The sequence below is a fragment of the Chelativorans intermedius genome (assembly GCF_025398255.1).
GTDB lineage: Bacteria > Pseudomonadota > Alphaproteobacteria > Rhizobiales > Rhizobiaceae > Chelativorans > Chelativorans intermedius.
Window position 1 is genome coordinate 1 of record NZ_JAODNW010000004.1, and the last position, 89,923, is coordinate 89,923.

General features: G+C 67.7%; 81 protein-coding genes, 2 pseudogenes and 1 riboswitch. Of the genes and pseudogenes, 47 read left to right on the forward strand and 36 right to left on the reverse strand.

Annotated elements, in window-relative coordinates:
• Window positions 1-323: 323 nt before the first annotated feature.
• Window positions 324-569, reverse strand: a pseudogene (locus NYR58_RS05320) (transposase); the annotation flags it as partial.
• A gap of 134 nt (window positions 570-703) precedes the next feature.
• Between NYR58_RS05320 and NYR58_RS05325 the strand changes: the two are divergent.
• Window positions 704-1,348, forward strand: a complete 645-nt coding sequence (locus NYR58_RS05325) for a plasmid pRiA4b ORF-3 family protein (protein WP_261519452.1) — start codon at window positions 704-706, stop codon at window positions 1,346-1,348.
• Window positions 1,349-1,756: 408 nt separating this feature from the next.
• On the opposite strand, the gene NYR58_RS05330 is transcribed toward NYR58_RS05325, so the two are convergent.
• The 3 genes from NYR58_RS05330 to NYR58_RS05340 all read right to left on the reverse strand — a co-directional run bounded on the left by NYR58_RS05330 (window position 1,757) and on the right by NYR58_RS05340 (window position 3,271).
• Complete coding sequence (locus tag NYR58_RS05330) at window positions 1,757-2,020, reverse strand: DUF2312 domain-containing protein (RefSeq protein ID WP_261519453.1); 264 nt, start codon at window positions 2,018-2,020, stop codon at window positions 1,757-1,759.
• Window positions 2,021-2,149: 129 nt separating this feature from the next.
• Window positions 2,150-2,458, reverse strand: coding sequence for a DUF1244 domain-containing protein (locus tag NYR58_RS05335; protein ID WP_261519454.1), 309 nt, complete (start codon window positions 2,456-2,458; stop codon window positions 2,150-2,152).
• Between the two features lie 15 nt (window positions 2,459-2,473).
• Window positions 2,474-3,271, reverse strand: coding sequence for an N-formylglutamate amidohydrolase (locus NYR58_RS05340; RefSeq protein WP_261519455.1), 798 nt, complete (start codon window positions 3,269-3,271; stop codon window positions 2,474-2,476).
• A gap of 158 nt (window positions 3,272-3,429) precedes the next feature.
• Here NYR58_RS05340 and NYR58_RS05345 point away from each other — a divergent pair, with 158 nt between their 5' ends.
• Together NYR58_RS05345 and pyk are read left to right on the forward strand one after the other, a co-directional pair.
• Complete coding sequence (locus NYR58_RS05345; protein ID WP_261519524.1) at window positions 3,430-3,885, forward strand: DUF1036 domain-containing protein; 456 nt, start codon at window positions 3,430-3,432, stop codon at window positions 3,883-3,885.
• Window positions 3,882-5,318 carry a pyruvate kinase gene (gene pyk / locus NYR58_RS05350; protein WP_261519456.1) on the forward strand — a complete coding sequence of 479 codons (1,437 nt, stop codon included), beginning with the start codon at window positions 3,882-3,884 and terminating at the stop codon, window positions 5,316-5,318. Before NYR58_RS05345 ends, pyk begins: the two co-directional genes overlap by 4 nt.
• Window positions 5,319-5,471: 153 nt before the next feature.
• On the opposite strand, the gene NYR58_RS05355 is transcribed toward pyk, so the two are convergent.
• The 5 genes from NYR58_RS05355 to NYR58_RS05375 all read right to left on the reverse strand — a co-directional run bounded on the left by NYR58_RS05355 (window position 5,472) and on the right by NYR58_RS05375 (window position 8,242).
• The gene (locus tag NYR58_RS05355) at window positions 5,472-6,050 is read right to left on the reverse strand and encodes a tetratricopeptide repeat protein (RefSeq protein ID WP_261519457.1); all 579 of its coding nucleotides are present in this window, start codon (window positions 6,048-6,050) and stop codon (window positions 5,472-5,474) included.
• 57 nt (window positions 6,051-6,107) lie between these two features.
• Window positions 6,108-6,233 (reverse strand): type B 50S ribosomal protein L36, encoded by a 126-nt coding sequence (ykgO, locus tag NYR58_RS05360; RefSeq protein ID WP_261519458.1) that lies wholly within the window; start codon window positions 6,231-6,233, stop codon window positions 6,108-6,110.
• 147 nt (window positions 6,234-6,380) lie between these two features.
• Window positions 6,381-7,478 (reverse strand): 5-(carboxyamino)imidazole ribonucleotide synthase, encoded by a 1,098-nt coding sequence (locus tag NYR58_RS05365; protein ID WP_261519459.1) that lies wholly within the window; start codon window positions 7,476-7,478, stop codon window positions 6,381-6,383.
• On the reverse strand, window positions 7,475-7,969 hold the full coding sequence (gene purE / locus NYR58_RS05370) for a 5-(carboxyamino)imidazole ribonucleotide mutase (RefSeq protein WP_261519460.1): 495 nt from the start codon (window positions 7,967-7,969) through the stop codon (window positions 7,475-7,477). The genes NYR58_RS05365 and purE overlap by 4 nt, the downstream gene beginning before the upstream one ends.
• 69 nt (window positions 7,970-8,038) lie before the next feature.
• A complete protein-coding gene (locus tag NYR58_RS05375) occupies window positions 8,039-8,242 on the reverse strand; it encodes a YdcH family protein (RefSeq protein ID WP_261519525.1) in 204 nt (67 codons plus the stop codon).
• A gap of 255 nt (window positions 8,243-8,497) precedes the next feature.
• Between NYR58_RS05375 and NYR58_RS05380 the strand changes: the two genes are divergently transcribed.
• Window positions 8,498-8,677: a YdcH family protein gene (locus NYR58_RS05380; protein WP_261519461.1), complete on the forward strand. Its 180-nt coding sequence runs from the start codon at window positions 8,498-8,500 to the stop codon at window positions 8,675-8,677.
• A 70-nt stretch (window positions 8,678-8,747) separates the two neighbouring features.
• Here the strand turns inward: NYR58_RS05380 and NYR58_RS05385 are convergent, their stop codons facing one another.
• On the reverse strand, window positions 8,748-10,022 hold the full coding sequence (locus NYR58_RS05385) for an MFS transporter (RefSeq protein WP_378074682.1): 1,275 nt from the start codon (window positions 10,020-10,022) through the stop codon (window positions 8,748-8,750).
• A gap of 102 nt (window positions 10,023-10,124) precedes the next feature.
• Window positions 10,125-10,310, reverse strand: a complete 186-nt coding sequence (locus tag NYR58_RS05390) for a DUF1192 domain-containing protein (protein WP_261519462.1) — start codon at window positions 10,308-10,310, stop codon at window positions 10,125-10,127.
• 162 nt (window positions 10,311-10,472) lie between these two features.
• On the opposite strand from NYR58_RS05390, the gene NYR58_RS05395 reads away from it, so the two are divergent.
• Window positions 10,473-11,453 carry an NAD(P)H-quinone oxidoreductase gene (locus NYR58_RS05395; protein WP_261519526.1) on the forward strand — a complete coding sequence of 327 codons (981 nt, stop codon included), beginning with the start codon at window positions 10,473-10,475 and terminating at the stop codon, window positions 11,451-11,453.
• A gap of 57 nt (window positions 11,454-11,510) precedes the next feature.
• Here the strand turns inward: NYR58_RS05395 and NYR58_RS05400 are convergent, their stop codons facing one another.
• Window positions 11,511-13,712, reverse strand: a complete 2,202-nt coding sequence (locus NYR58_RS05400) for an esterase-like activity of phytase family protein (protein ID WP_261519463.1) — start codon at window positions 13,710-13,712, stop codon at window positions 11,511-11,513.
• A gap of 220 nt (window positions 13,713-13,932) precedes the next feature.
• On the opposite strand from NYR58_RS05400, the gene NYR58_RS05405 reads away from it, so the two are divergent.
• A complete protein-coding gene (locus NYR58_RS05405; protein WP_261519464.1) occupies window positions 13,933-14,649 on the forward strand; it encodes a DUF1013 domain-containing protein in 717 nt (238 codons plus the stop codon).
• Here NYR58_RS05405 and NYR58_RS05410 read toward each other — a convergent pair.
• Complete coding sequence (locus NYR58_RS05410; protein WP_261519465.1) at window positions 14,646-15,092, reverse strand: thermonuclease family protein; 447 nt, start codon at window positions 15,090-15,092, stop codon at window positions 14,646-14,648. The two genes, NYR58_RS05405 and NYR58_RS05410, sit on opposite strands and share 4 nt — an antisense overlap.
• Before the next feature lie 111 nt (window positions 15,093-15,203).
• On the opposite strand from NYR58_RS05410, the gene NYR58_RS05415 reads away from it, so the two are divergent.
• The gene (locus NYR58_RS05415; protein WP_261519466.1) at window positions 15,204-16,370 is read left to right on the forward strand and encodes a diphosphate--fructose-6-phosphate 1-phosphotransferase; all 1,167 of its coding nucleotides are present in this window, start codon (window positions 15,204-15,206) and stop codon (window positions 16,368-16,370) included.
• 31 nt (window positions 16,371-16,401) lie between these two features.
• On the opposite strand, the gene NYR58_RS05420 is transcribed toward NYR58_RS05415, so the two are convergent.
• Window positions 16,402-17,283 carry a LysR family transcriptional regulator gene (locus NYR58_RS05420; protein ID WP_261519527.1) on the reverse strand — a complete coding sequence of 294 codons (882 nt, stop codon included), beginning with the start codon at window positions 17,281-17,283 and terminating at the stop codon, window positions 16,402-16,404.
• Between the two features lie 140 nt (window positions 17,284-17,423).
• Between NYR58_RS05420 and NYR58_RS05425 the strand changes: the two genes are divergently transcribed.
• Window positions 17,424-18,920, forward strand: a complete 1,497-nt coding sequence (locus NYR58_RS05425; protein WP_261519467.1) for a CoA-acylating methylmalonate-semialdehyde dehydrogenase — start codon at window positions 17,424-17,426, stop codon at window positions 18,918-18,920.
• Window positions 18,921-19,165: 245 nt separating this feature from the next.
• The gene (locus NYR58_RS05430) at window positions 19,166-19,483 is read left to right on the forward strand and encodes a hypothetical protein (protein ID WP_261519468.1); all 318 of its coding nucleotides are present in this window, start codon (window positions 19,166-19,168) and stop codon (window positions 19,481-19,483) included.
• Between the two features lie 20 nt (window positions 19,484-19,503).
• Here NYR58_RS05430 and NYR58_RS05435 read toward each other — a convergent pair whose 3' ends face one another.
• Window positions 19,504-20,163, reverse strand: a complete 660-nt coding sequence (locus NYR58_RS05435; RefSeq protein ID WP_378074683.1) for a GntR family transcriptional regulator — start codon at window positions 20,161-20,163, stop codon at window positions 19,504-19,506.
• A 105-nt stretch (window positions 20,164-20,268) separates the two neighbouring features.
• Between NYR58_RS05435 and NYR58_RS05440 the strand changes: the two genes are divergently transcribed.
• The 11 genes from NYR58_RS05440 (at window position 20,269) to NYR58_RS05490 (ending at window position 34,349) form a co-directional block, all read left to right on the forward strand.
• Entirely contained in the window at window positions 20,269-21,162 is an 894-nt protein-coding gene (locus NYR58_RS05440) for a dihydrodipicolinate synthase family protein (RefSeq protein WP_261519470.1), read from the forward strand.
• 12 nt (window positions 21,163-21,174) lie between these two features.
• Window positions 21,175-22,446, forward strand: coding sequence for an NAD(P)/FAD-dependent oxidoreductase (locus NYR58_RS05445; RefSeq protein ID WP_261519471.1), 1,272 nt, complete (start codon window positions 21,175-21,177; stop codon window positions 22,444-22,446).
• Window positions 22,446-23,447: a 4-hydroxyproline epimerase gene (locus NYR58_RS05450; RefSeq protein WP_261519472.1), complete on the forward strand. Its 1,002-nt coding sequence runs from the start codon at window positions 22,446-22,448 to the stop codon at window positions 23,445-23,447. Before NYR58_RS05445 ends, NYR58_RS05450 begins: the two co-directional genes overlap by 1 nt.
• A gap of 275 nt (window positions 23,448-23,722) precedes the next feature.
• Window positions 23,723-24,652, forward strand: a complete 930-nt coding sequence (locus tag NYR58_RS05455; RefSeq protein ID WP_261519473.1) for an ABC transporter permease subunit — start codon at window positions 23,723-23,725, stop codon at window positions 24,650-24,652.
• On the forward strand, window positions 24,652-26,070 hold the full coding sequence (gene livM / locus NYR58_RS05460; RefSeq protein ID WP_378074684.1) for a high-affinity branched-chain amino acid ABC transporter permease LivM: 1,419 nt from the start codon (window positions 24,652-24,654) through the stop codon (window positions 26,068-26,070). Before NYR58_RS05455 ends, livM begins: the two co-directional genes overlap by 1 nt.
• Window positions 26,070-27,071, forward strand: coding sequence for an ABC transporter ATP-binding protein (locus NYR58_RS05465; RefSeq protein ID WP_261519474.1), 1,002 nt, complete (start codon window positions 26,070-26,072; stop codon window positions 27,069-27,071). Before livM ends, NYR58_RS05465 begins: the two co-directional genes overlap by 1 nt.
• A complete protein-coding gene (locus NYR58_RS05470; protein ID WP_261519475.1) occupies window positions 27,068-27,802 on the forward strand; it encodes an ABC transporter ATP-binding protein in 735 nt (244 codons plus the stop codon). The genes NYR58_RS05465 and NYR58_RS05470 overlap by 4 nt, the downstream gene beginning before the upstream one ends.
• On the forward strand, window positions 27,802-28,164 hold the full coding sequence (locus tag NYR58_RS05475; RefSeq protein ID WP_261519476.1) for a DUF6867 family protein: 363 nt from the start codon (window positions 27,802-27,804) through the stop codon (window positions 28,162-28,164). Before NYR58_RS05470 ends, NYR58_RS05475 begins: the two co-directional genes overlap by 1 nt.
• 148 nt (window positions 28,165-28,312) lie before the next feature.
• Complete coding sequence (locus NYR58_RS05480; protein WP_261519477.1) at window positions 28,313-29,413, forward strand: branched-chain amino acid ABC transporter substrate-binding protein; 1,101 nt, start codon at window positions 28,313-28,315, stop codon at window positions 29,411-29,413.
• A 229-nt stretch (window positions 29,414-29,642) separates the two neighbouring features.
• Window positions 29,643-33,104: a pyruvate carboxylase gene (gene pyc, locus NYR58_RS05485; RefSeq protein WP_261519478.1), complete on the forward strand. Its 3,462-nt coding sequence runs from the start codon at window positions 29,643-29,645 to the stop codon at window positions 33,102-33,104.
• A 72-nt stretch (window positions 33,105-33,176) separates the two neighbouring features.
• Window positions 33,177-34,349 (forward strand): MFS transporter, encoded by a 1,173-nt coding sequence (locus NYR58_RS05490; protein WP_261519479.1) that lies wholly within the window; start codon window positions 33,177-33,179, stop codon window positions 34,347-34,349.
• Window positions 34,350-34,358: 9 nt separating this feature from the next.
• Here the strand turns inward: NYR58_RS05490 and NYR58_RS05495 are convergent, their stop codons facing one another.
• Together NYR58_RS05495 and NYR58_RS05500 are read right to left on the reverse strand one after the other, a co-directional pair.
• Window positions 34,359-37,523 carry an efflux RND transporter permease subunit gene (locus tag NYR58_RS05495; protein ID WP_261519480.1) on the reverse strand — a complete coding sequence of 1,055 codons (3,165 nt, stop codon included), beginning with the start codon at window positions 37,521-37,523 and terminating at the stop codon, window positions 34,359-34,361.
• Window positions 37,524-37,548: 25 nt separating this feature from the next.
• Window positions 37,549-38,703: an efflux RND transporter periplasmic adaptor subunit gene (locus tag NYR58_RS05500; protein ID WP_261519481.1), complete on the reverse strand. Its 1,155-nt coding sequence runs from the start codon at window positions 38,701-38,703 to the stop codon at window positions 37,549-37,551.
• 288 nt (window positions 38,704-38,991) lie between these two features.
• Between NYR58_RS05500 and NYR58_RS05505 the strand changes: the two genes are divergently transcribed.
• Window positions 38,992-39,645 carry a TetR/AcrR family transcriptional regulator gene (locus tag NYR58_RS05505; RefSeq protein ID WP_261519482.1) on the forward strand — a complete coding sequence of 218 codons (654 nt, stop codon included), beginning with the start codon at window positions 38,992-38,994 and terminating at the stop codon, window positions 39,643-39,645.
• Between the two features lie 98 nt (window positions 39,646-39,743).
• On the opposite strand, the gene NYR58_RS05510 is transcribed toward NYR58_RS05505, so the two are convergent.
• Window positions 39,744-40,526, reverse strand: coding sequence for a 3-hydroxybutyrate dehydrogenase (locus NYR58_RS05510; protein WP_261519483.1), 783 nt, complete (start codon window positions 40,524-40,526; stop codon window positions 39,744-39,746).
• Between the two features lie 69 nt (window positions 40,527-40,595).
• Window positions 40,596-41,837, reverse strand: a complete 1,242-nt coding sequence (locus NYR58_RS05515) for a Zn-dependent hydrolase (RefSeq protein ID WP_261519484.1) — start codon at window positions 41,835-41,837, stop codon at window positions 40,596-40,598.
• Window positions 41,838-41,940: 103 nt separating this feature from the next.
• On the opposite strand from NYR58_RS05515, the gene NYR58_RS05520 reads away from it, so the two are divergent.
• The 6 genes from NYR58_RS05520 (at window position 41,941) to ispG (ending at window position 49,564) form a co-directional block, all read left to right on the forward strand.
• Window positions 41,941-43,521, forward strand: a complete 1,581-nt coding sequence (locus NYR58_RS05520) for an ABC transporter substrate-binding protein (RefSeq protein ID WP_378074685.1) — start codon at window positions 41,941-41,943, stop codon at window positions 43,519-43,521.
• Window positions 43,522-43,588: 67 nt separating this feature from the next.
• The gene (locus tag NYR58_RS05525) at window positions 43,589-44,536 is read left to right on the forward strand and encodes an ABC transporter permease (protein ID WP_261519485.1); all 948 of its coding nucleotides are present in this window, start codon (window positions 43,589-43,591) and stop codon (window positions 44,534-44,536) included.
• Complete coding sequence (locus NYR58_RS05530) at window positions 44,533-46,461, forward strand: dipeptide/oligopeptide/nickel ABC transporter permease/ATP-binding protein (RefSeq protein WP_261519486.1); 1,929 nt, start codon at window positions 44,533-44,535, stop codon at window positions 46,459-46,461. Before NYR58_RS05525 ends, NYR58_RS05530 begins: the two co-directional genes overlap by 4 nt.
• Window positions 46,458-47,450, forward strand: a complete 993-nt coding sequence (locus tag NYR58_RS05535) for an ABC transporter ATP-binding protein (RefSeq protein ID WP_261519487.1) — start codon at window positions 46,458-46,460, stop codon at window positions 47,448-47,450. Before NYR58_RS05530 ends, NYR58_RS05535 begins: the two co-directional genes overlap by 4 nt.
• Entirely contained in the window at window positions 47,447-48,223 is a 777-nt protein-coding gene (locus NYR58_RS05540) for a FadR/GntR family transcriptional regulator (protein ID WP_261519488.1), read from the forward strand. The genes NYR58_RS05535 and NYR58_RS05540 overlap by 4 nt, the downstream gene beginning before the upstream one ends.
• Window positions 48,224-48,298: 75 nt before the next feature.
• The gene (gene ispG / locus NYR58_RS05545; RefSeq protein WP_261519489.1) at window positions 48,299-49,564 is read left to right on the forward strand and encodes a flavodoxin-dependent (E)-4-hydroxy-3-methylbut-2-enyl-diphosphate synthase; all 1,266 of its coding nucleotides are present in this window, start codon (window positions 48,299-48,301) and stop codon (window positions 49,562-49,564) included.
• A gap of 4 nt (window positions 49,565-49,568) precedes the next feature.
• Here ispG and NYR58_RS05550 read toward each other — a convergent pair whose 3' ends face one another.
• Window positions 49,569-52,067, reverse strand: a complete 2,499-nt coding sequence (locus tag NYR58_RS05550) for a hybrid sensor histidine kinase/response regulator (protein ID WP_261519490.1) — start codon at window positions 52,065-52,067, stop codon at window positions 49,569-49,571.
• A 164-nt stretch (window positions 52,068-52,231) separates the two neighbouring features.
• Between NYR58_RS05550 and soxR the strand changes: the two genes are divergently transcribed.
• A complete protein-coding gene (soxR, locus tag NYR58_RS05555) occupies window positions 52,232-52,696 on the forward strand; it encodes a redox-sensitive transcriptional activator SoxR (RefSeq protein WP_261519491.1) in 465 nt (154 codons plus the stop codon).
• A gap of 185 nt (window positions 52,697-52,881) precedes the next feature.
• Here the strand turns inward: soxR and NYR58_RS05560 are convergent, their stop codons facing one another.
• Window positions 52,882-53,799 (reverse strand): polyprenyl synthetase family protein, encoded by a 918-nt coding sequence (locus tag NYR58_RS05560; protein ID WP_261519530.1) that lies wholly within the window; start codon window positions 53,797-53,799, stop codon window positions 52,882-52,884.
• 111 nt (window positions 53,800-53,910) lie between these two features.
• Between NYR58_RS05560 and mtgA the strand changes: the two genes are divergently transcribed.
• The 4 genes from mtgA to NYR58_RS05580 all read left to right on the forward strand — a co-directional run bounded on the left by mtgA (window position 53,911) and on the right by NYR58_RS05580 (window position 55,707).
• A complete protein-coding gene (gene mtgA, locus NYR58_RS05565) occupies window positions 53,911-54,660 on the forward strand; it encodes a monofunctional biosynthetic peptidoglycan transglycosylase (protein WP_378074686.1) in 750 nt (249 codons plus the stop codon).
• 13 nt (window positions 54,661-54,673) lie between these two features.
• Window positions 54,674-55,078, forward strand: a complete 405-nt coding sequence (locus tag NYR58_RS05570; RefSeq protein WP_261519492.1) for a hypothetical protein — start codon at window positions 54,674-54,676, stop codon at window positions 55,076-55,078.
• A 162-nt stretch (window positions 55,079-55,240) separates the two neighbouring features.
• Window positions 55,241-55,423 (forward strand): 50S ribosomal protein L32, encoded by a 183-nt coding sequence (gene rpmF / locus NYR58_RS05575; protein WP_261519493.1) that lies wholly within the window; start codon window positions 55,241-55,243, stop codon window positions 55,421-55,423.
• A gap of 80 nt (window positions 55,424-55,503) precedes the next feature.
• A complete protein-coding gene (locus NYR58_RS05580; protein ID WP_261519494.1) occupies window positions 55,504-55,707 on the forward strand; it encodes a hypothetical protein in 204 nt (67 codons plus the stop codon).
• Window positions 55,708-55,729: 22 nt separating this feature from the next.
• Here the strand turns inward: NYR58_RS05580 and phaR are convergent, their stop codons facing one another.
• Complete coding sequence (phaR, locus tag NYR58_RS05585) at window positions 55,730-56,326, reverse strand: polyhydroxyalkanoate synthesis repressor PhaR (protein ID WP_261519495.1); 597 nt, start codon at window positions 56,324-56,326, stop codon at window positions 55,730-55,732.
• Window positions 56,327-56,528: 202 nt separating this feature from the next.
• Here phaR and NYR58_RS05590 point away from each other — a divergent pair, with 202 nt between their 5' ends.
• From NYR58_RS05590 to NYR58_RS05620, 7 genes are all read left to right on the forward strand, one after another.
• Entirely contained in the window at window positions 56,529-57,710 is a 1,182-nt protein-coding gene (locus NYR58_RS05590) for an acetyl-CoA C-acetyltransferase (protein WP_261519496.1), read from the forward strand.
• 106 nt (window positions 57,711-57,816) lie between these two features.
• The gene (gene phbB / locus NYR58_RS05595) at window positions 57,817-58,539 is read left to right on the forward strand and encodes a beta-ketoacyl-ACP reductase (protein ID WP_261519497.1); all 723 of its coding nucleotides are present in this window, start codon (window positions 57,817-57,819) and stop codon (window positions 58,537-58,539) included.
• Between the two features lie 567 nt (window positions 58,540-59,106).
• The gene (locus tag NYR58_RS05600) at window positions 59,107-62,100 is read left to right on the forward strand and encodes a helicase-related protein (protein WP_261519498.1); all 2,994 of its coding nucleotides are present in this window, start codon (window positions 59,107-59,109) and stop codon (window positions 62,098-62,100) included.
• Between the two features lie 15 nt (window positions 62,101-62,115).
• The gene (locus NYR58_RS05605) at window positions 62,116-62,493 is read left to right on the forward strand and encodes an RNA-binding S4 domain-containing protein (protein WP_261519499.1); all 378 of its coding nucleotides are present in this window, start codon (window positions 62,116-62,118) and stop codon (window positions 62,491-62,493) included.
• Window positions 62,494-62,614: 121 nt separating this feature from the next.
• Complete coding sequence (fdxA, locus tag NYR58_RS05610) at window positions 62,615-62,953, forward strand: ferredoxin FdxA (RefSeq protein ID WP_261519500.1); 339 nt, start codon at window positions 62,615-62,617, stop codon at window positions 62,951-62,953.
• Window positions 62,954-63,323: 370 nt separating this feature from the next.
• On the forward strand, window positions 63,324-63,896 hold the full coding sequence (locus NYR58_RS05615; RefSeq protein ID WP_261519501.1) for a CarD family transcriptional regulator: 573 nt from the start codon (window positions 63,324-63,326) through the stop codon (window positions 63,894-63,896).
• Between the two features lie 205 nt (window positions 63,897-64,101).
• Window positions 64,102-64,968, forward strand: a complete 867-nt coding sequence (locus tag NYR58_RS05620; RefSeq protein ID WP_261519502.1) for an RNA polymerase factor sigma-32 — start codon at window positions 64,102-64,104, stop codon at window positions 64,966-64,968.
• A 10-nt stretch (window positions 64,969-64,978) separates the two neighbouring features.
• On the opposite strand, the gene NYR58_RS05625 is transcribed toward NYR58_RS05620, so the two are convergent.
• The 4 genes from NYR58_RS05625 to thiB form a co-directional block, all read right to left on the reverse strand.
• Window positions 64,979-66,475: a M48 family metalloprotease gene (locus NYR58_RS05625; RefSeq protein ID WP_261519503.1), complete on the reverse strand. Its 1,497-nt coding sequence runs from the start codon at window positions 66,473-66,475 to the stop codon at window positions 64,979-64,981.
• 173 nt (window positions 66,476-66,648) lie between these two features.
• Window positions 66,649-67,395, reverse strand: coding sequence for a thiamine ABC transporter ATP-binding protein (gene thiQ / locus NYR58_RS05630; protein WP_261519504.1), 747 nt, complete (start codon window positions 67,393-67,395; stop codon window positions 66,649-66,651).
• Window positions 67,392-69,029, reverse strand: a complete 1,638-nt coding sequence (thiP, locus tag NYR58_RS05635; protein WP_261519505.1) for a thiamine/thiamine pyrophosphate ABC transporter permease — start codon at window positions 69,027-69,029, stop codon at window positions 67,392-67,394. Before thiP ends, thiQ begins: the two co-directional genes overlap by 4 nt.
• Window positions 69,005-69,982 (reverse strand): thiamine ABC transporter substrate binding subunit, encoded by a 978-nt coding sequence (gene thiB / locus NYR58_RS05640; RefSeq protein ID WP_378074711.1) that lies wholly within the window; start codon window positions 69,980-69,982, stop codon window positions 69,005-69,007. Before thiB ends, thiP begins: the two co-directional genes overlap by 25 nt.
• Before the next feature lie 68 nt (window positions 69,983-70,050).
• A riboswitch (TPP riboswitch) is annotated at window positions 70,051-70,156 on the reverse strand.
• A 137-nt stretch (window positions 70,157-70,293) separates the two neighbouring features.
• Between thiB and NYR58_RS05645 the strand changes: the two genes are divergently transcribed.
• The 4 genes from NYR58_RS05645 to NYR58_RS05660 all read left to right on the forward strand — a co-directional run bounded on the left by NYR58_RS05645 (window position 70,294) and on the right by NYR58_RS05660 (window position 75,007).
• The gene (locus NYR58_RS05645) at window positions 70,294-70,938 is read left to right on the forward strand and encodes a thiamine diphosphokinase (RefSeq protein ID WP_261519507.1); all 645 of its coding nucleotides are present in this window, start codon (window positions 70,294-70,296) and stop codon (window positions 70,936-70,938) included.
• 3 nt (window positions 70,939-70,941) lie between these two features.
• Window positions 70,942-72,756: an ABC-F family ATP-binding cassette domain-containing protein gene (locus tag NYR58_RS05650; RefSeq protein WP_261519508.1), complete on the forward strand. Its 1,815-nt coding sequence runs from the start codon at window positions 70,942-70,944 to the stop codon at window positions 72,754-72,756.
• Between the two features lie 72 nt (window positions 72,757-72,828).
• Entirely contained in the window at window positions 72,829-73,770 is a 942-nt protein-coding gene (locus NYR58_RS05655; protein ID WP_261519509.1) for a tyrosine recombinase XerC, read from the forward strand.
• A gap of 163 nt (window positions 73,771-73,933) precedes the next feature.
• Window positions 73,934-75,007 (forward strand): TraB/GumN family protein, encoded by a 1,074-nt coding sequence (locus NYR58_RS05660; protein WP_261519510.1) that lies wholly within the window; start codon window positions 73,934-73,936, stop codon window positions 75,005-75,007.
• A gap of 20 nt (window positions 75,008-75,027) precedes the next feature.
• On the opposite strand, the gene lpdA is transcribed toward NYR58_RS05660, so the two are convergent.
• The 10 genes from lpdA to NYR58_RS05710 form a co-directional block, all read right to left on the reverse strand.
• Window positions 75,028-76,434 (reverse strand): dihydrolipoyl dehydrogenase, encoded by a 1,407-nt coding sequence (gene lpdA, locus NYR58_RS05665; RefSeq protein WP_261519511.1) that lies wholly within the window; start codon window positions 76,432-76,434, stop codon window positions 75,028-75,030.
• 36 nt (window positions 76,435-76,470) lie between these two features.
• The gene (locus NYR58_RS05670; protein WP_261519512.1) at window positions 76,471-76,923 is read right to left on the reverse strand and encodes a hypothetical protein; all 453 of its coding nucleotides are present in this window, start codon (window positions 76,921-76,923) and stop codon (window positions 76,471-76,473) included.
• Window positions 76,924-76,951: 28 nt separating this feature from the next.
• Complete coding sequence (gene odhB / locus NYR58_RS05675) at window positions 76,952-78,502, reverse strand: 2-oxoglutarate dehydrogenase complex dihydrolipoyllysine-residue succinyltransferase (RefSeq protein ID WP_261519513.1); 1,551 nt, start codon at window positions 78,500-78,502, stop codon at window positions 76,952-76,954.
• 36 nt (window positions 78,503-78,538) lie between these two features.
• Window positions 78,539-81,526, reverse strand: coding sequence for a 2-oxoglutarate dehydrogenase E1 component (locus NYR58_RS05680; protein ID WP_261519514.1), 2,988 nt, complete (start codon window positions 81,524-81,526; stop codon window positions 78,539-78,541).
• A 133-nt stretch (window positions 81,527-81,659) separates the two neighbouring features.
• On the reverse strand, window positions 81,660-82,565 hold the full coding sequence (gene sucD / locus NYR58_RS05685; protein ID WP_261519515.1) for a succinate--CoA ligase subunit alpha: 906 nt from the start codon (window positions 82,563-82,565) through the stop codon (window positions 81,660-81,662).
• An 8-nt stretch (window positions 82,566-82,573) separates the two neighbouring features.
• The gene (locus tag NYR58_RS05690; protein WP_261519516.1) at window positions 82,574-82,903 is read right to left on the reverse strand and encodes a cupin domain-containing protein; all 330 of its coding nucleotides are present in this window, start codon (window positions 82,901-82,903) and stop codon (window positions 82,574-82,576) included.
• Window positions 82,904-82,907: 4 nt separating this feature from the next.
• The gene (gene sucC / locus NYR58_RS05695; protein ID WP_261519517.1) at window positions 82,908-84,104 is read right to left on the reverse strand and encodes an ADP-forming succinate--CoA ligase subunit beta; all 1,197 of its coding nucleotides are present in this window, start codon (window positions 84,102-84,104) and stop codon (window positions 82,908-82,910) included.
• A gap of 11 nt (window positions 84,105-84,115) precedes the next feature.
• A complete protein-coding gene (gene mdh / locus NYR58_RS05700; RefSeq protein WP_261519518.1) occupies window positions 84,116-85,081 on the reverse strand; it encodes a malate dehydrogenase in 966 nt (321 codons plus the stop codon).
• 208 nt (window positions 85,082-85,289) lie between these two features.
• On the reverse strand, window positions 85,290-86,459 hold the full coding sequence (gene zapE / locus NYR58_RS05705) for a cell division protein ZapE (RefSeq protein ID WP_261519519.1): 1,170 nt from the start codon (window positions 86,457-86,459) through the stop codon (window positions 85,290-85,292).
• Between the two features lie 66 nt (window positions 86,460-86,525).
• A complete protein-coding gene (locus NYR58_RS05710) occupies window positions 86,526-87,071 on the reverse strand; it encodes a protease inhibitor Inh/omp19 family protein (protein ID WP_261519520.1) in 546 nt (181 codons plus the stop codon).
• A 218-nt stretch (window positions 87,072-87,289) separates the two neighbouring features.
• Between NYR58_RS05710 and NYR58_RS05715 the strand changes: the two genes are divergently transcribed.
• From NYR58_RS05715 to NYR58_RS05730, 4 genes and pseudogenes are all read left to right on the forward strand, one after another.
• Window positions 87,290-87,451, forward strand: coding sequence for a DUF1328 family protein (locus tag NYR58_RS05715; RefSeq protein ID WP_261519521.1), 162 nt, complete (start codon window positions 87,290-87,292; stop codon window positions 87,449-87,451).
• Window positions 87,452-87,519: 68 nt separating this feature from the next.
• Window positions 87,520-88,401, forward strand: coding sequence for a diaminopimelate epimerase (gene dapF / locus NYR58_RS05720; RefSeq protein WP_261519522.1), 882 nt, complete (start codon window positions 87,520-87,522; stop codon window positions 88,399-88,401).
• Window positions 88,401-89,684 (forward strand): tRNA (N(6)-L-threonylcarbamoyladenosine(37)-C(2))-methylthiotransferase MtaB, encoded by a 1,284-nt coding sequence (gene mtaB / locus NYR58_RS05725; protein WP_261519523.1) that lies wholly within the window; start codon window positions 88,401-88,403, stop codon window positions 89,682-89,684. The genes dapF and mtaB overlap by 1 nt, the downstream gene beginning before the upstream one ends.
• 16 nt (window positions 89,685-89,700) lie before the next feature.
• Window positions 89,701-89,923: pseudogene (locus tag NYR58_RS05730) on the forward strand (signal recognition particle-docking protein FtsY); the annotation flags it as partial.

Below are 89,923 nucleotides of genomic sequence, written 5' to 3' on the forward strand. Positions count from 1 at the left end.
TCCAGCCAGCATGTTGAATCAGAATTCACCGCCAAAGGGAATCCCTGCCGATTCAGCCTCGTTTCATCCCGCTCTAGCACTACTTTGGCAGTCTCTCCGGTGAGTACGAAGTGTCGGAGAAACCGTTCCTCATGTGGCACGAAATCGCCCGTTGGAGGCCATTTTTAGATGACCTATGAGGTATGATTTTCCCCATTTCGTTGACCATCGACTAAGGTGCCAAAGTAGTGCTAGGGTCGGGATCTGTAATTTGCAGAGCTTGGCGGTGTTTCCCTCGAGGGTCTCAGGGATCTGGGTATTGTCCAGAATCTTTCGCACATTTCTCACGCGACGGCTCCGGCGGTTGAGGTATGCTCCGCGTAGAGCGGGGCCATGTTCATGTATTTGCGGGTCGACCACTGGGTTCCGGCAATGTGCCTCAACCTGGCCGCGGCCAGGTTGAGGCAGCTCTGCCCGTCGGGGAATGCGCCGACCACCCGCGTGCGGCGGCGGATCTCCTTCATGATGCGTTCCAGCGGGTTGTTGGTCCGGATCTTGATCCAGTGGCTGTCCGGGAAGGCATAGAAGCTCAGCGTCTCGCCGATGCCGTCGGCAACCAGCTCGGCGGCGCGCGAGTTTGTCGATCCTCGCGCGGATTTCGGCTTCGCCGACTTACCGATCTCCTCCCGTGGAACTGGGAGGCGCAATCTGCAAGACTGGCGGCATGAGCAAATCCCCGCAGACCGCCGCATCCGACAGGATCAACGAGATCGCAACGGTCCGCATCGAACTGCGCGACACCGATCCCCTGATCTGGCGCGAGGTCGAGGTGCCGACCTCGATCACCCTGAAGGTGCTGCACGATGTCATCCAGGCCGTGATGGGCTGGTTCGACTATCATCTCTGGGAGTTCACGGTCAACAAGCAGAGATACGGCCTGCCGATGGACGAGGATTGGGGGACGGAGCCGCGCAAGGAGGCGGCCAAGGTGCGTCTGCGCGAAGTCTTGAAGCCTCGCAAGACGATGATCGACTACATCTACGACTTCGGTGACAGCTGGGAGCATCGGCTCACCGTGGCCGACGTCAGGATCGGCGATCCGGAGGCCTCCTATCCGCGCTATGTCGGCGGCGAGAGAAACGCGCCGCCGGAGGATTGCGGCGGAATCCCCGGCTTCTACGACATGCTCGACGCGCTGGCAGATCCGGACCATCCCAACCACGCCGACGCAACTGAATGGGCCGACGATTACGATCCGGACACCATCGACGAACTCCCGATCAAATACGCCCTCTCGCGCATCGCGAACCGCCGCAACGCCGCCAAGGCACGATTGGTCAAGAAGACCCAGCCGAAACCCAGCAATTGATCAAGCCGTCAGCGCCGCGGTGCTCACCGCGGATGGCTACCCCGCACATGCGGGGATAGCCCCCGGAGGCGCACCGAACAGCGGCGTAAGTCTGGGGTTCCCCCGCATGCGGGGATACAGTTTGCTCGCAGCCCCTCTTGAACCTGTCTACAGAAGTGGTATACACGGAAGTGGCCAATACGATGTAAGTGTTTGAAAAAAAATGGTCTTGTGGGGCGTCTTCGGGCCTCCCCTCAGCTCCACCATTTTCCCTGAGGTTCGTTTCTTCGGAAGATCCGCGCCGGCTCGATGGTTGCCCGTGTGGGCGGGCGCATTGGGGGCGGGTGTCGCGGGGCGGGGTTGCCGCTTCCGCCCGGCGCTGAGGCCTGCTGGGCGGCGCGCCATGCCGGGCAGCCGCCGGCAGTGCGGTCACGTCATGCCGAGGGCGGCCTTGTAGAGGTCGATCATCGCTTCCTCTTCCTGGCGTTCGGCCTGGTCCTTCTTGCGCAGGCGCACGATGGTGCGCACGGCCTTGGTGTCGAAGCCGTTGGCCTTCATCTCCGCATAGACCTCCTTGATGTCCTCGGAGATCGCCTTCTTGTCCTCCTCGAGCCGCTCGATGCGCTCGACGAAGGCGCGCAGTTGCCCGGCAGCCACGGTCTGGGCGGTTTCGTTGGTGATGTCGTCGGCCATGGTTCACTCCGGCTGGGAAGGGCGCCCGCGAGTCGGGGCGTGCAGGAAAAGATGCGGTTCGATGCCCCAGCCGCGATCCGAGGTCAAGACGCTCGGGCCCGGCTTTCGCCCGGCCGCGTGAAAGGCGCCTCAGTGGTCGGCCGGGCGGTTCTTCCCGAAGGCGGCCTTCTGGGCCTCGCTCGCCTCGGTCTGGTGCCGGCGCTTCCATGCCTCATAGGGCATGCCGTAGATGATCTCGCGCGACTCGTCCTTCGTCAGCGCGATGCCCGCCGCCTCCGCGGCCTCGCGGTACCAGTTTGACAGGCAGTTGCGGCAGAAGCCGGCAAGGTTCATCAGGTCGATGTTCTGCACGTCGGGGCGTGCGCGCAGATGCGCCACCAGGCGGCGGAAGGCGGCGGCCTCCAGGTCGCGCCTCTGCTCGTCCGAAAGGTCGGTCATGAAAGCCTCCTTGCCTCACAGCGGGCCGGTGCGCGAGCCGGCCATCCTCACCTCGTGCATATCGGGCCGGGCGTTGATGGCGTCAAGGATGGGCGCCAGGCGCTCCGCCCACTCGGCCGCCCCCGCCTCGGCGACGATCAGATCCTGGCGCAGCTCGATCAGCGCGTGGGCAAGGCCCCTGGTGGTGCAGTGGCGGAACATGGTGTCGCCCCTGAGGGCCCCGTCATAGGGCTCGTTGTCGCCCACCACCAGGCCGCGCTCGGCCTGAAGGGCGGCGCGCAAAGGGCGTATGGCGCGCTCGTCGCTGTCCCACAGCAGGCCCACATGCCAGGGGCGCTCCCGCCCCTGCATGAAGGGGGTGAAGGAGTGGATGGAGATGACGAGCGGTGCTGCACCCGAGGCCCGGGCCACCGCCTCGATGAGTGCTGCGACGGCGTCGTGATAGGGATTGTAGAAGCGCTCGATCCGCCGCTTCCGCTCCGCCGCCGTCATCGGATAGTTGCCGGCGATCACGGTACCGTCATAGAGCTGCCGTATCAGCGTCGGATCGTCCGGCCCGCGATTGGGGTCGATGAGCAGCCGCGAGAAGCGCGCCATGACGGCCGGCGCGCCAGTGAGCGCGGCAAGCCGCCGTGTCACCGCCTCCACCCCGATGTCATAGGCGATGTGACGCTCGAATTCGGCCGCCGGCAGCCCGAGATCGCCATACTCTTCGGGCAGGGCATTGCAGGCGTGGTCGGCGACGAGCACGAGCCCCTTGGCGCGGTCGCCTTCCACCAGCTCGTAGGGTGCGAAGGAAGTGTTGCGTGTCATGACCCGGAGATGCGAGGTGACGAATGCCCCCTCTTCCCACGAAGGGCGGGCCGGTGCAACGGGGGCGCGTTGACACGGGCGGCCAGTTTGCCGAAAAGGATGACGATGTCGATTTCTCTTTGCCGGACCTGACGATGCCGTTCGCAAGGCTGCATGGGATGTTGTGGACGGGTGCCGCCCTTCTAGCGCTGGCGGCGGGGCTCGTCTTCGCCGGGGCGGCGCCGGCGCTGGCGGATCTGCGCGTGTGCAACGCGACGCAGAACCTGGTCGGCGTGGCGATCGGCTACCGCGCCCGGGAGGGCTGGATCAGCGAGGGCTGGTGGCGTATAGAGGCGTCGAGCTGCACGACCCTCATCTCCGGGCCGCTGCAGTCTCGCTACTATTATCTCTACGCCGAGGACGCCACCCGCGGCGGCCGCTGGGACGGGCCGGTGCAGATGTGCGTGGCGGACGAGGAGTTCAAGATCGTCGGTGTCAAGGACTGCTTCGCACGCGGTTTCCAGCGCGCCGGCTTCCAGGAACACGATACGGGGGAACAGGAGAATTGGATGGTGCAGCTTACCGACGGCCCCGCAACCGACGGCTCGGCCGTGACGGGAACGGCCAATCCATGAAACGAACCCGCAAGGTCAAGATTCTCGCCACCCTGGGGCCGGCCTCCTCCGAGGAGGAGATGATCGCCAAGCTCTACCAGGCGGGCGCGGACGTGTTCCGAATCAACATGAGCCACACCGACCACGCCTCGATGCGCACCCTGGTGGAGCGCATCCGCGAGGTGGAAAAGCGTGTCGGCCGGCCCATCGGCATTCTCGCCGACCTGCAGGGGCCGAAGCTGCGCGTCGGCACCTTCGCGCAGAAAAGCGTGCGCCTGAAGGTGGGCCAGCAATTCATCCTCGACGACAATGCCGCGCCGGGCGACGAGACGCGCGTGCACCTGCCCCACCCGGAGATCCTGAAGGCGGTCGAGCCGGGCCACCGGCTGCTGATCGACGACGGCCGGCTGCAGCTCGAAGCGGTGAAGACCGACGGGCACGCCATCGTCTGCAAGGTGGTGGCCGGCACCGTCATTTCCGACCGCAAGGGGGTGAGCCTGCCCGACACCGACCTTCCGCTCGGCGCGCTGACCGGCAAGGACCGCAAGGATCTCGAGGCCGTTCTCGCCACCGGCGTGGACTGGATCGCGCTGTCCTTCATCCAGCGTCCCGAGGACCTGGCCGAGGTGCGCAAGGTGGTGCGCGGGCGCGCCTGGCTGATGGCCAAGATCGAGAAGCCGCAGGCGGTGAGGCGCCTGCCGGAGATCATCGAGCTTGCCGATGCGCTGATGGTGGCGCGCGGCGATCTGGGCGTCGAGATGCCGCTGGAGGCGGTGCCCGGCATCCAGAAGCAGATTACGCGGGCCTGCCGGCGCGCCGGCAAGCCCGTGGTGGTGGCCACGCAGATGCTCGAATCGATGATCTCGGCGCCGGTGCCGACCCGCGCCGAGGTCTCCGACGTGGCGACCGCCGTGTTCGAGGGCGCCGACGCGGTCATGCTTTCGGCCGAATCGGCGGCCGGCAGCTATCCGGTCGAGGCGGTGGCGACGATGAACGCCATCGCCGACCGCGTGGAACGCGACCCCACCTATGGCGGGGTGATCAACGCCCAGCGCAGCGAGCCGGAGGCGACGGGGGCTGATGCCATCTCGCTTGCCGCGCGGCAGATCGCCGAGACGCTGAAGCTGTCGGCCATCATTACCTACACCGCTTCCGGCACCACCGGCCTGCGCGCGGCGCGCGAGCGCCCGCACGTGCCCATCATCGCCCTTTCCCCGGTGGTGGAGACGGCGCGGCGGTTGAGCCTGGTGTGGGGCACCCATTGCGTGGTTTCCGACGACGCGACGGACCTCGACGACATGGTGGACCGCGCCTGCCGCATCGCCTATGAGGAGCGCTTCGCAAAGCCCGGCGACCGGGTGATCATCACCGCCGGCGTGCCGCTGCGCACGCCCGGCTCCACCAACATGCTGCGCATTGCCTATATCGGCTCGGACGGGCTGGGCGGGCTTTAGACCGGTTCATCGTTTCAATGAAACGCTGATCCGGTCCATCTATTTGTTTTTGCGGCATTTGTGCGACGCCAGATGATTCCATCTGGTTGCAAAATGCTGTAGGCGCTACCCCGCGCCCGGCCGCATGTCGCGGCGCGCCCTTCCCGCGGGTTCCTACAGCCGCTCGTCGGTCCGCTCTTCGACGATGCGCATGACGGCGCGCTGGGCGCTGCGCTGCATGGGATAGATTTCCAGCATCCGGCGATAGACCGCCAGCGCCTCCTCCTCTCGCCCCACGGCGCGCAGGATGCCGGCCAGACCGCTGAGCGCGCCGAAGTGGCGCGGCTCGATGGCCAGCGCGCGCGACAGGTCGGCCATGGCGCGGTCGTAGTCGTCCATCATCAGATGGACGAGCGCGCGGCTGCTCCAGCCCTCCACGAAATCGGGATAAAGAACCGTCACCTCGTCGAGCAGGTCGAGGGCGACGTGATACTTCTCTTCGGAGACGGCCGCGCGCGCCCATTCGATGAGGAGATCGGCCGTCTCGCCGCCCGAGCGAAGCCATTCCTCGCGGATACGTTCGGCGATGCGGCGGGCGGCTGCCTCGTTGGTTTCCTGCTTCAGATCGGCAAAGAGCTGCTCAAGCCGGTCCGACGCGGGAATCCTGACCGTCGCCTGGCGCGGCTCATCGGCGGCTGCCGGAGCGGCCAGCAGCAGGAAACAGAGACATGCGGAAAGGACGCAATGGCGCATGGGGCAAGCCTATCCGCCCCCGCGGCCGGAGAAAAGTGAAATCCGCGTGAGGAGCGCTCAGCCCTGGCGTGCCTTGAAGCGGGGATTCGACTTGTTGATGATATAGACGCGGCCCTTGCGGCGAACCATGCGGTTCTCGCGGTGGCGGCTCTTCAGCGCTTTGAGCGAATTCTTGATCTTCATGGTCTTGCCCGTCGCAGGACCCTCAGGCCCGAATGAAGGTGATGGCCTTGCGGCCCGAAACGAAAGACGCGCCCACCCGGCGCGCCGCAACTTGCGTGCGGCACATAGACGAGGAAGCCGCGTCGTGTCAACCTTCCTGCGCGCCGGTCAGGCGGGGCTCTTGTCGCCGAGGGGGAAAAGGCGCGTGTAGTGCCCCATCTTGCGGCCCTGCCGGGCCTCGCGCTTGCCATAGAGATGGAGCACCACATCCGGCTCGCTCAGAAGGGCGGGCGCCTCGTCCTGCTCGCGACCCAGCAGGTTCGTCATGATGCAGTTGGCATGGCGGGTGGTGCTGCCGAGCGGCAGGCCGGCAACGGCACGGATGTGCTGCTCGAACTGGGAGACGCGGCAGGCGGCCTCTGTCCAGTGGCCGGAATTGTGCACCCGCGGGGCGAACTCATTGGCGATCAGGCTGCCGTCCGCCATGACGAAGAATTCCACGCCGATGACGCCCACATAGCCGAGCGCCGCCATCAGGGCGAAGGCCGCGGTCCTTGCCGCCTCTTCCGTTTGCGGGGAAATCCGCGCCGGCACGATGGAACGGTGCAGGATGCCGTTCCGATGGATGTTCTCGGCCGGATCGTAGCTGGCCATGGAACCGTCGCGCCCGCGCACCGCGATCACCGAGATTTCGCGCTCGAAGGGCACGAAACCCTCCAGGATGAGGGAGCGGCCGCCCATCGCCGCGCACACGCCCTTCGCCTCCTCCACGGAGGCGCCGCGAAAGACGTGCTGGCCCTTGCCGTCATAGCCGAAGCGGCGCGTCTTCAGCACGCCGTTGCCGTCGAACCTGGCAAGGCCGCGCGTCACGTCGGCATCCTTGTCCACAGAAAAGAAGGGTGCTGTGGACAAGCCGGTGGAATTCAGGAAGATCTTTTCCTCAAGCCGGTCCTGCGAGAATTCCAGCGCTTCGGGCGGCGGAAAGACCGGTACCCGCTCGTTGAGCAGGCGGGCGGCCCCCACCGGAACGTTTTCGAACTCGTAGGTCACGACGTCGCAGGCGTCGGCGAGCCGTTCCAGGGCCTCGTTGTCGTCATAGGGGGCGGCGATGTGCCGCCCCGCCACCTGGGCAGCGGGGCACTCGGCCTGCGGTTCGAGAATGACGGTGCGATAGCCCAGCCGCGCGGCCGCCATGGCGAGCATGCGGCCAAGCTGGCCGCCGCCCATGATGCCGATGGCCGCCCCCGGCGCAAGCGGCGTCTTCATGCCTTCTCCGGCCGCTCGGCCACCCTTTCCGCCTGCGCCGCGCGCCAGGCGTCGAGCCGCCCGGCAAGCGCGGTGTCGGAAAGGGCGAGAACGGCAGCCGCCAGAAGCGCCGCATTCACGGCGCCGGCCCGGCCGATGGCCAGGGTGCCGACGGGAACGCCGGCCGGCATCTGCACGATGGAAAGCAGCGAATCCTGGCCGGACAGGGCATGCGATTGCACCGGAACGCCGAACACGGGCAGCGGCGTGAGCGCCGCCACCATGCCCGGAAGATGGGCCGCGCCGCCGGCCCCGGCGATGATGACGCGGAAACCCTCCGCCCGCGCGCCCCTGGCGAAGGCATAGAGCCTGTCGGGCGTGCGGTGGGCGGAAACGATGCGCGCTTCGTGGCTGATTTCCAGCGCTTCCAGCGTCTCGGCAGCGTGCCGCATCGTCTCCCAGTCAGACTGGCTTCCCATGACGATGGCGACATCGGCGCGCTGGCTGTTCATGACGATGGTCCGCTTTGCTTCACGGCACCGCCTGTAGACAATCGCGCCGCCGACCGCAAGCCCGCCCGCTCAGGCGATGATGTCGGGTATCAGTCGGTCTTCGAGTTCCTTGAGGCGGTCCTTCAGCGCCAGCTTCTTCTTCTTCATGCGCTGGATGCGCAGCGGATCGCAGCCCGACGCAATCATCGCGTCGATGGCGGCGTCGAAATCGGCATGGTCCTGCTTCAAACGGGCAAATTCGCGGCGAATTTCGGCCTGTTCCTGTTCCGACATGTTCACGTCTTTATCGTCTCCGGCGCAGGAAACCCCTTCCGCGCGCCGGAACGCGTGGACACGGGCACCAAGGCCGTTCCCGAATCTCGGGAACAGCGTAGCCTCATACCACATTTCAGGGCTGCGATAAATGCTACCGAAAGGCGTTCGACAAGGGCGCGGGAGAGTGGCAGACTGTCATCGTACCGTCATGGAAAGAGGGTGGGGCTGTGTTCCAGGGCGGTCTTGCGAGGAACCCATTTGAGGAGATGCACCATGTCGCTTGAATCCCATCTTGCAGAGCTGCAGCGCAAGCACGGCGACCTTCAGCGCAAGATCGACGATGCGATGGCGCATCCTTCCGTGGATGCGCTTGAAATTGCCGAGCTCAAGAGACGCAAGCTGGCCATCAAGGACGAGATGCAGAAGCTTCAGGCCGAGCGAACCAGGCACTGACACCCGACATTCCAGGCGGCAACGCCTGCCCGCCGTCCCGGCCTGTCCGGCCGGGCGGCGCCGTGCTGCCTCAGGCTCCCGGCTCGCGGGTATCCTCTGCCGCCGGATCGTCCGTCTCGGAGCGCGGGTCGAGCATGATGGTCTGCGGCGTAACCGTGCGCTCCGATGGCAGCGTCTTGAACGCCTCCCTTTCCTCGAACGGCACCGGGGCGCGCAGCGTCACGCGCAGCACCGCATAAAGGGCGACCCCCAGATGCGCGCCCGCCGTCACCAGAAACAGGCTTTCCGGGCGCATTCCCTCCATGGCAAGGCCGGCGAAGACGGGGCCGGCCATGGTTCCCACGCCATAGAGCAGCAGCAGCCCGCTCGACACCCGGGCGAAGGCGGCCGGCGGGGCATGGTCGTTGGCATGCGCCACGACGATGGAGTAGAGCGTGTAGGCCAGCAGGCCGTAGACGGCGGTGAGCCCGATCACGATGATGCCCGTCCGCGGCGCGGTGAGATACAGCACAAGCCCGATGAGGGCGGAGACGAAGGCGCCGCCGGCGAGCACGAAGCGGCGGTCCGTATGGTCGGACAGGCGGCCGACCGGCATCTGGGCCGCAGCCCCGGCCAGAACGGCCAGGCTCATCATCACGGCGATCTCGAAGGTGGAGATGCCGATCTCGGCGCCGTAGACGGCGCCCAGCGTGCCCCAGGCCCCGTTCGCGACGCCGATCAGCAGGCAGCCCACGAAGGCCACCGGCGAATTGCCGTAAAGCTCCTTGAGGTCGATGGAGACGTCGGCGAGCGGCGCCGGCGTGATGGCCGTCGAGACGGCGGTGGGCAACAGCGCCAGGCAGAACAGGATGCCCGTGGCCATGAACAGCGTGGCGCTGGAGACGTCACCCAGCGTCACCACCATCTGCCCCGCCGTGATGGCCACATGGGTGACCATCATGTAGAGGCCGAAGATGGTGCCGCGCGTCTCGTTGGTGGCGCGCTCGTTGAGCCAGCTTTCGATGACCATGAAGGCACCGGCCATGGTGAAGCCCGTGCAGGCGCGCAGCAGCAGCCAGACGCCGACATTGATCCACATGCCGGCAATCAGCGCGACGATGGCGCCGGAGGCCGCGAATGCGGAGAATGCGCGCACGTGGCCGACGCGGCGCACCAGCCGCGGAGCGAACAGGCAGCCGGCGATGAAGCCGGCCGCCCAGGCGGTGCCCAGAAGGCCGAGGGCGGCCAGCGAGAAGCCTTCCACCTCGCCGCGCAGCGGCAGCAGCAGGCCGTAGAGGCCGGAGCCGGACAGCAGGAACGCCGTTCCGAGCAACAGGGCGACGATGGAACCGAAGGATGAAAGCATGAAGCGGGTCCGCCTCTTTAAAGCCTTGGCCGTTTCAAATGTCGTCTTCGCGTCAGCCGCGCGCGGCGCGTGCGCGCAGGGGCCCGTTCGACGCGGCGCGCCTCACTGGCGCCGGAACAGGGCCTCCGCTGCGGCCTTGGTCGTGTCCTTGGCCTGAAGCTCCCCCTCCAGCCGTCCGATCTCTTCCCTCAGGAGGGCAACCGTGCTTATCAATTCCTCGACGGAGAATGTCGAAACATCCTGGCCGATGGTATATGCCGGCCGTGCCGCCGGAAGCTCCTCCTCCATCGTGCCCAATCCCGATCCGTTGCCACAATTCGAAACCACAATACATAAACGACACACCGGCCGGCAATTCCCGCCGCCGGCCATTGTTCTCGAATCAACAGATTCCAACTGCCCCCGGAAGAAGGCTCAAACATGGCACACAAGGACTCTCTGCCCGACAGGATGACGGTTGTTGCAATCAGCGAATATGGCGGCCCCGCGGTGCTGAAGCCGGAGGAGCGGCCGGTGCCGGCGCCAGGCGAGGGGGAGATCCTCGTCAGAGTGCGGGCGGCCGGTGTCAACCGCCCGGATGTCGCGCAGCGCAAGGGCATCTATCCGCCGCCGCCCGGCGCTTCCAAGCTGCCGGGGCTCGAAGTGGCCGGCGAGGTGGCGGCCGTGGGCGCCGGCGTCGGGCGCTGGCAGGTCGGCGACCGGGTGACGGCGCTGACGCCGGGCGGCGGCTATGCCGAATATTGCATCGTGCACGAATCGAACGCGCTGCCCATCCCCGCGGGCTTCACCTTCACCGAGGCGGCCGCCCTGCCGGAGACCTTCTTCACGGTCTGGCACAATGTCTTCGAGCGCGGCGGACTGAAGGCCGGCGAGACGCTTCTCGTGCATGGCGGCACCTCCGGCATCGGAACCACGGCCATCCAGCTCGCCGTCGCTTTCGGCGCCAGGGTGGTGGCGACTGCCGGCTCGCCCGAGAAATGCGCCGCCTGCACGGCGCTCGGCGCCGAGCGCGCCGTGAACTATCGCCAGGAGGATTTCGTGCAGGCCGTCAAGGAGCTGACGGAGGGGCACGGCGCGGACGTCATTCTCGACATGGTGGGCGGCGACTACGCGCAGCGCAACTACGACGCGGCGGCGGTGGACGGCCGCATCGTGCAGATCGCCATGCTGGGCGGGGCCACGGCGACGGTCGACCTCGGCAAGCTGATGGTGAAGCGGCTCACCCACACCGGCTCGACGCTGCGGCCCCGCTCCGTGGCCTTCAAGGCACGCCTCGCCGCCGAGCTGGAGGCCAGGGTGTGGCCGCTGCTCGCAGCGCGCAAGGTTGCGCCGGTGATGGACATGATCTTCCCCCTGCGGGAGGCGTGGCGCGCGCATGAGCGCATGGAGGAAGGCTCCCATATCGGCAAGATCGTGCTCGACGTGGCGTGAAAAAGCCCCGGCCCTTGGGCCGGGGAGCTTCATGGGCAAGGCGGTTCCCGAAGAGGCTCAGTTCACCGCGTCGAGCGGGCCGAGCCGCATGAAGACGGTCTCGCCCGACGAATCGTCCACACCGTCATTGTCGGTGACGAAATAGGCCTCGCCCGCCGCGTCGACGGCAAAGCCCTCGATCTTGTCGACCACATAGCCGTTGGTGGCGGTGCGCATGTCCTCGATCAGGTCGCGCACCAGCACCTTCTCGACGATCGGCAGCGCGCCGTCCAGCGGGGCGGGGCTGAACCCGTCGAGCGCCACGCCATAGAGGCGCTTGATGCGGGCGGCGGTGCCGATCTGGTTGTCGCGCTCGACGATGTAGAGCGTGCCGTCGTGGGCGGTGATCTCGGAAAGGCCCACCCAGCCCGTCTCCGCCTCGTCCAGGCGATAGCGGACGGCCGACCACTCGCCGGTGGCGGGCTTGTAGGCGACGAGCTTCACCTGCCCTTCCGGATCGTCCTTCCAGGGGCGTTGCATGGCCATGACCAGCATGCGCTCCTCCCCATCGCCCACGCGCGTGATGCCCTCCATGCCGAAGCGGATCTCGTGGGCGAGAAGCTCCGGCGGCAGGGCGATCTCCTGGGTGATCTCGCCGTCGGCATCAACATGCAGGAGGGCATGTGGGACGAGCCGGTCCGTGCGGCCCTCGGAGGCCAGCCAGAAACCGCCCTCGCCATCGGCGACGATGCCTTCGAGGTCCAGCTTCTGGGCGGGCTGGCCGCCGCGTCTGACCACGATCTTGCGGCTGATCCGCGCCGGCGCCGTGCGTGCGTCGATGACGAAGATGGCCGGCTCGGCACCGTAGAAGGAATCGGAGACGGCATAGAGGCGGCCCGGCTGCGCGGGATCGGCGGCCAGGCCGGAAAGGGCGCCCCAGCCGATGGGCCGGCCGTTCTCCATGACGGAGCGGATCGTCGGATAGGCGGGCGCGTCTTCCGACAGCGCGTAGATCATCACATGCGAGCGGGCGCCGCCGTCCTCCACCATGTCCTCCTCGTTGGCGGTCACCAGCAGGTTGCGCCCGGGGATGGCCAGCACGCCTTCCGGGCCGACGCCGGAGGGCAGCACCTGCACGAATTCCGGGTCGGCGCCGGTGTCGCGATACACACCCACCAGCGAGGCACGCTCCAGCGCCACGAAGAGGTAGGACGCGTCGCCATAGGCGGCCGCCTCCAGGCCCTCCGGCTCGGCGCCCTTGGCATCGGAGCGCTTGTCGGGATAGTGGCCGGCAAGGGCCGCCTGATGTTCGAGCCGGGCGCCCGAATCGTAGAGAACGTCGCCGCCTTTCGAGAAGATGGTGAAGCTGCGCGCCCCGCCCTCGTAGTCGCCCTCGTTGGCGACCACCAGGCGCTCATCATCCAGCCACTTCACGGCGTCGGGCTCGCGCCGCAGATCCCCGGCCGCCTGGTCGAAGCGCAGCGCCCCGTCGTCCAGAAGGTCGACATTCTCGACGCTGCCGGCGCCGGCGGAAAAGTGGCCGGTCACTTCGCCGGTCTCGGCGGAGACGATGACGACATGGTTGTTTTCCTGCAGGGTGACGGCAATCTCTCCGGCGGCGTTGAAGTCCACGAACTCGGGCTCGGGGTCTTCCGGGGCCACCTCCGCCAGGCCCGTCAGGTCCACGGTCCTGGCGCTGTCGCAATCGGGAACGCCGGCGGCGAGCGCGAAAATCTGCAGCGTGCCGGCCGGCATCTGCGGCAGCGCGCCATCGTTCAGGTCCTCGTCGCGCTCGTTCTCGATGGCAACGGCCAGGAAACGGCCGTCCCTGCTGACGGCCACCGAGTCGGGCTGGCCGGCAAGCGCGCAGGAGGGCTCGCCCGTCCTGTCCGCGATGTCGAGGAGAACAAGCCTTCCCGAGGGCTCCGTGTAGCTTTCGGAGGTGTTGACGGCGGCGATTGCCTTCGCGCCGGCGACCGCCACCGAGGTCGGCTCGCCTTCCACCTCGATCAGCCCGCCGGCGCGGGGCGCGCGCGGATCGGCGATGTCGACGAAGCCGATGGCCCCCAGCGGGCTGTCGGAATAGATGAGCGTGTTGCCGTCCTCGCTGGCGGCGATGATCTCCGCGGAGGTCACGCTCTGCGCATCGGTGCCGGCGGGCAGATTCTCTGCCACCGGAAAGGTGGCGATGCGGTTGAAGGCCATGTCGGCAAGCGCCGGCATGGCGGTGGCCGTCGAAAGCGCTGCGGCAAGCGCGCCCAGAAGCCGGTATCGAGCCATCGTCGTCTCCCTCTCGCTGATCGGAAAGGGCCTTAATGGAAGAGTACGATTGCAGGCGCGTGACGCGGCGATGACGTTTCGGTGACGGCGCGTGCATTGCCTGTCCGACAGGCGCCTTGCCTCGCCTGGCGTTTGCCACTATATAGCCGGGCAATTCCCAAAACGGTGGTAAGGACCACCGCCCGCGCCAGGGACGCGGGCGAGGACAGGATGTTTTGCAATGGCCAACACGCTTCTCATGCCCAAGGCGACTGCCGTCTGGCTGGTGGACAACACGGCGCTGACCTTCGATCAGATCGCCGAGTTCTGCAATCTCCACCCGCTGGAGGTGAGCGCCATCGCCGATGGCGAGGCCGCGCAGGGCATCAAGGGCATGGACCCGGTGATGACCGGGCAGCTCACCCGCGAGGAGATCGCCCGCGGCGAGGCCGATCCGAACCACAAGCTGAAGCTGTCCGAGCCGAAGGTGCGGGTGCCGGAGACGAAGCGCAAGGGGCCGCGCTACACCCCGCTTTCCAAGCGGCAGGACCGGCCCAACGCCATTTTGTGGCTGGTGCGCAACCACCCCGAGCTGAAGGATGCGCAGATCTCGCGTCTCGTCGGCACCACCAAGTCGACCATCGAGCAGATCCGCAACCGCACCCACTGGAACTCGGCCAATCTGGTGCCGATGGACCCGGTGACCCTCGGCCTGTGCTCGCAGATCGAACTCGACATGGAGGTCAGCCGCGCCGCGCGCTACGCGCCGCCGCAGGCGCCGGCCGGCGACACGCTGCTGCCGGCCTCGGAGACGGAGAACATGCCCGTCGAGGAGGGCGCGTCCAGGGTGCCTGAGGAAGAGGAGGAGAAGGAGCTCGACGCCGACGCGGTGTTCGCCAAGCTCTCCTCCCTCAAGTCCTCGCGCGACGAGGACGAGGAAGACGACGACAGGCGCTAACGGCAGGCGCTTTCGCGCCGTCCGCCGCGATAGGGACGCGCAAGCGCATCCGCGAGCAGGCGTTCGGCCACGGCCTCTCCCGTCTCGGTCGTCACATCGGCCAGCACGCGGCCGTAATATTTGCCGCCGGCGATGTTGCGCATGCGCACGGTGGCGCCGCCGATCATGCCTTCGAGGGCAGCCCGCGCCCGCTCTCCCGCCGCCTTCTCCGCCGCGCAGCGGCTGCGAATCTCCGGCGCGTCGATGCCGCGCAGGCGCACGCGGACACGCAGCGTCTGGCCCGGCCAGATGTGCGCCTGCGCATCGAATGTGTCGCCGTCGATCACCCGCACCACCCGCGCCTCCACCGGCCCCGCAAACAGCTCGCCGGCAGGGGCCGGCCGACAGCACGGCGCGACGAGGAGGGCGCAGAACAACAGACGGGTGGTCGGTCGAGGGCGCATAGAGAGGAATTTATTCCTTTTCCTTTCGCCGCGCAAGCCCGGGCCGGCATCTTGTTTCGCTGCCCCGGCCTGGCTTATCGTGCGGGCGGGCGGCGAGAGGAGCGAGGCGCCATGGCCGAGACATTCGTCATTGCACAGGGTGGCGGGCCCACCGCCGTCATCAACCAGACGGTGGCGGGTGCGACGCTTGAGGCCCGCCGGCGCTTTCCCGGCTGCAGGGTTCTGGGTGCCCTGCATGGCGTGCGCGGCGTGCGCGACGGCCGCTTTGTCGTCCTGTCGGACCTTCCGGAGGAGGCGCTGCGCGCCATGGCGGCAACGCCCGGCGCCGCCCTCGGCTCGACGCGCGACAAGCCCGATGCGGCCTATTGCGACGCCATTCTCAAGGGGCTCAAGCAGGCCGGCGCCGATGCCTTCATCTATATCGGGGGCAACGATACGGCGGGCACGCAGGGCATTCTCGCCGATGCCGCGGGCGGGCGCATCGCCTGCGTGCACGCGCCAAAAACCATCGACAACGACCTGGTCGAGAACGACCATACGCCCGGTTTCATCTCGGCCGGAGCCTTCGTGGCCGGCGCGTTCCTGAGCGTCGATCTCGATTTCAGGGCGCTGCCGGGCGTCTATGTGGGAATCGTCATGGGCCGCCATGCCGGCTTCCTCACCGCCGCCGCCGCGGCGTGGCCGCTGGACGCGGCGGGCGCGCCGCATCTCGTCTATGTGCCGGAGCGGCCGTTCGAGCGGGCGCGCTTCGCGGAGGATGTGCGCGCGGTGCTGGGTCGTCATGGGCGCTGCATCGTCGCCATGTCCGAGGGCGTGGCCGACGCGGAAGGGCGCTCGTTGGTGGAAACCCTGGTGCCGCGGGAGCTGCAGGAGCGCGACCCGCACGGCAATCTGCGCCTTTCCGGCAGCGATCTGGGCCAGGCGATCGAGCGCATCCTGGCCGAGGACCTGGCCGGCACGCGCGCACGCGTCGACACCTTCGGCTATCTGCCGCGCGGCAACATCGCCACGATCGACGAGACCGACGCACGCGAGGCCCGCGAGGCCGGCGCCTTCGCCGTGGAGGCGGCGGAAAGGGGCGGCGGTTCGGTGGCGTTGCAGTTCGACGGCTCGGGCACCGTGTGCCGGCTGGTGCCGCTTGACGCGGTGGCCGGCAGGACGCGCCACATGCCGGCCGACTTCCTGCACCCGGAGGAAAACCGCATCTCGGATGCCTGCCGCGCCTATCTGGCCCGCCTGCTGCCGCGCAGGCATGCACCGGCGGTGCCCTTCGTGTGAGCGCCTTGCCCCATCGGCCTTGCGCCGCGCCTCACACGAACAGCGCCCGTTCAGCCTCCACGATTTCGCCGATGAAGGCGGCGACCGCCTGGATGCGCCGGGTGGGGCGCATGGACTCGTGATAGACCAGCCAATAGCTGCGGCGGATGGGCCTTGCGAAGGGCACCGGCACCAGGTCCTCGTGGGCGCGGGCGATGAAGGTGTGCAGGATGCCGATGCCGGCGCCGGCGCGCACCGCCTCCACCTGGCCCATGGCAGAGGAGACGGCGAAGGCGGCATCCCAGCTTTCCGAGATCTCCGTGGCGTAGTCGAGCGTCGGGCTGATGACGAGGTCGGGCACATAGCCCACCAGGCGGTGGCGGGCAAGCGCCTGTGCGTCCTCGGGCAGGCCATGGGCGCGCGCATAAGCGCGCGAGGCGTATAGGCCCAGGGTGTAGTCCACCAGCTTGCCGGCCACCAGCCGGCCCTCCGTCGGCCGGTCGACGGTGATGGCGATGTCGGCCTCGCGCCGCGACAGCGAGAAGGAGCGCGGCACCGGGACGAGCTGGATGGCAAGGCCCGGATGGCGCTCGACGAGGCGGCCAAGCCGCGGGGCCAGGAAGACGGTGCCGAACCCGTCAGGCGCCCCGATGCGCACCGTGCCCGACACCGCCTCACCCTCGCCGGCGATCGCAGCGCGGGCGGAGATCATGTCCGCCTCCATGCGTTCGGCCACGAGGAGCAGGCGCTCGCCCGCCGGCGTCAGCTCGCTGCCGGTGGTCAGCCGGTGGAACAGCCTGGCGCTGAGGGCCCGCTCCAGCGCCGCGATGCGGCGCGACACCGTCGCGTGGTTGAGGCCCAGCCGCCTTGCGGCGCCCAGAATCTGGCCGGCGCGGGCCACCGCCAGGAAGATGCGCACGTCGTCCCAGTTCACCGCCGCCTCATACACGATTTTCCGCACGGCCTTTTTATCAATACTATAAAATCTGCACAACGGATGCGATTTTCCTCGCGTTGCATTCGGCGCGGGGACGCGGGACAATCCACCATCACCAAATGCAGGGAGAGACTCTCATGGAGGAGATCGGTCATTTCATCGGCGGCAAGCGTGTCGCAGGCCAGAGCGGGCGGACGCAGGACGTCATGCAGCCCATGGACGGGTCGGTGCGCGCGCATGTGGCGCTTGCCTCGGCCGCGGAGGTGCGCCAGGCGGTGGAGAACGCCAAGGCGGCACAGCCCGAATGGGGGGCCACCAACCCGCAGCGCCGCGCGCGCGTGCTCATGAAGTTCCTGGAGCTCGTGCACAAGGAATATGACGCGCTTGCCGAACTTCTGGCGCGCGAGCACGGCAAGACCATCGCCGACGCGAAGGGCGACATTCAGCGCGGTCTGGAGGTCGTGGAGTTCTGCATCGGCGCACCGCACCTGATGAAGGGCGAATATACCGAAAGCGCGGGCCGGGGCATCGATACCTATTCGATGCGCCAGCCGCTCGGCGTGGTGGCCGGCATCACGCCCTTCAACTTTCCGGCGATGATACCGCTCTGGAAGATCGCGCCGGCCATCGCCTGCGGCAACGCCTTCATCCTGAAGCCGTCGGAGCGCGACCCCGGCGTGCCCATGCGGCTTGCCGAACTGTTCGTCGAGGCGGGCCTGCCTGCCGGCATCCTCAACGTCGTCAACGGCGACAAGGAGGCCGTGGACGCCATCCTCGACGACCCGGACATCAAGGCGGTGGGTTTCGTCGGCTCGACGCCGATCGCCAAGTACATCTACGGCCGGGCGGCGGCCAACGGCAAGCGGGCGCAATGCTTCGGCGGTGCCAAGAATCACCTCATCATCATGCCCGACGCCGACATGGACCAGACGGTGGACGCGCTCATCGGCGCGGGCTACGGCTCGGCGGGCGAGCGCTGCATGGCCGTCTCGGTTGCCGTGCCGGTGGGCAGGGAGACGGCGGAACGGCTGGTGGAGAAGCTGGTGCCGCGGGTGGAGAGCCTCAAGGTCGGCCCCTCCACGGACGCTTCGGCCGATTTCGGGCCCCTGGTCACCAGGGAGGCGCTGGAGCGCGTGAAGGGCTATGTCGATCTCGGCGTGAAGGAAGGCGCCAAGCTGCTGGTCGACGGCCGGAACTTCAGGATGCAGGGCTATGAGAACGGCTACTATATGGGCGGCTGCCTGTTCGACGAGGTGACGCCCGAAATGCGCATCTACAAGGAGGAGATCTTCGGTCCCGTCCTGTCCATCGTGCGCGCGGAGAACTACGAGGAGGCGCTCAGGCTGCCCACGGAGCACGAATACGGCAACGGCGTGGCCATCTTCACGCGTGACGGCGATGCGGCGCGCGATTTCGCGGCGCGCGTGGATGTCGGCATGGTGGGCGTCAACGTGCCGATCCCGGTGCCCATCGCCTACTACACCTTCGGCGGGTGGAAGGCCTCCGCCTTCGGCGACCTGAACCAGCATGGCCCGGATGCCTTCCGCTTCTATACCAAGACGAAGACCGTCACCTCGCGCTGGCCGAGCGGGGTGAAGGAGGGGGCGGAATTCGTCATCCCCACCATGCGATAGGCCGCGCCCCGGCCGACCTGCGCGGGACACATGCCGCTCGCGCGAAATTGACGGCCTGCCCCTTGCCGGGGCGGGCCGTCGGCGCCATGTCTGCAACAGGGACATGCAGTCCCTGATGCCGGAACGCTGAAACGCAAAGGAGCGAAACGGTGATCGACAATCCGTCGAGCCCGTCGTCCGTTCCGGCAAGCTGAGGCGCCCGACCGCACCTCCGTTTGCCGGCGACGACGGCAAGGGAGGTGCCCATGGCACGCAATTTCGTGAAACTTGCCCTGGCGGCGCTGCTTGCCACCGCCGCCGCCGCGGCCGCCGTCGCCCAGCCCATCCACTGCGGGGCGCGCGGCGAGATGGTGAAGGTGCTGAGCGAACGCTTCGAGGAGCGCCAGCGTGGCTATGGCCTGGTGGGCAACCGGGCCATCGTCGAGCTCTTCCTGTCGCCCGCCGGCACGTGGACCATCCTTCTGACAGGCCCCGACCGGCGCACGTGCATCGTTGCGGCCGGCACGGAGTGGGAGGAGATTCCCGTTCCGCCCGGTCATGATGTCGGCTGGCGGAGGAATTGAGCGGGCCTGCCGCGGCCGCGTCAAGGGCGCACTGCGGCCTCCGCGTGTTCGCGCAACAGCCCCATCAGCGCCTCCGCCTCGCGGCCAGCCCTTTCGGCATCGCCGTCGAGAATGGCGGAGATGATGCGCACATGCTGCTCGGCGGCGCGGGCGAGGCCGCAATCGGCCTGATAGCGAAACCAGAAGCGGCGGCTGTGCGTCTGCAACGGAGCGGCGACGCGGGCGGCAAACGGATTGTCGGCCGCCGCCGCCACGGCCTCATCCAGCTCCTTGTCGGCCTCCAGAAAGGCCAGCGCGCTGCCGCTCACCACCGCCTTCTCCATGGCCAGCGCGGCGGCGCGGAAGCGGGCCGCCGTCTCGGCGGTGCCAAAGCGTGCCGCAGCGCGCGCCAGGGTCGCCTCGACGCCGCGGCGCGCGTCGATCACCTTCAGCCAGTCGCCGGCGGCCAGGGGCGCGATGGCCAGGCCGGCGCGCGGGCGCACCTCCATCAGCCCCTCCCAGGCAAGCCGCTGGATCGCCTCGCGCACGGGCGTGCGGCCGAGCCCCAGCCGGGCGATCAGTGCGCCCTCCGTTGTCACGGAACCGGGTGCAAGCTCCAGCGTGACCACCATGCGCTCCAACGCACGATAGGCTTTCCCGGCAACGCGTTCGTTCGGCTGCTCTTTCAAATCGCCCGCCATCCAACTGCCTTGATATTTCGTCCATATATCAACTCGATCCCGCCATTGACAGGGCCTGTGCACATGTAATATATTACTGATATATCAGATGGAGACGCATTGCCGATGTGGAGTGGAATCCTTCCTGCCGTCACCACCAAGTTCACGCCCGACGATGCGCTCGACCATCGGGAAATGGAGCGCTGCTTCGGGCTTCTCATGGATGCGGGCTGCGACGGGCTCATCGTTGCCGGATCGCTCGGCGAGGGGCCGATGCTCACCCATGAGGAGAAGCTCGAGGTGTTGAAGACGGCGCGCGCCGTGGCCGGCGGCAAGCCCGTGCTGCTGACCGTAAACGAGGCGGCCACCCGCGATGGCGCGGCCCTTGCCCGGCGCGCGGCGGCGGCCGGCGCCGACGGGCTGATGGTCGTGCCGAGCCCCATCTACCACACCGACGAGCGCGAGACCGTGGACACGCTCAAGGCGGTGGCGGCGGCCGGCGGGCTGCCGGTGATGATCTATTCCAACCGCGTCGCCTACCGCGTGGATGTGACGGTGCCGGTGATGGAGGCGCTGGCCGGCGACGAGCTGTTCGTCGCCATCAAGGAATCGAGCGACGACATTCGCAGGACCACCGAGATCATCAATGCCTTCGGCGATCGCTTCGCGGTGTTGACGGGCGTCGACAATCTGGCCTTCGAGGCGCTCGTTGCCGGTGCGGTCGGCTGGGTGGCCGGCCTCGTGACGGCCTTCCCGCGCGAGACGGTGGCCATCCTCCGGCTGGTTAAGGCCGGGCGGCTTGAGGAGGCGCGTGCCATCTATCGGTGGTTCCGGCCGCTGCTCGATCTCGACGTTTCCACCTATCTGGTGCAAAACATCAAGCTGGCCGAGGCAATCGAGATCGGCTCCAACGAGCGCGTGCGCATGCCGCGCCAGCCCCTCCAGGGGGAGAGGCGGGCGCAGGTGGAGAAGATCGTGCGTGCGGCAATCGCCAGCCGGCCCGAACTGCCGGCGACCTGAGAGGAGCGTGCGGTGGGGGGAAAGACGGCGCGGGACGCGCAGATCATCGTCATCGGCGGCGGCATCGTCGGCATCGCCGTGGCTGCCTATCTGGCCGAGGCGGGGCGCGACGTGCTGGTGCTCGACCGCTCGGGCATCTGCGAGGAGACGAGCTCCGGCAATGCCGGCGCGCTGGCCTTTCCCGACATCCTGCCGCTGGTGCACAAGGACATGCTCTCCCAGGTGCCGCGCTGGCTGGCCGATCCGCTGGGTCCGCTGTCCATTCCGCCCGCCTACATGCCGCGGCTTCTGCCGTGGCTGTGGCGGTTCCTGCGCGCCGGAAGGTCGTCCAACTTTGCCGCGGCGATGGCCGCGCAGGCGTCGATGATGCGCCTTGCGGAGCGGGAGTGGTCCGGCCTGATGATCCGATCCGGCACGGCCGACATGCTGCGCGAGGACGGGGCGCTGGAGCTCTATGAGAGCGAGGAGGAGTTTCGCGCTGCCGAGGAGGGATGGGCGGCGCGCAGGCGCCTGCACATCCCCTTCCGGCATCTGGAGCGGGAGGAGATCGCCGCCTATCAGCCGGGTCTTTCGGAGTGCTTCGTGCGGGCCACCTTCATGCCGGGCTGGAAGACGGTGGCCGATCCGCAGCGCCTGGGCCAGGCGGTCTGGGCCTATGCGGAGCGCAACGGCGCCCGCTTCATGCCGGCCACCGTCGCCGCGGCCAGGGCGGAAGGGGAGGGCGTGGCCGTTCAGCTCTCCGGCGGGCGCAGGCTTCTCTGCGACAGGCTGGTGGTGGCCGCCGGCGCCTGGTCGCGGCCCTTCGCCGCCGCCTTCGGCGACCGGGTGCCGCTGGAAACCGAGCGCGGCTACAACACCACCCTGCCGCCCGACGCCTTCGAGGTGAAGAGGCAGCTCATCTTCGCCCGCCACGGCTTTGTCGTCACGCCGCTCGAGGGCGGCCTGCGCATCGGCGGGGCGGTGGAGTTCGGCGGGCTGAAGCGTCCGCCCAACTATGCGCGCTCGCGTGCCATGCTGGAAAAGGCCGCCCGCTTTCTGCCCGGACTCAGGACGCAGGGCGGACGGCAGTGGATGGGCTATCGCCCGTCCCTGCCCGACTCGCTGCCGGTGATCGACCGCGCCTGGCGCGCGCCGCGCGTGCTCTATGCCTTCGGGCACGGCCATCTGGGGCTCACCCAGGCGGCGGCGACCGGGCGCTTGATTCGCGACCTGGTGCTGGAGCAATCTCCACCGATCGACCTGCGCCCCTTCCGGGCGCGCCGCTTCAGGAGCCATGGGCTGTGATGGCGAGACACACTTTCTTCTGCATAGACGGGCATACCTGCGGCAACCCCGTGCGCCTGGTGGCGGGCGGCGGACCGCAGCTCCGCGGCGCCAGCATGATCGAGCGGCGCGCCCATTTCATGGCCGACCATGACTGGATCCGCACCGGGCTGATGTTCGAGCCGCGCGGCCACGACATGATGTCCGGCTCGATCCTCTATCCGCCGACGCGCGAGGATTGCGACATCGGCGTTCTCTACATCGAGACGTCGGGCTGCCTGCCCATGTGCGGCCACGGCACCATCGGCACCGTCACCTTCGCCATCGAGCATGGGCTGGTTAAGCCGAAGACGCCGGGCGTGCTGCGCCTCGACACGCCGGCCGGGCTGGTGGTGGCCGATTACCGGCAGGAGGGCGCGTATGTGGAAGAGGTGCGCATCACCAACGTGCCGGCCTTCCTGCTTGCCACGGATCTGGTGGTGGAATGCCCGGATCTCGGGCCCTTGCGCGTCGATGTCGCCTATGGCGGAAATTTCTACGCCATCATCGACGCGCAGGAGAACTTCCGCGACATCGCCGATCACGGGGCGAGCGACCTCGTGCGCTGGAGCCCGGTGCTGCGCGAGCGGCTCAACGCGATGCATGACTTCGTGCATCCCGAGGAGCCGTCGATTCGCGGTGTCAGCCACATTCTGTGGACGGGACGGCCCACCAGCGAGGCCGCACACGCCCGCAACGCCGTCTTCTACGGCGAGAAGGCCATCGACCGCTCGCCCTGCGGCACCGGCACCTCGGCGCGCATGGCGCAGCTTCATGCCAGGGGGCGGCTGAAGGCGGGGGAGCCCTTCGTCCACGAATCCATCATCGGATCGCTCTTCAAGGGGCGTATCGAGAAGGAGACGGAGGTGGCAGGCCGGCCGGCCATCGTGCCCTCCATCGCCGGCTGGGCGCGCGTGACCGGGCTCAACACCATCTTCATCGACGAGCGCGACCCCTTTGCGCGGGGCTTCACCGTGCGCTAGCCTGTTGTCAGTGGGAGGTGGGAGACGCAACAATCTGGCTCATATGCAGAAATCGGGGAAAAATTCTTCGAAACAATGTGAAAAAACTGGCACTCAAGGCAAGGACATTGCACAGTGCCGATGCTAGCTTCCGCGCCAACACGCAGCTCTGCGGGGAAGCCTAAGAACAAGATCGAGGGGGCGAGCCGGCCGATGCGGCGCCGGCGGCTCCGAACGGTCAAGGGGAACAACAACAAGGGATGCGCCCGTCGCGGCGACATTCCGGGGAGAACTGCATGGAATATTTCCTCCAGCAGCTTATCAACGGGCTGACGCTGGGTTCCATCTACGGCCTCATCGCCATCGGCTACACCATGGTCTATGGCATCATCGGCATGATCAACTTCGCCCATGGCGACATCTTCATGATCGGCGCCTTCGTCTCGCTGGCCATGTTCCTGGTGCTGACGGCCGTTCTGGGTTTTGCCTTCCTGCCGGTGGTTCTGCTGATCGTCGTCATCGTGGCCATGCTCTTCACCTCCGCCTGGGGCTGGACGGTGGAGCGCATCGCCTACCGGCCGCTGCGCGGCTCCTTCCGCCTGGCGCCGCTCATCACCGCCATCGGCATGTCCATCGTGCTGCAGAACTTCGTGCAGATCACGCAGGGCGCGCGCGTCAAGCCGCTGCCGCCGCAGATCCAGGGTGGCATCACGCTCATGCAGGGCTCCACCGAGGCCGGGACCATCGTCGTGCAGCTTTCCTACATGCAGATCATCATCATCCTGACCACCGTGGTGCTGATGGCGATCTTCACGCTGCTCATCGCGCGCACGCCGCTCGGCCGCGCCCAGCGCGCCTGCGAGCAGGACCGCAAGATGGCGGCGCTGCTGGGCGTCAATGTCGACCGCACCATCTCGCTCACCTTCGTCATGGGGGCAGCGCTGGCGGCGGTGGCGGGGCTGATGTTCCTGCTGCTTTACGGGGTGATCGACTTCTATATCGGCTTCCTGGCCGGCATCAAGGCGTTCACCGCCGCCGTTCTCGGGGGCATCGGCTCCCTGCCCGGTGCCATGCTGGGCGGGCTGCTCATCGGCCTCATCGAGGTGTTCTGGTCGGGCTATTTCACGGTGGAGTACAAGGACGTGGCGGCTTTCTCCATCCTCGCCATCGTGCTGATCTTCCTGCCTTCCGGCCTGCTCGGCAAACCTGAAGTGGAGAAGGTGTGATGGCGAGCACCAGAACGGACGCGCCGGCATCGGATGGCAAGCCGGCGGCAGAAATGCCCGCGCAGGCTGCCCAGGGCAGGCTTGCGGCATCGCTGAAGGATGCCGCCGTGGCCGCCTTCCTGGCCGGCGTTCTCGGCTTCTTCTTCATCGGGCTGCGCACGGACATCGAGCCCGGCGGTCTCGAAATCACCATGCGCTGGACCGCCTGGGTCGTGTCGATCCTCATCGTCTTCGGCGGCAGGCTGGCGCTCAACCTGTTCGTCTTCAGGGCGCAGAGGCCGGCCACGGGCATCGTGGGCGCCGGGCTGTCGGGGATGGGCGAGGCGCTGCCCGGCCTTGGAAAGTGGCTGATGCGCGGCCTCTTCGTCTTTGCGCTGGTGCTGCCCTTCTTCTTCATGGCTGCCTTTCCCGGCAAGGACCGCCAGTTCATCGACCTCGCCATCCTCATCCTTACCTATGTGATGCTCGGATGGGGGCTGAACATCGTGGTGGGGCTCGCCGGGCTGCTCGACCTCGGCTATGTCGCCTTCTATGCGGTCGGGGCCTACTCCTTTGCGCTGCTTTCGCAGTATTTCGGTTTCGGTTTCTGGATGGCGCTGCCGCTGGCCGGCATCCTGGCCGCCTTCTGGGGTATCATCCTGGGCTTTCCCGTGCTGCGCCTGCGCGGCGACTATCTGGCCATCGTCACGCTCGCCTTCGGCGAGATCATCCGTGTCGTGCTGCTCAACTGGTACGAGTTTACCGGCGGGCCCGACGGCATCTCCGGCATTCCCCGGCCCACCTTCTTCGGGCTGGAGTTCTCGCGCGGGGATGACGGCTTTGCCGCCTTCTTCGGCCTCGACTATTCGCCGATCCACCGCTTCGTCTATCTCTACTACATCATCCTGGCGCTGGCGCTGATCACCAATGTGGTGACGATCCGCCTGAGGAAGCTGCCCATCGGGCGGGCCTGGGAGGCGCTGCGCGAGGACGAGATCGCCTGCCGCTCGCTGGGCATCAACACCCGCAACACCAAGCTGACGGCGTTTTCCATCGGCGCCATGTTCGGCGGTTTTGCCGGCTCCTTCTTCGCCACGCGGCAGGGCTTCATCTCGCCGGAGAGCTTCACCTTCCTGGAGTCGGCCATCATTCTCGCCATCGTGGTGCTGGGCGGGCTCGGCTCGCAGATCGGCGTCGTCATCGCCGCCATCGTCACCATCGGCGGCATCGAGATGCTGCGCAATCTGGGCTTCCTCACCCAGATCTTCGGTCCCGGCTTCGATCCCGTGCAGTACCGCATGCTGATCTTCGGCCTGGCGATGGTGTTCATCATGGTGTGGAAGCCGCGCGGGCTGGTGTCGACACGCGAGCCTTCCGCGGTGCTGAAGGAGAAGAAGCGCATAGGCGCAGACATGGTTGCACAGGGCGAGGGTCACTGATGGTTGCGGCTGCCGGGAAAGAAGCACCGACGGGGGGCGCTTCGGCGCGCTGGGAGAGCGATCCCATCCTGTCGGTGGAGCACCTGACCATGCGCTTCGGCGGGCTGGTGGCCGTGGGCGACCTGTCCTTCAACGCCGGGCGCGGCGACATCACCGCGCTCATCGGCCCCAATGGCGCCGGCAAGACGACCGTCTTCAACTGCGTGACCGGCTTCTACAAGCCGACGGAGGGGCGCATCGTCATGCGCCACGGTCCCGGCCGGCAGGCGGAGACGGTGGAAGAGGTCACCAACAGCGGGCTGCGCTGGAAGAAGGAGGGCGACAAGGGCATCTTCCTGCTCGAACGCATGCCCGATCACGAGATCGCCCATCGCGCCAAGGTGGCGCGCACCTTCCAGAACATCCGCCTGTTCGGCGGCATGACGGCGCTGGAGAACCTTCTGGTGGCCCAGCACAACCCGCTGGTCGTCGCCTCCGGCTTCACCGTGGGCGGCATTTTCGGCCTGCCGAGCTACCGCAAGGCGGAGCAGGCGGCCATCGAAAAGGCCGTCTACTGGCTGGAGCGCACCCGCCTCATCGACCGGGCCGACGATCCGGCCGCCGACCTGCCCTATGGCGCGCAGCGGCGGCTCGAGATCGCGCGCGCCATGTGCACGGACCCGCAGCTTCTGTGCCTCGACGAGCCGGCGGCGGGGCTCAATCCGCGCGAATCGGCAGAGCTCAACGAGCTCCTGAAGTTCATCCGCGACGAGCACGGCACCTCGGTGCTGCTGATCGAGCACGACATGGGCGTGGTGATGGAGATTTCCGACCATATCGTCGTGCTCGACTACGGCGTGAAGATCTCCGACGGCGATGCCGAGACCGTGCGCAACGATCCCAACGTGATCGCCGCCTATCTGGGTGTCGAGGAAGAGGAGGAGATCGACATTCCCGAGGTGCTGGAAGACGTGTCTGCAGCCGCCGGCAAGGCCGGCACCGGAAAGGGAGGCAAGGCATGAGCGGCCAGGCGGAAACCCTGCTTTCGGTGCGCGGTGTCGAGACCTACTACGGCAAGATCATCGCGCTCAGAGGTGTGGATCTGGAGGTCCGCCGGGGCGAGATCGTCACCATGATCGGCGCCAACGGCGCCGGCAAGTCGACGCTGATGATGACGATCTGCGGCGATCCCCGGGCACGCAGCGGCCAGATCGTCTATGACGGGCTCGACATCACCGAGATGCCGACCCACGAGATCATGCGCATGGGCATCGCCCAGTCGCCGGAAGGCCGGCGCATCTTCCCGCGCATGACGGTGATGGAAAACCTGCAGATGGGCGCCGCGCTCGTCGATCCGAAACATTTCGAGGACGACCTGAAGCGGGTCTTCGAGCTGTTCCCGCGGCTCAAGGAGCGGCTGCATCAGCGCGGCGGCACGCTCTCGGGCGGCGAGCAGCAGATGCTCGCCATCGCGCGTGCGCTGATGAGCCGGCCCAAGCTGCTGCTGCTCGACGAGCCGTCGCTCGGTCTGGCGCCGCTCATCGTCAAGCAGATCTTCGAGACGATCCGCGAGCTGAACGAGAACGAGGGGCTGACCGTGTTCCTGGTCGAGCAGAATGCCTTCCACGCGCTCAAGCTCGCGCATCGCGGCTATGTGATGGTCAATGGCGAGATCACCATGAGTGGCACGGGCGCGGAGCTTCTGAGCCGCGAGGACGTGCGCGCGGCCTATCTGGAAGGCGGGAGGCACTGATGGAGAACCAGAACGCGCTTCTGTGGGAAGTCACCTTCTGGGAGTTTCTCTTCGTCACCATCCTCCTGGCCGGCGGCGCGGCCTATCTGACGGGGCGCGCCATCGCGCGGGCCTGGCAATCCAACCTGCAGCTTGCCTTCTATATCGTGCTTCTGGCGGCGGCCACGCGCTTCATCCATTTCGCGCTTTTCAACGGCACGCTGCTCAGCCTGCACTACTATCTGGTCGATCTCGCCGTGCTCCTGGTGATCGCCTTTCTCGGCAAGCGGATCACGCGCGCCTGGCAGATGTCCACACAATACAACGCCTATTACGCGCGCAACGGCCTTCTCGGCTGGAAGGCGCGCGGACAGGGAGATTAACGATTAACCGGCAGCAGGTCTTTATTTCCGGCCAAAACTGGGATTTGATGCCGGTTAGGCGGGGCAGGGCCCCGCATTGGCTCAACCGGAAAGCCGACACCATTTCCGGAAAGCCGTGGGAACCTCTGGTGTTGATAGGGGAGAAGTCATGAAAAAGGCACTACTGGCTGGCGCAGCCCTCAGCCTCCTGATGAGCGGGTCCGCCTGGGCCGAGATCGTGATTGCGACGGCTGGCCCGATGACCGGGCAGTATGCGACGTTCGGCGAGCAGATGCGCGCCGGCGCCGAGCAGGCGGTCGCCGACATCAACGCGGCCGGCGGCATCAATGGCGAGATGCTGAGGCTGGAAGTGGGCGACGACGCCTGCGACCCGAAGCAGGCCGTGGCGGTGGCGAATCAGTTCGCCGGCCAGGGCGTGGTCTTCGTGGCTGGGCACTTCTGCTCCGGCTCGTCAATCCCGGCCTCGCAGGTCTATGCCGAGGAAGGCATCATCCAGATCTCGCCGGCCTCCACCAATCCGGCCTTCACGGATGAGCGCCCGGGCCCCGGCGTCTACCGCGTCTGCGGCCGCGACGACCAGCAGGGCGATGTGGCCGGCCAGTTCCTGATGGAAAACTTCCCCGACGCCAAGGTCGCCTTCATCCACGACAAGACGGCCTATGGCAAGGGCCTGGCGGACGCCACCAAGGCGGCCTACGAGGCGGCCGGCGGCACGCCCGCCCTCTACGAAGCCTACACCGCCGGCGAGAAGGACTACACCGCGCTGGTCTCCAAGCTGAAGCAGGAAGGCATCGACGTGCTCTATGTCGGCGGCTACCACACCGAGGCCGGCCTCATCGTGCGCCAGATGCGCGAGCAGGGCATGGACACGGTGCTGGTTTCGGGCGACGCGCTGGTGACCGACGAGTACTGGGCGATCACGGGCGAGGCCGGCGAGGGCACGCTGATGACCTTCTCGCCCGACCCGCGCAAGAACGAGATCGCCAAGCCGGTGGTCGAGGCGCTGGAGGCGGCCGGCAAGACGGCGGAAGGCTATGCCCTCTACACCTATGCCGCGGTCCAGGCCTGGGCGCAGGCCGTCACCACGGCCGGCTCCACCGACTATGACGCCGTGGTCGAGGCGCTGGACGCCGGCACCTTCGACACCGTGCTCGGCTCGCTGGAGTTCGACGAGAAGGGCGACGTCACCCTGCCGGGCTACGTCTTCTACGAGTGGCGGGACGGCAAGTACGATTATCTCGAACAGTAGGCCGTCTTCCCGGTTCCGTTTGCTGGCGGCCCGGCGCATCGCGCCGGGCCGTTCTGCATGGTGCCCCGGCGCTGGCGCAAGAAGGTTTGCACTGCAGCAACGCGCGCGCTAATTATGAAACCCTCTCGGGGGGTTCAGGCATCGCCGCTGCCCATGCGTTCCGCCGGTGGCGCTGCGGGTGTCGAGCGGGCTTGGACCCCGGACAATTCTCTTTGCCCGGAGTCTGCCAGTGCCCATCAAGAAGCTCCTCGTTGCCAACCGTTCCGAGATCGCCATCCGCGTCTTCCGCGCCGCCAATGAGCTGGGCATCAAGACGGTTGCCATCTGGGCGGAGGAGGACAAATACTCGCTGCACCGCTTCAAGGCAGACGAGTCCTACCAGGTGGGGCGCGGGCCGCATCTGGAGCGCGATCTGGGACCCATCGAGAGCTATCTCTCGATCGAGGAGGTGATCCGCGTCGCCAAGCTGTCCGGCGCGGATGCCATCCATCCCGGCTATGGCCTGCTGTCCGAAAGCCCGGAATTTGCCGAAGCCTGCGCGCAGCACGGCATCATCTTCATCGGCCCGAAGCCGGACACCATGCGCCGGCTGGGCAACAAGGTGGCGGCGCGCAACCTTGCGGTGGAGGCGGGCGTGCCCGTCGTGCCGGCCACCGAGCCGCTGCCCGACGACCTGGCGGCGGTGGAGAAGATGGCGGCCGAGATCGGCTTTCCCCTCATGCTCAAGGCTTCCTGGGGCGGCGGCGGGCGCGGCATGCGCGCCATCCGCAGGCCGGAGGACCTGAAGCGCGAGGTAACCGAAGCCAAGCGCGAGGCCAAGGCGGCCTTCGGCAAGGACGAGGTGTATCTGGAAAAGCTGGTCGAACGCGCCCGCCATGTGGAGGTGCAGATCCTGGGCGACGGCCAGAACGCCGTGCACCTGTTCGAGCGCGACTGCTCCATCCAGCGGCGCAACCAGAAGGTCGTGGAGCGCGCCCCCGCCCCCTATCTCGACGCGGAAAAGCGGGCAGAGCTGTGCGGCTATGCGCTGAAGATCGCGCAGGCCACGAACTATATCGGCGCAGGCACCGTCGAGTTTCTCATGGATGCCGACACCGGCGCCTTCTATTTCATCGAGGTGAACCCGCGCATCCAGGTGGAGCATACCGTCACCGAGGAGGTGACGGGCATCGACATCGTCAAGGCACAGATCCGCATCCTGGAAGGCAAGAAGATCGGCACGCCCGAGTCCGGCGTGCCCGCGCAGGCCGACATCAGGCTCAACGGCCATGCCCTGCAATGCCGCATCACGACCGAGGACCCGGAGCAGAACTTCATCCCCGACTATGGCCGCATCACCGCCTATCGCGGCGCGACCGGCTTCGGCATTCGGCTGGACGGTGGCACCGCCTATTCGGGTGCGGTGATTACCCGGTACTACGACCCGCTTCTGGAAAAGGTGACGGCCTGGGCGCCGACGGCGGAAGAGGCCATTCAGCGCATGGACCGGGCGCTGCGCGAGTTCCGCATCCGCGGCGTGGCCACCAATCTCACCTTCCTGGAGGCCATCATCGGCCATCCGCAGTTCCGCGAAGCCTCCTATACGACGCGCTTCATCGACGAGACGCCGGAGCTGTTCACCCAGGTCAAGCGCCGCGACCGGGCGACCAAGCTGCTCAACTACCTGGCGGACGTGACCGTCAACGGCCACCCGGAGGCGCGCGATCGCCCGCGCCCGAACCCGGACGCGGCGCCGCCGCGCGTGCCCTATATCGACGCGCCGATTCCCGACGGCACCAAGCAGCGCCTCGACGCGCTGGGCCCGGAGGGCTTTGCCAGGTGGATGCGCGACGAGACGCGCGTTCTCGTCACCGACACGACCATGCGCGACGGCCACCAGTCGCTTCTGGCCACGCGCATGCGCACCTTCGACATCGCGGCCATTGCGGGCGTCTATGCGCGGGCGCTGCCCGGCCTGCTGTCACTCGAATGCTGGGGCGGGGCGACCTTCGACGTGGCCATGCGCTTCCTGACCGAGGATCCGTGGGAGCGGCTGGCGCGCGTGCGCGAGGCGGCGCCCAACCTGCTTTTGCAGATGCTTCTGCGCGGCGCCAACGGCGTCGGCTACACCAACTACCCGGACAATGTGGTGCAGTACTTCGTGCGCCAGGCGGCGCGCGGCGGCATCGACCTGTTCCGCGTGTTCGACTGCCTCAACTGGGTGGAGAACATGCGCGTGGCCATGGACACGGTGCGCGAGGAAGGCAAGCTGTGCGAGGCCACCATCTGCTACACGGGCGACATTCTCGACCCCGACCGCGCCAAGTACGATCTCAAGTACTACGTCAATCTCGCCAGGGAGCTGGAGGCGGCAGGCGCCCACATCATCGCCATCAAGGATATGGCGGGGCTTTTGAAGCCGGCGGCGGCGCGCGTGCTCTTCAAGGCGCTGCGCGAGGAGACGGACCTGCCGCTGCATTTCCACACGCACGACACCTCCGGCATCTCGGCGGCCTCGGTGCTGGCGGCGGTGGAAAGCGGCGTGGACGCGGTGGATGCGGCGATGGACGCGCTGTCGGGCAACACCTCGCAGCCCTGCCTCGGCTCCATCGTCGAGGCGCTGAAAGGCAGCGAGCGCGATACCGGGCTCGATACGGAGTGGGTGCGCCGCATCTCCTTCTACTGGGAGGCGGTGCGCAACCAGTATGCCGCCTTCGAGAGCGACCTCAAGGGGCCGGCCTCGGAGGTGTATCTGCACGAGATGCCGGGCGGGCAGTTCACCAATCTGAAGGAGCAGGCGCGTTCTCTGGGGCTGGAGACGCGCTGGCACGAGGTGGCGCGCGCCTATCACGACGTGAACATGATGTTCGGCGACATCGTCAAGGTCACGCCATCCTCCAAGGTGGTGGGCGACATGGCGCTGATGATGGTGAGCCAGGACCTCACCGTGGCCGATGTCGAAAACCCGGACAAGGATATCGCCTTCCCCGATTCGGTGGTGGCCATGCTGCGCGGCGATCTGGGCCAGCCGCCGGGCGGCTGGCCGGCGGCACTTCAGAAGAAGGTGCTGAAGGGCGAGAAGCCGATCACGGTGCGCCCCGGCTCGCTTCTCAAGCCCGCCGATCTCGACGCCGACCGCAAGGAGCTGGAGGAGAAGCTCGGCCGCGAGGTCAGCGATTTCGAGTTCGCCGCCTGGCTCATGTATCCCAAGGTCTTTCTGGATTTCGTTTCCGCCGCGGAGAGCTATGGCCCCGTCAGCGTGCTGCCGACGCCGGTCTACTTCTACGGCATGGAGCAGGGAGACGAGATCTTCGTCGATATCGAGCGCGGCAAGACCCTCGTCATCCGCTGCCTGGCCGTGGGCGAGCCCAACGACAAGGGCATGGTGACCGTCTTCTTCGAGCTGAATGGCCAGCCGCGGCGCGCCAAGGTGCCCGACCGGCGCCACGGCGCGGCGGGTACGGCCGCGCGGCGCAAGGCGGAGGCCGGCAATGAGGGGCACATCGGCGCGCCCATGCCCGGCGTGGTCTCCTCCGTTACCGTCAGCGCCGGCCAACCGGTCAAGGCCGGCGACGTGCTCCTGTCCATCGAGGCGATGAAGATGGAGACGGCCATCCATGCCGAGCGCGACGGCACGGTGGCGGAGGTGCTGGTCAAGGCGGGCGACCAGATCGACGCCAAGGACCTGCTGCTGGTCCTCGAAAATGGCTGAGCTGGTACAGGACCGAAACGATTAAATCGATTTAGGTTAGGCTCGTTCGAGTGCCAGCCCCGGTGGATCGCCATGTCTGAAAATCCTGCGCGTGCGGGCCGGTGGGCCGTCGCGGCCTGCTTCTTCGTCAACGGTTTCATGGTGGGAAGCTGGGCGCCGCAGATCCCGCTTCTGGTCGGGCGCTTCGGGTTCAGCGAAACGGTGCTGGGCCTGCTCATCCTTCTCTTCGGCGTCGGCGCGGTGGTGTCAATGCCGGTGTGCGGCTGGCTTATCGGCCGTCATGGTTCGCGGGCGGTTCTGCGCGTCTCCGGCCTGCTTTGCGCTGCCGCGCTCCTGCTCGTCGCCGCTGCGTCGGCCGTCCCGACGCTGATTGCCGCGCTTGTCTTCTTCGGCGTGTTCCTGGGCGCCATGGATGTCGCCATGAACTCCAACGCCGTGGTGGTGGAGCGGCGGCTGCAGCGGGCGATCATGTCTTCCTCGCATGGCTTCTGGAGCCTTGGCGGGTTCGTCGGCGCGGGCGTGGGCGGTGTTCTGGCCGAGCGCTGGGGGCATCTGGGCCATGCCGGCGCCGTCACGCTGGTGGCGCTGGCGCTGGTGCTTGCCGCCATGCCGAAGCTGATCGTCGAGCGCAAGCCGGCGGTGGCCGGCGGCGGCTTTGCCGGATTCCCGCGCAGCCCGCTCGTCTATCTCACCGGCATCGTGGCGTTGTTTTCCATGGTGCCGGAGGGCGCGGTTCTGGACTGGGCAGCCCTCTACCTGCGCCAGGAGATGGGCGCCGGGCTGGCCGAGGCCAGCCTTGCCTTCACCGCCTTTTCCGGCGCCATGGCCTTGATGCGCTTTCTGGGCGACAGGGTGCGCAACCGGCTGGGCGCCGTGGCCACCATGCGGCTGTCGGGCGCGGTTGCGGCCGCCGGAATGCTGGGAGCCGGGATGGCGCCCTCGCCGCTGCTTGCCACGCTGGCCTTCGCGCTGGCCGGGCTCGGCATCGCCAACATGGTTCCCATCGCCTTCTCCGCGGCGGGCAACCAGCCGGGCATCTCCTCCGCCGCCGGCATGAGCGTGGCCACCACGGTGGGCTATTCCGGCCTGCTGGCCGCGCCCTCGCTGGTCGGCTTCGTCGCCGAGCGCACGGGCTTTGCGCCGATCTTCATCGCCTTTTCGGCGCTTCTGGCCGTGGTGTTCCTGATGGCCCATCTGGTGCGCCCGGCCGACGGGATCGCCTCGCAGCCGGCAGCCGGCACCTGACGGACATCGTCATTCCGCGGCTTTCGGGAAAGGCGTCTGCGCCGCGTCCCGCGCATCGTCCTCTTCGTCCTGCCGGCCTGCGCCACGGCGCACCAGCCGGGCGAGCAGGCTTCCACGCTTCTCGCCCGCCGGCCGCCGCTCGCGCGTGAAGACCATCAGGGCGGCGGGCGTCACGATGAGCGTGAGCACGGTGGCGAAGCTCAGCCCGTAGACGATGGCGCCCGACAGCGAGATCCACCACTGCGTGGAGGGCGCGCCGATCGTCACCTCGCGGTCCAGAAGCTCCAGCCCGAGACCGAAGGCGATGGGCAGCACGCCGAGCACGGCGGAGATCGCCGTCAGCAGCACCGGGCGGGCGCGCTCGCGGCAGGTCTGGATGATGGCGTCATACTTGTTCATGCCTTCTTCGCGCAGCCGGTCGTAGGTGTCGATCAGCACGATGTTGTTGTTGACCACCACGCCGGCAAGCGCGATGACGCCGATGCCCGACATGACGATGCCGAAGACCTGCCCAGTGATCAGCAGGCCGAGCAGCACGCCCATGGTGGCCATCACCACCGTCATCAGCACCAGGAAGACGCTGGTGAACTTGTTGAACTGGGCGAGCAGCACCACGAAAATGAGGAAGATCGCCGCGCCGAACGCCTTGGAGAGGAAGGACGCGGCGGCATCGCTCTCTTCGCTGGAGCCGGCCAGCTTCCAGCGCGTGGCGCCAAGGTCCATCTCGTTCAGCGCCTGGATCACCTGCTGCTGCACCGCCGCCTCCTGGTAGCCGCTGGCGATGTTGGCCGTCACGGTGATGGTGCGCCGGCCGTCGATGCGGTTGAGGATGCCGGTGCTGCGCTGCGGCTCGCGGGTGACGAAGTTGAGGATGGGCACCGGGCCCTGTGCCGTCTGCACGCGAAGCTGGTCCAGCGTCGAAAGCGTGCGCCGGTCCTCCGGCAGGCGCAGGCGGATGTCCACCGCATCGTCCACGCCGGCGGGGCGGTATTCGGAAAGCTTCAGCCCATTGGTCACGAGCTGCACCACCGTGCCCACCGCGACGGGGCTCACGCCATATTGCGCGGCCTTGGCGCGGTCCACCCGGATGGCCCAGTCGACGCCCGGCGGCGGCAGGCCGTCGGAAATGTCGATCACGCCGTCTATCCCCCGCAGCATTTCGGAAACCGCCCTGGCCTGTTCGTCCAGCCCCTGCGGATTGACGGCGGAAAGCTGCACCTGGATGGGCTGGCCCGTGGGCGGGCCGGCATCGGGCACGCGCACTTCCACCTCGACCCCCGGCATGCCGCCCATTTCGGCGCGCAGGTCGTCCAGGATCTCGCTTGCCGGCTTGCGCTGCCGCCAGTCGATGAACTCGTATTGCAGGACACCGATCACGTCCTCGTCGATGTCTTCGCCGCCGCCGCGCGTTTTGCCCACGCGGGTGTAGACGGTCTTGATGCCCGGCCAGCCGATCAGCTTCTCCTCGGCGGGGCGCACGAGGCGGTCCATCTCCTCAAGCGAGAGATTGCCGCGCGCATGCACATACATCAGGCCGTATTCGGGCTCGACCTCGGGGAAGAACTCCACCCCCGCGCCATATCGCGTGTAGGCGAACTGCACGCCGACCAGCAGCGCGATGGTCAGAACCAGCACCGTCTTGGGAAAGCGCACCACCTGCCGCACGAAGCGGATGTACCAGCCGTCGGGTTGCGGCTCCTCCTCGACATGCGCCTTGCCGAAGATGGCGCCCAGGCTCGGCGTGAAGACGAGCGCGTAGAGCATCGAGGCCGACAGCGTGACGATCAGCGTGATCGGCAGGTACTTCATGAACTCGCCGACGATGCCCGGCCAGAAGAGCAGCGGCGAGAAGGCGGCGATGCGGGTGAAGGTGGCCGCGGCCACCGGCCCGGCCATGCGCTTGGCCGCCAGCTCGAACGCCTGGGCGCGCGGCATGCCCTCGCTCATGCGCCGCTCTGCGAACTCGGTGACGATGATGGCGTCGTCCACCAACATGCCCACGGCGAGGATGAGGCTGAACAGCACCACCATGTTTACCGTGTAGCCGGCGATGGCCAGGGCGAAGATGCCCATCAGGAAGGAGGCCGGCACGGCCAGCCCGATGAGAACCGAGGAGCGGCCCGACAGCATGTAGAGAACGACGATGAAGACCAGGATCACGGCGATCATCACGTGGTTCTGCAGGTCGCTCAGCATGTCGCGGATGAAGACCGACTTGTCCTGGCTGAACGTGACCTCCGCGCCCTCGGGCAATGTGGCGACGAACTCCTGCGAGACGGCCTTCACCGCGTCGACCGTCTCGACGAGATTAGCGCCGACGCGCTTCTTCACCTCGATGGCGATCGCCTTGCGGCCGTCGAGCCGGGTGATCGTCTCGGCATCGGTGAAGGTGGAGCGGATGGCCGCCAGGTCGCGGGCGCGCACCACCGCGTCCTGCGTGGCCACGATCGGCAGGTTCGCGATGTCCTCCACATCCTCGATGAGCGACGGCACCTTGACCGCATAGCGGCCCTCGCCGCCCTCCAGCGCGCCGGCGGCCACCAGGCTGTTGGAGGCGTTGACGGCGGAGATGAGCTGGTCGAGCTGCAGCCCGTAGGAGGACAGCTTGACCGGGTCGATGATGATCTCCACCAGCTCCTCGCGCGCGCCCTGCAGGGAGCCTTCGAGAACGCCGGGAATCTCCTCGATGCGGTCGCGCAGCTCGCGCGCGGCGGTGGTCAGCGCCCGTTCGGGCAGGTCTCCCGAAAGGGTGACGACCAGCACCGGAAACTCCGAGACGTTCACCTCGTTGACCGTCGGCTCGTCGGCGCCCTCGGGCAGGTCGCGCTCGGCATCGGAAACCTTGGCGCGCACGTCGTCTATGGCGTTGGAGAAGTCGTAGCCCGCCTGGAACTCGATCAGCACATAGCCGCCGCCCTCATAGGCCGCCGAGCGCATCTCCTTGACGCCCTCGAGTCCCTTGAGCGCCGTCTCGATCGGCCTCAGCAGCAGGCGCTCGGAATCCTCCGGCGAGATGCCCTGATAGCTGAGGCTGACATAGATGACGGGGATCGGAACGTCCGGCTCCGCCTCCTTGGGAATGTCCATATAGGCGATGGCGCCGGCCACCACGAAGAACAGCAACATGGACAGCGTGAGCCGCGCGTTGCGTATGGCAAGTCGAACTATGTCCATCGGTCGCTGTTCCCGTCCATGCGGATTAGCGCTGCATCGCCTTCTGAACGGCCGGGCCGCCGGCAAGGTCGCGCAGCGTCTCCTCGTCGGCCATCACGGCGTTCACGGTCTCGCCCTCGGTCACGAGGTCCTGGCCGGCCACGATGATGCGGGCATCGGCGGGAATGCCCGCCAGATAGAGGGCGCCCGGCGTGTCGTCGACGATGTCGATGGGATAGAAGTGCACGACGCCCTCGGGGTCCACGGCGCGCACGCCCAGCTCTCCTTCGGCATTCAGGGTGATGACGGAGCGCGGCAGGGCGACCGTCTCCACGCTCTGCGTCAGCAGGTTGATCTCGGCCGTCATGCCGGCCGGAATGCGCCGGTCGGGATTCTCGATCATCACCTCCACGCGGTAGGTGCGGGTCTGGGGCGAGGCGGCGCGGCTGACATGGCGGATCCGCCCGTTCAGCGTCGCGCCGGTCACCAGGCGCACCTCGGCCACGTCGTCGCGCCGGATGTCGCCGAGGTTGCGTTCGCTCACCTCGCCGACGGCCAGAATGGGATCGAGCTGAAGAAGCGTCGCCACCTTGTCGCCCTGCGTCAGCGCGGTGCCCTTTTCGGTGTGTACCGCGTCGATGACGCCGGAGAAGGGCGCGCGCACGCTGATGCGGTCGAGCTCGGCCTTCGCCGTTTCGAGCGCGGAGCGGGCGCTGGCCACGGCGGAGCGTGCCTCCCGCAGGCGCAGGCGGGCGATGTTGCCGCTGTCGGCCAGCCGCTCGGCGGCCTCGGCCTCGGCCTCGCGCTGTTCCAGCAGCTGGCGGGCCGACTCCACCGCCACATCCTTGCCTTGCGGGTCGAGCCGCATGATGAGGTCGCCCTCGGCCACCAGGTCGCCCTCGCTGAAGGGCAGCTCCTCGACAATGCCGGTGGCGCGCGCCGCCAGCACGGTCTCCTTGTGCGCCTCCGTGCGCCCGGAGATGCGGATGGTGCGCGCATGTTCCAGGCGTGGCGGCCGCGCCACCTGCACGGTCTTGAGCGTGGCGGGGCGCTCAGCCGCCTTCTCGGCTTCGGCCTTGCGCGCAGCCTCGGCCTCCTGGCTGGCGCTGCCCACGGAGGAAAACTCCCCGGTGGCGATCCAGGCAGCGGTTGCGACCAGCACCAGGATGGCCGCAATTCTGTGGTACTTGATCTTGGGCATAGCGATTCCCAGTGCTCTGGATCCTTGCCGGAAAATCCGACCCGATATGGGGGCGGCGCGCGGGCAATTCAATCTCACCACAAAAGTGGCGTAATCCTTTACTGCGAGTGTGCATTGCAAAAAAGCGGCACGCCCCGTCACTCCTGACAACGGATTGTCACCATGGTTCCGGTCGCGGGTTCCGCTCGTGCACTGCCGCGCGAAAACGCTGCCCGGGGCAGGCCGCGCGCGAGCGGGGACAGATTGACAAAATCCGTTATTTTGTCAACAACCAATTCAGCGATGGTGATGAACAACAGGCAAACGATAAAGAACGAGCGGGCGGAGGATCCGAGGCGGGCGCGCATCGTCGAGGCGGCGATGCCGGTCTTCCTGGCCTATGGCTTTTCGCGCACGACGATGGACGACATCGCGCGGGCGGCGGAGATGTCGCGTCCGGCGCTCTATCTGTTCTTCCGCAACAAGGCCGACATCTTCCGCGCCGCCTGCATGGCCACGCTGGAGCACGCGCGCGCAAGCGCCTGCGACGTGCTGGAGGGAGAAGGGCCGCTGGAGGCGCGGCTGATGCAGGCGCTCGACCAGGCGCTTTTCCGGCTCTTCCGGCAGATCGAGGATTCGCCGCATGGCGAGGAGCTGGTGGATGTCAACCACGCCATCGCCTCGGACGTGGTGGCGGCCTGGGTGCGCGAAATGGTGGCCTGCTTCGCCACGGCCATCGACAGGGAGGCGCGCCAGCGCGGCGTGCGGCTCGCGCGGCACGGCCTTTCCGCCGAGGCGCTGGCGGAAATGCTGTTAGACGTGCTGGAGGGGTTGAAGTCGCGCGGCGTGTGCGGCACCGCCGCCGAAGCGCGCGCCGGCCAGTTCGTCACCCTCATCGGCATTGCGCTGCGGGCGCAGCCGCCGTCGGAGGCCCCGCCCGCAGAGGCCGGCGCGCCGTGCTAAAGCATTTTGCAGCCGGATGGAATCATCTGGCGTCGCACAAATACGGCAAAAACAAAGAGATGGACCGGATCAGCGTTTCAATGAAACGATGAACCGGTCTAGCGGGCGGTCCAGCCGCCGTCGACCGAAAGCGTGGTGCCGGTAATGAGCGCAGCATGCTCCGAGCACAGGAAGACCGCTGCAGCGCCGATCTGCTCGACGGTGGCGAAGTCGCGGATCGGCTGCCTGGCGAGCATCACCTCGCGCACCACCGTGTCGCGGTCCATGCCGTGGGCTTCCATCTGCTCGGGGATTTGCGCCTCCACCAGCGGCGTGAGCACATAGCCGGGGCAGATGGCGTTGCAGGTGACGTGATGGTCGGCAAGTTCCAGCGCCACCGTCTTCGTCAGGCCGACAATGCCGTGCTTGGCGGCGATATAGGCCGACTTGAAGGGCGAGGCGCGCAGACCGTGGGCGGAGGAAATGTTGACGATGCGCCCCTTGCCCTGGCGCTTCATGTGCGGCACGGCGGCGGCGATGGTGTGGAACGCCGAGGTGAGATTGATCGCCAGGATGGCGTCCCATTTCTCGACGGGAAACGCCTCGATCGGCGCCACATGCTGGATGCCGGCATTGTTGACGAGGATGTCGAGGGCGCCGAAACGCTCCACCGTTTCCTCCACGAGGCGTCGGCATTCCCCGCCCCTTGCCATGTCGGCGCGGATATAGGCCGTCTCGACGCCGAACTCGCGGGCGATGCCCTCGGCCAGCGCGCGCTCCTCCTCCCCCTCGGTGAAGGAGTTGAGAACCACGTTGCAGCCGTCGGCGGCGAGCGCGCGGGCGATGCCGAGCCCGATGCCCGAGGTGGATCCGGTAACGATGGCGGTTCTTGTCTTGCTCACGGAAAATCTCTCCCTGCCGAACGGCGGGGATGGTATTGCAACGCAGCATGGCTGCCAAGCTGCCTTGCCTCAGGCCGCAAGCTCCATGGCCGCGTGCATGAGCAGGCTGGCGCCCGCCTCGATGTCGGCCCAGTCGGTCTTCTCCTGCGGCGCGTGGCTGATGCCGCCCACGGAGGGCACGAAGAGAAGGCCGGCACGGGTGACGGACGCCATGACCTGCGCGTCGTGGCCGGCGCCGCTCGCCATCAGGGGCGCGTCGAGGCCGAGCTTGCCGGCCGCCCGCCGGAAGGCGGCGACCACGTCGGGGTGGCAGGGGGAGGGGGGCAGCCAGCTCGTCTCCTCGATGGAAACGGAAAGGCCGTACCGCGCCGCCGCGGCCTTCAGATGCGCCCGTGCGCCCGCCGCCAGCGCCCGCATCACCCGCTCTTCCATGTCGCGCGCCACGAGGGTGAACTCGGCCGCGCCCGGCACGGTGTGTGGGAAGTTCGGCTCCACCACCACCTTGCCGATGGTCACGCGGCTGGCCGCGCTGCCGTGCTGCCGTATCAGCTCGGGAATGGAATGGGCGAAATCGGCCAGTCCCATGAAGGCGTCGCGGCGCATCTCCATCGGCGTGGTGCCGGAGTGATTGGCCTCGCCGGACAGGTGCACCGTCCAGTTGAAGACACCCGAAATTCCGCTGACGATGCCGACCGGCTTGCCCGCGGCCTCCAGGACCGGCCCCTGCTCCACATGCAGTTCCAGAAAGGCGTGGATGGAGCCTTGCGGCCGCTTCGCGTCGAGCGCGGCCAGCGGGTCGAGTCCCTGGGCGCGCATGGCATCGGCAAGCCGCGTCCCCGCCTCGTCTTGCGCCGTCTCCAGCCATTCGCGCGTCACCTGGCCGGCCAGCGCCTGGGCGCCGAACATGCCACCGAAGCGTCCCTCCTCCTCGGCGGTGGCGATCACCTCGACGGGCCGGGCCGGGGCAAAGCCCGCCTCCCTCATGGCGCGCACGCTTTCAAGCGCGGCAAGCACGCCGAGCGCGCCGTCGAACATGCCGCCGTCGGGCACGCTGTCGAGATGCGAGCCCAGCATGAGAACCGGCCCGCTGCCCGCTTCCCAGCGCCCCGAGAGATTGCCCGCCCCGTCCATGGAGACGGATAGCCCCGCCGCCTCCATCAACCCGGCGACGAAGCGCCGGCCTTCCATGTCGGCATCGGAAAAGCTCAGCCGGTCGATGCCGCCGGTCCTGGGATTGCGGCCGATCTGCCCCAACCTTTCGAGGTCGCCACGCAGGCGCGCAAGGTTAATGCGGGGGGCGGTGCCGGTCATGCTGGGTTTCCTGCCGGGGCGAAATTCATCCTTGCATATTTATCATGATAAATTACGATCTCAATCCGCAATCCAACTCCGAGGGGAAACAGTGGAGGCTGTCATGACAGGAATTTCGCGCGCGCTCAAAGGCGCGCTGGCGGCGCTGGCCATGGCCGGTTTCGCCGTCTCGGGCCTGCAACCGGCCGCGGCGCAGACCCCGCCGAACGTTCTGATCGTGGGCCAGATCGCCGAGCCGAAATCGCTCGATCCGCACGCCGTGACGGCGGTCAACGATTTCCGCATCCTGATGAACGTCTATGACGGGCTGGTGCGCTATCGCGACGGCACGCTGGAGGTGGAGCCGGCGCTGGCGACCGGCTGGGACATCTCGGAGGACGGCAAGACCTATACCTTCCGCCTGCGCCAGGGCGTGACCTTCCACGACGGTTCCCCCTTCAACGCGGAGGCGGTGAAGTTCAACTTCGACCGGATGCTCGACGAGAACCACCCCTATCACGACACGGGCCCGTTTCCGCTTGCCTTCTTCTTCTCCGCGGTGGAGGCGGTGACGGTGGAGGACGAGCATACGGTCACCTTCACTCTCAACGAGCCTTATGCGCCGTTCCTGTCCAACCTCGCCTATCCGACGGGTCTCATCGTCTCGCCGGCGGCGGTGGAGGAGCACGGCAAGGATTTCGGCCGCCATCCCTCCGGCACCGGGCCGTTCCGCTTCGTGGAGTGGCAGAGCAACACCCGCGTGGTGGTGGAGCGCAACCCGGACTACTGGGACGGCGCTCCCGCGCTGGAGGCGGTGGTCTTCCGCCCCATCACCGATGCCAACACGCGGGTGGCGGAGATGCTGGCCGGCGGCATCGACCTGATGGTCGAGGTCCCCCCGGACAACATCGCCCGCTTCGCCGAGGACCCGGCGTTCAAGGTCCATGAACAGGCCGGGCCGCATGTCTGGTTCCTGATCCTCAACATGAAGGAGCCACCCTTCGACAAAAAGGCGGCGCGCCAGGCGGTGAACTACGCCATCAACAAGCAGGCGCTGGTGGAAAACGTGCTGCAGGGCACGGCCGAGATCGCCGCCGGCCCCACGCCGCCCGCCTTCGCCTGGGCCTATAACGAGGCGCTGGAGCCCTATCCCCACGATCCGCAGAAGGCCAGGGAGCTTCTGGAAGAAGCGGGCTACAACGGCGAGGAGGTCGTCTTCTATGTCACCGAAGGCGGCTCGGGCATGCTCGACCCGGTGGCCATGGGCACGGCCATCCAGGCCGATCTCGCCGCCGTGGGCATGAATGTGAAGATCGAGACCTATGAATGGAACACCTTCCTCGGCGAGGTCAATCCGGGCCTGGAGGGCAAGGCGGACATGGCGGAGATGGCGTGGATGACCAACGATCCCGACACGCTGCCCTATCTTACCCTGCGCACCGACGCCTTCCCGGAAAATGGCGGCTTCAACTCCGGCTACTATTCCAACCCGGAGGTGGACACCATTCTGGAGCAGGCGCGCCAGGCCACCGAGCAGGAGGAGCGGGCCGCCCTCTACAAGCAGATGCAGGAGATCGTGCACGAGGACGCGCCCTGGGCCTTCGTCGCAAACTGGAAGCAGAACGCCGTCTCCACGGCACGGGTGGAGAACTTCGACCTGCAGCCGTCCTTCTTCCTCCTGCTGAAGGACGTCGCCAAGCCGTAAGCCACGCGGGAAGCGGGGCGCGGCATCCGCGGATGCCGCCTCTGCGCCCGCCCAGCCGGAGGCGCCGATGCTCGCCTATTTCCTCAAGCGCATCGCCATGGCGGTGCCGGTGCTTTGGGGGCTTACCGTCATCGTCTTCCTCATCATGGCGTTGATCCCCGGCGATCCGGCCACCGCCATTCTCGGCGCCTATGCCACGCCGGAGAATGTCGAGCGGCTGAACCGCCAGCTCGGCCTCGACCGCACGCTGCCCGAGCAGTATCTCATCTGGCTCGCCAACCTGCTGCAGGGCGATTTCGGCCGCTCCTACTCGCTCAACAGGCCGGTCATCGACGAGGTGCTGGAGCGCTTCAACGCGACGCTGATTCTTGCCGGCGCGGCGCTTCTCCTGTGTACGGTCTTCGGGCTTCTCGCCGGCATCGTCTCGGCGGTGCGCCAGTTCGGCTGGACGGACCGCATCGTCACCTTCTTCGTGCTCATCGGCATTTCCATGCCCTCTTTCTGGCTGGGGCTTCTGCTCATCCTCGTCTTCGCCGTCAATCTGCGACTCCTGCCGCCGTCGGGCATGTATGCGGTCTATGGCGGGGGAGACCTGGCGGATCTGCTGCGCCATCTCGTCCTGCCCGCCGTCACGCTGGCGGTGGTGGCCACCGGCGTCATCGCCCGCCTGACGCGCGCCGCCATGCTGGAGGTGCTGCGGCAGGACTATATCCGCACCGCCCGCGCCAAGGGCTTGTCGGAGCGGCGGGTGATCTATCGCCACGCCTTCAAGGCGGCGCTCGTTTCCGTCATCCCGGTCATCGGCATCCAGGCCGGTTTCGTGCTGGGTGGCGCGGTCTATATCGAGACCGTGTTCCAGTGGCCGGGCATCGGGCGGATGCTGGTGCAGGCCATCTCCACGCGCGACCTGCTTCTCGTGCAGGGCGGCGTGCTGGTGGTGGCGGCGAGCTATGTGCTGTTCAACCTGCTGGCCGATCTCGCCCAGCATGCGCTCGACCCGAGGCTGAAGACATGAGTGCTGCGGCGCAGGCGCGCGCCGCCGGCGGGCGGCCGGGGTTCCTCACGTTGCTGGTGGCCAACCGGCTGGCCGCCTTCGGGCTGGCGCTGCTCGCGCTCCTTGCGCTGGCCGCGCTCCTGGCGCCCCTTCTGCCGCTGGCCCCGCCCGACATCACGGACCCGGCGAGGCGGCTGCTTCCGCCGCTGAGCAAGGGCCATCTCCTGGGCACGGACCAGCTCGGCCGCGACCTGTTGTCCCGCCTCCTGTGGGGCACGCGCGTCTCCATCGCCGTGGGCCTGTCGGCCACGCTGGTGGCAGCGGTGGCAGGCTCGGCCATCGGCCTTGTCGCCGGCTATGCCGGCGGGCGCACGGACAATGTCATGATGCGCGGCATCGACATGCTGATGGCCTTTCCCTACATCCTGCTTGCCCTTGCCATCGTCGCCGTGCTCGGCCCCGGCCTCATGAACGCGCTCTATGCCATCGCCATCGTCAACATCCCATTTTTCGCGCGCAACATCCGCGGCGTCACGATCTCGCTGGCGCATCGCGAGTTTGTGGATGCCGCGCGCCTGTCCGGCAAGGGGCATCTGCGCATCCTGCTTTCCGAGGTGCTGCCCAACGTGCTGCCGGTCATCGTCATCACCATGTCGACCACCGTGGGCTGGATGATCCTGGAGACCGCGGGCCTCTCCTTCCTGGGGCTCGGCGCGCAGCCGCCGCAGGCCGATCTGGGATCGATGCTGGGTGAGGGGCGCAAGCTGCTCTTCAACGCGCCGCATGTCTCCATCATTCCGGGCCTGATGATCTTCGCCCTCGTCATGAGCATCAATCTGGTGGGCGACGGCGTGCGCGACGTGCTCGACCCGAGGCTCAAGTCCGGCGCGCTTTCGCGCCCTTCGGCCGCCACCGCCGTCGAGCGCACGCACGTGCCGGCGATGCCGCAGGCGCCTTCCCCGGCGGCCCTCGACGTGCGCGACCTGCGCACGGAGTTCCACGTCGGCCGCGAGGTCTACAAGGCCGTGGGCGGGGTGAGCTTCGCCCTGCGCAGGCACGAATGCCTGGGCCTCGTGGGCGAGTCGGGCTCGGGCAAGTCCGTCACGGCCATGTCGCTGCTCGGGCTCGTTCCCACGCCGCCGGGGCGGATTGCCGGCGGGCGCGTGCTCTATCGGGGCCGCGACCTTCTGGAAGCCTCGCAAGCGGAGCTGCGCACCTTGCGCGGCGGCGCCTTCGCCTATGTGTTCCAGGACCCCCTGTCGACGCTGCATCCCCTGTTCACCGTCGGCGATCAGGTGGCCGAGGCCATCCGCGCACACCAGCCGCTTGCCTTTCGCGCGGCATGGAAGCGGGCGGTCGAGCTTCTGGAGCTGGTGCGCATCCCCAACGCCGCCGAGCGGGCAAACGCCTATCCGCACCAGCTTTCCGGCGGCATGCGCCAGCGCGTCTCAATCGCCATGGCGCTTGCCAACGATGCCGAGATCCTGGTGGCCGACGAGCCGACCACCGCGCTCGATGTCACCGTACAGGCGCAGATCCTCAAGCTCATGGGCGCGCTTCAGGAGGAAAAGGGCTCCGCGCTTCTCTTCATCACCCACGATTTCGGCGTGGTCTCGGAGATCAGCGACCGCGTGGCTGTCATGTATGCCGGCCGCATCGTGGAAACCGGGCCGACGGACGAGGTGCTGGCGGCGCCCGCTCACCCCTATACGCGCAAGCTCATCGACTGCGTGCCGGTGCTGGGCAGGCCCGAGCGGCGGCTCGACGCGATTGCCGGGCTGCCGCCGGCGGTCAACCGCCTGCCGGAGGGATGCGCCTTCGCGCCACGCTGCCCCCACGCGGAGGCACGCTGCCGGCAGGGCGACATCGCGCTGGAAGGCTTCGGGCCGGCCCGCGCGGTGCGCTGCATCAAGCCGCTGGGAGCGCGGAAGGCGGAGGTGTCATGAGCGCAACGGTGCTGGAAACGCATGGGCTTACCCGCATCTTCGGCGGCGGGCGCACGCTCCTCGGCAGGCCGAAGCCCGGCGTGCATGCCGTGCAGGGGGTGGACCTTGCGCTGCGCGAGGGCGAGACGCTCGGCATTGTCGGCGAATCGGGGTGCGGCAAGTCCACGCTGGCGCGCATGCTGGTGGGGCTCGACGCGCCCTCGGCCGGCACCATCCGCCTGAAGGGCGAGGACGTGACGACGCTCGCCAGAACCTCGCCGCGCGGCCTTGCCCGCCGCATCCAGTATGTGTTTCAGGACCCGGTCTCCTCGCTCAACCCGCGCAAGACCATCCGCCGCATTCTGGAGGCGCCGATGAAGCACCTGCTCGGCTATCCGGCCGGCAAGCGTCGCGAGCGGCTGGCGGCGCTGATGGACGCGGTGAGCCTCAGGGCCGAGTTCCTCGACCGCTACCCGCACGAATTCTCGGGCGGCCAGGCACAGCGCATCGGCATCGCCCGCGCGCTCGCCGCAGAACCGGAGATCCTGGTGCTGGACGAGCCGGTTTCGGCGCTCGACGTCTCGGTGCAGGCGCAGGTTCTGAACCTGCTCGATGACCTCAAGGCGCGCTTCGGCCTCACCTATGTCTTCATCAGCCACGATCTGTCGGTGGTCGAAAGCGTCTCCGACCGGGTGGCGGTGATGTATTTCGGGCGCATCGTCGAGGAGGCGGCCGCCCATGCGCTTTTTGCATGCCCGCGCCATCCCTATACGAAGCTGCTGTTCGACTCCGCCCCGGTCCCCGGAAAAAAGGGCCTGACCGGCGAGGAGGGGCTGGCGGAGCTTCCCGATCCCTACAATCCGCCGCCGGGGTGCGCCTTCGCGCCGCGCTGCCGGCGCGCGGCGGAGGACTGCCGTGCCTCCCGCCCACCGCTCGAAACGCGCGAGGCGGGCCGCCATGCGGCGTGCTTCCACCCGCTGGGCGACGACGCGCTGGAGCGTGCGCAATGACGGGCGTGGCCGAGAAGGGCAGGCCGCGGCCGCCGCGCGGGCCGAAACGGCCGGCGGCGATCTGCGAGGAGATCAAGGACTGGATCGTCGCCCAGCGGCTGAAGCCGGGCGATCCCCTGCCGCAGGAAAAGGCGCTCATCGAGCGCTTCCGCGCCTCCAAGGGCACCATGCGCGAGGCCCTGCGCTCGCTGGAGGCGCAGGGGCTGGTGACGACGCGCACCGGCCCGCGCGGCGGCATCTTCGTCGCGGCCCTCGACGAGACCCACGCGATGGAGCTTCTCGGCAACTATTTCTTCTTCCGCCAGCCCTCGGTGGCCGACATCTATGCGGTGCGCTGCCAGCTCGAGCCGGAGCTTGCGGCGAGCCTGGTGGGGCGGCTGGCCGAGGAGGACTATCAGCGGCTCGAAGAGACCATGCGCGTCTACGACCATCCACCCGAAACGGTGGGCGAGGAATACCGCCAGCGCATGGCGGAGCTCGATTTCCACGCCGTGCTGGCGGCGCTCAGCCCCAATCCGGTGCTGGGTTTCATGTGCGGATTCCTGCAGAACCTCCTGCGCAACCTCGCCGTCTGCCGCCGCATCTACGACCGCCCCAACCCGGCGCTGCGCGAGAGCGGGCTTTCCTACCAGACGCGGCTCATCGCGGCGCTGCGGGCGGGCGACAGCGAAAGCGTGCGTGCCATCATGTATCAGCACATGCTCGCCGCCTGGCGCTACATGGAAGCCTGCGAGGCCGAGGTGAGGGCGGATTTCCTGCGCGTCAGAAGATAGGGGCCGGCATTGACATTTGCCCGCCGTTTCGCCACCTCACGGGGCGCGACAGGTTTGAACACGGGACACGGGGCCATGACCGCCCAGGCCGTTTCCGGCTATTTCTCTTCTCCCTTCCCGCGCCGGGCTTCCGTCGGCGTGGATGTCGGCGGCGTGATGGTGGGCGGCGGAGCCCCCGTCGTCGTGCAGTCCATGACGAACACCGACACGGCGGATGTCGATGCCACCGTCGCGCAGGTGGCCGCGCTCCACCGTGCCGGCTCGGAGATCGTGCGCGTCACCGTCGACCGCGACGAAGCCGCCGCCGCCGTGCCGCGCATCCGCGAGAGACTGGAGCGGCTGGGGCTTTTCGTGCCGCTCGTCGGCGATTTCCACTATATCGGCCACAAGCTGCTCGCCGACCATCCGGCCTGTGCCGAGGCGCTGGCGAAATACCGCATCAATCCGGGCAATGTCGGCTTCAGGGAGAAGAAGGACCGCCAGTTCGCGGCCATCGTCGAGACGGCGATCCGGTATGACAAGCCGGTGCGGATCGGCGTCAACTGGGGCTCGCTCGACCAGGAGCTTCTGACCCGGCTGATGGACGAGAACCAGGCCAGGGGCTCCCCCCTGACCGCGCAGGAGGTAACGCGTGAGGCCATCGTGCAGTCGGCGCTGCTTTCGGCCGCGATGGCCGAGGAGATCGGTCTGCCGCGAAACCGCATCATCCTGTCGGCCAAGGTCAGCCAGGTGCAGGATCTCATCGCCGTCTACACGGAGCTGGCGCGCCGCTCGGACCATGCCCTGCATCTGGGCCTGACGGAAGCCGGCATGGGCACCAAGGGCATCGTCGCTTCTTCGGCGGCGATGGGCATCCTGCTGCAGCAGGGCATCGGGGACACGATCCGCATCTCGCTGACGCCGGAGCCCGGCGGCGACCGTACGCGCGAGGTGCAGGTGGCACAGGAGCTCCTGCAGACCATGGGCTTTCGCCAGTTCGTGCCGGTGGTGGCGGCCTGCCCCGGCTGCGGGCGCACCACCTCCACCGTGTTTCAGGAGCTGGCGCAGAAGATTCAGGAAGACATCCGCCGCAACATGCCCGTCTGGCGCGAGAAATATCCCGGCGTGGAGGCGCTCCAGGTGGCCGTCATGGGCTGCATCGTCAACGGCCCCGGCGAGTCGAAGCACGCCGACATCGGCATCTCTCTGCCGGGCACGGGCGAAAGCCCGGCCGCCCCGGTCTTCGTCGACGGCAGAAAGGCCGCCACCCTGCGCGGTCCGAACATCGCCGCCGACTTCGAGAAGATGGTGGCCGACTATATCGAACGCCGCTTCGGGCGCGGCCGGGCGGCCGCGCAATAGGCGCTCAGGCCGTCGCGAGCGCCGGGTCCCTTTCCCGCCACTGGTCGATCTTGGCCGACAGTTTCTGCGGCGAGATGGGCTTCGACAGGTAGTCGTCCATCCCCGCCTCCAGGCATTTCTCGCGGTCGCCGGTGAGCGCATGGGCGGTGATGCCGATGATCGGCGTGTGGCGGCCGAGCGCCCTTTCCGCCTCGCGGATGGCCGCCGTCGCCTCCAGCCCGTTCATCTCCGGCATGGACACGTCCATCAGCACCAGCCTGGGCTGCAAGGCCCGGTGCATCTTCACCGCCGTGCGCCCGTTGCTGGCGATGCGGTAGGTCAGGCCGAGCTGGTCGAGCACCTGGCTGAAGACAAGCTGGTTGACTTCGTTGTCCTCGGCCACCAGCACGTCGAGCGGCGCAGAGGAGGTGCGGGGCGCCGCCGCCTTCTCGCCATCGGCGACGAGGCGCGGGCGCGGCGCCGGCTGCGGCGGTGTTTCGGCGGGCTGGTCGGTGGCCGCCTTTGCGGCCTGCATGGCCGCCACCAGCGCCTCCAGAAGCGCGGAGGAACGGGCGGGCTTGTTGAGCTGCTGGGAGATAACGCCTTCGGCCACCAGGCGCCCGGTCTCCGACTGGTCCACGGAGGTGAGCAGGACGATCGGGATGGCGGCGCTTGCCGGATCCGCCTTCAGGCGGCGGGCTACCTCCGCACCGTTCATGTCCGGCATCTGATAGTCCAGCACGATGCAGTCGACCGCCGCGCCGAGCTCGGCGGAGCGGCGCACGAACGCCATCGCCATCTCGCCGCCGCTCACCGCCGCACAGTCGAAACCCCAGCTCCTGAGCTGTTCGAGCAGGATGTCGCGGTTGATCGGATTGTCGTCGACGGCCAGCACCCGCGCGCCGGAAACGTCGATGGGGATGGGCCGTGGGCGGGCCTCGGCGCTGTCGATGTCGAGCGTCAGGGTGAACCAGAAGGTGGAGCCCTTGCCGGGCGTGCTTTCCACGCCCATCGTGCCGCCCATCAGCTCGACGAGGCGCGAGGCGATGGCAAGGCCGAGCCCCGTGCCCTCGTGGCGGCGCGTGGAGGAGGAGTCGACCTGGGCGAACTTCTCGAACACCGCTTCGAGCTTGTCCTCGGGAATGCCGGGTCCGGTATCCTCGACACGCACGGTGATGTCCGCCTTTTGCGCGTGCACCGTGCCGGACACGTCCACCAGCACATGGCCGCGCTCGGTGAACTTCACCGCATTGCCCATCAGATTGGTGACAATCTGGCGGAAGCGGCCCATGTCGCCGACGAGAGAGGGCGGCAGGGCGGGGTCCACACGCACGATCAGCTCCAGATCCTTCTCGGCGACGCGCGGCGAGATCAGCGTGGCCACGTCCTCGATCACCTCGCCGAGACGGAAGGGGGCGGGGTCGAGCGTGAGCTGGCCCGCGTCGATTTTCGAGAAGTCGAGAATGTCGTTGATGATGGTGAGCAGTGCTGCACCCGACTTGATGATGACATCCACGAACATTGCCTGGCGCTGATCGAGCTCGGTGCGGGCGAGCAGCTCGGCCATGCCCATCACGCCGTTCATCGGCGTCCTGATCTCGTGGCTCATATTGGCCAGGAACTCGGATTTTGTCTTGTCCGCCGACTGGGCGCGCAGCTTCTCCGCCGCCAGCGAGACATTGGCGTCATGAAGCTCCTGGTGCGCCTCGTGGATGCGCTGGATCATGGGAAGCAGAATGCGCGCCCCCACCATCACCGTCGCCAGGATCATGGCGAGGCCGGCGAAGACGAGGGTGAGCTGCAGCGTCCCGTAGGTGGCCACGGTCTCGGCCTGTAGCGTCTGGGAGACGGCGTGGATGTGCGGCCTGATCTTCTGGTTGGCCAGCACCTGCAGCTCGGCGAACACCCGGCGGGCGGCGGGAGCGGAGTAGTCGTTGAAGATGTCGAGCCGGTTGGCCAGCGTGAGGACGCTCTGCACCTCCGCCTTGAGCGAAGCGTGGCCCTCGCCCCCCTCCCAGACGACGCGCACGGCGGGCGGAACCGTCAGCCCGGCTATGCCGGCGATCACCGGTGCCTGCCGGGCATTCTGGCCGGGCCGGGCCGCAGCGGCCGCCAGGCGCTGGCTTTCCAGCGTGGTGATGTCGCCGCTGGCTGCCATTTCCATCGCGTTGTAGCCTTTCTCCAGGCGTTCCAGCGCCGCGGCGAGGGCGGCGCGGGCCTGCTCCATGGAGGAGGGTCCTCCCCGCTCCTGGCGCGGCGCGGCATAGCCGTGCAGCCCAGCCGCATGGGCGGAATGCCGGGGCGCCAGGTGCAGGCTGCTGTGTTCAAGCCGCAGGGCGCTGTAGAGAACGTCGCCCGCGGCATCGGCCATATAGTCGAGCAAGGCGCCGAAGCGGACCTGGTTCTTGGCGCGCTCCATCTGCCAGAGCACGACCCCCGTTCCCAGCATCACGGCCAGCACAAAGCCCACCAGCACGGTGATCATCCGTCCGCGCATGTAGCGGCGTGTCACGACAGTAGACATGAACGGTGCCCCCATCCGTTTCCCTGTTTCCTTAAAGATCGGACAGACCGCTTAAGCAGCGATTAACGATGAAGAAGCAGCAGAGATCTTCGCAGCCCCGGCACGGTTCTTGACGGGGGCGGCTTTACATCTCAACCTTGCTTCATGTTTCTGGAGAGGACGGAATGAAAGGCAGGAAGGCCCCGCTGGCCCGCGAGCTGAGCGTCGGGGAGGTGGCGCGGCGCAGCGGTCTCGCCGTTTCGGCGCTGCATTTCTACGAGGCAAAGGGGCTGATCGCCAGCCGGCGCACGGCGGGAAACCAGCGCCGCTATGGCCGCGACGTGCTGCGCCGGGTTGCGATCATCAAGGTGGCGCAGCGGCTCGGCATTCCGCTGGCGACCATCGGCGAAGCGCTGAAGACGCTGCCAGAAGCACGCCCGCCCACGGCCGCGGACTGGCGCAGGCTTTCACAGCACTGGCGCGCCGATCTCGACGAGCGCATCCGCAAGCTGACCCGGCTTCGCGATCATCTGGACGAATGCATCGGCTGCGGCTGCCTGTCGGTGGAGACCTGCCCTCTCCGCAACCCCTTCGACACGCTGGCGGAAGAGGGGCCGGGCGCGAGGTTGCTGGAGGGGGATGGTGGATAGCGAGTAGCGAATAGTGAATAGTGAATAGTGAATGGTGAATGGTGAATGGTGAATGGTGAATGGTGAATGGCGAATGGGATATAGATCAGAAAAATTTGTAAATACCGCTCACCTTTTCTTGTCTCTACACCCGCATATATAGTTCACTATTCACTATTCACTATTCACTATTCACTATTCACTATTCACCACTCCCGTTCCGCCACGAAACGTGCCGCCAGCCGCAGGACGGCGGCCTTTTCTCCGAAGGGTTCGAGAAGCTCCTCCGCCTGCTGGACAAGGCCGGCAAGCTGCCGGCGCGCCCATGCCTCGCCGTGCAGGCCGGCGAGCGTCGCCTTTCCGGCGGCCGCGTCTTTGCCCGTGGCCTTGCCCAGGGCCTCGGGGCTCGCCGTCATGTCCAGCAGGTCGTCGGCAAGCTGGAAGGCAAGGCCAATGGCATCGCCGAAGGCGCAAAGCCGTTCGCGATCGGCCGTGTCCGCCCCTCCGATCACCGCGCCCGCCTCGCAGGCATAGCGGATGAGGGCGCCGGTCTTCATGGCCTGCAGTGCGATGATGCCCTTCTCGTCGGGCGGCGTGCGTTCGGCGGCGATGTCGAGTGCCTGGCCGCCGGCCATGCCGCCCATCCCGGCGGCACGCGCCAGACGACTGATCAGCTCCAGCCGGGTGTCGGGCGGCAGCGCGGTGCGCCGGTCCGCGATGATGTCGAAGGCGAGGGTGAGCAGGCTGTCGCCGGCCAGGATGGCCGTCGCCTCGTCGAAGGCCCGGTGCACCGTCGGCCGGCCGCGGCGCAGGTCGTCGTCGTCCATGGCCGGCAGGTCGTCATGGATGAGCGAATAGCAGTGCAGGCATTCGAGCGCCGCCGCCACGCGCAGCGCCGCCTGGCTGGCCGCGTCGAAAAGGCGGGCGCTCTCCATCAGCAGGAAGGGACGCAGCCGCTTGCCGCCGCCCAGCACGCCATGCCGCATGGCCGCCAGAAGGCCGGCGGGGCGCGCCACCTCGCCGTCCAGCGGGCGCGCGTCCAGAAGCTCGCGCAGCATGGCCTCCACGGCCTCGGCGCTTTCGGCCAGCAGCGCCTCGAAGGTCTGTTTCGTCGTCTCGTCCATGGCGCGAGCGATGGCCTTATTCGCCGCCACGGTCAAGCCTTTCGGCAGGCTGCCCGTTGCCAGTGCGGCCGGCGATGGGTATTTCGGGGCGCAGTCGCAGGGGAGAAGCAGGTGCCGGCGCCAAGGGTGGACGGTCAGAAACGGTCGGATGCGGCGCGCCGGCGGGGGCGCCGGGCCGGGGCCGGGCTGTGGCGGCGCTGGCTGCGCCGGCTTGGCGTCCTCCTTCTCGTCGTGGCGCTGCTGCCTCTGGCGCTCACGCCGCTTTACCGCCTTTCCTCAGTGCATCCGGTCTCGACGCTGATGCTGGCGGATCTTGCGCGGCTGCAGGGCTATGAGCGCCGGTGGGTGGGCCTCGACGAAATGGGTGCGGCCGTGATCCACTCCGTCATGATGTCGGAAGACGGCCAGTTCTGCTCCCATGCCGGCGTCGACTGGCAGGCGATCAACACCGTGGTCAACGATGCCCTGTCGGGCGAGCGCCCGCGCGGCGCCTCCACCATCCCCATGCAGACGGTGAAGAACCTTTTCCTCTGGTCCGGGCGCTCCTATCTGCGAAAGGCGCTGGAGGCGCCGCTGGCGCTCTATTTCGACGCCCTGGTGCCGAAGCGGCGCATCATGGAGATCTACATGAACATCGCCGAATGGGGCCCCAATCTCTATGGCGTCGAGGCGGCGGCGCAGCACTATTTCGGCCGTCCGGCAAGCAGCCTCACGGCACGTCAGGCCGCTCTTCTGGCCGTCACCCTGCCCAATCCGTATGCGCGCAACCCGGCCAGCCCGACGGCAGGGCTCAGCCGGCTTGCCGCCATCATCGAGGGCAGGGCGCGCAAGGCCGGCGCCTATGTCGGCTGCCTGGGATAGGGGGAAGAAGGCCATGGTCAGGCGCGGCACCGCCCTCGGCTTCTTCGGCATCTTCGGCCGCTCGCAGGATCTGCGCCGGCTCGATGCGGCGCTGCGTCTGGCCGGCCTCCACCCCGCGCAGGTGCCGGAAGGGGTGAAGCTCGCCGCTGTCGGGCTGATGGCGGGGGATGGTGCGGAGGAGCCGCCGCCCGCCGCCTATCCGCCGGTGGGCCTGTTGATGGCGTTCCTGGCGCTGGGGCCGGACGGCTTCGCGCGGGAAAACGACGAGGCGCAGCTTGCCGCCGCCACGCAACGGCTGGAGGCGGCGCTGGAGGCGGGCGAGGGGCGGGACGCGCAAATCGTGCTCCTGATGCTGCATGCGGGGCTTGCGCACCCCGCGCTCGTCCGCGACTATGCGCTGCGGGCGGAGGAGGAATGAGCGGCGTGCGCCTTCGCCGGCGCAAAAAATCGCCGTGCCCCACTGGCCAAACAGCAAAGAGGCGTGTATAGGCGGCGCGAATTCCAGATTGCCCGGCCGTACCGTCAAGGGCCCTCGATCATCAGGGCCGCAGGAGCGGCTGACCGAACAGCGGAGAGTACCATGGCTGTACCGAAGAGAAAGACGACGCCGTCGAAGCGCGGTATGCGCCGCTCGGCCGACGCCCTGAAGAAGCCGACCTATGTCGAGGACAAGGATTCCGGCGAGCTGCGCCGCCCGCATCACATCGATCTGAAGACGGGCATGTATCGCGGCCGCCAGGTTCTGGAGCCGAAGGAGGCTTAGGGGCATCTTGCCGGGCAGGCGGAACCGCCTGCCGGCGCCGGATGCACCGATCACGCATTGGAGCGGATGCGCGAAGAGATGTGAGCGCCTTCCGTTTCAGGCTTCCCCGGATCTCAGGCAACATGTGGAAGGGCTGGCCTCGTGCCAGCCTTTCCCTTTTTGTTTTGGCGATCCGCCTTGCGGCGGCGGCCTTTCCTCCGGCCGCCAGACCGGTTGATCGTTTCATTGAAACGCTGATCCGGTCCATCTATTTGTTTTTGCCGCATTTGTGCGACGCCAGATGATTCCATCTGGCTGCAAGATGCCCTAATCCTTCGACATGGCGTCGATCTTGCGCTGCATCTCCGCCACCTGCTCGCGCAGCTCCTTCAGGTCGCGGGTCTCGCCGGCCCTGTCGCGCCCGGCGGCCGGATCGGAGGGCGGGACCGGGGAGAACATGCGCATGGCCTCCTGGAACATCTCCATGTTGCGCCGCGTCTGCTCCTCGATCATCTTCATGGGCGCGCTCACCTGCATCATGTCGCCCATCGGGGTCTTGCCGAAGGCCTGGGTCATCTGCTCGCGCAGGCGCTCCTGCTCCCTGGCGAAGGCGAGCATGGACTGCTCCAGAAAGCTCGGCACCACCATCTGCATCTGGTCGCCATAGAAGGAGATGAGCTGGCGCAGGAAGGACACGGGCAGCATGTTCTGTCCGTTCTTGTCGTTCTCCAGTTCGAAGATGATCTGGGTGAGAACGGAATGGGTGATGTCCTCGCCCGTCTTGGCGTCCTGCACCACGAATTCCTCGTCGCGCTTCACCATCGCGGCCAGGTCTTCCAACGTCACATAGGTGCTTGTGCCGGTGTTGTAGAGGCGGCGGTTGGCATATTTCTTGATGACCACCGGGTCGTCTTTTCCGGGCATTCGCTCACCCCCTGCGCGGTGTCCTGGTCGGGCCGGCATCGGGCCCTGCCTGCCAGACAGGATATGCGAAAGAGAACCGCAAAAGAAAGGGGTTTTTGCTGCATGCGCTAAGCCGCCTACGCCGTTCTGGCCGCTTGACGCGATGCGGAATGAACGCGACAAAAGCGTATCGAGACAATCCGCGTCCAGCAAGGAGAGAGCCATGCCGTCCTCCAACGCCATCGTCGTCGCCAGCGCGGCGCGCACGCCCGTGGGGTCCTTCAACGGGTCCTTCGCCCAGATGCCGGCCCACGCGCTCGGCGCCGCGGTCATCCGCGCCCTGCTCGAACGGGCAAAGGTGGAGCCAGGCGAGGTGGACGAGGTGATCCTCGGCCAGGTGCTGACTGCCGGGCAGGGGCAGAACCCGGCGCGCCAGGCCGCGGTTGCCGCCGGCCTTCCGAAGGAGACGACGGCCTGGGGCCTCAACCAGGTCTGCGGTTCGGGCCTGCGCGCGGTCGCCATCGGCATGCAGCAGATCGCCTGCGGCGATGCCGACGTCGTGGTGGCCGGCGGCCAGGAGTCCATGTCGCTGTCGCCGCACTGTGCGCATCTGCGCGGCGGTGTGAAGATGGGCGACTACGCCATGATCGACACCATGATCCGCGACGGGCTCTGGGACGCCTTCAACGGCTACCACATGGGCATCACGGCGGAGAATGTCGCCCGTGCCTTCCAGATCTCCCGCGAGGAGCAGGACGCCTTCGCGCTCGCCTCGCAGAACAAGGCGGAAGCGGCGCAGAAGGCCGGCCGCTTCAAGGACGAGATCATCCCCGTCACGGTGAAGACGCGCAAGGGCGACCTCGTCGTGGAGGAAGACGAGTATATCCGCCATGGCGCCACGCTGGAGGGGATGGCCAAGCTCAGGCCCGCCTTCGACAAGGAAGGCACGGTGACGGCCGGCAATGCCTCCGGCATCAATGACGGCGCGGCCGGCGTGGTGCTGATGCGCGAGGAGGAGGCCGCCCGCCGCGGCATCGAGCCCCTGGCGCGCATCGCCTCCTGGGCGACGGCCGGCGTCGACCCGGCGGTGATGGGCACCGGCCCCATTCCCGCCTCGCGCAGGGCGCTGGAGAAGGCCGGCTGGCGGGTCGAGGATCTGGATCTTGTCGAGGCCAACGAAGCCTTCGCCGCCCAGGCCTGCGCGGTCAACAAGGACTTGGGCTGGAATCCGGACATCGTCAATGTCAATGGCGGCGCCATCGCCATCGGCCACCCCATCGGCGCCTCCGGTGCGCGTGTGCTCAACACGCTGCTCTTCGAGATGCGCCGGCGCGGCGCTAAAAGGGGGCTTGCCACGCTGTGCATCGGCGGCGGCATGGGCGTGGCAATGTGCGTGGAGAGATAGCGAACGGGGAACAGGGAATAGTGAGTAGGGAGTAGGGAGTAGTTGGCAGGCCCGCCCTCTTTATGCTCCCCATTCGCTGTTCACGCATCACAACGGGAGGAAAGACATGGCCAGAACCGCACTCGTGACGGGGGGAACCCGGGGCATCGGCGCGGCAATCGCGGTGGCGCTTAGGGACGCCGGATACAAGGTGGCGGCAAACTATGCCGGCAACGACGAGGCGGCCAGCCGCTTTGCCGAGGAGACGGGCATTCCCGTCTATCGCTGGTCGGTGGCCGATTACGATGCCTGCGCGGCAGGCATTGCCAAGGTGGAGGCGGAGCTCGGGCCGGTCGATGTGCTCGTCAACAATGCCGGTATTACCCGCGACGCCATGTTTCACAAGATGACGCCCGAAGAGTGGCGCGCCGTCATCGACACGAACCTCACCGGCGTCTTCAACATGACGCACCCTGTCTGGCCTGGCATGCGCGAGCGCCGCTTCGGCCGCATCATCATCATCTCCTCCATCAACGGCCAGAAGGGGCAGATGGGCCAGGCCAACTATTCGGCCGCCAAGGCGGGCGACATCGGCTTCACCAAGGCGCTGGCGCAGGAGGGTGCGCGCGCCGGCATCACCGTCAATGCGGTGTGCCCCGGCTACATCGCCACCGACATGGTGATGGCCGTGCCGGAGGCGGTGCGCGAGAAGATCGTCGCCCAGATTCCCGTCGGCCGCCTGGGCGAGGCGGCGGAGATCGCCCGTTGCGTCGTCTTCCTCGCTTCCGAGGAGGCCGGCTTCATCACCGGCTCGACGCTGTCGGCCAATGGCGGTCAGTACATGGCCTAGCGCCCGCCGCCCGCCTGTGCGCCGGAATGGCACAGCTTCGTTAACCGCCATGCCCCGCCGCCTGTGGACAGGCTGTGAAGCATCTGTTCGCAGGCTGTGGAAACCACAATATCTGGTATGGAACATACATGGAACATCGGCCGATCAGCGATTCGTCGCCGATTCGTTCCGGGTTTGGCCGAAAGGTTAACGCCGGCGCGCCCGTCCGTGGCGCTGGGCTTAACCACGCGTTCAGAAAGCTTAATGAAATCCGAATCCTGGGCGAGCCCGGGCCCTGGCCGGCCCGGGCCGGCGGCGGAAAGGTTAACGCCGGGGCAGACCCGCGCGCGGCGGTGGAGAACGGCGATTCATCATGTGGAAGCGGGAGCCGCCGCCTACCCCATATCTTGGGGTGAACAAAGAAAGAATCTCGGCGAGTCAGTGATTCGTCGCTGATTCGTTCCAGACTCGTTCCAAAGATTAACCGCCGGCGCTTTTTGCCTTTCGTTCCACCCGTCATTTCCTATATGTCTGACGGGCGGCGGCGGGATGTCGCTCAAGGGGCACGCGCGCAAGATCAGGCTGCGGATGAACATTCAGCCAAGAAACAGCGAAGCTGCCGCCCTCGACGGGCGCGGCGTGACGGCGGTTCTGGGGCCGACCAACACCGGCAAGACGCATTTGGCCATCGAGCGCATGGTGGCGCATGAATCGGGGCTCATCGGGCTGCCGCTGCGCCTGCTGGCGCGCGAGGTCTATGGGCGGGTCGCCGCCCGGGTGGGCGAGCGGAACGTGGCCCTCGTCACCGGCGAGGAGAAGCTCGTGCCGCCCGGCGCCCGCTATGTCGTGTCCACCGTGGAGGCGATGCCGCGCCAGACCGATGCCGCCTTCGTGGCCATCGACGAGGTGCAGCTCGCCGCCGATCTCGATCGCGGCCATATCTTCACCGACCGCCTGTTGCATCTGCGCGGGCGCCAGGAAACCCTGCTTCTGGGGGCGGCCACCATGCGCGGCATCCTGGAGCGGCTCCTGCGCGGCATCTCCGTCGTCACGCGCCCGCGCATGTCCGTGCTCTCCTATGCCGGCTCCAGGAAGATCACCCGCCTGCCGCGGCGTTCGGCCGTTGTCGCCTTCTCCGCCGACGAGGTCTATGCCATCGGCGAGCTGATCCGCCGCCAGCGCGGCGGCGCGGCCATCGTGCTCGGTGCGCTGTCGCCGCGCACGCGCAACGCGCAGGTCGCGCTCTATCAGTCGGGCGATGTCGACTATCTGGTGGCCACGGATGCCATCGGCATGGGCCTCAACCTGGACGTGGACCATGTGGCCTTCGCCCAGAACCGCAAGTTCGACGGCTTCCAGTACCGCGAGCTGACGGCCGCCGAGCTCGGGCAGATCGCCGGGCGGGCCGGCCGCCACGTGCGCGACGGCACCTTCGGCGTCACCGGTCAGGTCGATCCCCTGCCCGACGCGCTGGTGGAGCGCATCGAGACACACCAGTTCGAGCCGGTGAAGATGCTGCAGTGGCGCTCTGCCGCCATCGACCTGTCGAGCATCGACGCGCTGAAGGCTTCGCTGGAGGCCGCCCCGCCCCTGGAAGGGCTGACGCGGGCGCTGCCGGCGGCCGATCTGCGCGTGCTGGAACGGCTGTCGAAGGACGAGGACATCCGTGCGCTCGCCACCGGCGAGAGCCGGGTGGCGCTGCTGTGGGACGCCTGCGCGCTGCCCGACTATCGCAAGATCGCGCCGGCCCAGCATGCCGAGCTCGTCGCCGCCATCTTCACCGATCTGGCGCGCCACGGCCATGTCAACGAGGATTACGTGGCCGATCAGGTGCGCCGCGCCGCCTCGACGGAAGGCGAGATCGACACGCTGTCGGCGCGCATTGCGCAGATCCGCACCTGGACCTTCGTTTCCAACCGCCCGGGTTGGCTGTCCGATCCGACACACTGGCAGGAAAAAACGCGCGAGATCGAGGATAGACTGTCGGATGCCCTGCATGAACGATTGACGAAACGCTTCGTTGATCGCAGGACTTCCGTGCTCATGAAGCGCCTGAGAGAGAACGCGATGCCCGAAGCCGAAATCAGCCCCGCCGGAGAGGTCCTGGTCGAGGGGCACCATGTGGGGGAGATGCAGGGATTCCGCTTCACCGCCGACAAGACCGCCGAGGGCGAGGATGCCCGCGCCGTGAAGGCTGCCGCGCAGAAGGCACTGGCGGCCGAGTTCGAGACGCGCGCCGAGCGCTTCGCCGCCGCGCCCAATGGCGATCTGGCGCTCGGCTCGGATGGCGTGCTGCGCTGGCTCGGCGCGCCGGTGGCCACGCTCACGGCGGGCGACGATGCGCTGCGCCCGCGCGTGGTGCTGCTTGCCGACGAGCAGCTCACCGGGCCGGCGCGTGACAGGGTGGCGGCGCGGGCCGAGCGTTTCGTCGCCTACCAGATCGAGACCCATCTCAAGCCGCTCCTCGACCTGAAAGCGGCCGACACGCTCACGGGCATGGCGCGCGGGCTGGCCTTCCAGCTCGTGGAGAATTTCGGCCTGCTGAACCGCCGCGACGTGGCCGAGGAAGTGCGCGCGCTCGACCAGGAGGCGCGTGGGGCCATGCGCCGGTTGGGGGTGCGCTTCGGCGCCTATCACATCTTCGTGCCGGCGCTCATCAAGCCGGCGCCGGCCGGGCTTGCCACGCTCCTGTGGGCGCTCAGGCACGACGCGAAGGACAGGCCCGGCTATGGCGACGTGGTGGCGGCGCTCGCCGCCGGGCGCACGTCCATCGCCACCGATCCCGCCTTCGAGCGTGCCTTCTATCGCCTGGCCGGCTTTCGCAATCTGGGCCGGCGCGCCGTGCGCGTCGACATTCTGGAGCGGCTGGCCGATCTCATCCGCCCAGCGCTCAACTGGAAGCCGGGGGCCGGCAAACGGCCGGATGGCGCCTATGACGAGGGCGCCTTCGTGGTTACCCCGGCCATGATGTCGATCCTGGGCGCCACGGCGGAGGACATGGAGGCCATTCTCAAGGGGCTCGGCTATCGCGGCGAGGAGAAGCCGGCGGAAGAGGTGGCCGCCCGTCTGGAGGCGCTGGACAGGGCTGCGGAGGCCGAGCAGGCCGCGCCCGCGGACGGCCCGGCGCAGGACGTGGCGCAGGCCGCCCCGCAGGTTCCCTCCGGGCCGGCGGCGGAAGCGGAGGAGCCGGCCCCCGCGCCGGCGCAGCCCTCCGGCGAGGCGGAGGAGGGCAGTGGCGGGAAGGACGCTGGCGCCGACGGCGCCGCGGCCCCGCAGTGTGCCCAGTCCGCTCCTCCTGCCGAGTCTTCCGCGGCACAGGCCGACGAGGCGCCCAAACCCGTCATGGTCTGGCGGCAGGCCCGCGTCGAGCGGCACCAGCGCCCGCGCGGCCGCGACCGGCAGGAAGACCCGCGCCGCGCCCGCGGCAAGGGCCGCCCTCCGCAGGCGGGCGAGGGCCGGCGCAAGGACAAGGGCAAGGACGCAGCACCCCGCAAGGGGCCGCGTCCCGAGCGCCCGACAAGGGTGGACCCCGATTCGCCCTTCGCCAAGCTTGCCGCGCTCAAGGAGCAGCTCACCAAATAGGGATGGCATGACCACGTGACCGCCGACGGACGCCAGCGCATCGACAAGTGGCTGTTCTTCGCGCGCGTGGTCAAGTCGCGGTCGTTGGCGGCCAAGCTCGCCCAGGCCGGGCGGGTGCGTGTCAACCGCGCCAAGATCGACCAGGCATCCCACCAGGTGCGTCCGGGCGACGTGCTCACCATCACGCTCGACCGGCGCATTCTCGTCTACCGCGTCCTGGAGCCCGGGGTGCGGCGTGGCCCGGCGGCGGAGGCGCGCCTTCTCTATGAGGATTTGAGCCCGCCCGCCCCGCCGATCGAGCCGGCGGCGGCGGCGCCGCTGCGCGAACGCGGGCGCGGCCGGCCCACAAAGAAGGAAAGGCGGGCGCTCGACCGCTGGAAGGGCGGGGAGTGAGCGGCCGGGCGACGAAAAGCTGTTTCCCCGCAGCCCCAGCCGACGCAACGGCAGACCTTGCCACGGCCTCGCAAAGGGGCTACCTCACCCGCCGACATCATAGACGACCCGAGGCCGGAAGATGACCTATGTCGTGACCGACAACTGCATCAAGTGCAAGTACATGGACTGCGTCGAGGTGTGCCCGGTCGACTGCTTCTACGAAGGCGAGAACATGCTCGTCATCCATCCCGACGAGTGCATCGATTGCGGCGTGTGCGAGCCGGAATGCCCGGCCGAAGCCATCAAGCCCGACACCGAGCCGGGCCTCGAAAAATGGCTGCAGATCAACACCGAATATGCCGAGAAGTGGCCGAACATCACGGTCAAGAAGGAGCCGCCCGCCGACGCCAAGTCGTTCGACGGGGTGGAAGGCAAGTTCGAGAAATACTTTTCGCCGGAACCCGGCGAAGGGGATTGACAGGACATGCGGTCCGTGGTTGCTGCGGTCCGCGTCATGATGCCGCAGTTTTGCCACGGGCGGGAGACCGCCCGGTAATCCTCTTGTGCACCTGCGGCAAATTGTTGATTCTTTCAACTTTTTATGCTAGCTTTCATCGACATGCCGGTGACAACACGTCTTTTGATGGCGCAGACAAACAATCACTAAAGGTGGGGCTTAAATCGGACCAGGGCAACTTGGGCCTGGACAGCGTGCGTAAAGCGTCGGGCTCTCCAGGCTGTCCGAACTCCTCTCCTGCGATCTGACGCCTGTCAACAGCGGACCGGCCTTTTTGCTTGGGCGGGGCGCAGGCGGACTTCGCCCCAAAAAGAACAGGAGTTTGAAGCGTATGGCAAACCAGCAGAAGAAGTCGGCACAGCGTCAGGGGTTCAAGACCGGCGAGTACATCGTCTACCCCGCTCACGGGGTCGGGCAGATCGTCACGATCGAGAACCAGGAAGTGGCCGGGCACAAGCTGGAACTGTTTGTCATCGATTTCCAGAAGGACAAGATGCGCCTCAAGGTGCCGGTCGCCAAGGCGGCCTCCATCGGCATGCGCAAGCTGTCGGAGACCGATTATGTGGACCGCGCGCTGAAGGTCGTCCAGGGCCGCGCCCGCGTCAAGCGCACCATGTGGTCGCGCCGCGCGCAGGAGTATGACGCCAAGATCAATTCCGGCGATCTCATCTCCATTTCCGAGGTGGTGCGCGACCTCTACCGCGCCGAGAACCAGCCCGAGCAGTCCTATTCCGAACGCCAGCTCTACGAGGCCGCGCTCGACCGCATGGCGCGCGAGATTGCCGCGGTCAACCGCGTCTCCGAGACCGAGGCCATCCGCCTCATCGAGATGAATCTCGCCAAGGGGCCGCGGCGCGGCGCCAAGGCCGACAACGAGGAAACCGAGAAGGAAGAGGCGGCATAACGGCCCATCTTCCGGCACGCGCTTCAGGCCCGGCCGCACGGCGGCCGGGCCTTCTTTTTGGGCGCCTTCACACGACGATCACTGTTTCGTTCAGACGGAACTTTTGCCTTCCATTCGGGTTATTCTAGGCACGGCAGTTCAAGGGCCGGGTGCGGGCGGGCCGCTGTGGCCGGCCCACGGTTGGGGCCGATGGAGCACCCAGACAATGCGGGAAAGCGCCGGACGAACGCTCGCCAAGATGGCAATGAACGCGCCCTATCTGGCGCGTGAGGAAGAGCGCGCGCTTGCCGTGCGCTGGAAGGAGCGGCAGGACCAGCAGGCGCTGCATCGCATGATCATGGCGCATATGCGCCTGGTCATCGCCATTGCCGGGCGCTTCCGCAATTTCGGCCTGTCCATGAGCGATCTCATCCAGGAGGGCCATGTCGGCCTTCTGGAAGCGGCGGCACGTTTCGACCCCGAGCGCGAGGTGCGCTTTTCCACCTATGCCACATGGTGGATCCGCGCATCCATGCAGGACTATATCCTGCGCAACTGGTCCATCGTGCGCGGCGGCACAAGCTCCGCCCAGAAGGCGCTGTTCTTCAATCTGCGGCGGCTGCGGGCCAGGTTGCAGAGGACCGGCGGCGCAACCCCCACGCAGGAGGTTTATCGCGAGGTGGCGCAGGCGCTGCATGTCTCGGAGGCCGACGTGGCGCTGATGGATGCGCGCCTTGCCGGCGCCGACACCTCCCTCAACGCACCCCTGAAGAGCGATGGCAACGATCCGGCCTCGGAACGCATCGAGTTCCTGGTGTGCGACGATCCGCCGCCCGACGAGGTGGCCGGCGAATCGATCGACCAGGAACGGCGCGCCCAATGGCTTCACCAGGCGCTGGAGACGCTCAACTGGCGCGAGCTCACCATCCTGCGCGAAAGGCGGCTGTCGGAGGAGGGGGCCACGCTGGAGGCGCTGGGCACCACGCTCGGCATCTCCAAGGAAAGGGTGCGCCAGATCGAGACGCGCGCCATGGAGAAGCTGCGCGTGGCGCTGGTGAAGCGCCACCCGGATATCGCCGCGCGCCCGGGCTGACCTGGCGCATTCAAGCGCCCGGCGATTGATCGGTGACGATCTTCACCCGGTCGCCCACCGAAAGGGCGGCACCCGGGCCCAGACCGTTGAGCAGGCGGAAAAGCTCCAGCTTGCGGTCGACACCCACCATGCGGTTGGCCAGCGTGGCGGCGGTTTCGCCGGGCTGAACCCTGACCACGCGCACTCTCAGCGGCCTCAAGGCCGCGGTCTCGGCGCGGCTGAGCACGCGGAAGCTTGCCGAGATGGCGCGCGCCACCGGTTCCAGCCGGTCGCTGCCGCGCGGGGCGGCGGTCAGCAGCCGATAGATCTGCCCGCCGACCCGGATCACCGTCACGTCGAACTGCCATTCGTCCGTGTAGGCCCGCGCCGTGGCCGCCTCGTGGCCGTTGATCGTCGTGCGGCGCACCGAATCCGGGTCGAGCCCACCCAGCCATTCACCTTTCAGATAGTCGGGCAGCGAGACGCTGCGCGCCACGGTGACGCCGTCGAAGCGGAAGGCAACGCCGCCCGGACCTTCAGCCGTCACCTCGCCGGTGGAATTGTCGATAACGAAACCCTCCGGCACGGAAAAGGCGATGCCGAGCGAGGGGTGCAGGAAGTCGCGCCCGCGCACATAGCCCTCGTCCGGCTTGTCGCCGAACACCATGCCGTCGATCCCGTCGAGAAAGGTGTCGCGGTCGCGCACGCCGGTGCCCGGCGGGCCGAACTCGCGCGCCCGCTCCTGCGCCAGCTCGATGCGCCGGGGCGCATTGGGATGGCTTGCCATGAAGTCGAGCGTCGGATCGCTGGCGCCCGCCACGTTGCGGAAGCTTTGGTAGGCATCCATGGAGCGCAGGAAACGCGCCGCCGCATAGGGGTCGTAGCCGGCGCGGGCGATGGAGCGGATGCCCATCTGGTCGGCCTCCAGCTCCTGGTTGCGCGAGAACTGGGCAAGCCGCAGCTTGCCGCGCACGGCCGCCGCCCGGGCGTTGACGTCGCCGTCCACCACCTCGTCCACCACGCGCGAGGCAAGCTTCGCCTCCGCCTCCTTCTTCTGCCGCTCAAGCCCGTGATTGGCCGTCACATGCGCCATTTCGTGCGCCAGCACGGCGGCCACCTCGGCCGAATCGTTGGCCAGCGCCAGAAGCCCGCGCGTCACATAGAGATAGCCGCCGGGCAGCGCAAAGGCGTTGATGTTGGGCGAATCCAGAATGGTGATGCGGTAGGTCTGTTCCGGGCTGTCCGGGTCGAGCGTCAAGCGCCCCACAACGCGCGCCACCATCCGCTCCAGCTTCGGGTCGGAGTACTCCCCGCCATAGGTCTGCAGGATCTTCGGATGCTGGCGGCGCGCCAGGTTGGCCAGCCGGTCGCCGCGCGTCACGGTGTCCACCGTCATCGGGTTCGGGGAGGGGATGAAGCCCGCCTCGGTGAAGTCCACCGCCTGGCATCCGGCGATTCCCGACACGAGGGCAGCCAGGAGCACCCCGCACATCCGCCGTGTCGGTGCGCGGGCGGTCAATCCCTTCATGGTCTCGCGATGAAGCAGCGCGCTATCCTCTCGACGACTCGTTCGACAACACGCCCCCACCCCTCAGGACCCTAGCCACACTCTGTGCGCAAAGACAAGAATCCGTGTCGGCGGCGCGGTGCCCGAGCACGTACTTAACCGCAAAATCAGCCGCGGCAACACGGGGTTTCGTCCTATGGCGCTCCGCCGCCGGCCCCCAGATAGCGGGCAAAGGCCGCCGGCCCGCCGCCGGACAGGAAGTCGCGCGTCGCCCCCACGCCGGCAACTTCGCCGGCCTCCAGGAAGACCAGCGTCCTCGACAGGCGCTCGGCGTCGCGGGGGGCATGGGTGGCCATCAGGATGGTCATCGCCTGCTCGCGGTGAAGGGCGGCGATGAGATCCAGCATCTCGTCCCTCAGCGCAGGCCCAAGCGAGGCGAACGGCTCGTCCAGCAGCAGCACCGGCCGCTTGCGCACCAGCACGCGCGCCAGCGCCACGCGCTGGCGCTCGCCGCCCGACAGGGCGTGCGGCAGCCGCCCCTCCTTGCCGGCGAGCCCGGTGCGCGCCAGCGCATCCGCCACCGCCGCCCGGTCGGCATCGCAAAGCCTGAGGCTCGGCGAACGGCCGAGCCCGACATTCTGCGCCACCGTCAGATGAGCGAAGAGATTGTTCTCCTGAAACACCATGGAGACGGGGCGGGCGGCTGGGGCAAGTCCCGTCACGTCCTGCCCGCCGATCAGCACACGACCGGCATCGGGCATCTCGAAGCCGGCGATCAGGTTGAGAAGCGTCGACTTGCCGGAGCCGCTGGGCCCCATGAGCGCCACGATGTCGCCGGCCTCGAGCGCCAGGTCGAAGCGCATCCGTGCCCCACCGGGATAGGCGAAGCGCAGCGCCTCCAGGCGGATGGCAGCCCCCGTCCGTGTTTCCTGCCGGCTCATGGCTTCTCCCTGCCCCAACGCCCGGCGGCGAACATCAGCGCCAGGCACAGCACGCCCAGAAAGAGCGCTATACCCGCAGCGTCCGCCGTGCGATAGCTGCCCATGCGCTGGAGAAGCAGGAAGGGCAGTGTCTGCACCCGGTCGCTGCCGAACAGGGCGATGACGCCCAGGTCGCCCAGCGACAGCGCCATGGCAAAGGCAAGGGCCGTGGCCGCCGGCCTGCGCAGCGCCGGCCAGTCGACGAGGCGCAGGCGGTTCCAGCCGGCAATGCCGAGGGAAAGGCACAGCTTCTCGTGGCGCGCGCTCGCCGCATCGTGGGCCGGCCTGATGGCCCGGATGGCAAAGGGCATGGCCATCACGGCGTTGACCGTCACCACCATGGCCGGGGCGAAGGCGAAAACATCGCCCACATGCCGCAGCAGGATGAACCAGCCCGCCCCGATGACGATGGGCGGCACGATCAGCACCATCATGGCGCCCGTGTCGCTCAACCGCTCCAGAAGCCCCGGCGCGGCGGCCCGCCGGCGAAGCTCCAGCGCGCGCCGCGCCATGACCAGCGAAAGCGAGAGAAGAAGGCAGAGGAGCGCGGCCAGCGCGGAAAGCACGAGGCTGGTCGCGGTCGCCGCGATCACCGCGCCTTCGCCGGCAAGGCGGGCGAGATCGGCGCGCAGGCCGGCCGCCACGGTGGCGGCCATCGGCCCGGCCACGAAGGCGAGGGAGAGGAGAATGACGGCGGCATTGAAGCCCCGTTCCACGCGCCCCGGAAAAAGCGCCCGGCGCGGCGCCACCGGCAGGCTGGCATCCCCGGTCATGGCCGCGCCGAGCCGCGCCAGCATCGCCACGACCAGCCCCGTCAGCGCCACCTGCGCCAGCGTCAGCGCAATGGCGCGCGCCGGGTCGAAGTCGAAGCGCAGCGCCTGATAGATCGCCACCTCCAGCGTCGTGGCGCCAGGGCCGCCCCCCAGCGTCAGCACGATGGTGAAGGAGGTGGCGCACAGCATGAAGACGAGCCCGGCGACGCCGGGAAGCGCGTTTCTCAGCACCGGCCACTCGATGAAGCGGAAGGAGGAGACCGCCCCCATGCCGAGCTGCGCCGAAAGGCGCCACTGGTCTGCCGGCACGTTTTCGAGCGCGGCCAGGAACAGGCGCGCCGCCAGCGGCAGGTTGAAGAACATGTGGGCCACCAGAATGCCCGAAAGCCCGTAGATGCCGGGCCATCGCTCGCCCGCCAGGGCGGAGAAGAGCGGCGCGAAGTAGCCGGCCCTGCCATAGAGCGCCAGCACGCCGAGCGCGGCGACGATGGCGGGCAGCGCCAGCGGAAGGGCGAAGAGCTGCAGAATGAGCCCGCGGCCGAAAAAGCGGGGATGGCGGGCGAGCGCGCGAGCGACCAGAAGGGCCGGCCCGACCGACAGCAGCGTGGAAAGGGCAGCCTGCCAGAGGGTGAAGCGGGCTACCCGCAGCAGGTAGGAATCGAAGGCGGAAAGCGCGCCCTGCCAGGCGCCCAGCGCCTCGAACGCCAGCCCCGCGAACGCGCCGCCGACGAGAAGGCCGATCGCCGCCAGCGCCAGCGCGCCCGCGGCCACACGGCCCGCGCCCGCCGGGCGCGCCTTCAGCGGCTCAGGACCGACAGCCACTCTTCAACCCAGGCCTTGCGGTTCTCGGCCACCACCTCCGGGGGGAAGATCAGTGTCTCGGCCGGCGTCACCAGCGTCTCGAAAACCGGGTCGAGGGGTTGCGAGGTCTCGCCGGCCGGGAACATCCAGTTGGTCTCGGGAATGACGTCCTGAAAGCCGGGGCCGATCATGAAGGCGAGGAACGTCTCGGCAAGCGGGTTGTCGGCGCCCTTCACCGTCTTCGCGGCCACCTCGACCTGCAGATAGTGCCCTTCCGCGAAGGCCGCCGCACGGTAGCGCTCCGTGCCCTCCACGATGCGGTGATAGGCGGGCGAGGTGGTGTAGGACAGCACCATGGGCACCTCGCCATTGGTGAACAGGCCATAGGACTCGCTCCAGCCCGGCGTCACGGTCAACACCTTGTCCCCGAGCTTCGCCCAGGCGTCTGCCGCTTCCTCGCCGAACACCGCCTTCATCCACAGAAGCAGGCCGAGCCCCGGGGTGGAGGTGCGCGGATCCTGGATGGCGATCTTCAGCGCGCTGTCGGCCTCCACCAGCGCCTTCAGGCTCTGCGGCGGCGCCTCCAGCGCCTGCGTGTCGTAGACGAAGGCGAAGTAGCCGTAGTCATAGGGCACGAACACGTCGTCGGAGAAGCCGCCGGGCACCTTCACCTTTCCGGGGTCGATGCCATGCGGGGCAAAGAGCCCCGTCTCCTTCGCCTCGTGGATGAGGTTGGTGTCGAGCCCCAGGACAATGTCGGCATCGGTTTCCGCGCCCTCCAGCCGCAGGCGGTTGAGGAGCGCCACGCCGTCGGCCACCGCGACGAACTTGAGCTCGCACCGGCAGTGCTCCTCGAAGGTCTTCTTCACCGCCGGGCCGGGCCCCCATTCGGCGGTGAAGCTTTCATAGGTGTAGATGGTCAGCGTTTCCCGGGCTTGCGCCGCGCTCGCGGCGAAAAGCCAGACCACGCCCATGAGGCTTGCGGAAATCCAGCGCATCGGCGCCTCCTCTCGGCTTCGCTTCCGGGGGAATGAGGCGCCTGTCAGCCACAGCGTCTAAATCCCTCCGCCGGTACAAACCGGATCAGGTTCAGCGGGTTGGCCAACGGCCTCTCAGCCGGCCTCTCGCCGGCACCCCGTTAGAGCAGGGGCGAAGATAGAGTGCCGGAAGAGGCTGCGCAAGGGGTCGGCGGCGCCCGGACGGTCGCCATTGCCATGGCGGTTGTGGCCGGCCCGTGCGGCGGGCGCTTCCGCTTTGCCCTTCGCTCGTGCTAATCCCCGCCCCCATGAGCCGATTTGCCATCCTGCTTGGCGGTGCGCTGCGCCGCACGCCCGCGCTTGAAGCCCGCATTGCCGGGGCCCGTTTCATCGCCGCCGATTCCGGCATGCGCCATGCCGAGACGCTGGGCGTCACGCCGGAGCTGTGGGCAGGCGATTTCGATTCGGTTTCCGATCGCCTGAGCGCCGCCCATGCGGATGTGCCGCGCGAGATTCATCCCCCCGACAAGGACCGGACGGATGGCGAGATCGCCGTCGAGGCGGCCTTGCGCCTCGGCGCCACCTCGCTGGTGCTGGTGGGCGCCTTCGGCGGCAGGCGGGTGGACCATTTCTATCAGCATCTGGCCCAGGCGCTGCGGCTGGCCGAGGCGGGCGTGCCCACGGTGCTCACCAGCGGCGACCAGGAGGGGCTGCCGCTCACCGTCGGCGAGCGGCAGGAGTTCGACTACCCGGACGGGACGCTGTTCAGCATTCTCGCCTTCGGCGCGCTTTCCGGGCTCACGGTCGAGGGGGCGAAATGGCCGCTCGACGCGGTGGAGGTGCCCTTCGGCTCCTCGCTCACCATCTCCAACGAGGTGCGTGGCCGGCTCGCCGTCACCCTGCGGGAGGGGCGGGCGCTGCTCGTCGCGCATCCGGGCGCGGAGGAGGGTTGAAGGATGGCCCCGCCGCTCATCAGGCTCGACGACATCCACCTCACCTTCGGCGGCACGCCGCTTCTCGCCGGGGCCTCGCTGATGGTGGGGCCGGGCGAGCGCATCGCGCTCGTCGGACGCAACGGCTCGGGAAAGTCCACCCTGCTCAAGATTGCCGCGGGCCTCGCCGAAGCGCAGTCGGGCGCGGTCTTCCGCCAGCCCACCGCCACCATGCGCTACCTGCCGCAGGCCCCGGACTGGCAGGGCTTTTCCACCGTGCGGGCCTATGTGGAGGCGGGGCTCGGACCGGCCGACGATGTGGGCCGCGTGGCACTGGTTCTCGACAGTCTCGGCCTTACCGGCGAGGAGGACCCGGCGGCCCTTTCGGGCGGCGAGGCGCGGCGGGCGGCGCTGGCCCGCGTGCTGGCGCCGCAGCCGGACCTCCTTCTTCTCGACGAGCCGACCAACCATCTCGACCTGGCCACCATCGAGTGGCTGGAGGGCGAGCTGTCGCGCTCTTCCTCTGCGCTGGTGGTCATCTCGCATGATCGGCGTTTCCTGGAGCGCGTCAGTCGCGCCACGGTTTGGCTCGACCGCGGCGTCACGCGGCGCCTCGACAAGGGGTTTGCCCATTTCGAGGACTGGCGGGACAGGGTTCTGGAGGAAGAGGAGCGCGAGCAGCAGAAGCTCGGCCGACAGATCGCCCGCGAGGAACACTGGCTGCGCTATGGCGTGACCGCGCGGCGCAAGCGCAATGTACGCCGCCTGGCCGAGCTCGAAGCGCTGCGCGCCCGCCGCCGCACCCATCGCGGGCCGGAGGGCACGGCCCTCATGGCTGCGGCCGAGGCGACGGAATCGGGCAAGCTGGTCATCGAGGCGAGGGGCGTCGAGAAGCGCTTTGGCGAGACCGTCGTGGTCCGGGACTTCTCCATTCGCATCCAGCGCGGCGAGCGCGTCGGTCTCGTCGGACCCAACGGTGCGGGCAAGACGACGCTTCTCAAGCTGCTCACCGGCGCGCTTGCGCCGGATGCCGGCACGTTGCGCCTCGGCACCAATCTGCAGATCGCCACGCTCGACCAGAACCGCGCCGCCCTCGACCCCGACGAGACGCTGGCCCATTTCCTCACCGACGGGCGCGGCGACAGCGTGGTGGTCAACGGTCAGGAGCGGCACGTGGTCTCCTACATGCAGGACTTCCTGTTCAAGCCGGAGCAGATGCGCACGCCGGTGCGCGAGCTTTCCGGGGGCGAGCGGGCGCGGCTGGTGCTTGCCCGCCTCCTGTCGCGTCCGGCCAATCTGCTGGTGCTCGACGAGCCCACCAACGACCTCGACATGGAGACGCTGGACCTTCTGCAGGAGTTGGTGGAGGGGTTCCCTGGCACGGTTCTTCTCGTCAGCCATGACCGCGACTTTCTCGACCGCACCGTCACGAGCACGCTGGCGCCGGAGGGCGGCGGGCGCTGGGTGGACTATGCCGGCGGCTATTCCGACATGATGGCCCAACGCCAGGGGGCCGCTCTTCCGGGGCGTCGGGCGCGGGCGCCCGAGCGCCCGGCACGGCAACAGCAGGAGCCGCGGGAGGAGAAGAGGCCGGCCGCCAGAAAGCTCTCCTACAAGCAGAAATTCGCTCTGGAGACGCTGCCGGGCCGGATCGAGGCGCTCGGCGGCGAGATCGCGGCGCTGGAGCAAAAGCTGGCTGACCCGACGCTCTACAGCCGCGATGCGGCCGCCTTCGCCCGCTTCACGGAGACGCTGGACGCAAAGCGCGCCGAGCGCGAGCGGCTGGAGGAGGAGTGGCTGGAGCTCGAAATGCTGCGTGAGGAGATCGAGGGCGGCTGACGCGGCGCGCCACACAGCGGGCCCGGCATTTCTTCACCCGATGCTAACGCCTGCGCTGCACAGTGCCGTTTCATGGACGAAGCGTTTCTCGTTTCCGCAAGGCCGGACGTGCAGAAGGCACGGGCCGACTGGCTGGCGGCGCTCAGGCACGAGCGGCGGCTGGCCGCGCACACTGTGGAGGCTTACGAGCGGGACACCCGTCAGTTCCTTCAGTTTCTCACCGGCCACTTTGGCGGCCCGCCTGGCATCGCCGAGATTGCCGATCTCAGGCCCGCCGACCTGCGCGCCTTCCTGGCTGCGCGGCGGGGCGGCGGTGCCGGCGCGCGCACGCTGGGCCGCGGGCTTTCCGGCATCCGCTCGTTCCTGCGCCATCTGGAGCGCCAGGGCCTCGTGAATGCCGCCGGCGCTTCCGCCCTCTCGGCGCCGCGGGTGCGCAAGGGCCTGCCCAAGCCGCTGACGGCGGCGGACGCGCGGCGCGTCGCCTCGGGCGAGGGGCAGCTTGCCGAGGAGCCATGGGTGGCGGCGCGCAATGTCGCGGTCTTCGCCTTGCTCTATGGGGCCGGCCTGCGCATTGGCGAGGCGCTGGGCCTTGCAGGCGCCGATGCCGCCGCCATTGCACGGGGCACGCTGCGCGTTGCCGGCAAGGGCGGAAAGACGCGGGTGGTGCCCGTGCTTCCCGCCGTGGCGCGGGCGGTGGAGACCTATTGCAGGCTGTGTCCCCATCACCTGGCCGGCGAAGGGCCGCTGTTTCGCGGCGTGCGCGGCGGGCCGCTGCAGCCGGCCATCCTGCAGCGCGAGATGAAGCGGATGCGCAGCGCGCTCAACCTGCCAGAAACGGCCACGCCGCACGCGCTTCGCCATTCCTTCGCCACCCATCTGCTCGGCCGCGGCGGCGATCTGCGCACCATTCAGGAGCTTCTCGGCCATGCCAGCCTGTCAACCACGCAGGCCTATACGGCGGTAGACACCTCGCGCCTGCTGGAGGTCTACGAAAAGGCCCATCCGCGTGTCTGATGGGGGTAATTTGCACGTTGCGCTTAACAGTTTCGCCGTTTTCTAGGGCTAAAGCCACAAGGGTGATCCCGCAATCGCGCCCGAGGTTCAGGCCCTGCCTGTCGGGGTGTCGATGCCGGAAACCGGATTCCGCGCTTTACTGCGCCGCATTGGGGAGCAGGCCATGAAACATGCGCATGCCATTGCCGACCGCCTTGCCGCCTTCGCCCTGCGCCTGGTGGCGGGGGTCAATCTCCTGTTCGTGCTGCTTTTCGTGGCGTCGCTGGCCGTGCTCGGCGGTCGCGCCCGCGCCGAGGAGGGAACCTGCCGGGGCAGCGACCTCGTGGAAGCCCTCGTCGAGCGCGATCCGGGGCGACTGCGGGCGATCCGCGAGACGGCGGCGCGCACCGCCAACGGCAAGGGGCTGCTGTGGCGCATCGAGGCCGGTGAGGGCGTCGCGCCCTCCTTCCTGTTCGGCACCATGCATGTGACGGATCCGCGCGTGCACACGCTCTCGCCCGCCGCCGAGGCCGCGTTCGAGGCCGCCGCCACGGTGGCCATCGAAACCACCGACATGCTGGACGGCAAGGCGATGATGGCGGCAATGGCGGAAAGGCCGGATCTCGTCATGTTCCCGCCGGGCGAAGCGTTGACCGACCATCTGACGGCGCAGCAGCGCGAAGCGCTTCGCAGCGCGCTGAAGCAGCGGGGCGTGCCGCTTCAAAGCGTCGTCAGGATGAGGCCGTGGATGCTCCTGTCGCTTTTTGCGCAGCCGGCCTGCGAGCTGACGCGCCAGCAGGTGGGCGCGCCGGTGCTCGACCAGATGCTGGGGCGGCGGGCGCAGGCCGCCGGCAAGCGGCTCGTGGGCCTGGAAAGCGCAGCGGAGCAGTTCGCCGCCATGGCCTCCCTGCCCATCGAGACGCATGTCCAAGGCATCCTCAGCGTGGCTGCGCTGGGCGAGGAGCGGGTGGGCGACATGACCGAAACCATGATCGGGCTCTATCTCGCCGGCGAGACGGCCATGATCCTGCCGGTTGTGGAGAGCCTGGCGCCACGGGCCGGCGGCCATGCCGCCGGCTATGCCGCCTTCGAGGAAAAGCTGGTCAACGCCCGCAACGAAGTGATGGTCGAGCGCGCCCTGCCGCTCATCGAGGAAGGGGGTGCCTTCATCGCCGTCGGCGCCCTGCATCTGCCGGGCGAGGCGGGGCTCGTCTCGCTTCTGCGGGCGCGCGGATACACGGTGAGCCGCGCCGACTGAGGCCGGCGCGGCACCCGTGCTCAGGAGTGGATCGGCTTGGCGAAGGCGGCGAGGGCCGCTTCCTTCACCGCCTCCGACATGGTCGGATGGGCGTGGCAGGTGCGGGCCAGATCCTCCGCCGCCCCGCCGAACTCCATCAGAACCGCCGCCTCGTGGATCATCTCGCCGGCCCCGAAGCCCAGGATGTGCACGCCCAGGACGCGGTCGGTCTTCTTGTCGGCCAGCACCTTCACGAAGCCGTCCGTGTGCAGCATGGAGCGGGCGCGGCCATTGGCGCTGAAGGGGAACTTGCCGACCGTGTAATCCACGCCGGCCTTCTTCAGCTCCTCCTCCGTCTTGCCCACCGAGGCGACCTCCGGGTTCGTGTAGACCACGCCCGGAATCACGTCATAATTCACATGGCCGGCCTGGCCGGCGATGATCTCGGCCACCGCCACGCCCTCGTCCTCCGCCTTGTGGGCGAGCATCGGGCCGGCAATCACGTCGCCGATGGCATAGACGCCCTCGACATTGGTGCGCAGGTGCCCGTCGGTCTTCACGCGGCCGCGCTCGTCCGTCTCGATTCCGGCCTCCTTCAGCCCCAGCCCCTCGGTGTAGGGCTTGCGGCCCGTGGCCACCAGCACGACATCGGCCTCGATGGTCTGGGCATCGCCGCCCCTGGCCGGCTCGAAGGTTACCTTTGCGCCCTTGCCGGCCTTGGCGACCTCCGTCACCCTGGCGCCCAGGTGGAAGGTGAAGCCCTGCTTGGAAAGCAGGCGCTGGAACTGCTTGGCCACCTCGCTGTCCATGCCGCCCAGAATGGTGTCGAGATATTCGACCACTGTCACCCTGGCGCCGAGCCGCGCCCACACGGAGCCCAGCTCCAGCCCGATCACGCCGCCGCCCACGACCACCATGGTCTCGGGAACCTTCGAAAGCTCCAGCGCGCCGGTGGAGGAGACGATCACCTTCTCGTCGAACTTCACGTCCACGCCGGGAATGCCGGCCACGTCCGAGCCGGTGGCGATGACGATGTTCTTCGTCTCCAGCGTCTCTTCCTTGCCGTCCTCGCCCGTCACCGTCACCCTGCCGGCGGCGGCGATGCGCCCGGTGCCGCGGAAGACCTCGATCTTGTTCTTCTTCATCAGGAAGTCGAGGCCCTTGACGTTCTGCTCCACCGTCCGGTCCTTGTGGGCCAGCATCTTCTTCAGGTCGAGCTTCGGCTTGCCCACGTCGATGCCGAGGTCTGCGAAGGCGTGGCCTGCCTCGGCGAACATTTCGCTAGCGTGCAGCAACGCCTTGGAGGGAATGCAGCCGACATTCACGCATGTGCCGCCATGGTTCGGCCGCTTCTCCACCACCGCCGTCCTGAGGCCAAGCTGGGCGGCCTTGATGGCACAGACATAGCCGCCGGGGCCGGTTCCGATCACCACGACATCGTAAGACATGTTTCCAATCCCTCTCCTGTCGCCGCCAAAGGCAGCCTATTCCTGACAGCCGCTCAGGCTGTAGACGTCGATGCCGGGCAGCGCCGCTCCGCCCGGCACGCCGGAACGCAGGGCCCGGCTCAGATCCACAAGGATCAGCCGCTCGGTCGCGTCCTCGTCCGCGGCGGGCAGAGGGCCGATCCGGCCCTGCCGGTCGATCGCTTGGATCGCGCCGTGCCACAGCGCGCCGCCCGCCTGCGCGCCGCTGGCGGCGAGCCTGCCCTCTGGCTGGCCGCCGGCGCGCGGCCAGGCGACCTCGCCCTCCAGGGGGCGGCGCCCGGGCAGCAGCAGGCGGAAGGCATTGCGCACGTCCTGCCGGGTGGCGGGCGTGAACTCGAGGCCGCTCTCACCGCCCGCTTCCCGATAGACCGCCAGCGCCTGCGGGCAGGCGGCAGAGGCAGCTCCCGCCGGAAGCAGGGCGGCGACCATCAGCAGCATCCTCAGCGTCATCGCGCCGTGCCTCGCCGGGGGATGGAGCCTAGAGGTCCAGAACGAGGCGCTCCGGGTCCTCCAGAACCTCCTTCACCCGCACCAGGAAGGTGACGGCCTCCTTGCCGTCGACGATGCGGTGGTCATAGGACAGCGCCAGATACATCATCGGGCGGATCTTGATCTCGCCGCCGACGACCATCGGCCGCTCCTGGATCTTGTGCATGCCGAGGATGCCCGACTGCGGCGCATTGAGGATCGGCGTCGACATGAGCGAGCCATAAACGCCGCCATTGGAGATGGTGAAGGTGCCGCCCTGCATCTCGGCCATGGAAAGCTTTCCGTCGCGGGCGGCCTTGCCCAGCCGGCCGATCTCCTTCTCGATCTCGGCGATGGTCATGCGGTCGGCATCGCGCACCACCGGCACCACCAGGCCACGGTCCGTGCCCACGGCCACGCCGATGTGGCAGTAGTTCTTGTAGATGATGTCGGTGCCGTCGATCTCGGCGTTGACGGCGGGCAGCTCCTTCAGTGCGTGGCAGACAGCCTTGGTGAAGAAGCCCATGAAGCCGAGCTTCACCTCGTGCTTCTTCTCGAACAGATCCTTGTACTTCTTGCGCAGCTCCATCACCGCGGTCATGTCCACCTCGTTGAAGGTGGTCAGCATGGCGGCGGTGTTCTGCGCGTCCTTCAGCCGGCGGGCGATGGTCTGGCGCAGGCGGGTCATCTTCACCCGCTCCTCGCGCGCCTCGTCCTCGCCGGCGGAGGGGGAGCGGGCGGCCTTCGGCGCCTCGGCCGGCTCGCCGGGGGCCGCACGGCCGCGTTCGATGGTCTCCAGAACGTCGCCCTTGAGCACCTGCCCCTGCTTGCCGGTGCCCTCCACGTCAGAGGTCTTGAGGCCGTGCTCCTTCATCAGCTTGGCCGCGGCGGGAGAGGGCGGGCGGGTGGAATCGGCCTCCCGGGCTTCCTCCGCCTTGCCGGTGTCGCTCCTGCCCGCGCTCGGCTCGGCCGGCGTTCCGCCGGCGGCCGCGCCCTCCTCGATGCGCGCCAGGAGAGCGCCGATCTTCACCTCCTCGCCGCTCTTGACGGCGATCTCACGCAGCACGCCGGCAACCGGCGCCATCACCTCCTGCGCCGCCTTGTCGGTCTCCAGCTCCAGGATCGGCTCGTCGGCCTTCACCGCGTCGCCCACCTTCTTGTAGATCTCGCCCACCTGCGCCTCGGTCACGGATTCGCCGGCAGAGGGCACCGTCACCTCCACCAGCTTGCCGCCGGCGCTGCCGGAGGTTTCCGCCTTCTCCCGCATTTCCCGCTTTTCTTCCTTGTCCTCGTTCTTGCCGTCCGCCTTGCCCGCGGCGGCCTTGCCCTCGCCGATGGCGCCCAGAAGCGCACCCACCTCCACCGTCTCGCCCTCCTTGGCAGCGATTTCGGAAAGTGTGCCGGCAGCGGGGGCGGGCACCTCCACCGTCACTTTGTCGGTCTCCAGCTCGACAATGGGCTCATCGGCGGCGATCGCGTCGCCGACCTTCTTGAACCAGCGGCCGATGGTTGCCTCGGTGACGGATTCGCCCAGGGTGGGAACGCGGATTTCGGTGGCCATGGATGTGCTTCCGTTGGTTCTTCTCGATCGGTTCGACTAGTTGCCCAGCGCGTCTTCCAGGAAGGCGGCGAGCTGCTCCAGATGCTTCGACATCAGCCCCGTGGCGGGCGAGGCGGCCGCCGGACGCCCGGTATAGCGCACGCGCTTGTGCCTGGCGTCGATGTGCTGCAGCACCCATTCCAGATAGGGGTCGATGAACGACCAGGCGCCCATGTTCTTGGGCTCCTCCTGGCACCAGACCATTTCCGCGTTCTTGAAGCGCGAAAGCTCGGTGATCAGCGCCTTGGCGGGGAAGGGGTAGAGCTGTTCGATGCGCAAAAGATAGATGTCGTCGATGCCGCGCTTCTCGCGCTCCTCGTAGAGGTCGTAATAGACCTTGCCGGAGCACATGATGACGCGGCGGATCTTGGAATCCTTCACCAGCTTGATCTTCTGGTCCTTCAGATACTCCGCATCGTCCCAGAGAAGCCGGTGGAAGGAGCTTTCGCCCGACATCTCCGCCAGCGTCGACACGCAGCGCTTGTGGCGCAGGAGGGATTTCGGCGTCATCAGGATGAGCGGCTTGCGGAAGTCGCGCTTCAACTGCCGGCGAAGAATGTGGAAGTAGTTGGCCGGCGTGGTGCAGTTCGCCACCTGCATGTTGTCCTCCGCGCACATCTGCAGGAAGCGCTCCAGCCGGGCGGAGGAGTGCTCCGGCCCCTGGCCCTCATAGCCGTGGGGAAGCAGGCAGACGAGGCCGGACATCCTGAGCCACTTGCGCTCGCCCGACGAGATGAACTGGTCGAAAACGACCTGGGCGCCGTTGGCGAAGTCGCCGAACTGCGCCTCCCACAGCACCAGCGCCCGCGGCTCGGCCAGGCTGTAGCCATATTCGAAGCCGAGCACCGCCTCCTCCGAGAGCATCGAGTTGATGACCTCGTAGTAGGATTGCTGCGGTCCCAGATTGTTGAGGGGGATGTAGCGGCTCTCGTCGCGCTGGTCGTAGAGCACGGAGTGGCGCTGGGAGAAGGTGCCGCGCTCCGAATCCTGGCCGGAAAGGCGCACCGGGTTGCCTTCCATGAGGATGGAGCCGAAGGCCAGCGCCTCGGCGGTTGCCCAGTCGATGCCTTCGCCCGTTTCGATCATCTTCTTGCGGTTGTCGAGGAAACGGCGGATGGTGCGGTGCACCTCGAAATCCTCGGGCACCTCGGTAAGCTTCCTGCCGATCTCCTTCAGCGTCTTGACCGGCACGGCCGTCTTGCCGCGGCGCTGCTCGTCCTCGTTGTCGGCCTTCCTGAGGCCCGACCAGGCGCCGTCCAGCCAGTCGGCCTTGTTGGGCTTGTAGGACTGGCCCGCCTCGAACTCGGCCTCCATGTAGGAGCGCCAGTCCGTCTTCATCTTCTCGATCTCTTCCTCCGTGACGAGCCCCTCGTCCAGAAGCTTCCTGGAGTAGACCTCGGCCGTCGTGGGGTGCGAGCGGATCTTGCGGTACATGATCGGCTGCGTGAAGGACGGCTCGTCCGCCTCGTTGTGGCCGTAGCGGCGGTAGCAGAACATGTCGATGACCACCGGCTTGTGGAACTGCATCCGAAACTCGGTGGCCACCTTGGCCGCATAGACGACGGCCTCCGGGTCGTCGCCGTTGACGTGGAAGATCGGCGCCTCGATCATCTTCGCCACATCCGAAGGATAGGGCGAGGAGCGCGAGAAGCGCGGATTGGTGGTAAAGCCGATCTGGTTGTTGATGATGAAGTGCACGGTGCCCGCCACGCGGTGCCCGCGCAGGCCGGAAAGGCCGAAGCACTCCGCCACCACGCCCTGGCCGGCGAACGCCGCATCGCCGTGGAGAAGCAGCGGCATCACCTTGGCGCGCTCGGGAAGCCCGACGATCTCCTCGCGCGTGCGGCCGAAAAGCTGGTCCTGCTTGGCGCGGGCCTTGCCCATCACCACCGGATCGACGATCTCCAGATGCGAGGGGTTGGCGGTCAGCGACAGATGCACCGTGTTGCCGTCGAACTCGCGGTCGGAGGAGGCGCCGAGATGGTACTTGACGTCGCCTGAGCCTTCCACGTCGTCCGGCGCGAAGGAGCCTCCCTTGAACTCGTGGAAGATGGCGCGGTGCGGCTTGGCCATCACCTGTGCCAGCACGTTCAGCCGGCCGCGATGGGCCATGCCGAGCACGATCTCCTTCAGGCCCAGCTGTCCGCCGCGCTTGATGATCTGCTCGAGCGCGGGAATGAGCGCCTCACCGCCATCGAGACCGAAGCGCTTGGTGCCCTTGTACTTCACGTCGATGAACTGCTCGAAGCCTTCCGCCTCGATCAGCTTCTGCAGGATCGCCTTCTTGCCGTTGGCAGTGAAGGCAACGCCCTTGTCGGGCCCCTCGATGCGCTCCTGAATCCACGCCTTCTCCGCCGGGTTGGAGATGTGCATGAACTCCACGCCGAGGGTGGAGCAATAGGTGCGCCTCAGGATCGCCAGCATGTCGCGGATGGTGGCGGTCTCCAGCCCCAGCACGTTGTCGATGAAGATCGGCCGGTCGAGATCGGCCTCCGTGAAGCCGTAGGCTTCGGGCGACAGCTCGTTGTAGTCTTCCAGCGGCTTGGCGATGCCCAGCGGGTCGAGATCGGCATGCAGATGGCCGCGCATGCGGTAGGCGCGGATCATCATGATCGCCCGCACCGAGTCGCGGGTGGCACGCTGCACCTCGGCCTCGGTGATGGCGGCGCCCATCCTGGCCGCCTTCTCGCGGATCTTGTTGTCGAAGTGGCTCTCCATCGCGGCCCAATTGCCGTCGAGCGCGGAGACCAGCTCGCCATTGGCGGCGATCGGCCAGCCCTTCTTCTTCCAGGAGGCGCCCCTGGCGGCCTTTTTCACATCGGCCGCATCGTCCTTCAGCCGGCTGAAATAGGCGCGCCAGTCCTCGTTCACCGAGTTGGGGTCGGCCTCGTAGTCGGCATAGAGCTCCTCGATATAGGCGGCATTGCCGCCATAGAGGAAGGAGGTGAGGGAGAATGCGTCGTTGGCCTGATCTTGCCGTGCCATCTTTGTTCCGAAGCTATTGCTTCGTCTCCTCGTCTAGAGCGAATAGCGGGTGGCGAACAGGGAGTAGGGATGTCTCGCGCTCGTCGCCCATTCCCGCGCTTCCCTGTTGGCCACCCTCTATTAGCTGTTCGCTTTATCCCTTGATCGCCTCGACCAGCGTCGTGCCCAGCCGGGCCGGCGAGGGCGAAACCTTGATGCCGGCGCGCTCGAAGGCCTCGATCTTGCTCTCCGCGCCGCCCTTGCCGCCGGAGATCACCGCGCCCGCGTGGCCCATGGTGCGTCCGGGCGGGGCGGTGCGCCCGGCGATGAAGCCGGCCATCGGCTTTCTCCGCCCGCGCTTGGCCTCGTCGAGGATGAACTGCGCCGCATCCTCCTCCGCCGAACCGCCGATCTCGCCGATCATGATGATGGACTCGGTCTCCTCGTCGGCCAGGAACATCTCCAGCACGTCGATGAACTCGGTGCCCTTCACCGGGTCGCCGCCGATGCCCACGGCGGTCGTCTGGCCCAGGCCCTCGTTGGTGGTCTGGAACACTGCCTCATAGGTCAGCGTGCCGGAGCGCGAGACGACACCCACCGAGCCCTTCTTGAAGATGTTGCCGGGCATGATGCCGATCTTGCACTCCTGCGGCGTCAGCACGCCGGGGCAGTTCGGCCCGATGAGGCGGGAGCTCGACTTGTCGAGCTTCGCCTTCACGTGCACCATGTCCATCACGGGAATGCCTTCCGTGATGCAGACGATGAGCGGGATCTCCGCCTCGATGGCCTCGATGATGGCGGCGGCGGCTCCTGCCGGCGGCACATAGATCACGGAAGCGTTGGCGCCGGTCTTCTCCTTGCCCTCGGCGACGGAGGCGAAGATGGGAAGCTGTGCCCCGCTTTCCACCGAGCCCCAGGTCTCGCCGCCCTTCTTGGGGTGGACGCCGCCGACCATCTTCGTGCCGTAATAGGCGAGCGCCTGTTCGGTGTGGAAGGTGCCGGTCTTGCCGGTCAGGCCCTGGACCAGAACCTTGGTGTCTTTGTTGACGAGAATGGACATTCTTGCTCCTACAGCCGCTTCAGCTCGGTGACGGTCAAGTCGCTCCTGGCATTGCCGGTGTTCAGCGTGGTGGCCGGCTCGAACATCGGCACCACCGGCTCCTCGATCCAGGAGCGCGGGCGGTGCTCGACGGTGCCGTCGCGCAAGCCGATGGCGATGCCCCCGCGCAGGACGAGAATGGCCCCGTCCTCCTTCCCGTGGGCGTGCCGGCCGAACGTCTCGCCGAACCTGGCGATCTTGACCTGCGAATCGTTGACGTCCCCGGACACCATGGGGTCGAGCGTCCTTTGAATGTGGCGGTCTGCCGCTTCCAAAAGAGCGGTCTTCCGGGGAGGCATCGGATCAGGCTCCCCCGACCGCCTGAACGATCTTCTTCGCCGCGTCGTCCAGGTCGTCGGCGGGGATCACGTTGAGGCCGCTTTCGGACAGGATCTTCTTGCCGAGATCGACATTGGTGCCTTCGAGCCGCACCACCAGGGGCACCTTCAGCCCCACCTCCTTCACGGCGGCGACCACGCCCTCGGCGATCACGTCGCAGCGCATGATGCCGCCGAAGATGTTGACGAGGATGCCCTTCACGTTCGGGTCGGCGGTGATGATCTTGAAGGCCGCCGTCACCTTCTCCTTGCTCGCGCCGCCGCCCACATCGAGGAAGTTGGCGGGCTCGGCGCCATACAGCTTGATGATGTCCATGGTCGCCATGGCAAGCCCGGCACCGTTGACCATGCAGCCGATGTTGCCCTCCAGCGCCACATAGGCCAGGTCGTACTTGGAGGCCTCGATCTCCTTCTCGTCCTCCTCGCTGGCGTCGCGCAGCGCCACGATCTCGGGATGGCGGAACAGCGCGTTGTTGTCGAAGGAAACCTTGGCGTCGAGCACGCGCAGCCGGCCGTTCTTCATGACGATCAGGGGGTTGACCTCCAGAAGGCTCATGTCCTTCTCGGTGAAGGCCCTGTAGAGAGCGGGGAAGAGCGCCTCGCCGTCGCGTGCCGCCGCACCCTCCAGCTTCAGCGCCCCGTTGAGCCTGGCCACGTCGTCCGCCGTCACGCCCGTTTCCGGGTCGATGGGCAGCGTCAGGATCTTGTCCGGCGACTCCTCGGCCACGGCCTCGATGTCCATGCCACCCTCCGTGGAGACGACGAAGGCCGGCCGGCCCACCGTGCGGTCGATCAGGATGGAAAGGTAGAGCTCGCGGTCGATGTCGGCCCCGTCCTCGATATAGAGGCGGTTCACCTGCTTCCCGTCGGGACCGGTCTGCTTGGTCACCAGCGTGTTGCCCAGCATCTCGCGGGCGTTGGCGACCACCTCCTCGACCGACTTCGCAAGCCGCACGCCGCCCTTGGCGTCCGGCCCCAGCTCCTTGAAGCGGCCCTTGCCGCGGCCGCCGGCGTGAATCTGGCTCTTCACCACATAGAGCGGCCCGGGAAGCTTCCGCGCCGCGGCCTCCGCCTCCTCCGGGCTGAAGATGGCGATGCCATCCGCCACGGGCGCGCCATAGCCCCTGAGCAGTTCCTTGGCCTGATATTCGTGAATGTTCATGGAGCCGGCTCCTACTTCTTCAGGCTCGGGGCGATCTCCGCGCAGGCCTTGCACAGGCCGGCAACGGCTTCCACCGACTTGTCGAACATCTTCTGCTCGCTCTTGTTGAGGCCGATCTCGATGACGCGCTCCACGCCGCCGGCGCCGATCACCACCGGCACGCCGACATAAAGGTCCTTGACGCCGTACTGGCCGGAAAGATGCGCCGCGCAAGGCAGCACGCGCTTCTTGTCCTTCAGGTAGCTCTCGGCCATGGCAATGGCCGAGGAGGCAGGGGCGTAATAGGCGGAGCCGGACTTCAGAAGGCCGACGATCTCGGCTCCCCCGTTGCGGGTGCGGGTCACGATCTCGTCCACCCTCTCCTTCGAGGTCCAGCCCATCTTCACCAGATCGGGGATGGGAATGCCCGCCACGGTGGAGTAGCGCGTCAGCGGCACCATGGTGTCGCCGTGGCCGCCCAGCACGAAGGCCGTGACATCCTCGACCGAAACCTTGAACTCCTCGGCGAGGAAGTAGCGGAACCGGGCCGAGTCGAGCACGCCGGCCATGCCCACCACATGGCTCTTCGGCAGGCCGGAGAATTTCTGCAGCGCCCATACCATCGCGTCGAGCGGATTGGTGATGCAGATGACGAAGGCGTTCGGCGCGTATTTTCTAATGCCGGCGCCCACCTGCTCCATCACCTTCAGGTTGATGCCCAGGAGGTCGTCACGGCTCATGCCCGGCTTGCGCGGCACGCCGGCAGTGACGATGCACACATCGGCGCCCTCGATGGCGGCATAGTCGTTGGCGCCCTCGAACCTGGCATCGAAGCCCTCGATCGGCGAGGACTCGGCAATGTCGAGCCCCTTGCCCTGCGGAATGCCTTCGGCGATGTCGAACAGGACGACATCCCCCAGTTCCTTCAGCCCCGCCAGATGAGCGAGCGTGCCGCCGATCATGCCGGAGCCGATGAGAGCGATCTTGTCGCGAGCCATGTGGTGAAAATCCCCTCTCACTTAACACACGCCGGGGACGCCGTGCGAAAACCCGGCCGTTGCAGGGCTTCGGGCGGGCAAGCCGGCGCCCGAACGTCCCGTCTGGCATAGTGGTTCATGACAGAAAATTCAACCGGATAATTTCGGGCCAGTTATTTCAATCGGTTAGATATCTTTGGATTTACGTAAAGGTAAAAAATCATGGCGCTTATGCGGCGGAATGCGCGGTGCGGGCTCCGTTTTCCGCCCATTCATGGCTCTGCATCTCGACGAGCCGCGAGGCGGTGCGCGAGAACTCGAAGGCTTCGGTGCCGCGGTCGGCGGTGTACAGCCCCTCGGGCGGCGCCTCGGCCGAGACGAAGAGGCGCGTGCGGCTGTCATAAAGCGTGTCGATCAGCAGGATGAAGCGCTTGGCCTCGTTGCGCTGGGCAAGGCCCATCACCGGCACGCCGTCGATGAAGATCGTGTCGAAGCGGCGGGCGATGGCAAGGAAGTCGCGCGCTCCCAGCGGCTTGCGGCAGAGCTCCGCGAAGGTGAAGCGGGCGGCACGGCCGGCGGCGCGCGGCACCGTCACCGTGCGGCCCTTGATGTGGAGCTCCTCGCGGTGGGTTTCCCGGCCCTCCGTTGCCGCCTGCCAGGCGGCATCCATCATGCGCTCGCTGTCGGCGTCGAGCGGCGTCATGTAGACGGGCAGGCGGCTCAGCTTCTCCAGCCGGTAGTCGGTGTCGGCATCCAGGTGGAGCACCTGCGCATGGCGCTTGAGAATGTCGATGAAGGGCTCGAACAGGCCGCGGTTGAGGCCGTCGCGATAGAGATCGTCGGGCGCCACGTTGGAGGTGGCCACCAGCACCACGCCCTCGGCAAAGAGGGCGGAGAAAAGGCGCGAGAGGATCATCGCATCGGCGATGTCGGTGACGGTGAACTCGTCGAAGCACAGCACCCAGGCCTGCCGCGCCAGCTCCGCCGCCACGGGGGGAATCGGGTCCTTCTCGCGCGTTTCGCCGTTCTTCAGCGCCGCACGGTGGCGGGCGATGCGGTCGTGCACGTCGGCCATGAAGTCGTTGAAGTGGGCCCGCCGCTTGCCGCGCACCGGCACCAGCTCGAAGAACATGTCCATCAGCATGGTCTTGCCGCGCCCCACGCCGCCATGGATGTAGAGTCCTGTCACGGGACCCTTCCTGTGGCGTTTGGCGAACAGCCAGCCGAGCGCGCTCGACTTGCGGGCCAGCCGCCGTTCCTCGATGCGGTCGATCAGGTGATCGAGCGCGGCCACCACCTTCTGCTGGGCGGGGTCGCGCGCCAGGGCGCCGGTCTCCACCATGTGCGCATAGCGCTGCGCGACCGTCAGATGCGTCACGAGGCCGTCGCGCAGGGACATGGGGGTACACCGCAGGGCAATTGGCGCGTTCGGGCGAAAAGGCGGGCGGCACGGCCCGCCACGGCGTCAGCGGGACAGGGTGACGGGTGCCCCGTCGATGGTCTGCCCGTCGAGCCGCTCGTTGCCGCTCGAATAGAGCCGCGCGATGGTCTCGCCGCCATCGTTGTAGATCTCGACCTGCTTGCCCGCCAGATCCCAGCCGCGCATATCGGCCAGCACGCCCGCACAGCCGCGCGTGCCGCCCCGCGAGGCGTTGCCATACTTGGTCAGCGTCAGGAACATCTGGCAGGTGGTGCCGCCGGAATTGACCGTCCAGGAGCCCAGGAGACTGTTCTTCTCGATCGTCGCCGCGGCAGCCTCCACGCCTGCCTGCGCCTGCGGGTCGACGGCCGCCATGTCGGTGCCGGGTTGCTCGGGAACGGCGGGAAAGGCGCTGTCGCTGTTGGGGGCGCTCGGCGGCGGAAGCTGGTTCCCCGTCACCGTGCCGGAGGGAGCCGGCGGCAGCGGCGCGGGCGTATAGGTGGCGTTGTTGGCGAAGCGGCCGGACTGGCAGCCGGCCAATCCGAGCGCCAGCAGCGAAATGGCGAGAATTCCCGTTTTCCTGTGTGGCATCCCTCTCTCCGTTCCGGGCTGCGTGCCCTCGATGACGCCTCGGATCGTGTCCAATCGTGGCGAAGTTTGGAAATTATCACACACAACCATGGTTAAGAACCGGTTTCGGCGCAGAAAATTGCCGCCATCCGCCCGGCGAGGCTGCCTTTACGGCGGAACCGGCGGCCGCGCAAGCGCGTTGTCGCCACGCTCCGCACCTGCGCACGAAAGGTTGCCCCATGCTCAAATGGATCGTCATCCTGCTCATCGTCGCCGCCGTCGCCAGCCTGCTCGGGCTCAACAGCCTGGCCGGCGCGGCGATGACGGGAGCCAAGATTCTCATTGCCTTCGTTCTCGTCCTCTTCCTGCTGGTCGCACTGGGCATCGTGGCCATCGCGTGAGCCCGGCGGCTGGTAATTTGCCGCATCATCCGCCATATAGGCCACAAAACCCGACGGATCGGAGCCCGATGGCGCAGCCGGCAGCCTTTGCGAAGATGAACGGACTCGGCAACGAGATCATCGTTGCCGACATGCGCGGGCGTGGCGACCGCGTGCTGCCGGCCGCGGCGGTGGCGCTCGCCGCCGATCCCGCGACGCGCTTCGACCAGATCATGGCCATCCACGACCCGCGGGTGGGCGGCACGGACTATCACGTGGAGATCCTCAATGCCGATGGCAGCGCGGCGCAGGCGTGCGGCAACGGCATGCGCTGCGTGGTGCAGGCGCTCGCCGCCGAGACCGGGCGCCGAAGCTTCGTCTTCGCCACCGCCGCCGGCATCCTGGAGGCGCGGGAGCACGAGGACGGGCTGATCTCGGTCGATATGGGGCGCCCGCGCTTCGGCTGGCAGGAGATCCCGCTGGCCGAGGAGTTCCGCGACACACGCATGATCGAGCTGCAGGTGGGACCCATCGACGCGCCGGTGCTGCATTCGCCCTCCGTCGTCTCGATGGGCAATCCCCATGCCGTCTTCTGGGTGGAGGACGACGTGAACGCCTACGACCTTGCCCGGTTCGGCCCGCTTCTCGAACATCATCCGATGTTTCCCGAGCGTGCCAACATCACCATCGCCCGCGTGACGGCGCGCGATGCCATGACGATCCGCACATGGGAGCGCGGCGCCGGGCTGACACGCGCCTGCGGCTCGGCCGCCTGCGCCGCCGCGGTGTCGGGTGCGCGCACGGGGCGCACGGACAGGCAGGTGACCGTCACCGTGCCGGGCGGGCCGCTGGAGATTGCGTGGCGCGAGGACGATCACGTGGTCATGACGGGCCCGGCGGAGTGGGAGTTCTCCGGCCGCTTCGATCCCGAGACGGGCGCCTGGGAGCGCGATACGGAGGGCGCGGCCTGATGGCGGTCGATGTCGTCACCTTCGGCTGCCGGCTCAACGCCTATGAGTCGGAGGTCATCCGGCGCGAGGCGGATGCGGCGGGCCTTGGGCGCCTGGAGGGCGGTGCCGTGGTGGTCAACACCTGCGCGGTGACGGGCGAGGCCGTGCGCCAGGCGCGCCAGGCAATCCGCAAGGCGCGGCGCGACAATCCGCATGCGCGCATCATCGTCACCGGCTGCGCCGCGCAGACCGAGCCTGCCACCTTCGCCGCCATGGAGGAGGTGGACCTCGTGCTCGGCAACGAGGAGAAGCTCAGGCGCCATAGCTACCGCGCGCTGCCGGATTTCGGCGTCAACCAGTTCGAGAAGGTGCGCGTCAACGACATCATGGCGGTGCGCGAGACGGCTTCCCACATGGTGGACGCCATCGAGGGGCGCGCCCGCGCCTTCGTGCAGGTGCAGAACGGCTGCGACCACCGCTGCACCTTCTGCATCATCCCCTACGGGCGGGGCAATTCGCGCTCCGTGCCCATGGGTGCGGTGGTCGATCAGGTCAGGCGGCTGGTCGACAACGGCTATCGCGAGGTGGTGCTCACAGGGGTGGACCTGACGAGCTTTGGCGCCGACCTGCCGGGTCGTCCGCGGCTCGGCCGGCTGGTGCGCACCATCCTGCGCGAGGTGCCGGCGCTCCAGCGCCTGCGCCTGTCCTCCATCGATTCCATCGAGGCGGATGAGGCGCTGCTTGCCGCACTCGCCGAGGAGGAGCGACTGATGCCGCACCTGCACCTGTCGCTGCAGCATGGCGACGACATGATCCTCAAGCGCATGAAGCGGCGCCACCTGCGTGCCGATTCGATCCGCTTCTGCGAGCAGGTGCGCCGGCTCAGGCCCGATGTGGTGTTCGGCGCGGACATCATCGCAGGCTTTCCCACCGAGACGGAGGCGATGTTCGACAACGCGCTTGCCATCGTCGAGGAGTGCGGGCTCACCCATCTGCACGTCTTCCCCTTCTCGCCGCGCGCCGGCACGCCGGCGGCGCGCATGCCGCAGCTTCCGCGCGCGCTCGTCAAGGAGCGCGCCGCCCGGCTGCGCGCGGCAGGCGATGCGGCCTACCGCAGGCATCTGGAGATGCTGCAGGGCACGCGCCAGCGCATCCTGGTGGAGCGGGAAGGTCTCGGCCGCACCGAGGGTTTCGCGCTCGCCGCAGTCTCGGCGGGCCGGCCCGGCGAGATCGTCGAGGCCGTCATTGCAGGGCATGACGGCGAGCGGCTGACGGCGGTCGCCGCCGAAAGCCAGGCGGCATGACAGCGTAAAGGGACCCATGGCGTTCGGATTCATCAAACGCGTCTTCTCCTTCGGCAAGAAGGAGGTGGAGGAAAGGCCGCAGGACGAGGCGGTCCCCGAGACGGCGAATGGCGAGGAAAAACAGCCCGAGGCGCCCGCCGAGACCGCCGCGCCCTTGACCGGCGAGCGGGCGCCGGTGGAGGCTGTTCCAGAGCCAGAGCCAGAGCCAGAGCCAGAGCCAGAGCCAGAGCCAGAGCCAG

Excerpts from the sequence above, each read along its gene's own strand:
- NYR58_RS05340 (WP_261519455.1), bottom strand. The coding sequence starts at position 3,271 with ATGACACGCAACACTTCCTTCGCACCCTACGAGCTGGTGGAAGGCGAC.
- NYR58_RS05540 (WP_261519488.1), top strand. The coding sequence starts at position 47,447 with ATGACGGGCGTGGCCGAGAAGGGCAGGCCGCGGCCGCCGCGCGGGCCG.
- NYR58_RS05615 (WP_261519501.1), top strand. The coding sequence starts at position 63,324 with ATGGCAAACCAGCAGAAGAAGTCGGCACAGCGTCAGGGGTTCAAGACC.
- NYR58_RS05495 (WP_261519480.1), bottom strand. The coding sequence starts at position 37,523 with ATGGACATAGTTCGACTTGCCATACGCAACGCGCGGCTCACGCTGTCC.
- NYR58_RS05335 (WP_261519454.1), bottom strand. The coding sequence starts at position 2,458 with ATGACCGACCTTTCGGACGAGCAGAGGCGCGACCTGGAGGCCGCCGCC.
- zapE (WP_261519519.1), bottom strand. The coding sequence starts at position 86,459 with ATGTCCCTGCGCGACGGCCTCGTGACGCATCTGACGGTCGCGCAGCGC.
- NYR58_RS05515 (WP_261519484.1), bottom strand. The coding sequence starts at position 41,837 with ATGACCGGCACCGCCCCCCGCATTAACCTTGCGCGCCTGCGTGGCGAC.
- NYR58_RS05520 (WP_378074685.1), top strand. The coding sequence starts at position 41,941 with ATGACAGGAATTTCGCGCGCGCTCAAAGGCGCGCTGGCGGCGCTGGCC.
- NYR58_RS05505 (WP_261519482.1), top strand. The coding sequence starts at position 38,992 with ATGAACAACAGGCAAACGATAAAGAACGAGCGGGCGGAGGATCCGAGG.
- NYR58_RS05470 (WP_261519475.1), top strand. The coding sequence starts at position 27,068 with ATGAGCGGCCAGGCGGAAACCCTGCTTTCGGTGCGCGGTGTCGAGACC.
- ispG (WP_261519489.1), top strand. The coding sequence starts at position 48,299 with ATGACCGCCCAGGCCGTTTCCGGCTATTTCTCTTCTCCCTTCCCGCGC.
- mtaB (WP_261519523.1), top strand. The coding sequence starts at position 88,401 with ATGGCGGTCGATGTCGTCACCTTCGGCTGCCGGCTCAACGCCTATGAG.
- NYR58_RS05325 (WP_261519452.1), top strand. The coding sequence starts at position 704 with ATGAGCAAATCCCCGCAGACCGCCGCATCCGACAGGATCAACGAGATC.
- NYR58_RS05535 (WP_261519487.1), top strand. The coding sequence starts at position 46,458 with ATGAGCGCAACGGTGCTGGAAACGCATGGGCTTACCCGCATCTTCGGC.
- fdxA (WP_261519500.1), top strand. The coding sequence starts at position 62,615 with ATGACCTATGTCGTGACCGACAACTGCATCAAGTGCAAGTACATGGAC.
- NYR58_RS05655 (WP_261519509.1), top strand. The coding sequence starts at position 72,829 with ATGGACGAAGCGTTTCTCGTTTCCGCAAGGCCGGACGTGCAGAAGGCA.
- odhB (WP_261519513.1), bottom strand. The coding sequence starts at position 78,502 with ATGGCCACCGAAATCCGCGTTCCCACCCTGGGCGAATCCGTCACCGAG.
- thiQ (WP_261519504.1), bottom strand. The coding sequence starts at position 67,395 with ATGAGCCGGCAGGAAACACGGACGGGGGCTGCCATCCGCCTGGAGGCG.
- sucD (WP_261519515.1), bottom strand. The coding sequence starts at position 82,565 with ATGTCCATTCTCGTCAACAAAGACACCAAGGTTCTGGTCCAGGGCCTG.
- rpmF (WP_261519493.1), top strand. The coding sequence starts at position 55,241 with ATGGCTGTACCGAAGAGAAAGACGACGCCGTCGAAGCGCGGTATGCGC.
- NYR58_RS05550 (WP_261519490.1), bottom strand. The coding sequence starts at position 52,067 with ATGTCTACTGTCGTGACACGCCGCTACATGCGCGGACGGATGATCACC.
- NYR58_RS05435 (WP_378074683.1), bottom strand. The coding sequence starts at position 20,163 with ATGGCGGGCGATTTGAAAGAGCAGCCGAACGAACGCGTTGCCGGGAAA.
- soxR (WP_261519491.1), top strand. The coding sequence starts at position 52,232 with ATGAAAGGCAGGAAGGCCCCGCTGGCCCGCGAGCTGAGCGTCGGGGAG.
- NYR58_RS05405 (WP_261519464.1), top strand. The coding sequence starts at position 13,933 with ATGGCCAACACGCTTCTCATGCCCAAGGCGACTGCCGTCTGGCTGGTG.
- NYR58_RS05590 (WP_261519496.1), top strand. The coding sequence starts at position 56,529 with ATGCCGTCCTCCAACGCCATCGTCGTCGCCAGCGCGGCGCGCACGCCC.
- phbB (WP_261519497.1), top strand. The coding sequence starts at position 57,817 with ATGGCCAGAACCGCACTCGTGACGGGGGGAACCCGGGGCATCGGCGCG.
- NYR58_RS05525 (WP_261519485.1), top strand. The coding sequence starts at position 43,589 with ATGCTCGCCTATTTCCTCAAGCGCATCGCCATGGCGGTGCCGGTGCTT.
- ykgO (WP_261519458.1), bottom strand. The coding sequence starts at position 6,233 with ATGAAGATCAAGAATTCGCTCAAAGCGCTGAAGAGCCGCCACCGCGAG.
- thiB (WP_378074711.1), bottom strand. The coding sequence starts at position 69,982 with ATGGGCGTGGTCTGGCTTTTCGCCGCGAGCGCGGCGCAAGCCCGGGAA.
- NYR58_RS05410 (WP_261519465.1), bottom strand. The coding sequence starts at position 15,092 with ATGCGCCCTCGACCGACCACCCGTCTGTTGTTCTGCGCCCTCCTCGTC.
- pyk (WP_261519456.1), top strand. The coding sequence starts at position 3,882 with ATGAAACGAACCCGCAAGGTCAAGATTCTCGCCACCCTGGGGCCGGCC.
- sucC (WP_261519517.1), bottom strand. The coding sequence starts at position 84,104 with ATGAACATTCACGAATATCAGGCCAAGGAACTGCTCAGGGGCTATGGC.
- NYR58_RS05715 (WP_261519521.1), top strand. The coding sequence starts at position 87,290 with ATGCTCAAATGGATCGTCATCCTGCTCATCGTCGCCGCCGTCGCCAGC.
- NYR58_RS05670 (WP_261519512.1), bottom strand. The coding sequence starts at position 76,923 with ATGACGCTGAGGATGCTGCTGATGGTCGCCGCCCTGCTTCCGGCGGGA.
- purE (WP_261519460.1), bottom strand. The coding sequence starts at position 7,969 with ATGAACAGCCAGCGCGCCGATGTCGCCATCGTCATGGGAAGCCAGTCT.
- NYR58_RS05375 (WP_261519525.1), bottom strand. The coding sequence starts at position 8,242 with ATGTCGGAACAGGAACAGGCCGAAATTCGCCGCGAATTTGCCCGTTTG.
- livM (WP_378074684.1), top strand. The coding sequence starts at position 24,652 with ATGGCGAGCACCAGAACGGACGCGCCGGCATCGGATGGCAAGCCGGCG.
- NYR58_RS05430 (WP_261519468.1), top strand. The coding sequence starts at position 19,166 with ATGGCACGCAATTTCGTGAAACTTGCCCTGGCGGCGCTGCTTGCCACC.
- NYR58_RS05330 (WP_261519453.1), bottom strand. The coding sequence starts at position 2,020 with ATGGCCGACGACATCACCAACGAAACCGCCCAGACCGTGGCTGCCGGG.
- NYR58_RS05650 (WP_261519508.1), top strand. The coding sequence starts at position 70,942 with ATGGCCCCGCCGCTCATCAGGCTCGACGACATCCACCTCACCTTCGGC.
- NYR58_RS05560 (WP_261519530.1), bottom strand. The coding sequence starts at position 53,799 with ATGGACGAGACGACGAAACAGACCTTCGAGGCGCTGCTGGCCGAAAGC.
- NYR58_RS05455 (WP_261519473.1), top strand. The coding sequence starts at position 23,723 with ATGGAATATTTCCTCCAGCAGCTTATCAACGGGCTGACGCTGGGTTCC.
- NYR58_RS05500 (WP_261519481.1), bottom strand. The coding sequence starts at position 38,703 with ATGCCCAAGATCAAGTACCACAGAATTGCGGCCATCCTGGTGCTGGTC.
- NYR58_RS05600 (WP_261519498.1), top strand. The coding sequence starts at position 59,107 with ATGAACATTCAGCCAAGAAACAGCGAAGCTGCCGCCCTCGACGGGCGC.
- NYR58_RS05690 (WP_261519516.1), bottom strand. The coding sequence starts at position 82,903 with ATGCCTCCCCGGAAGACCGCTCTTTTGGAAGCGGCAGACCGCCACATT.
- NYR58_RS05490 (WP_261519479.1), top strand. The coding sequence starts at position 33,177 with ATGTCTGAAAATCCTGCGCGTGCGGGCCGGTGGGCCGTCGCGGCCTGC.
- NYR58_RS05480 (WP_261519477.1), top strand. The coding sequence starts at position 28,313 with ATGAAAAAGGCACTACTGGCTGGCGCAGCCCTCAGCCTCCTGATGAGC.
- NYR58_RS05620 (WP_261519502.1), top strand. The coding sequence starts at position 64,102 with ATGCGGGAAAGCGCCGGACGAACGCTCGCCAAGATGGCAATGAACGCG.
- NYR58_RS05365 (WP_261519459.1), bottom strand. The coding sequence starts at position 7,478 with ATGAAGACGCCGCTTGCGCCGGGGGCGGCCATCGGCATCATGGGCGGC.
- NYR58_RS05400 (WP_261519463.1), bottom strand. The coding sequence starts at position 13,712 with ATGGCTCGATACCGGCTTCTGGGCGCGCTTGCCGCAGCGCTTTCGACG.
- NYR58_RS05680 (WP_261519514.1), bottom strand. The coding sequence starts at position 81,526 with ATGGCACGGCAAGATCAGGCCAACGACGCATTCTCCCTCACCTCCTTC.
- NYR58_RS05710 (WP_261519520.1), bottom strand. The coding sequence starts at position 87,071 with ATGCCACACAGGAAAACGGGAATTCTCGCCATTTCGCTGCTGGCGCTC.
- NYR58_RS05570 (WP_261519492.1), top strand. The coding sequence starts at position 54,674 with ATGGTCAGGCGCGGCACCGCCCTCGGCTTCTTCGGCATCTTCGGCCGC.
- lpdA (WP_261519511.1), bottom strand. The coding sequence starts at position 76,434 with ATGTCTTACGATGTCGTGGTGATCGGAACCGGCCCCGGCGGCTATGTC.
- NYR58_RS05415 (WP_261519466.1), top strand. The coding sequence starts at position 15,204 with ATGGCCGAGACATTCGTCATTGCACAGGGTGGCGGGCCCACCGCCGTC.
- NYR58_RS05425 (WP_261519467.1), top strand. The coding sequence starts at position 17,424 with ATGGAGGAGATCGGTCATTTCATCGGCGGCAAGCGTGTCGCAGGCCAG.
- NYR58_RS05440 (WP_261519470.1), top strand. The coding sequence starts at position 20,269 with ATGTGGAGTGGAATCCTTCCTGCCGTCACCACCAAGTTCACGCCCGAC.
- NYR58_RS05395 (WP_261519526.1), top strand. The coding sequence starts at position 10,473 with ATGACGGTTGTTGCAATCAGCGAATATGGCGGCCCCGCGGTGCTGAAG.
- mdh (WP_261519518.1), bottom strand. The coding sequence starts at position 85,081 with ATGGCTCGCGACAAGATCGCTCTCATCGGCTCCGGCATGATCGGCGGC.
- NYR58_RS05450 (WP_261519472.1), top strand. The coding sequence starts at position 22,446 with ATGGCGAGACACACTTTCTTCTGCATAGACGGGCATACCTGCGGCAAC.
- NYR58_RS05385 (WP_378074682.1), bottom strand. The coding sequence starts at position 10,022 with ATGCTTTCATCCTTCGGTTCCATCGTCGCCCTGTTGCTCGGAACGGCG.
- NYR58_RS05645 (WP_261519507.1), top strand. The coding sequence starts at position 70,294 with ATGAGCCGATTTGCCATCCTGCTTGGCGGTGCGCTGCGCCGCACGCCC.
- NYR58_RS05530 (WP_261519486.1), top strand. The coding sequence starts at position 44,533 with ATGAGTGCTGCGGCGCAGGCGCGCGCCGCCGGCGGGCGGCCGGGGTTC.
- NYR58_RS05390 (WP_261519462.1), bottom strand. The coding sequence starts at position 10,310 with ATGGAGGAGGAGCTTCCGGCGGCACGGCCGGCATATACCATCGGCCAG.
- NYR58_RS05345 (WP_261519524.1), top strand. The coding sequence starts at position 3,430 with ATGTTGTGGACGGGTGCCGCCCTTCTAGCGCTGGCGGCGGGGCTCGTC.
- NYR58_RS05625 (WP_261519503.1), bottom strand. The coding sequence starts at position 66,475 with ATGAAGGGATTGACCGCCCGCGCACCGACACGGCGGATGTGCGGGGTG.
- NYR58_RS05475 (WP_261519476.1), top strand. The coding sequence starts at position 27,802 with ATGGAGAACCAGAACGCGCTTCTGTGGGAAGTCACCTTCTGGGAGTTT.
- NYR58_RS05355 (WP_261519457.1), bottom strand. The coding sequence starts at position 6,050 with ATGCGCCATTGCGTCCTTTCCGCATGTCTCTGTTTCCTGCTGCTGGCC.
- dapF (WP_261519522.1), top strand. The coding sequence starts at position 87,520 with ATGGCGCAGCCGGCAGCCTTTGCGAAGATGAACGGACTCGGCAACGAG.
- NYR58_RS05380 (WP_261519461.1), top strand. The coding sequence starts at position 8,498 with ATGTCGCTTGAATCCCATCTTGCAGAGCTGCAGCGCAAGCACGGCGAC.
- NYR58_RS05660 (WP_261519510.1), top strand. The coding sequence starts at position 73,934 with ATGAAACATGCGCATGCCATTGCCGACCGCCTTGCCGCCTTCGCCCTG.
- phaR (WP_261519495.1), bottom strand. The coding sequence starts at position 56,326 with ATGCCCGGAAAAGACGACCCGGTGGTCATCAAGAAATATGCCAACCGC.
- NYR58_RS05465 (WP_261519474.1), top strand. The coding sequence starts at position 26,070 with ATGGTTGCGGCTGCCGGGAAAGAAGCACCGACGGGGGGCGCTTCGGCG.